This is a genomic window from Streptomyces sp. NBC_00259, from assembly GCF_036181745.1.
Taxonomy (GTDB): Bacteria; Actinomycetota; Actinomycetes; order Streptomycetales; family Streptomycetaceae; genus Streptomyces; species Streptomyces pratisoli.
On record NZ_CP108080.1, the window covers coordinates 3203846 to 3318471 of the forward strand.

The window sequence follows — 114626 nt, forward strand, 5'->3', positions numbered from 1 at the left end:
GGCCAGGTCTCCCGGATCATCCGGGCGCAGTAGCCGCCGGGCAGTTCACAGGACTCCAGCTCGGTGTGGAGCTCCAGCACCTGGTCGTTGGGGACGTTCATCCCGCGCAGCTCATGGAAGATCTGCCACTCCGGATGCGGGGTGCCGGGCGCCGAGCGGCGGATGAGCTGCTGCTCGGAGCCGTCGGGCGCGCGGTAGCGCAACACGGCCTGGTAGCCGGGGCCGACGGTCGGCAGACCCGCCGGAGGCTGCTGCGGATAGCCGTACGCGGGCGCCGGGCCGGGCGGTGGGCCGGGCACCGGGCCGGGCGGCGGGCCAGGGGGCTGCGGCGGCTGGGGCGCACCGGGGCCGCCCTGGTTCGGGCCCGCGAGCATCGTCGCCGCGTGATGCACCCCGCCCGGCGGCGCCCCGGGCGCCCCGGGCGGGCCGGGGGGCTGCGGAGTGCCGGGCGCGCCGGGCGGACCCGGAGGCTGCGGCACACCCGGACCACCCTGGCCCGGGATCACGTTCGGGTTCGCGTTCGGGTTGGCCAGCATCGTCGCGGCGTGATGGACGCCACCCGGCGGCGTGCCGGGCGCCCCGGGCGGACCCGGCGGCTGCGGAGTGCCGGGACCACCCTGGCTCGGGTTCGCGAGCATCGTCGCCGCGTGATGCACCCCGCCCGGCGGCGTACCCGGCGTACCCGGCGTACCCGGCGCTGCGGGCGCGGCGGGAGGCTGCGGTCCCTCGGGGCCGAGCTGGGAGACCATCTGCGTCGGTACGTACCCACCCGCCGGAGCGCCGGGCCTGGCACCGGGAACGCCGGGCTCACCGGGCGGCGGCGGGGTCGTCGGGCCACCGCCGCGCGAACCGCGAGGCGGCAGGCTGGCCTTGCTGGTCGCGGCGTCCGCGATGTCACCGGCCGACGGACGCGCGGCAGGCTGCTGAGGCGCCGCACCTGAGCCGTGGCCCTGCGGGTCGACCGCGGGCGCGACCGCCGTACGCGGCAGGCCGCTTCCGCCCGACATCAGCGCGGTCGGCGCGTCGGCGCCGACCGAGGGCGGCGGGGTGTCGTCGTCGTCCGCCCCCGCGAGCGGCGGCGCGAACACCGTCGCCGGCAGCGGCACGGCACCGTCGTCCGACGCGGCATTCGTGTCGGTCCCGGCCCACGGCGTGGCGTCCGCAGGCGCGGCCGGGACGCCGTCGGAAGCGGTGGGCTCGTAGTCCACGCCCCCGGCGGCGGGCCACCCGTCGGCGGGAACGCCCGGCCCGGACTGACCCGTTGCCGGTGCCGGCACGGGCACGGGCGCAGGTGCAGGTGCGGGTGCGGAGGGCGATGCGGGTGCGGAGGGCGATATGGCACCGGAATCCGCGCTCGTGCCCGGCCACGCACTGCCGCCGATGTGCGAACCGCCGCCGCTGGTGCCGCCGGCCGGAACCTGCGCCGAAGACCCACCGGCAGCAGCACCTGCGCCGGTTCCGGGCGCGCCCGAACCGGCCTGGGCAGACGCGTCGCCGGACACCGGCCTCGCGTCAGCCACGCCCGGCGCCTGCGGGACACCTCCCGCGCCTTCCGCGCTTCCCGCAGCGGCCGCGGCGGCCGCAGCCGAGCCCGGCCACGCGTCGCCGCCGACATGCGAGCCACGGCCGCCGGTGCCGCCGTGCGACCAGCCGGCACCCGCGGCGGGCTGTCCCGCGCCGGAACCCTGCACAGCACCCGTAGCACCCGTAGCGCCCTGCCCCGCGCCGGAATCCTGCGCCGCGCCCGCAGGCGACCCCTGGCCGCCGCGCGTACCCCGCTGGTCCGGGATGCCCAGCCTGTCCGCCGCGTCCTGCAGCCACTCCGGCGGACTCAGCAGGAACGACGTCTGGTTCAGATCGATCCGCTCCGGCGGCGGCGCGGCCGCGGCCGCCGCCACGTCCGGAGTGCCGTACTCCTCCTCGTAACGACGGATCACCTCGCCCACCGGCAGCCCCGGCCACAGCGTGGCCTCCCCGCTGTCCCGGGCGATGACCATCCGCTGCCGGCCGCCGTCCGACGTCGGGCCCTCCGCGCGGTCCTCGGCCCACACCACGAAGCCCAGGTCGAACTCCCGCACCCGCACCTCACGGTGCTGGTACGCGGGCACGTCGCCGTTGATCCACTCTTCCGCGCGCTCCTGCGCCTGCGCGAACGTCACCATCGAGAAGCTCACTCCCCCACCGGGACGGCGCGCGCGAAGCCGCCGTCCACCATCAGGTTCGCCACGGTCTCCAGCTCCGGCGGATTGCCCGCCAGCCGGGACAGGAACGCGTCGAAGTCGTCGCCGCACGGCAGCAGCAACCGCTCCACGCGGTCGGTGACCGTCCAGCCGTCCTGGTCGCGGGCGTCGTCGTACGCACAGAACCACACCGATCCGACGCCGCCGCCGCGGACCTTCACCGCCAGCAGCCCGCCCTGGACGAAACCGACGCCCAGGTAGTCCTTGGTCAGATGGTCCCGCAGGCACTTGTTGACGTACACGAGGTCATTGACCGCGGCCTCCTCACGCACCGTGAAGAACGGCTGGTCGATCAGCAGCCCCAGCTCCGCGTCCAGCGCCGCGCCCACCGGCGCACAACCGCCCGCCGCCTTCAGGAAGGAGCGGTACGCGCCCGGCAGGCGGTATCCCAAGTCCTCCTCCACGCCGAGGAGTTGCTGCTCGGTCACCGACACCGCGCCCTTGGGCAGCCCGAAGTGCGCGGGCCGGGTCTCCTGCAGCGGACGCGTACCCCGCTTGCCGTGGTCGACCGCGGCCGTCGCCACACCACCGTGGTGCCGCAGCAGCGCCTTCACCTCGACCGGCACGAGCTCCAGCCGGCGGCCGCCCGCGACGTGGTGCCACGTCCAGCCGTGCGGCGTCGCCACCGCCGGAATCGTGTCCCACAGCTCATGGCCGTCGGCCGCCAGCGCGGCGTTCGCCGACACGTAGTCCGTGAGCCGCAGTTCGTCGACACCGAAACCCTCCGGGGGTTCGGCGATCTCCGCGGCGGCACGCGCATACGGCGAGAAGTCCGGAAAGCCGTTTTCGTCCATCCGGACACCCTGCGGATGCCGAGCGGCCCTCACCGGGTCCGGAAAGTGCACGACCTGCCCGGCGTAGGCCGCGTTCGGTGGCGCGGCGTTCCCCCGGCCCTGAGGGCCGGGAGGTGCCCCCAGCCCGATCCGACCTGTCGTCATGGCGGTTTGCCCCCTGCTGCGTCCGGCTCGTTCACCACAGCCTATGCGGTGGGGCAACAGCGGCCACCGCCCCTCCACTTCCGTAACGAACCGTCACTCCGGTGTGACCCTGAGCCGAAGCCGGGACGACACAGCTACACGTTTCAGTCACCCCGCTTCCTTACCTGCCGCCCCATTTGGCAGGCTGTCCCCGCAACTCGGGGGATTGCAGGGAGGGACAACAGCACCATGCACACGGCACCGCAGACGGCACCATCGGACACCACCGGTGACCCCAGACTCAGCTGGAGCAGTGCGGAGGCCGCAGGGCGCCCGCCCGCACTCCGCTTCCGCCGCGACGGCATCCTGCCCACGGTCGCCGCCGCGCTCTGCGTACGCGGCGAAACCCTCACCTGCACCGCCGGCAGGGGCGATCAGCCACCCACACTCCACCCGCTCGTCCAGGACTTCCTCGACACCCTCACCAGCGGACAGCGCGAACGCTTCACCGGCCGCTGCCCCGAAGCGATCCTGCTCTCACGCCACCTCGGCGCCGCCGACTCCGCCCGTTCCAAGCGCGCCCAGCGCAAACCCCTCACCCACGGCGAGGCCCGCCGTTCCCTCAAGCACGCCAAACTCACCGCCCGCCGCATCCGCGAGGACGGCGACCCGCTCCACGGCAGCTACGCCGCACCCTGCCGTTCCTGTACGGCGATGCTCGCCCACTTCGGCGTCCGCACCGTCGACCCGGCCCAGAACCAGAACGGCTGAACACGCACCCATGCCCGACCACCCCCTCAGCACCACCCGGTTCCCCGTCTCCGTGGACGCCGCCCTGCGCGACGCGGGATGGCAGCCGGGCCGCTGGGACATCAAGCTCGCCGAACACTGGGCCGACACCCTTCGCGCCCACGAATCCCCCGGCGGCCACCGGCACGCCGTCTTCCCCGCCGCCGTCGAGGCCTGGGCCGAATTCGGCGCCCTCCTGATCACCCCGCCCGGCCCCGGCCGCCAGACGGCACCCGCGACCGTCCGCTTCGACCCCCTCGCCGGACTCCACCTCGCGCGCACCCTCGGCGACCTCGGTCGCGCCCTCGACACCGAGATCGCGCCCCTGGGCGAGGAAGGCGACGCCCAGGCGGTCCTCGCGATCGACGCCGAAGGCCGCGTCTACAGCCTCGACCACACCGGCGACTGGTACCTCGGCCCCGACCTCGACCAGGCCCTGACCGCTCTCGTCACCGGCAACCAGCCGCCCCGGCTGACCACGTCCTGAGACCCCGGCCCCACGGCACCACGCCGCCGACGACCCCATCACACCGCGCGCGGCCTCACACCGCCACGACTCCACGGCAGCTCCACGGCAGCTCCACGGCCTCACACCGCCGGCAACTCCACGGCGTCACACCGCCGGCAACTCCATCGGCAGCACCGCCGACACCCGGAACCCACCCGCGTCCGTCGGCCCCGACACGAACACCCCGCCCAGCGCCGAGACCCGCTCCCGCATACCCACCAGACCGTTCCCCCCGCTCGGCAGCCCCGCATCCGCCACGCCGCGCTCCGAGGGACCGTTCTCCACCTGCATCGCGATCTCCGCGTCGCGATGAGCGACCCGGACCCACGCCTTCGCGCCCGCCGCGTGCTTGTGCACGTTCGTCAGCGCCTCCTGCACCACCCGGTACGCCGTCTGCTCGACCTCCGGCCGGTACATCCGCGTCGCACCGTGCACCGTCAGCTCCACCGCCATCCCGGCCTGCCGGGACTGCTCCACCAACGGCTCCAGATCCGCCAGCGAAGGACCGTCGCCCGCCGCGGCGGCCGCCGCGGCCGCGGCCGCCGCACCCACCGCCGCCAACGGCACCGGCTCCGGCTCCGCCGCCCGCGCCGCGACCTCCTCACCGGCCCGCAGCACCCCGAGCATCTCCCGCAGCTCCGTCAGCGCCTGCCGCCCCATGTCCCCCACCAGAGCCGCGTTCCGCACCGCCTTCTGCGGATCCTTCAACGCCACCGCCTGCAACGCCGCCGCATGCACCACCATCAGACTCACGCGGTGCGCGACGACGTCGTGCATCTCACGCGCGATCCGGGTCCGCTCCTCCGTACGCGCCCACTGCGCCTGCTGCTCCGCACGGTCCGCCAGCAGCGACAACTCCTGCTCCAGACTCACCGCCCGCTCCCGCAGGCTCTCCATCAGCCGCCGCCGCGCCCCGACGTACAGACCGAGCAGCAGCGGCGGAGCCGTCAGGCCGACCGACATCACGACGGACACCACCGGCACGTACCAGGGGCCCGGGTCGAAGTCGGTCGTGGAAACGTCCTGGTGGGTCCTGACGAACGTGACGATCAACGTCCCGAGCAGCGACATCCCGGCCAGCGCGGCGATGACCCGCCGCGGCGCCTCCGACGCGGCGAGCGTGTACAGCCCGACGATCCCCATCAGGAAGCCCATCTCGGCCGGCGTGATCGCGACCGAGACCAGCACCACGGCGACCGGCCACCGGCGCCGCAGCACCAGCACCGACCCGGCGATCAGCCCGAGGACCACCCCGAACGCCACCGGCACCGCGGCCGTCTGCGCGAACCGCACCCCCTCCACGGCACACTCCACCGCGGACACGAGAGCGAGCCCCACGTCCAGCACCGCACTGCGCCGCCGCCCCCACCACAGCGGGCTCCGCGGGCTGTCGCCCGCAGAGTCCTGGTGTGCCCCCGTTGTGGTCATGCCTCCCAGACTACGAAAGGCCGCCACCGAATTTCCGGCGACTGCAGCAGCACGAAACGTCATCGAACACGAACGCAACCCACGACGAGCGCTCGAACCAGTGAATCGAGCACACCTTCGACCCGGACGCCCGCATTCCGGACGAGCCTTGACGTATGCCACGTTCCACCAGGAAGTACGCCGACCTCGAAGACCTCCGCAAGCAGGCGACCGCCCTCCGCCGGGAGGGCCTCAGCCTCCGCCAGATCCGTGACCGACTCCACATCGACAACAACGAACTCCTCAACCGCCTCGTGAAGGGCGAGCCCCCACCGGAGTGGACGAAACGACCGAACGCGAAGGACGACCTGCGAGCGCGGGCGAGGGAGCTGCGGCAGCAGGGCATGACGTACGACCAGATCCAGATGGAACTGGGGTGCTCGAAGAGCTCGATCTCCCTGTGGGTGAGGGGCCTGCCGAAGCCGGAGCGCGGACGCAGCCGGGAAGAAGCCGCCGAGATCGCCCGGAAGGGCTGGGAGGTGAGGCTCCGGCTGCGCGAAGGAGAGCGTAAGGAGACGAAGGCCAACGCGACCTCGGAGATCGGCACACTCACCGACCGAGAGCTGTTCGTCCTTGGCATCGGCCTGTACCGGGCGGAAGGCACCAAGGACAAGCCGCACGCCCGCAGGGAGCGCGTGACGTTCGTCAACAGCGACCCAGGGATGATCCAGACGTTCCTGGCCTGGCTCGACCTCCTCGGCGTGGAGCGGGACCGGCTCGCGTACCACGTCATGATCCACGAATCCGCCGACGTCACCGCCGCCGAGCGCTATTGGGCCGATCTGGTCCGGGCGGACCTCGCCCACTTCGGCAAGACGACGATCAAGCGCCACAAGCCGAAGACCGTCCGGAAGAACACCGGAGAGGCGTACCGCGGCTGCCTGGTGATCCACGTCCGCCGGAGCGCCGAACTCTACCGTCGCATCGAGGGCTGGTGGTGCGGCATAGTAGGGGCTGCGTCCGCGCCGGATCTTCGGAATCGGGCATAGCGGTAATCCCGGGTCGTCTAAGGGCAAGACGGGAGATTTTGGTTCTCCATATGGGGGTTCGAGTCCTCCCCCGGGAGCTCACAGGGCGGGTCCTGATCTCCACGGTCAGGACCCGCCCTCATTTCACCCCTGAAACCCCCCGGTATCCTTCGGGTGTCCACCACCCGAAGCCGAAGGGCATTCCCGTGAGCGCCAACCGCCCGGCCGCCGTCGTCGTCCTCGCCGCGGGTGAGGGCACCCGCATGAAGTCGAAGACTCCCAAGGTTCTGCACGAGATCGCCGGGCGCTCGCTCGTCGGGCATGTCGTGTCCGCCGCCCGTGAGCTGGAGCCCGAGCAGCTCGTCGTGGTCGTCGGGCATGCGAGTGAGCAGGTCAAGGAACATCTCGCCGCGCACTACGCCGGGACGCGCACCGCGTTCCAGGCCGAGCAGAACGGCACGGGTCACGCCGTCCGCATGGGGCTCGAGGAGCTCGGGCGGACGCCCGAGGGCACCGTGGTGGTCGTCTGCGGGGACACTCCCCTTCTTTCCGGCGAGACGCTGACCGCGCTCACCGCGACGCACGCCGCCGACGGCAACGCCGTGACCGTGCTGACGGCCGAGGTGCCGGACTCCACCGGCTACGGCCGGATCGTGCGGGACGCCGCGACCGGTGCGGTCACCGCGATCGTCGAGCACAAGGACGCGACAGAGGCCGAGCGGGCGATCCGGGAGATCAACTCGGGTGTCTTCGCCTTCGACGGGCAGCTGCTCGCCGACGCGCTCGGCAAGGTGCGCACGGACAACAGCCAGGGCGAGGAGTACCTGACGGACGTCCTTGGCATCCTCCGCGAGGCGGGTCACCGGGTGGGCGCGTCCGTCACGGCCGACCACCGGGAGATCCTGGGCATCAACAACCGGGTGCAGCTCGCGGAGGCCCGCCGGCTGCTGAACGAGCGGCTGCTGGAGCGGGCGATGACCGCCGGTGTGACGGTCGTCGACCCGGCGTCGGTGGTCGTGGACGTGATGGTGACGTTCGAGCGGGACGCGGTGATCCACCCGGGTACGCAGCTGCTGGGCGCCACGCATGTCGCCGAGGACGCCGAGGTGGGGCCGAACACCCGGCTGCGGGACACGGTGGTCGGCCGGGGTGCCCGGGTCGACAACACCGTGGCGGACGGCGCGGTCATCGGCGAGGCGGCGTCCGTCGGGCCGTTCGCGTATCTGCGTCCGGGTACGAAGCTGGGCACGAAGGCCAAGGCCGGTACGTACGTGGAGATGAAGAACGCCACGATCGGCGAGGGCACGAAGGTGCCGCACCTGTCGTACGTCGGGGACGCGACGATCGGTGAGTACACGAACATCGGTGCGGCGAGCGTCTTCGTGAACTACGACGGCGAGGCGAAGCACCACACGACGATCGGGTCCCACTGCAAGACGGGGTCGGACAACATGTTTGTTGCACCTGTCACAGTGGGGGACGGCGCCTACACGGCGGCGGGCTCGGTCATCACCAAGGACGTGCCCCCGGGTTCGCTCGCGGTCGCCCGTGGCCAGCAGCGGAATATCGAGGGCTGGGTGGCTCGTAAGCGCCCGGGAAGTGCGGCCGCGCAGGCTGCTGCGGAGGCTGTCAGGCAGTTCAACGACGGGAGCTGACCGGAAACGAGTGCGTCAATCTCGGCGTACCGTGATACGTACACACGATTCGGCTGGCTCGCCGCACAAGGGACGGGCGGATCAGCAGCAGAGCGACACGTCTGAGGAGACATTGCTGTGACCGGGATCAAGACGACCGGCGAGAAGAAGCTGATGTTCTTCTCCGGCCGCGCCCACCCCGAGCTGGCCGAGGAGGTCGCACATCAGCTGGGTGTCGGCCTGGTGCCGACCAAGGCATTCGATTTCGCCAACGGTGAGATCTACGTCCGCTTCCAGGAGTCGGCGCGAGGCGCCGACTGCTTCCTGATCCAGAGCCACACGGCTCCGATCAACAAGTGGATCATGGAGCAGTTGATCATGATCGACGCTCTGAAGCGGGCTTCCGCGCGGAGCATCACCGTGATCGTTCCGTTCTACGGCTATGCCCGTCAGGACAAGAAGCACCGTGGCCGTGAGCCGATCTCGGCCCGTCTGGTCGCGGATCTGATGAAGACGGCGGGTGCCGACCGGATTCTCACGGTCGATCTGCACACGGACCAGATCCAGGGCTTCTTCGACGGGCCGGTGGACCATCTGTTCGCGCTGCCGCTGCTGGCGGACTACGTGGGCGCGAAGGTCGACCGTTCCAAGCTCACCGTGGTCTCGCCGGACGCCGGCCGCGTGCGTGTCGCCGACCGCTGGTGCGACCGGCTGGACGCGCCGCTGGCGATCGTGCACAAGCGCCGTGACAAGGACGTGGCGAACCAGGTCACGGTCCACGAGGTCGTCGGCAATGTCGAGGGCCGGGTCTGCATCCTGGTCGACGACATGATCGACACGGGCGGCACGATCTGTGCGGCCGCGGACGCGCTCTTCGCGCACGGTGCGGAGGACGTCATCGTGACGGCGACGCACGGTGTGCTGTCCGGTCCCGCCGCGGACCGTCTGAAGAACTCGAAGGTGAGCGAGTTCGTGTTCACGAACACGCTGCCGGACCCGAACAATCTGGAGCTGGACAAGATCACGGTCCTGTCGATCGCTCCGACGATCGCGCGTGCGGTGCGTGAGGTCTTCGAGGACGGTTCGGTGACGAGCCTCTTCGAGGAGCAGTGATCTGCGGCTCTGTTCTCCGGAGCTGATGTCCGGGCGGATGTCCGGGATCTCCCGGCTGATGTCCGGGATCTGAAGTCCGGGATCTAGATCGATTTCCGGGGCGGCCTCCCCGCCGAGTAGACTGTGCAGGTTGCTCGGCGAGGGAGGCCGTACTCATATGTACGGCGGTCCGTTATCGACGCGCTCTTCGTAGCAGGCCAGTCGTGGCCGGGTGACCGTTCATCTTTCGTCACCAGATACGAGGAGTGCACATGTCCGAGGTGAAGCTCGCCACCGAGACCCGAACCGAGTTCGGCAAGGGTGCCGCCCGCCGCATCCGCCGCGACAACAAGGTTCCGGGCGTTCTGTACGGCCACGGCGTCGACCCGATCCACGTCACGCTGCCGGGCCACGAGCTGCTGCTCGCCCTTCGTACCCCGAACGTCCTGCTCGCGCTGGAGATCGAGGGCAAGAAGGAGCTGGCGATCCCGAAGGCCGTCCAGCGTGACCCGCTGAGGGGCCACCTGGAGCACGTCGACCTGCTGCTGGTGAAGCGCGGCGAGAAGGTCAGCGTCGAGGTCCCGGTCCACGCCGAGGGCGAGCTGGCCCCGGGCGGCAACCTGCTGGAGCACGTGCTCAACGCGCTGCCGGTCGAGGCCGAGGCCACCCACATCCCCGAGTCGTTCACCGTGTCCGTCGAGGGCCTGGAGGCCGGTGCCTCCGTCCTCGCCAAGGACATCACGCTGCCGAAGGGCGTCACCCTGGCCGTCGAGGACGACACCGTCGTCCTCCAGGTCCTGGCCGCGCAGGCCGAGGAGCCGGCCGCCGAGGCCGAGGGCGAGGCCGTCGAGGGCGAGGCCACCGAGGCTGTCGAGGCCTGAGCCGTAGGCTCTGCTTGACGGGGTGGCGGGCCGCTCGGCCCGCCACCCCGTTTTCTGTTCGGACCACGAGGAGACGTTCATGACGACGGAGGACGCCGGCGCGCCCTGGCTGGTGGTGGGGCTCGGGAATCCGGGGCCGGGCTATGCGGACAATCGCCACAACGTGGGCTTCATGGTCGCGGATCTGCTCGCGGAGCGCATCGGCGGGAAGTTCAAGCGGGCGGCGAAGACGCAGGCGCAGGTGGTGGAGGGCCGGATCGGTCCGGTCGGCCCCGCGAACCGGCGGGTGATCCTGGCGAAGCCGATGTCGTACATGAATCTGTCGGGTGGTCCGGTGGTGGCGCTGCGGGACTTCTACAAGGTGCCGACGGCGCGCATCGTGGCGATCCATGACGAGCTGGACATCGATTACGGGGCGCTGCGGCTGAAGTTGGGCGGCGGCGACAACGGGCACAACGGTCTGAAGTCGATGACGAAGGCGATGGGTGCCGACTATCACCGGGTCCGGTTCGGTATCGGGCGTCCGCCGGGACGGATGCAGGTGGCGGACTTCGTGCTGAAGGACTTCTCCTCGATGGAGCGCAAGGAGCTGGACTACTTCGTGGACCGGGCGGCGGACTCGGTGGAGTGTCTGGTGACGGAGGGTCTGGAGCGGACGCAGAGTGCGTACAACTCCTGACAAGCCCCCCATAGCAATGGCCTGAGGTTGACCGAGCGCGGTCGATTGCCGAAGTATCGCGCCCCATGAAGCGGAACTCCTCCGGCCGGATGCTCGACCACGGGCGCCGCGTGTCCATGGTCCTGGTCGCCCTGCTGCTGCTCGTCGCCGGCGTCTGGTCGTCGTGGGGCACGGCCCAGCACGTCCTGCTGTCCAAGGGCCGCGAGCACGGCACGCTCACCGTCGCGAGCTGCGGCGAGAAGACGTGCACGGGCCCCTTCGACCCCGACGGAGCCGGTACCGCGCGCACGGGCCTGACCATCGAGCGGTCCGTCGCCGTCGACAAGGGCGCGAAGCTCCCCGTCGTCGTGAAGCCCGGCACCGACGAGGTCGTCCGCACCGGCTGGCCCGGCGCACTCCACGCCTGGCTGCCCTTCGGCGGCGCGCTGCTCCTCGCGGCGTGCGTCATCGGCGGTGGGCTGCGGATGCCCCGCACGGCGTGGGCGACGGCGGCGGCGGGCGGAGCGCTTCTGGTGAGCGCGTTCTTCGCCCTCTGACGCCTCGCCGGACGGGCTCTCGTCGAACCCGTCCGGCGATCCCGGGACGAAACGGCCGGGCGTCAGCCCGTGTTGCGCAGGCCCGCGGCCACGCCGTTCACGGTCAGCAGCAGCGCCCGCGAGAGCAGCGGGTCCGCCGGCTCCCCGCGTTCCGCCGCCCGGCGCTGGCGGGAGAGCAGCGAGACCTGCAGATACGAGATCGGGTCCAGGTAGGCGTCCCGGATCGCGAAGGTCTGCTGGAGCACCGGGTTGGAGTCGAGCAGCTGCTCCCCGCCCGTCACCCGCAGCACCTCACGCACCGTCAGCTCGTGTTCCGCCTCGATGTCCTCGAAGACGTGCTTCAGCTCGTCCGGCACGAGGGTGTCCACGTAGTGCCGGGCGATCCGCAGGTCCGTCTTGGCGAGCGTCATCTCCACGTTGGAGAGGAAGTTCCGGAAGAAGTGCCACTGCTCGTACATCTCCGCGAGTACGGAGTCGAGGCCCGCCTCGCGAACGGCCTTCAGTCCGGAGCCGACACCGAACCAGCCCGGCACGATCTGCCGCGACTGGGTCCAGCCGAAGACCCACGGGATCGCCCGGAGTCCGTCGAGGCCCGCGCCGCTGTCGGGGCGGCGTGAGGGCCGGGAGCCCAGGTGCAGATCGGCGAGCTGGTCGACGGGCGTGGCGGCGAAGAAGTACGCCGGGAGGTCGGGGTCCTCCACCAGCCGCCGGTACGCGGCGTGGGCGGCGTCCGAGACGGTGTCCATCGCGGCGTCCCAGCGGGCGAGCGCCTCGTCGCTCTGGCGCGGGGCCGTGTGCAGCGCCGACGCCTGGAGCGTCGCGGCCACGGTCAGTTCCAGGTTCTCCCTGGCCAGGGACGGGATCAGATACTTGTCGGAGATGACCTCGCCCTGCTCGGTCACCTTGATCTCGCCCTCCAGCGTGCCCCACGGCTGGGCGAGGATCGCGTCGTGCGAGGGGCCGCCACCGCGGCCTACCGTCCCCCCGCGGCCGTGGAACAGCCTCAGGCGGACTCCGTAACGGTGAGCAACATCCCTCAACCTCCGCTGGGCCCGGTGGATCTCCCACTGTGAGGTGGTGATGCCGCCGAACTTGGAGGAGTCGGAGTAGCCGAGCATGACCTCCTGGACGTCGCCGCGCAGGGAGACGAGCCGCCGGTAGGAGGGGTCGGCGAGCATGCCGTCGAGGATGACGTCCGCGGCCTTCAGCTCGTCGGTGGTCTCCAGCAGCGGCACGATACCGATCTTCGCCCAGCCGCCGTGCAGGTCGATCAGCCCGGCCTCGCGGGCCAGCACGGCGGCGGCGAAGACATCGTCGGCGCCCTGGCACATCGAGATGATGTAGGACTCGATGACCTCGGGCCCGAACCGCTCGAAGGCTTCCTTCACGGTGTGGAAGACGCCGAGGGTCTTGGCCCCGGCGGCGTCCAGCGGGGCCGGTGTCGGGGCGAGCGGCCGCCGCGAGCGCAGCTCCTTGGCCAGCAGCTTCTGCCGGTAGTCGCGCGGCATGTCGGCGTACCGCCACGATTCCTCGCCGAGCCGGTCGAAGAGCTGGCCGAGGGCGTGGTGGTGGGCGTCCGCGTGCTCCCGTACGTCCATGGTGGCGAGCTGCAGCCCGAAGGCGGCGAGCGTGCGGATCGTACGGTCGAGGCGGCCGTCGGCGAACAGCCCGCCTCGGTGGGCGCGGAGCGACGTCTGGACCAGGGTGAGGTCGTGCAGCAGCTCGGCGGTGCCGAGGTAGTCGCGGCCTTCCTCGTGCGCGGTGCCCTTGGCGAGCCGCTCGCGCGTGTTGACGAGCTTCTGGCGGATGCAGGTGGCCTTGAGGCGGTACGGCTCCTCGGCGTTGAGCCGCTTGTAGCGGGGGCTGATCTCGGGGAGCCGCTCCAGGTCGGTCTGCAGCGACTCCAGCAGCTCCTCGGTGGCCCCGGCGTAGCGGATCGAGTTGGACAGCAGTCCGCGCAGCGAGTCGACGGCCTCGAGCGCGTCGGTGATGCCGTGCTCGTGCTGGAGGATCAGCACCTCGCCCGTGACGTCCGGTGTGACGTTGGGGTTGCCGTCGCGGTCGCCGCCGATCCAGGTGCCGAAGGTGAGGGGCCGGGTGCCGGGCGGCAGCTCGACGCCGACGCGCTCCAGCTCGGCGGCGAGGTCCTCCAGAACGTCGCCGACGGCGCCGGCGTGCAGTTCGTCGAGGTAGTAGATGGCGTTGCGGGCCTCGTCGGCGGGCTCGGGGCGTACGACGCGGAGCTCGTCGGTCTGCCAGATGAGGTCGATGTTCTCGGCGAGCCGGAGGTCGTGCCGGCGGCGGTCGGCGGCGATGACCGGGGTCTCCAGCAGCTGGGCGATGCGCCGCAGCTTGTTCAGCACGGACCGGCGCGCGGCCTCGGTGGGGTGCGCCGTGAACACGGGCCGCACGTTGAGATTGCCGACGGTCTCGCGCAGATGCTCGGGATCGGCTTCCTTGAGCATGTCGACGGTCCGCGAGAGCAGTCCGCCCTCGGCGGCGCGCCGCTCGCGCATCTCGCGGCCGCGGTGCACCTGCTCGGACACGTTGGCAAGATGGAAATAGGTGGAGAACGCGCGAACCAGCTTCGTGGCGGTTTCCAGGTCGGTGTCCCCGAGCAGCTCGGCGGCGGCCTCGCCGTCCGTCCGGGTCAGAGCACGTACACGTTCGACGAGCTCGAGGAGCTCGGGGCCTTCCTGCCGTACGAGGGTCTCGCCCAGCAGATCGCCCAGTCGGCGGATGTCGGAGCGCAGCTCCGCGCTGGCGGTTGTTGTCTGGTCGGCACTGCTCACAGGTGCGGCTCCTTGCAGTGTTTGAGCACGTCTGGAGGTTTCCGGAGGCTTTGCGGACCGCGCTGTCCGACGACTCCAAGGATAGGTGTCCGTTCACGCGGCGTTGTCCACAGCCCTCTTGCCGCGAGGCTTCGCGCTGACATACTTACGACGCCGTAGGTTACGGACCCGTAGCAACGGATCAGACACACCTCTCACCCCCCAGGGGACACCCCATGACCACAAGCCCCGATGTGATCGACGACGCCCGGAAGCCGTCCGAATCCGACCTCCCGCCCGGCACGCTGGGCGGCGACAACAAGCGTTCGATCGAGCAGATCGCCCTGCTGCTGTTCATCACGGTGCCCTTCCTCGCTCTGCTGGCCGCGGTTCCGCTGGCCTGGGGCTGGGGCGTGAGCTGGCTCGATCTCGGTCTGCTCGTCTTCATGTACTACCTCGGCTGCCACGGCATCACGATCGGCTTCCACCGCTATTTCACCCATGGTTCGTTCAAGGCGAAGCGCCCGCTGCGCATCGCGCTGGCCGTCGCCGGCTCGCTGGCGGTGGAGGGCCCGCTGGTCCGCTGGGTGGCGGACCACCGCAAGCACCACAAGTTCTCCGACGCCGAGGGGGACCCGCACTCGCCGTGGCGGTTCGGTGACACGGTCCCCGCGCTGATGAAGGGCCTGTGGTGGGCGCACATCGGCTGGATGTTCGACGAGGAGCAGACGCCGCAGCAGAAGTACGCGCCGGATCTGATCAAGGACCCGGCGATCCGGGCGATCTCCCGTCAGTTCGTGTACTGGACGATCCTGTCGCTGGCGATCCCGCCGCTGGTCGGCGGTCTGGTGACGATGTCGTGGTGGGGCGCGTTCACCGCGTTCTTCTGGGGCTCGCTGGTGCGGGTGGCGCTGCTGCACCATGTGACCTGGTCGATCAACTCGATCTGTCACGCGGTCGGCAAGCGCCCGTTCAAGTCGCGTGACCGCTCGGGCAACGTGTGGTGGCTCGCGCTGCTGTCGTGCGGCGAGTCCTGGCACAACCTGCACCACGCGGAGCCCACGAGCGCGCGGCACGGTGTGATGCGTGGGCAGATCGACTCCAGTGCGCGGCTGATCCGCTGGTTCGAGCTGGCGGGCTGGGCGTACGACGTGCGCTGGCCGAGTGCCGAGCGGATCGACGCCCGGCGCAGGACGGAGGCCGCGGAGGCGGCATGATTGAGGACGTGGCGATCGACGGCAGCAGCACCAGCAGCAGTGAGAAGCCCCGGCGGGGACGCAGGGTCCGGATGACCGGAGCCGAGCGCCGCCAGCAGCTGCTCGACATCGGTCGCACACTCTTCGCGGCGAAGGGCTTCGAGGGCACGTCGGTGGAGGAGATCGCGGCGAAGGCCGGGGTCTCCAAGCCGGTGGTGTACGAACACTTCGGCGGCAAGGAGGGCCTGTACGCCGTCGTGGTGGACCGGGAGATGCGCCAGCTCCTCGACATGGTCACCGGAGCCCTGACCGCGGGCCATCCGCGGGAGCTGCTCGAGCAGGCCGCCTTCGCGCTGCTCGACTACATCGAGACGTACACGGACGGCTTCCGCATCCTGGTGCGCGATTCGCCGGTGGCGCAGTCGACGGGTACGTTCGCGTCGCTGATCAGCGACATCGCCACTCAGGTCGAGGACATCCTGGGGCTGGAGTTCAAGGCGCGCGGCTTCGATCCGAAGCTGGCGCCGCTGTACGCGCAGGCGCTGGTGGGGATGGTCGCGCTGACCGGCCAGTGGTGGCTGGACGCCCGCAAGCCGAAGAAGGCGGAGGTCGCGGCGCATCTGGTGAATCTGGCCTGGCACGGGCTGGACGGGCTGGAGCCGAAGCCGCGGCTGATAGGCCACCGCAAGAGCTGAGGCCGTCGGTGAGGCCGTCGGTGCCCGGGGCGAGCCCGTCGGTACCCGGGGCGCTTCGGTCCCGGCCGGCGGTCGGGTCCCTGTCGTGGGAGTGACCGCCGACCGGGGGGTAAGTCGGCCGGATCGGCCAGGTCGGCGGAGCCGGTCACCGGCCAGGCTCCAGGAACTCCAGGACGTTGCCGGCCGGGTCCTCGGAGTGGAAGCGGCGGTGCCCCGGCAGGTCGTGGTTCCAGACCACCTTGGCGCCGTGTGCCGCGAGGCGGTCGGCATACGCCTCGATGCCGCTGACGCGCAGGCCCGGATGGGCCTTCCGGGACGGCCGGAAGGATTCCTCGATGCCGAGGTGCAGCTGCACGGATCCGGCCTGGAACCAGCAGCCGCCGTTGACGGCGAGGGCCGGGGGCTTGGGGATCTCGGTCATGCCGAGGGCTTCGGTGTAGTACGCGCGCAGGGCGTCCTCGGAGCCCGGTGGTGCGGCGAGCTGGACGTGGTCGACAGCGGTCAGCATCGGTACCCCCTCCTGGTCACGACGGTTTGCGGGCCACGGCGAAGATGCGGCGGAACGGGAAGACCGTGCCGTGCGGGCCGGGCGGATAGGCCTTGCGGAGCAGATCGCGGTACTGGGTGAGGAATTCCTCGGTGGCCTCCTCGTCCCCTTCGAGCGCGGTGAGGACCGGCCGCAGTGCCGTGCCCTTCACCCAGTCCAGGACGGGGTCCTCGCCGGTGAGCAGCTGGAGGTAGGTCGTCTCCCAGGTGTCCGTCGCGCAGCCGAGGTCGGCGAGACGGATGAGGTAGTCGGCCGGCTCCAGGACGTGGACGAAGCGGCGGCCCTGGCCGTCGAGGCGGTCGCGCCACTGCGGGGCGTCGCAGAGTTCGCCGAGCAGCGCGTGGCTGGGTGAGGTGAAGTTGCCGGGGACCTGGAAGGCGAGGGTGCCGCCTGGCGCGAGGCCGTCGATCCAGGTCGCGAAGGATTCGGGGTGGCTGGGCACCCACTGCAGTGCAGCGTTGGAGACGATGAGGTCGTAGGGCTCGTCGGGTGTCCAGTGCGCGGCGTCGGCGGGACGGAAGTCGAGCAGGCCGCCGCCGGCCGTGGGGCCCGCGTACTCCTTCTCCGCGCGGGCGAGCATCTCGGGTGAGAGGTCGAATCCGGTGATCCGTGCGTCCGGCCAGCGGTCGGCGAGCAGGACGGTCACATTGCCGGGTCCGCAGCCCAGGTCGGCGATCCGGGCCGGCCGTGTGCCGTGGGGCAGTTCGGGTATGCGGGCGAGCAGATCGAGGAACGGGCGGGTTCGGTGGCCCGAGTGTCGTAGGTACTGCTGTGGATCCCAGGTTGGAACGGAATGCATGTTCGATCCCCCTTGCTGGAACGATTTCCGGAACCGGAACGGAGCTCCGGCCCGACCATGCCCAATCGTCCAGCTAAATATATCTTGACGTCAAGAGACTTCATGTCGACAGACCATCTACACTGATCGTCATGGAGGACGAGGTCGACCGACTGGTCGCTGCCTGGCGCCGCGAGCGCCCCGACCTCGACGTGGAGCCGCTCGAGGTGCTCAGCCGCGTCTCCAGACTGGCACGCCATCTCGACCGGGCCCGCCGGATCGCGTTCTCCGAGCACCAGCTGGAGCCCTGGGAGTTCGACGTCCTGACGTCGCTGCGGCGCGCGGGCGCGCCCTATCAGCTCTCCCCAGGCCAGCTGCTCACCCAGACCCTGGTCACCTCGGGCACGATGACCAACCGTATCGACCGGCTCGCCAAGAAGGGCCTGGTCGAGCGGCTGCCCGATCCGAGCGACCGGCGCGGTGTGCTGGTGCGGCTCACCACCGAGGGCCGTGACCGCGCCGATCAGGCCCTGGCCGGGCTGCTCGCCCAGGAACGAGCCATCCTGGGCGAACTCTCCCGTACCCAGCGCGGCGAACTGGCCGGGTTGCTACGCCAGTTGACCGCCCCGTTCGACAACGTCCCCGGCTGAGGACCTCGCCAGCTCCGCGGGGCCGACCCCGGCCCGCCGCGCCAGCGCCACAGCGGCGAGGGTCGAGTGCACACCCAGCTTGCCCAGCACGTTCTGCATATGGGTGCGGACCGTGTGCGGGGAGAGGAAGAGCCGCTCGGCGACCGCCTTGCGACCCAGTCCCGCCACCATGCAGCGCAGCACCTCGCGCTCGCGCGGGGTGAGCGACTCGACGAGCTGCTCGCTCTCGGTGCGGTGCTTGCGCGCGGCGGTCAGCTCCCGCAGGACGCCCGTGAGCAGCGCGGGCGGCAGATGCGTCTCGTCGCGCAGCACGCCACGGATCACCGTGAGCAGCCGCTGCAGCGAACAGTCCTTGGCCACCCAGCCAGAGGCCCCGGCCTGGAGCGCCAGGGCGGCACGGCGTGGGTCGTCCTTCTCGGCGAGGACGACCGTACGGACCGCGGGACGGGCCGAACGCACCCCGGACACCAGGGAGATGCCGTCCACGAAACCGTCCCCGTCGTCGGGGACGGCCCGGGCGACGACCGGGGCGGCAGGTGCCGCCGCGGCCCCCAGATCCGCGTCGACGAGCATCACGTCGAATCTGCGGCCGTCGGCCGCCGCGCGCTCGAGGCAGCGCAGCGCGGCCGGGCCGCTGCCCGCCGCGGCGACCTCGACGTCCGGCTCGGCCGCGAGCGCCGCGGCGAGGGACTCGGCGAAGATTCGATGGTCGTCCACCACAAGGACCCGGATACGAACCACAGACACCCCCAGGCTGTGCTTTCCGGCGGAGGTCACGAAGCGCGGGTACGGCGCCCGGAAGGAGTGGTGGGCAGTCCCCCACGGCCGCCGCCGTGCTTGACTGCTACCCCGCCCCGGGCGTCGTACCCGACTGTCTCGCCCCCTGAACAGCACCGGCCCCCACCGGCGCTGTGCATCAGAGTAGGGCCGGTGGCCGGGAGCGGAAGGGCATTTGCAGAACTGGTTGAACGCCGTGTTTAAGGTGTGCCTCATGTTTCGTTTTGAGACAGAAGTCGACAAAGAACGCCGTGTGCTGCTCGGCGAACGGCTGGAGGCCGCCAACGCACACCGCTCCCCTGCCATGCGCGCCCTGGCCGGCACCCCGCACGAGGACGAAGTCCCGCTGCAGGTCTGGGTGGTGGACGAGACGTCCGGCGAACTGGCCGCGGGCCTGGCGGGCCGCACCTGGGCGCGCTGGCTCCATGTCGACCTCCTCTGGGTCGACACCCCCCACCGCGGCGCGGGCCTCGGCTCCCAGCTCCTCACCGCGGCCGAACGCGAGGCCCGCGTCGGCCGTGGCTGCACGCACTCCCGCCTGGAGACCTGGGACTTCCAGGCGCCGGCGTTCTACCGCAGACACGGCTACGCGGTCGTCGGCCGGGTCCCCGACTACCCGCCGGGGGTGACCGAGTACATCCTCACGAAGGCGCTCGGCTGACCCGGCGGGCCCCAGGACCGCGCCCCGTGCCCGGAGTCACGGCCCGCGGAAGCTCAACGGACCCGGCGCGCCCCCGCGGACGGCACCGCCGGGAAGACACGTGGCGGGGTGTGGCCGGCGGCCGCGAAGGCGTCCAGGACGGCCTTGGTCACCGTGTCCTCGTCCGCCGACTCGACGAGGACGATCGCCGAGCCGCCGAAGCCGCCGCCGGTCATCCGGGCGCCCAGTGCGCCCGCCGCGTTCGCGGAGGAGACCACGAGGTCCAACTCCCCGCAGGAGACCCGGAGATCGTCCCGGAGGGAGGCGTGGCCCTCGGTGAGGACCGGGCCGACGCCGCGGACGTCGCCCGCGTCCAGCAGCGCGATCGTCCGCTCGACCCGGTGGTTGTCGGTCACGACATGGCGTACGTAACGGCGCACCGTCGCATCGGCCAACCGCCCCAGGGCATCCGGAAGCCGCGCGTATTCGACCTCGCGCAGCGTGCGCACGCCCAGCGCCCGCGCGCCCGCCTCGCATCCGGCGCGCCGCTCGGCGTACGCGCCGTCGCCGAGCGCGTGCTTCACCCGGGTGTCGACGACCAGGAGCCGCAGCCCTTGGGCGGCGAGGTCGAAGGGGACCTGGCGGCGGTCGAGGTCGCGGGTGTCGAGGTACAGGGCGTGGCCTTCGGTGCAGCAGGCCGACGCCACCTGGTCCATGATCCCGCACGGCACACCGACGAACGCGTTCTCGGCGCGCTGGGCCAGCCGCGCCAGCTCCTCGCGGGGCAGGCCGAGCCCGTGGAGATCGTTCAGGGCCAGCGCGGTGACGACCTCCACGGCCGCCGAGGAGGAGAGACCCGCGCCCGTCGGCACGGTCGAGTCGAGATGGAGGTCCGCCCCGGTGACCGGGTGCCCGGCCTCCCTCAGCGCCCACAGCACACCCGCCGGATACGCCGCCCAGCCCGTGCCCGCGCGGGGTACGAGGGAGTCGGCGGAGAGCTCGACCACGCCCTGGTCCATGCCCGCCGAGTGGACCCGCAGCACCCCGTCCGTGCGCCGCGCCACCGCCGCGACCGCCGTGTGGGGCAGCGCGAGCGGCATCACGAATCCGTCGTTGAAGTCGGTGTACTCACCGATCAGATTGACCCGGCCCGGCGCCGCCCAGACCCCCTCGGGGTCGTACCCGTACAGCTCGCGGAACCGCTCCTCCACGCTCATGCGCCGGCCTCCCTGGCCCGGGTGAACTCCCATGCGTCGGCCACGATGCCCGCGAGGTCCGCCCGTGACGGGCTCCAGCCCAGCCGCTCCCGGGCGGTGGCGGAGGACGCGACCAGCACGGCCGGGTCGCCCGCCCGGCGGGGGGCGGTGACCTCGGGAATCGGGTGACCTGTGACCTTGCGGACGGTCTCGACGACCTCGCGGACGGAGAAGCCGTTGCCGTTGCCGAGGTTGCAGATCAGATGCTCCCCGGCGGTGACCTTGTCCATGGCGAGCAGATGGGCCTCGGCCAGATCGGCGACGTGGATGTAGTCGCGTACGCAGGTGCCGTCCGGGGTCGGGTAGTCGTCGCCGAAGACGGAGATCGACTCACGGGTGCCCAGAGCCACCTGGAGGACCAGGGGGATGAGGTGCGACTCGGGGTCGTGGCGCTCGCCGCAGCTTCCGTAGGCGCCCGCCACGTTGAAGTACCGCAGCGATGCCGCGGCCAGCCCGTGCGCGGCGCACTCACCGCTGATCATGTGGTCGACGGCCAGCTTCGAGGCGCCGTACGGGCTGGTCGGCGCGGTCGGGTCGGTCTCGGTGATGGGGGTGGAGACCGGCTCTCCGTAGGTCGCGGCCGTCGACGAGAAGACCAGCTTGCGCACACCTGCGGAGCGCATCGCGGCGAGCAGGGCCATCGTCCCGCCGACGTTGTTCACCCAGTACTTCTCGGGGTCCACGACGGACTCACCGACCTGCGAGAACGCGGCGAAGTGCAGAACGCCGTCGTAGGAGGGGTCGAGCACCCGGGCGGCGTCCTGGATGCGGCCCTCGATGAAGTCCGCCCCCGCGGGGACGCCCTCGCGGAAGCCCGTGGACAGATCGTCGAGCACGGTCACCTCGTGCCCCGCCTCCAGCAGATGCGCGGCCACCACGCTGCCGACATAGCCGGCCCCGCCCGTCACCAGGTACTTGCTCACGTGCTCGCTACCTCTCGCAGTCGGTGGGCCGCGGCCTCCGGCGGCACATCGTTGATGAACACACTCATGCCGGACTCGGAACCGGCGAGGAACTTCAGCTTTCCGGGAGTACGGCGGACGGTGAAAAGCTCGAGGTGCAGCGCGAAGTCCTCGCGCGACGCATCGCCGAACGGCGCCTGGTGCCAGGCGGCGATGTACGGCGTCGGCGGCTGGTCCGTGCCGAAGATCCGGTCGAAGCGCCTCAACAGTTCCAGATAGACCTGTGGGAACTCTGTGCGCGCCTCCTCGTCCAGTGCCCGCAGGTCGGGCACGCGGCGCCGCGGGTAGAGGTGGATCTCGTACGGCCAGTGCGCGGCGTAGGGCACGAAGGCCACCCAGTGCGCGCCCTGAAGGACGATCCGTTCGGAGTCCGCGAGCTCGCGCTCCAGGGTGTCGTCGAAGAGGTTGCGGCCGGTGGCGGCGAGGTGCTCGGCGACCGAGCGCTGCATCAGGGCGGTACGGGGGGTGACGAAGGGATAGCCGTAGATCTGGCCGTGCGGATGGCCGAGGGTCACACCGATCTCCGCGCCCCGGTTCTCGAAGCAGAACACCTGCTTGACCTGCGGAAGTTCGGCGAGTTCCGCGGTGCGGTCGGTCCAGGCGTCCAGGACGAGGGCGGCCTGCCGCTCGGTGAGGGCGGCGAAGGAGGCGTCGTGGTCGGAGGTGAAGCAGACGACTTCGCAGCGGCCGGATGCTCCGGCGAGGGAGGGGAAGCGGTTCTCGAAGACGACGACGTCGTAGTCGCTGTCGGGGATCTCGCTGAGCCGGCCGTCCCGGGAGGGGCAGAGCGGACATTCGTCGGCGGGCGGGTGGTACGTACGGCCCTGGCGGTGGGAGGCGACGGCGACGGCGTCGCCGAGCAGCGGGTCGTGCCGGATCTCGGACGTGGTGGAGGTGGGGTCCAGCGGCCGGCGGTCGACGGCGTCACGGACGACGTCGTCGCGGGAGTCGTAGTAGAGCAGCTCTCGGCCGTCGGCGAGCCTGGTGACTGTCTTCTTCACGCGGAGTGCCTCCATGGCCCGCCATCCACCAACATAAGCGAACACAACAAACCATGAGTCAACAGAGACGTCAACCGTGGCGTGTGTGTTCATGTGGGAGTGGGAGGTCGGGGCAGCACGGGGCCAGAGGGTCGGCGCGTGAGACGGCGCCTGCCCCGGTGCGCGTGCTCAGGCCTGGTCGGCGTCCCGCAGCGGTACGGGCGGTGCGGGCGGTCCGGCCGGCGGGATCGCGGCGTGGTCGAGCAGCCCCGTCCTGGCCGCCAGCGCCGCGGCCTCCAGCCGTGAACCGACGCCCAGCTTCATCAGCACCCGCTGCACATGGGTGCGGGCCGTGCTCGGGGCTATGCCCATGCCCGCCGCGATCAGCCGGGTGTCCTCGCCCTCCGCCACCCGTACGAGCACCTCCACCTCGCGTGGAGTGAGCATCTGCAGCAGCCGCCGGCCTTCGTCGTCGGGCTGGGCCGCCGGGTTCAGCAGCTCGCAGAACGCGCCCTGGAGCAGCTGCGGCGCGACCGCCGTCTCGCCGGCCCGCGCCTTGACCATCGCCCGCTCGACGCCCTCGATGCGCTCGTCGTGGCGTACGTAACCGGAGGCGCCGGCGGCGAAGGCCGCCGCGATCCCGCGCGGCGACGGCACGGGCCCGAGCACCACCACGGCCACCTGCGGCCGCTCCCGCTTGATCCGCACGATGGGGTCGAACGCCCCGGGCTCCGCCGGTGCCGCGGTGCCGAGCAGGCACACCTCAGGGGCCCTGCTCACCACGAGCTCGGCCGCCCTCGCCGTCGGCGCCGCCGCCGCGAGCACCCGGTGCCCGCGCAGTTTCAGCGCCGAGGCCAGCGCCTCGGCCAGCAATCGGTGGTCGTCGACCACCATGAGCCGCACACCCATCGAGCAACCCCCATACCCCTGGAGTCGGCCCCCCGGCCCCCAGCCCTACTGACCCGGCAAGCTACACGCTTGTTCGACGTTGCGCTCGCCCTACGCGTCGGAATTCCCTCGGATCGGCGAAATGTATGTCGTTCGGGGCAAGTTGACGGAGCGAGGGAGGTCCCCCGGCGGTGGGGGACCTCCCTCGTGTTCACGGACGCGATCCGGCTCAGCCGGTGGTGAAGGACAGCACCAGATACTGCGGGTCGCTCGAACTGGACGTGCTGGGCTTGCTGATCATGGTCTCGGACATGAACAGCCGGCCGTTGGTGTAGAGGATCTCCGCGTAGTCCAGGGAGAAGCCGGTCTCCGCGTCCCGGACGGACTCCTCCGACGGGTTCTCCAGCAGCACCGTCTGCTTGAAGGTGCCGCCGTCGATGCTGACGATCTGGCCGCCCTTGTCGTACGGGGGCTTCTTGTACGCGATGACGTTGCCGCCGTCCATGCGCAGCGGGTACAGGGTGTACCGGTCGCCGGCGTCGGCCCTGTCGGTCGTCGGCTTGCCCGTGCTCAGGTCGAACGAGACGATCTCGTTGGTCTGGCCGTACTCGCCCGAGCCCTCGTGCTCCTCGGTGGGCAGGTACAGACGGCCGTTGCCGACGGTCACGTGCTGGCAGGTCTCGACCTCGGTGGAGCCGCAGCGCGCGGCGAACCGGTCCGCGTCGGCCGTGATCTTGGCCTTGAGCTTGCCGGTCTTCTCGTCGATGACGAAGAAGTCCGAGATGCCGCTGCCGTCCCCGGCCGTGTCGCCGACGTCCGCGGCGACGACGAGGGGCTTGGTGGAGACGATGCTCGCGTACTCGACGCCCGCGGGCATCTTGAACGAGGAGAGGGGCGCGCCGGTCGCCGGGTTCACCGTCTGGATGATCACCTGCTGGCTGCCGTACTCGCCGCACTTGCGGGCCGCCACGAGGGCCTCGCCGCCGCCGTAACCCATGTCGTAGCAGCCCTCGGCGTTGGCGTCGGGCTTCCAGCGGAGCGCACCGGTGGCGAGGTCGAAGGCCGCGCCGCCGTCGGTGCCGCCGCCCGCGACGGTGTTGCCGCTGAGCGTGACCTCGGTCAGGCGGACCTTGTCGTCACCGGTTCCCTTGGCCGACTTCGTCCACAGCAGCTTGCCGGTGGTCAGATCGATGGCGCCGACCTCGGTGCACGCCGCGTAGTTGCGCGGCGGCTTGCGCTTGGTGGCCTCGAAGGCGATCGCGGTCTTGTTGTCCTTGGTGGCGTGCCGCGAGGCCGCGCACACCTGGCCGGGGAGCGGGATGGTCCACTTCACCGTGCCCTTGGCGAGGTCGTAGCCCACGACGGAGGAGACGCCGGTCTTGACGTACGTCGAGTCGGTGACCCAGGAACCACTGACGTTGGTGACGTCGGTGACCTTCGGCTGCGGGAGCTGGAACGCCACCTTGGCCGCGGTGTTGGCCGGCGCCTTCTCCTTGCCGCCCCCTCCGATGTCCTTGCCCTTCCCGCCGTCGGCGCCCTCGGTCGTGTTCTTGGCGTCGTCGGGCTTGGAGTCGTCGCCCCGGGCCGCGGCGAACCAGACACCGGCGCCGATGATCAGCACCACCGCGACGGCCGCGGCGATGATGATCTGCATCTGGGCGCTCAGCTTCTTGCCGCCGCCGGGACCGCCCGGCTGGGGCGGCAGGTACTGCGGCTGCGTGGGCTGCGCCGGATACCCGTACCCGTACGACTGCTGCCCCATGGGCTGGGTCTGCGGGTAGCCGTACCCGGCGCCCTGCCCGGGCGGAGCCGCCTGCGGATACCCGTACCCGGGCTGCTGCGGCGGCGGGGTGGGCGCCCCGAAGCCGCCGGGAGGCGGGTCCTGGGGGGCGCCGAAGCCACCCTGCGGAGGCTGCGCCGACTGGTGGGGCGGCTGAGGCGCTTGGTGGGGCGCCTGGTTCGGCGGCTGAGGGGGCTGGTTCGGTGGCTGCGGTGGCTGGTTGGGCGGCTGCGGTGGCTGCGTCACGTGTCCGTACCTCTGAGGAGAAGAAGGCTGTCGATTCCGGGGCGTCGGTCGGACGCGGTCACTTCCCGAAGGCCATCATCGTCTTGGCCTCCTTCTCCTCCGCGTCGTTGCTCGCGCTGACCCGCCCGCTCGCGATGATGAAGCGGCCGTCCTGGTAGGCCAGTTTCGGGGACCAGAAGGTCCGCTCGATCTCGGAGGTGGACGCCGGGTTCTGCAGGATCACGGTCGGCTTGCCGCCGGTCGGGGGCAGTGTCGCGATCGCGCCGCCCGAGTCGTACCGGGGCTCCATGTACAGGAGGACGTTCGAGCCCTCCGTGCGCAGGGGGAGCATGGTGCGCTCGGCGGGGGCGTCGGCGCGCCACTTGGCCTTGCCGGTGTTGAGGTCGAAGGCGACGACGGTGTTGGTGCGGACGGTGCCGCCCGACTTGGGCTCGGTCGCCATGTAGAAGGTGTTGGCGTCGGCGGCGACGCCGACGCAGCCCTCCAGGATCTGGCTGAAGACGACGAAGCCGCCGCCGCAGCGCGGCTGGAAGCGGTCCGTGCCGCCGTCGATCTGCGAGCGCAGCGTGCCGTTGTCGTTGAGCGCGATGACGCTCCACTTCTTCTGGTCGCGCTGGGAGAGGGAGACGACCAGCGGGCTGACCGAATAGACCTTGTCCACTTCCCAGTTGGCCGGGAGCTTGTACGTCCACTTGGCCTTGCCGGTGGTCGGGTCGAGCTCCTGGAGCTGCTCCTGGCGCTTGTCGTAGCTGCTGGTACGGCAGGTCTCGGCGGCGATGAGCTTGGGGCCGCCGGCGAAGGCCTGCGGCTGGCAGTTGCCGGGGAGCTTGCCGAAGAGCGGCTTGCCGTCGCTGATCCGGAAGGCCTCGCCGTTGCCGGTGCGGGCGGCGGTCACGGTGTCGCCGCTGATCGCCAGGGTGATGTCGGAGAGCAGGTCGAAGGCACCCTTCTCGGTGATCTCCTTCTTCCAGCCCGCCTTGCCGGTCTTGAGGTCGACCAGCTGCATCTGGGTGCACTTGGCCTTGTCGTTGGTGCCGTCCTTGAAGCCGATGACGAGCTTGCCGTCGTCGGTGCCCCGCACGGGTGCGGCGCAGAGCTCGCCGGGAAGCGGCAGGGTCCACTTCTTGCTGCCGTCGGTGGCCGAGAAGCCGCTGAGCTCCTTGTACATGCCCTTGACGACGACGTCGCCGGCGAACCACGGGCCGTACACCTCGGAGCCGTTGCGCGGCAGGTCGATGTCGTTCTTCGTCAGCCAGAGCACCTTCGACTCGCCGTCCTTGCGCCCGGCGTTGAGGTCGTCCACCTCCTTGCCGCCACCGGTGCCGCTGCCGTCGCCCTGGTCGACCGACTCGGAGCCGGACGGCTTCGGGCCGCTGGTCTGCTTGGCGTCGGGCTTCGTGTCGTCGTCACCGCCGCTGACGGCGAACCAGGTGCCGCCGCCGATGACGAGGAGGGCCGCCACGGCCGCACCGATGATGGCGGCGGGCCTGCCCTTGAAGAAGTTCCCGCTCCCGCCGCCCTGAGGGGGCGGGGTGGGGGCGCCGGGGTACTGCGGCTGGGTGGGGTAGCCACCGGGGTAGCCGCCGTAGGGGCCGGGCTGCTGGCCGTAGGGCCCCGGCTGCTGGTTGTACGGGCCGGGCTGCTGGTGGTACGGACCCGGCGTCTGCTGCGGGTAGCCGTAACCCGGCTGCGGGGCCTGCGGATAGCCGTATCCCGGCTGCGGCTGCGGCGGCTGCTGCTGCTGCTGCGGCTGACCGGCGGGCGGCGCGGGCGGGGCCTGCGGCGGGACCGGCGGCGGACCCTGCGGCATCTGCGGCGGTTGCGCGGGCTGCTGGGGCTGCTGAGGAGAACCCTGCTGAGGGTCCTGCGGAGACCCGAAGCCTCCCTGCGGCGGTTGCTGGCTGGGCGGCTGAGTCATGGCAGCACATCCCCCTTCGTGCGGTCCACGACCCGACCGGCCTCCCCCGCGATTCCGTCCGGCAGTTGCCGTACGGAAAGGAGCGAATCGGACATGGATGGCGCAGCGTCACGTCAGTCGAGCGGGGCTTCTTTGTATCACCTGGGACCTGTCGACAGCGGGGCCGGTCCGCCCCTGTACCCAAGGGAGGACCGGCCCGTGATGCCGTCGTTACCCGTTCCGCGCGACGCCGCTACGCGTCCTCGGCGAGCTCCAGCCACCGCATCTCCAACTCGTCGCGCTCGCCTGCGAGTTCACGGAGTTCGGCGTCGAGTTTCGCCACCTTCCCGAAGTCGGTGGCGTTTTCGGCGATTTGCGAGTGCAGCGTGGCCTCCCTGGCGGAGACCTTGTCCAGCTGACGCTCGATCTTCTGCAGTTCCTTCTTGGCGGCACGCTGGTCCGCGGCCGACTTCTCGGGGGCCGCGGACTTCTCGGACGCCGCGGCGGGCGCCGCCGGGGTCGCGGCCGCGGTCTCCGTCATCCGCTCCCGGCGCTCCAGATACTCGTCGATACCGCGCGGAAGCATGCGCAGGGCGGCGTCGCCGAGCAGCGCGTACACCCGGTCGGTGGTCCGCTCGACGAAGAACCGGTCGTGGGAGATGACGACCATCGAGCCGGGCCAGCCGTCGAGGAGGTCCTCCAGCTGGGTCAGGGTCTCGATGTCGAGGTCGTTGGTGGGCTCGTCGAGGAACAGGACGTTCGGCTCGTCCATCAGCAGCCGCAGCAGCTGGAGCCGGCGCCGCTCGCCACCGGACAGATCACCGACCGGGGTCCACTGCTTCTCCTTCGAGAAGCCGAACTGCTCGCACAGCTGCCCGGCCGTCATCTCCCTGCCCTTGCCGAGGTCGACGCGGTCGCGCACCTGCTGGACCGCCTCCAGCACCCGCAGATCCGGGTCGAGTTCGACGACCTCCTGGGAGAGATAGGCCAGCTTCACGGTCTTGCCGGTGACGATCCGTCCGTCGCTCGGCTGACGCTCTCCGTCGCTGCGGGCGGCGTCGGCCATCGCCCGCAGGAGCGACGTCTTGCCGGCACCGTTCACCCCGACCAGGCCGAAGCGGTCACCGGGGCCGAGCTGCCAGGTCAGATGCTTCAGCAGCACCTTCGAGCCGGCCTGGACCGTCACGTTCTCCAGGTCGAAGACCGTCTTGCCGAGCCGGGAGGAGGCGAACTTCATCAGCTCCGACGTGTCGCGCGGCGGCGGCACGTCCTTGATCAGCTCATTGGCGGCCTCGACCCGGAAGCGCGGCTTCGACGTACGGGCCGGGGCGCCGCGGCGCAGCCAGGCCAGCTCCTTGCGGACCAGGTTCTGCCGCTTGACCTCTTCGGTCGCCGCGATGCGCTCACGCTCGGCACGGGCGAACACGTAGTCGGTGTAGCCGCCTTCGTACTCGTACACCGTGCCGCGCTGGACGTCCCACATGCGGGTGCAGACCTGGTCGAGGAACCAGCGGTCGTGCGTGACGCAGACGAGCGCCGAGCGGCGCGCCCGGAGGTGGCGGGCGAGCCAGGAGATGCCCTCCACGTCCAGGTGGTTGGTCGGCTCGTCGAGAACGATCAGGTCCGGCTCGGCGATGAGCAGCTTCGCGAGGGCGATCCGCCGCCGCTCGCCACCGGAGAGCGGCGCGATGACGGTGTCCAGTCCGTGCGGGAAGCCGGGCAGGTCGAGCCCGCCGAAGAGTCCGGTCAGCACGTCGCGGATCTTGGCGTTGCCCGCCCACTCGTGGTCGGCGAGATCACCGATGACCTCGTGCCGGACGGTGGCGGCGGGGTCGAGCGAGTCGTGCTGGGTGAGCACTCCGAGGCTCAGCCCGCCGCTGTGGGTGACGCGGCCGGTGTCGGCCTCCTCCAGCTTGGCGAGCATGCGGATGAGGGTCGTCTTGCCGTCCCCATTGCGCCCGACGACACCGATTCGGTCTCCCTCGGACACGCCGAGGGAGACTCCGTCGAGCAGGGCACGGGTGCCGTACACCTTGCTGACTGCCTCGACATTGACCAGGTTGACGGCCATCAACGCTCCAGATGAGGGGATCCGATCGACCTCCCAGCGTAATCGTCGCGGGCACGTCGAAATCCCGCGCACACCCAGCGTGATCGCTCGCGGACGGTGGGTGGCGTGGTCCTTCCGTCACACCCGTCCTCGCCGCGCGCCCGAGCGCTCCACCAGGAGCCAGCCCGCGAGGGCCATGGCCACCGCCACCGGAGCGGTGACCGGGACCGCGATCAGCGTTGCCGAACGGCCCTCCAGCAGACCCGCGAAGCCGACCATCGACAGGCCCAGTACGCCGAGCAGGCACAGGGTGATCCCCAGGACCGCGAGGAGACCCGAGCCCGAGGCGGAGGCCGCGCGGGGCGGCGAAGGACGCTCGAAGGTGCGGAAGGCGGCGACCAGGAGCGCGGTGAGGACGGCGGCCGCGGCGATACGCGGCGGGGTCTGCGCCCACCAGGCGGCCGAGGCCGGTTCGGGCAGCGGGACATCGAGGGCGAGGAGCGCGCCGTACACCCCGAGCATGGCGGTGAGGTGCCACAGGAAGGCGGTCATGGCGACGCCGTTCGCGGCGACGACGGTCCGCCACACCCGGGGCCGGGCCACCAGGCGCGCCCCGCTCCCGCGCAGCAGCTCCACCGCGCCGACGAGCCAGAGCCCGTGACAGAGGAGGGCGAGGGTGGGCGGGGCCATGTTGGAGACCTTCTCGCCCGGCATGCCGACCATGGACAGCGGGTACGGGCCGAACGCCACCAGTGCGGCGGCCCCGGCCAGTCCCGTGGCGGCGAGTACGGACGGCAGCCGCAGCCGGCCGTCGGCGCGCAGGAAGCCGAGCTGGTGCACGGCCAGCCAGACGAACGCGAAGTTCAGGAACTCCACGAAGGGGACCTGGAGCGCGAACCGGAGCACGTCCACCGCGAGCGCGCCGCCCGCGAGTGCCGCGAACGCGCCCCAGCCGTACCGCTCGTGGAGCCTCAGCAGTGGCGGGGTGAACGCCACCATCGCCAGATAGATCCCGATGAACCACAGCGGCTGGGTCACCAGGCGCAGCGTGACGCCGGTCAGTCCGCCGCCTCCACCCGGCAGTTGCACGATCAGCGCCGCCGCTGCCCAGACCAGGACGAACACCATGGTGGGGCGCAGCAGCCTGCGCAGCCGGGCCCGCAGGAACGCCGCGTACACCGATCCCTCCGGCTGCCTGCGGCGCAGCGAGCGGTAGGAGAGCGCGTGCGAGAAGCCGCCGACGAAGAAGAACACCGGCATGATCTGAAGGACCCAGGTGAGGAGTTGGAGCTCCGGGACGACGGCGAGCAGATTGCCGACACCGTCGGCGGTGACGGCGGCCATCAGCCAGTGGCCGAGGACGACGGTCCCGAGCGAGGCGACCCGGAGGAGGTCGACGTAACGGTCCCGGGTGTCCGGGGTGGCTTCGGCGAGCGCACGAACGCTTGATCCCATACGGCTACGTTCGCGCTCGCGCCCTCGTGGGCGTCAGCGCTTCCGTACTCAACTCCCGTCTGAGTACCCGGGCGTGCGTGCCCTCGTGCGCGGGCGCCTGTGCTCGATCGCCGGAAGGGCTCGCTCGGAGCCCCGGCGCGGGCGCCGTCTACAGGACCGTCGCGCCGGGAGCCGGTGCCAGGGCCACGCGGGCCGTGCGGCAGGTGCCGGAGGCCAGGAGTGCCTCGGCGATCTGCCGGGCCGCTTCGTCGTCCTTCGCGAGGAACGCCGTCGTCGGGCCGGAGCCCGAGACGAGCGCGGCGAGCGCGCCCGCGTCGGTTCCGGCCGCGAGGGTGTCCGCGAGGGACGGGCGCAGCGAGAGCGCGGCGGGCTGGAGGTCGTTCACGAGTGCCGCGGCGAGGGCCCCCGGGTCGCCGGTGCGCAGGGCGTCGAGGAGGAGGGGGGAGGCGACCGGCTCGGGGACGTGGGCGCCCTCGTTCAGGCGGTCGAACTCGCGGTAGACGGCGGGGGTCGAGAGTCCGCCGTCGGCGACCGCGAAGACCCAGTGGAAGGCGCCGCCGACGGGCAGTTCGGTGAGCCGCTCGCCGCGGCCCGTACCCAGCGCCGCGCCGCCGACGAGGCTGAACGGCACATCGCTGCCGAGTTCGGCGCAGATGTCGAGCAGTTCCTGCCGTGACGCCCCGGTGGACCACAGGGCGTCGCACGCGAGCAGCGCGCCCGCGCCGTCGGCGCTGCCGCCCGCCATGCCGCCGGCGACGGGGATGTCCTTGGCGATGTGGATGTGGACGGCCGGGTCGATGCCGTACCGGTCGGCGAGCAGCTCGGCTGCCCGGGCGGCGAGGTTCGTACGGTCCAGCGGCACCTGGCCCGCGTCGGGGCCGGTGCAGGTGACGGTCAGCGACTCGGCCGGGGTGACGGTGACCTCGTCGTACAGCCCGACGGCGAGGAAGACGTTGGCGAGGTCGTGGTAGCCGTCGGGCCGCGCGGCACCCACCGCCAGCTGGACGTTGACCTTGGCCGGCACTCGTACCGTGACGCTCACTTCTTGGCCTCCGCGATGCGTGCGAACTCCTCCACCGTCAGGGATTCTCCACGCGCCTGCGGGGAGACGCCCGCCGCCACCAGTGCCTCCTCGGCAGCGGCCGGGGAGCCCGCCCAGCCGGCGAGCGCGGCGCGCAGGGTCTTGCGGCGCTGCGCGAAGGCCGCGTCGACGACGGCGAAGACCTCGCTCTTGGAAGCGGTCGTCCTGACCGGCTCGGTCCTGCGGACGAGGGAGACGAGTCCGGAATCGACGTTCGGCGCGGGCCAGAAGACGTTGCGGCCGATGGCTCCGGCGCGCTTGACCTCCGCGTACCAGTTGGCCTTCACCGACGGGACGCCGTACACCTTGTTCCCGGGGCGTGCGGCGAGCCGGTCGGCGACCTCCGCCTGCACCATGACGAGCGTGCGCTCGATGGTCGGGAATCGGTCCAGCATGTGCAGCAGGACCGGCACCGCCACGTTGTACGGGAGGTTCGCGACCAGCGCGGTCGGCGCCGGGCCCGGCAGTTCCCGCACATGCATCGCGTCGGAGTGGACCAGCGCGAAGCGGTCCTTCTTCGCGGGCATCCGCGCGGCGATCGTCGTCGGCAGCGCGGCCGCGAGCACATCGTCGATCTCGACGGCCGTGACCCGGTCAGCGGCCTCCAGCAGCGCGAGGGTGAGCGAGCCGAGTCCTGGCCCGACCTCCACCACCACGTCGTCGGGGCGCACCTCGGCGGTGCGGACGATCCGGCGGACCGTGTTGGCGTCGATGACGAAGTTCTGGCCGCGCTGCTTGGTGGGGCGTACGCCAAGCGCCGCGGCCAGTTCCCGGATGTCGGCGGGGCCGAGGAGGGCGTCGGGGCTGTCGGGTCCGGTGGTGGTGCTCACCGGTACAGCCTACGGCCGCAATGCGGCCACGGACTCGCCCCCCGCTGCAGGTAGAGCTTCTTCGCCCGGTACGTCTGCTCCTCGGCCGGGGCGTCCTGAGGTCTTCCGCTGCCGCCGAGCGACTGCCAGGTGCGGGTGTCGAACTGGTACAGCCCGCCGTACGTCCCGGACGGGTCGACCGCGTCGGGCCGCCCGCCGGACTCGCACTGCGCGAGCGCCGCCCAGTTCAGCCCGTCGGCGCCGGCGACCGAGTCCGGCAGCGGCTTCGTACCGACGCTGATCCGCTGCGTCACCGGTGGCCGCAGCACCGCCTCGGAGACCTTCCTCGGCTTCTGCCGGACGCCGTTGACGGTGCGCAGGGCGTAGGTGACCTGCCGGGTGCCGGTGCGGCCCTGCTGTTCGACGACCTCGGTGCCGATGTGCAGAGCCGGGTCCTCCGTCCGCACGGTGGTGTACGGGATGGGCTCCTCGCGGACCTGCTCGGTGTCGGTGATGCGCATGACCGTGATGGTCTGGCCGTCGCGCGGGAAGCTGCCGGGCGGTACGGAGGTGGTGTCCTGGCCGCCGAGGGTGATGCCGGCCTCCTCGACGGCCTGCTGTGCGGTGGCCGCGTTCGTACGGATGGTGTGTTCACGGCCGTCGGCCATGAAGGTCACCTTCCGCTCGGTCCTGACGTCGAGGTCCAGGCCCTTGCGGGAGATCGACAGGGAGCGGGAGGCGGACAGGTGCGCGCCCTCCGCGCGCACCCCGACCTGGTGCAGCGCGTCCGCGACGGTGCGTGCGGTGGTCCACACCTGGCGGCGGTGGCCGTCGATGGTGAGGGTGACGGGGCGGCCGAAGCGGACGACGACCTCGTCGCCGTCGTCGAGGTCGGCGTCCGGTGCGGGGGCGACGATGTCGTGCTCGCCGACGGCAAGGCCCTCGTCGGCGAGCAGTTCGCCCACGTCGTCGGCGAAGGTGTGCAGCGTGCGGGGTACGCCGTCGACGCTGAGGCGGACGCCCTTGTCGGCGGCGACGAAGGCGGTGGTGCCGCCCGCGAGGAAGGCGACGACGAGGGCCTGGGGGATGAGGCGGCGCAGGCTGTCGGGGCGGCTGCGGGAGAGCGGGCCCGTCCTGCGGCGGCGGGCTGCGCGACGGGCCTCGGCGCGGCCGCCGGCCGGTGGTGATGCCGGGGCGGCGGGTACCGCCGGATCATGGGCGCCTGTGCCGGGGCCGCCGGCAGGGCCGGCTTCCGGTCCGGCGGCGAGACCGGCCTCGCGTCGGGCGTCGGCGCCGGCTTCCGGTCCGCCATGAGGGCCGGCTTCCGATCCTGCATCAGGGCCGGCTTCCGGTCCGGTGTCGCGTCCGGGCCCGGGACCCGGTCCGGTGTCGCGTCCCCGCCCGGTACTCGGTCCGCGCCCTGGACCAGGGCCGGTTCTCGGTCCGGTGCCTGGTCCGGGCCCCGGCCCGGGCAGGAACGCCGCCACGGTCGGCGCGTAGGGCGACACGTCCGAGTCCCGCGCCCGGGCCGGAGCCCTGACCGGGCCCGGCGGCACAGGCGGCGGAGGAGGCTCCATGAGCCTGGCGGCGCGACGACCGCCGCGCGCTGCACGGTGACTGCCCTGCGAAGTGCTCACGAGGCCGGGACCCTAGCGGGTCACCGTCACTCTCCAAAGCAGGACGGCTACTCGGTGTCATCCGGTGTCGCGCCGCCGGAACCCGTCAGCCCCCTCCAAAAGGTGACGAATTGTTATCTTTCAGTAATCAAACGCACGGGCCGTGTTGGCCGCGATCGCCTCCGACATGGCGTCCTCGTCGATCCCCCGTACCGCGGCCATCGCACGGACCGTGATCGGAACGAGATACGGCGCGTTGGGCCGTCCGCGGTACGGCGCGGGCGTCAGGAAGGGCGCGTCGGTCTCCACGAGGACGAGTCCCAGCGGGGCGACGGCGAGCGCGTCGCGCAGCGGCTGGGCGTTCTTGAAGGTCACATTGCCCGCGAACGACATGAAGTACCCGGCGTCCGCGCAGATCCTGGCCATGTCCGCGTCGCCGGAGTAGCAGTGGAACACCGTGCGCTCGGGGGCGCCTTCCTCGGCGAGGATGCGCAGCACGTCGGCGTGCGCGTCACGGTCGTGGATGACGAGCGCCTTGCCGTGCCGCTTGGCGATCTCGATATGGGCGCGGAAGGAGCGCTCCTGGGCGGCGATGCCTTCCGGGCCCGTACGGAAGTGGTCGAGCCCCGTCTCGCCGACGGCTCGTACGGGGTCGAGTCCGGCCAGCCGGTCGATCTCGGCGAGGGCCTCGTCGAGGGCGGCGTCGCCGCCGGCTTCCCGTGTGCCCTGCCGTGACCAGCCGTCGGGGTCGCCGTGGACGATCCGCGGGGCCTCGTTGGGGTGCAGGGCGACGGCCGCCCAGACGTTCTCGTGCGCGGCGGCCGTCTCGGCCGCCCAGCGGGAGCCCTTGATGTCGCATCCCACCTGGACGACGGTCGTCACACCGACCGAGGCCGCCTTCCGCAGACCTTCCTCGACGGTGCCGCTCTGCATGTCCAGGTGGGTGTGCGAATCGGCGACCGGTACCCGCAGCGGGGCGGGCAGCGGCGGGGGCGTCTCGTCGGTCTTGGCGCTCATGACCACGATCGTACGAGGACCGCGACGACGGCCTCGGACCCTCCTCGGACACCTCTGCCTCGGACCCCTCTGCCTCTGCCCCGGTCTCCGGCCCCTGGCCCCCGGCCCGCCTCACCCTTGGCCACGGACCGCGGCCACCGCCCTACCGGCGGCGGTGCAGACCGCGGAGCACGTCCCCGAGACCCCGGCGCCGCACCGCCGCCTCGGGCCCGGCGTCCTGGCGGTGCCTGGCGACCTTCGGCTCCGGCTCGGAGGACGGGACGGGCCCGGCTATGGCGAAGTTGGGGGGCGCGAAGTGCTGGCGGCGCAGGGTCTCGGCGACACCCGAGACCTGCCCGGCGCGCATGATGCGGACCTTCTGCTCGCCGCAGTTGAGGCAGGTGAGCCGGTTCAGCGGGGAGGGAACGAGCTGTCCCTGTGCGCGGTACATGCAGAACGGACGGCCGTCGCCGTCGATGTGGTGCTCGATGTCGTAGGTCTGCTCCCAGCCGTAGCCGCACCTCATGCAGGCGAAGGCGTAGGACTCCTGCACCGTCTCGGGTGCGGCGACCGGGATGGGTCGCGCGTCGCTCGGGGTGCCCGCTGTCTCACTCATGCCAGCTCCTCCTGGTCCACCGCCCCCAGCCGCGCCGGGGGTGTGTCCTTACAGTGGACGCCTGTTCCGGCGGGAGCGCATCAGACCTTCCAGGTCGTTGAGGAGGATTTGGCCGGCGCATTCCGGAAGGCTTGATCACGCGGTCCGAGCTTTGCTTTTCACGATAGACCTTTGCGATCCGAGGGGCCTGATCCTGCCGCGTTCTTTGCCGCGACGACCGCGTCGAACACCTCTCGTTTGGGTACGCCCGCGTCGGCCGCGACCGCCGCGATGGCTTCCTTGCGCCGCTCCCCCGCCTCCTCGCGCACCCGCACCCTGCGCACCAGCTCGTCCGCGTCCAGCTCGGCCGGCCCCGGCGCCGGGGCGCCCTCCACGACGACCGTGATCTCGCCGCGTACGCCCTCGGCCGCCCACGCGGCCAGTTCACCGAGGCCGCCGCGCTTCACTTCCTCGTACGTCTTCGTCAGCTCGCGGCAGACGGCGGCCCTGCGGTCCGCGCCGAACGCCTCGGCCATGGCCGCCAGGGTGTCGTCGAGACGGTGCGGCGCCTCGAAGTAGACGAGGGTGCGGCGTTCGCCGGCGACCTCACGGAGCCGGCCGAGACGCTCGCCCGCCTTGCGCGGCAGGAAGCCCTCGAAACAGAAGCGGTCCACCGGCAGCCCCGACAGTGCGAGCGCGGTCAGCACGGCGGACGGGCCGGGCACCGCCGTGACCTTGATGTCCTTCTCGACGGCCGCGGCGACCAGCCGGTAGCCGGGGTCGGAGACGGAGGGCATTCCGGCGTCGGTGACCAGCAGCACCCGCGCACCGCCCTCCAGCGCCTCCACCAGTTCCGGCGTACGGGCCGACTCGTTGCCCTCGAAGTACGACACGACCCGCCCGCGGGTGTGCACGCCGAGGGCCTGGGTGAGCCGGCGCAGCCGCCGGGTGTCCTCCGCGGCGACCACGTCGGCGGTCTCCAGTTCGGCCGCCAGGCGCGGCGGGGCGTCCGCCACATCGCCGATGGGCGTCCCTGCGAGTACGAGCGTTCCAGTCACCGATCCAGTCACAGAGCCATCCTCCCAGGGCGGGCCACACCCTTCGCACAGACGCGTTCCCTACGATGGCGCGGTGACCAGTACCGCCCCACGGGCCCTGCACGGTCAGGCCGCCGCCGAACAGCCGTCGTCCTGGCAGCAGCGCCTGCGCAGATTCGGCCATGTGCCCCGGCCCGACATCGGGCTGCGCGAGCGGCTGGTGCCGCCGTACACCCGGCCCTCCGACCGGCTGTGGTCGCTGCTCGGCGTGCCGCCGGGAGCGGCGCGCCGGGTGGAGCGGCTGACGGCGTGGGGCGGGCCGCTGCTGGTGGCGCTGGTGGCGGGGCTGCTGCGGCTGTGGCATCTGGGCCACCCCAAGGCGGTGATATTCGATGAGACGTACTACGCGAAGGACGCCTGGGCACTGATCAACCAGGGGTACGAGGGCTCCTGGCCGAAGGACATCGACAAGGCGATCCTGAAGAACCCGGACGCGGTCGCCGTGCCGGTGGATCCCGGCTACGTGGTGCATCCGCCCGTGGGCAAATGGGTCATCGGGCTCGGTGAGCAGTTGTTCGGGTTCACCCCGTTCGGCTGGCGTTTCATGGTCTTCGTGCTCGGCACGCTGTCCGTGCTGATGCTGTGCCGGATCGGCAGGCGGCTGTTCCGGTCGACGTTCCTGGGCTGTCTCGCGGGGGCGCTGCTCGCCGTGGACGGGCTGCACTTCGTGATGAGCCGCACCGCGCTGCTCGACCAGGTGCTGATGTTCTTCGTGCTGGCGGCCTTCGGCTGTCTGCTGATCGACCGCGACCGGGCGAGACGGCGGCTGGCGGACGCGCTGCCGGAGGACGCGGAGGGAGTGCTGCGGCCGGACGCGCGGATCGCGGACACCCTGCGGATGGGGTGGCGCCCGTGGCGGATCGCCGCCGCGGTGATGCTGGGCCTGGCGATCGGCACGAAGTGGAACGGCCTGTACATCCTGGCGGCGTTCGGTCTGATGACGGTGCTGTGGGACGTGGGCGCCCGGAAGACGGCGGGCGCGGTGCGGCCGTACCTGTCCGTGCTGAAGCGCGACCTCCTGCCGGCGTTCACCGCGCTGCCGGTGGTCATCGCCACGTACCTCGCGTCCTGGACCGGCTGGCTCGTCACCGACAAGGGCTACTTCCGCGACTGGGCGACGAACGAGGGCAGCGGCAGTTCCTGGAGCTGGCTGTTCCCCGACTGGCTGCGCAGCTTCTGGCACTACGAGACCGAGGTCTTCCAGTTCCACGTCAACCTGACGTCGGGTCATACGTACGAGTCCAACCCGTGGAGCTGGATCGTCCTCGGCCGTCCCGTCTCCTACTTCTACGAGGACCCGTCCGCGGGCACCGCCGGCTGCCCCGCCACCGCCGCCGACAAGTGCGCCAGCGAGGTCCTGGCGATCGGCACCCCCCTGCTGTGGTGGGTGGCCTGCTTCGCGCTCGTCTACGTCCTGTGGCGCTGGGCGTTGCGCCGCGACTGGCGCGCGGGCGCGATCGCCTGCGGGGTCGCGGCGGGCTGGGCGCCGTGGTTCCTCTACCAGGAGCGCACGATCTTCCTCTTCTACGCGGTCGTCTTCGTGCCGTTCCTGTGCCTGGCGGTCGCGATGCTGCTGGGCGCGATCATCGGCCCGGCGGGCTCGGACGAACGCCGCCGAACGATCGGCGCGGTGGGCGCGGGCGTGCTGGTGCTGCTCATCGTCTGGAACTTCATCTACTTCTGGCCGCTCTACACGGGCCAGGCGATCCCGATGGACGACTGGCGCAACCGGATGTGGCTGGACACCTGGGTCTAGCAGGCACGACGGCGGGCCCGGCACCTGGAGGTGCCGGGCCCGTTCTGGTTGTTGACGGTCGTCCCTGGCTGTCCTGGGCCGTCGCACGACGGCCCACGGCCGGCCCCACGGACGGCCCGGGCCTTCGTGCTGGACCGATCGCTTGATCGTGCGGCGCGCCTGTCGCCGGGACCGCGAGGCGCGGCGAAATCCTGCCGGAGGACGTCTGCAAGCAGGGCTTCCGCGTCCATTCGTGGCTTTCCGAGGAGCACTTGAGCATGAGTCCTGAGAAGCAGACGCGGCCCGGCATGGGGCCGCTGCCCGGGCAAGGCAGGCGGCACGTCGGCAGCGCTGCGGCGTTGCTGACCCTCGCGGTGCTCGGCGTCGCCGAACCGGCAGTGGCAACCCGTCGAGCGCGCTGCCGGCGGGCACGGCTTCGGTGCGTGGCGTCAGCGGCGATGACTGCCGGGACGGCAGGGGCGACCACTTCGGCCTGCCCGGCCTCCTGGGCAACGGCAGGTACGACCGGTGCAGGGTCGGACCCGCCGGGCCGCAGGGCCCACAGGGTGCCACCGGGCCGGCGGGTCCACAGGGACTGCAGGGACTGCAGGGACTGCAGGGACTGCAGGGACTGCAGGGACTGCAGGGACTGCAGGGCGGCACCGGACCGGCGGGTCCTCAGGGCGCCACCGGGCCGACGGCGCCGCAGGGTGACACTGGCCCGGCGGGACCCCAAGGTGGCACCGGCCCGGCGGGACCCCAAGGTGGCACCGGCCCGGCGGGACCCCAAGGTGGCACTGGTCCGACAGGCCCGCAGGGCGACACCGGGGCGGCGGGTCCCCAGGGACTGCAGGGCGACACCGGGGCGGCGGGTCCCCAGGGACTGCAGGGCGACACCGGGGCGGCGGGTCCCCAGGGACTGCAGGGCGACACCGGGCAGGCGGGACCGCAGGGCGAGATCGGGCCCCAGGGGACGCAAGGCACACCGGGCACGCCGGGAGAGATCGGGCCCCAAGGAACCCAAGGCACCCAAGGCATCCAGGGCATCCAAGGCACGCCGGGCGGGATCGGCCCCCAAGGCGCCCAAGGCACACCGGGTGCCACCGGGCCGCAGGGCGCGGCAGCACCCCAACCGGTCTTCGGTCAGTTCCTCGCGACCCAGATCGTGCGCGGCGCGACGCTGACGTGTGCGAGCACCAACACGACAGCGACCATCTCCTCGTGTTCCGGGCCGAGGATCAACGGTCTCGACATCCGGCTCGCGCTTGGCGAAGCGCAAGCCATCTGCAACGCCGTCACCGGCCTGGGCTTCAGCTCTGCGTCCGGGATGGGCGTCGCCGTGAATCCCTACGTCATCTGGACCGGCACGACGTGGACGCTCAGCTCGGCCGGCGCCGCACCGATGCAGAGCATCAACTGCAATCGTTGAACGGCGACACCGGCGGGCGGCGGACCGCCGCCGGTGTCCCGCGCCGTCCCGTACGTCCACGGGGACGACCGGTGCGACAGGATGATGTTGCGGACAGCCGGGTCCAGCGGTGCGGGCGCCCGAAGTGGGTGGGCTCGGGGTGGTTTGCGACGGCGTGGAGCGGCAAGATTCGGATCAGTGGGGGGTTCCGGACTGGAGGACGAAAATGATCATCCTCGGACTCATCCTACTGATCATCGGTTTGGTGGTCGGCATGGGCATACTGTCGACGATCGGGATCATCCTGATCGCCGTCGGGGCCCTGCTCTGGGTGCTCGGAGCGTTCGGGCACGCGATCGGCGGCCGGCGGCACTACTACTGACCTACCTGACCTGCTGACCGATTGCTGAGCGTCCAGCGCGGGCCCGACGGCTTCCCCCTTCAGGGTGCGAGCCCGTCGGGCCCCGCCATGAGAGCGGCGACGGCCTGAGGCGTCCAGTGGCCGGCGGCGCCCGGGCAGGCCGCGAGATAGGCGGCGATGTCGGGGCCCGGCCAGGCTCCGGTCTCCAGCAGCCCTGCGGCCAGGTGCCGCAGATAGGCGACGGAGGGGCACGTCCACTCGATGTCGTGGAGTCCCCAGGGTGCCGTGAAGGTGAGGACGGGAACGCCGTCGAGGGTTCCGGGACAGACGAGGGTTTCGTAGCGCCCGCTGCCGAGTACGGCCCTGCCGCTGCCGAGGGCATCGGTGACGTCCAGGTCCGTTCCCGGCTCGCGGTACATCTCCTGGGCCGCGATGTCGGAGAACTGGGCGGCGGTGACCAGGTGGGCACGGGCGCGGATCCGGCCGGGTGCGGCCGGGTCGTGGAACGCGCGGCCGCCGTCCCACACCGGGGAGTGCGTGGCGAAGTACAGGGCGCCCGGGAGTTCCACCGGAACGGACGCGGCGGGCGGGCGGGGGTCGCGGCAGCCGGGGTAGGTCCTGGACGCACCCTGCGGGCGGCCTCCCGCGAGGTAGTACGACAGGCGCTCCAGGTGGGTGTTGGAGCCGTACGCGGTGTACCAGACCTGGCGGGGCGAACTGCCGGCGGGAAGCGTCGGGTCGATGTCGCGGGTGCGGTTCATGGCCCTTGCCCTACCCGCTTCGCTGCCCTGCCCGCTTCATTGCCCTAACCGCTTCGGCGGTGCGGCGGCGCCCGGCGCGGCACAGTCCGGTAACGTCCGTCCCCCGCCTCACTCCTGTCCCGTAGAGTGCCCGGCAAACGCCCCTTGAACACGTTCAAGTACGAGGGGGCTCCTGGGGAGGGGACTGCGATGCGCAGCGGAGCGAAGGTCGCCGTCATCGGCGGCGTGTTCATCCTGTTCACCGGCGGCGTCGGCTACGGCGCGTACAACGTGCTGGGGAACGGCGGAGGAAGTGGCGGTACGGAGTCCAAGTCCGGGGTCACGACGAAGAAGTCGGGTCCGCCGAGCACCGAGGAGATCCGTACGACAGCGAAGCACTTCCTCGCGGCCTGGGCGTCGGGGGAAGCACCGCTCGCCGCGCAGCTCACCAACAACGAGGCAGGCGCGGAGCCCTCGATCGCCGCGTTCCGGGACAGCGCCCACGTGAGCGAGGTGACGATGAAGCAGGGCGCGGCCGTCGGCGCGAAGGTGCCGTTCACGGTCAGCGCGACGGTCACGTACGAGGGACGGAGCAAGCCCTGGACGTACAGCTCCGAACTCACCGTCGTCCGCGGACTGACGACCGGGCGCCCGCTCGTCGACTGGACGCCGTCCGTCGTCCATCCCCAGCTCGACCGGAACAAGCAGCTCAGGACGGGCCCCGCCGCCCAGCCGCCGATCAAGGCGGTCGACCGCAACGGCAAGGAGCTGACGAAGGAGAAGTACCCGTCCCTCGGGCCGGTGCTGGACCAGCTGCGCCAGAAGTACGGCGACAAGGCGGGCGGCAAGGCGGGCGTGGAGCTGGTGATCACCAGCGCCGGCGGGGCGGACACGACGCTCCTGACGCTGGCCGAGGGGAAGCCGGGTCTGCTGCGGACGACGCTGGACGCCGGCGTCCAGGCCGCCGCCGAGAAGGCGGTGAAGCGCCACAGCGAGGCGTCGGTCGTCGCCATCAAGCCGAGCACGGGCGAGATCCGCGCCGTCGCCAACAACCGCAAGGACAGCTTCAACGCGGCGCTGAGCGGCACCCAGGCGCCCGGCTCGACGATGAAGATCGTGACGGCGGCACTGCTGCTGGACAAGGGGCTCGTGGCCGCGGACCGGAAGGTGGAGTGCCCGAAGGAGGTCATGTACCAGGGCCGGACCTTCCACAACCTGGACCACTTCGAGATCAAGAACGACACGTTCACCAAGAGCTTCGCGCGCTCCTGCAACACCGCCTTCATCAAGCAGATCGACGACGTCGACAACGATGCCGCACTGTCGGAGATCGCGCGTGGCGCCTTCGGCATCGGGCTCTCCTGGAACACCGGGGTGCGGACGTTCGACGGCAATGTGCCCCCGGCGAGCGGCGGCGAGGCCGCGGCGCAGTACATCGGGCAGGGCACGGTCCAGATGAACGCGCTCACCGTCGCGTCCATCACGGCGACCGCGAAGAACGGCGGCTTCAAGCAGCCAGTCATCGTGCCGCGTTCGCTGGACGACCGCGAACTGGCCGGTGCCACCCGGCCGCTGTCGGGCTCGGTCTGGCGTCAGCTGCGCGACATGATGCGGGCGACCGCCAACTGGGGTACGGCGGCGAACGCGATGGCCGGTGTCCCCGGGGACAAGGGCGCGAAGACCGGGTCCGCCGAGGTGGACGGGCAGGCCACGTCCAACAGCTGGTTCTCCGGGTTCTCCGGGGATCTGGCCGCGGCCGCGGTGGTCCAGGCCGGCGGGCACGGCGGGGACGCGGCGGGCCCGTTGGTGGCGTCGGTGCTGAAGGCAGGCTGACACCGGACCGGGCCGAGACCGAGGACGGGACCGGGACAGGACCGAGGACGTGGCCGGGACCGGGACCGGGGCCGGGACCGAGGACGGCACCGGGGCCGAGGACGGCACCGGGGCCGGGCTGCGGCGCTCGGCCCCGGAACGCCGGTCCACCGACCGGAACGCGGTCGCATGGCCCATACAGGTACCGCTAGCGTGGCGGGCCATGAGCACTCCTGATACCACCACGCATGCCCACCCCCGGTTCGCCGAGGCCCTGCGCGAGCTGGGCCTCGAGGTCGAGGTGCGCCGCTTCCCCGACGCCACCCGCACGGCGGCCGAGGCCGCGGCCGCCATCGGCTGCGACGTCAGCGAGATCGTCAAGTCGCTGATCTTCGAGGCGGACGGGGAGCCGGTGCTGGTGCTGATGGACGGCTCCTCACGGGTGGACGTGGAGCGGGTACGTCAGGAGCTGGACGCGTCGGCGGTCGAGCGGGCGAACGCGGACCTGGTGCGGGAGACGACGGGGTACGCGATCGGCGGCGTCCCGCCCTTCGGGCACCGGACGAGGACGCGGGTGCTGGCCGACCGCGGGCTCCTCGACCACGCCGTGGTCTGGGCGGCCGCCGGGACCCCACACACGGTGTTCCCGCTCGACCCCACGTCCGTGATCGCGCACTCCGGCGCGGTCCTCGTGGACGTGCGCGAGCGCTCCGCGTGAGCGTCGCCGTCGCGGCGGCGGTCCTCATCGCCGCCATCACCCACGCCAGCTGGAACGCGATGGCACACGCGATCAAGGATCAGGTCGTCGCGTTCACCCTGATCGGCGGCTGCGCGGCGGCGATCGGTGCGGTGACGGCCTGCTTCCTGCCGCTGCCGCACGCCGCGGCCTGGCCGTACCTCGTCGCGTCCGCGTTGCTGCACCTCGGCTACCAGCTGCTGCTGATGCGGTCGTTCAGCCTCGGCGACTTCGGCCAGATGTACCCGATCGCGAGGGGCACGGCGCCGCTGGTCGTCACGGTGCTCGCCGCCCTCCTCGTGGACGAGGAGCTGACCCCCTGGCAGCTCACGGGTGTCGCCGTCGCCTCCGCCGGTCTCGTCGGGGTCGCGCTGTGGGGGCTTCGCGGCGCGGGCGGCCGTCCGCACTGGCCGGCCCTGCTCGCCGCGCTCGCCACGGGTCTGTCGATCGCCGCGTACACCGTCGTCGACGGCGTCGGGGTCCGCGCCTCCGGCTCCTCCGTCGCCTACATCGCCTGGCTGATGGTCCTTCAGGGCGTGCTTATCCCGGCCTGGGCCGTGCGACGGTTCGGCGGTTCCCTGCTCCCTCGTCTGCGGCCCTACGCGGTCCGCGGACTCCTCGGCGCGGTCCTCTCGCTCTTCGCCTACGGTCTGGTCCTCTGGGCGCAGACGCGCGCCCCGCTGGCGCCCGTCGCGGCCCTTCGCGAGTCCTCGATCATCGTCGGCGCGGCCATCGGCGCGCTGTTCTTCAAGGAGCGCTTCGGTGGCCCGCGCATCGCGGCGGCGGGCCTGATGGTGGTCGGGATCGGGCTGATGCTGCAGACGGGCTGACGCCGGCGGTCGCTCAGCCGCGGTCGGCGTCGGCGTCGCCGTCACCGTCGCCGTCGCCGTCGGCAACATCCGAAACGGTCCGGGTGAAGCCGGTGTTCACCGCCAGCAGGCCGCCGTCGACCCGGAGCGTCGTGCCCGTGATCCAGGCGGCGTCGCTGGAGGCCAGGAAGGCCACCGCGGCGGCGATGTCGTCCGGGGTGCCGACACGGCCCAGGGGGTAGACGCCGCTGAGGGCGTCGAGGTGGCGTTCGCGGCCGGACCAGCCGGGGGTGCGGACCGTGCCCGGGTTGATCTGGTTGACGCGTACCCCGCGGGGGCCCGCGTCACCGGCGAGCGTGCGGGTGAGGGAGGCGAGGCCCGCTTTGGCCGCGCTGTAGGCGTGGTTGCCGAAGTCCTGCTCGGCGTTGACGGAGCCGATGTTGACGATCGCGCCACGGCCTCCGGCGTTCGCCAGGTACGGGAGGGCGGCGCGGGCACACCGGAAGGCACCGGTGAGGACGATGTCGAGGTCCCGCTGCCAGGTGTCGTCGGGCTGGTCCTCGAACAACGGGCTGTCGAGGGCGCAGGCGTAGGCGTTGTTGACGAGGACGTCGAGGCCGCCGAACTCCTCGACGGCGCACGCCACGGCCGCCTCGACGGCGGCCCGGTCGGCGACGTCGCAGGGGAACGACACGGCGCGCGGGATGGTCCGTGCGGTCACCGCGGCCCGTTCTCCGTCGAGATCGGTGACCAGGACACGGGCCCCTTCGGAGGCGAGTCTGCGGGCGGTCGCCTCGCCGATCCCCTGTCCCGCTCCGGTGATCAGTACGCCGTATCCCTCGAAACGCTGCATCCGCCGATCATGTCGCCGAGCGGACCGCCCTGACCAGAGCCTGGGCGCGCGGGTCCGCCGTGACCCCCTTGCGCATGCCGTTGGTGACGTACCCGAGGGCGATGCCCGATTCCGGGTCGGCGAGGCCCAGCGAGCCGCCGCGGCCCGGGTGGCCGAAGGAGCCGGGGCCGAGCAGCGGGGAGGCCGGTCCGTGGAGCATGTAGCCGAGGCCGAAGCGGGTGCCGACGACGAGGACCCGGTCGGGGCCCGCCGACTCCTCGGTGCGGGCGAGGGTGAGGGTGGCGGGGGCGAACAGACGGTGGCCGTCGACCTCGCCGATCGTCGCCGCGTAGAAGCGGGCCAGCGCCCGGGCGGTGGAGATGCCGTTGGAGGCGGGAAGTTCGGCCGCGCGGTAGAGCGGGTCGTTCTCGTCCGGCAGCGGGTGGATCGCGCCGAAGGCGCGCCGGGTGAGGGATTCCGGATCGCGGTAGGCCTCGGCCACGGACCGCTTGGGCCGCAGCTTCAGTCCCCCGCCGGCCGCCGTGGGCGGTTCCTCGACCGGGCCGATCCGGCCGATGCGGTGGGCCTCTTCGGCGGGTGCGCCGATCCAGAGGTCCAGGCCGAGCGGCCGGGCCAGCTCCTCGGCCGTCCAGCGGCCGATGGTGCGCCCGGTGACCCGGCGTACGAGTTCCGACAGCAGCCAGCTGTAGGTCTGGGCGTGGTAGCCGTGGTCGGTGCCGGGCTCCCAGGCGGGGGCCTGTGCGGCGACGGCCCGGGCGCCGGACGTTCCGTCGGCGGCCTCCTCCACGGTGAGCGCCCGGTCCAGCACCGGCACCCCGGCCCGGTGCGAGAGCAGATGCCGTACGAGGGCCCGCTCCTTGCCCGCTCCCTTGAACTCCGGCCAGTACGTGCCGACGGGCGCGTCCAGGTCCAGCTGTCCTCGCTGGTGCAGCAGCAGCGGAACGGCGGCGGCGACGCCCTTGGTCGCCGAGCGCACCACCTGTGCGGTGTCCACGGCCCACGGCTCGGTGCCGTCGACGTCCCGTACGCCGCCCCAGAGGTCGACGACCTTCACTCCGTCCCGGTAGACGGCGACGGCCGCACCGCGTTCCCCGCGTGCCTCGAAGTTGCGTATGAACGCCTCGCGGACCGGCTCGAAGCCTTCCGCAACCGTGCCCTGGACGTCCACGTCTACCGCTCCCTGCTGTTCCGACCTGCCGGTCACTCCATGGTGCAACGTGGCGGAGCGGACCCCGATTCCGGGTCGGTCACGGACTGGGCTCGGTCAGGCGCCCGTCGCCACGGCACGCGGGTCGAAGCCGAACGGCAGTTCCAGCCGGTGCGCGCTCATCAGCGCGGGATCGGCCAGCAGGTCCTGGGTACGGCCGTCGGCCGCGATCACGCCCTCGCTGAGGATCGCCGCACGGGGGCACAGCTCCAGCGCGTACGGCAGGTCGTGCGTGACCATCAGCACGGTGACGTCCAACGAGCGCAGGATGTCGGCGAGTTCACGGCGCGAGGCCGGGTCGAGATTCGACGAGGGCTCGTCGAGGACGAGGATCTCCGGCTCCATCGCGAGGACGGTCGCGACCGCGACCCGGCGGCGCTGGCCGAAGGAGAGGTGGTGCGGCGGGCGCTCGAGGTACTCGGCCATGCCGACCTGGTCGAGCGCCCCGCGCACCCGCTTCTCCAGCTCCGCGCCGCGCATCCCGGCCGCGGCAGGACCGAAGGCGACGTCCTCCCGCACGGTCGGCATGAACAGCTGGTCGTCCGGGTCCTGGAACACGATGCCGACCTTGCGCCGGATCTCGGCCATGTGCTGCTTGCCGACGGGCAGACCCGCGACGGTGACCGTGCCGGCGCCGCCGGTGAGGATGCCGTTGAGGTGGAGGACCAGGGTGGTCTTGCCCGCGCCGTTGGGGCCGAGCAGCGCGACCCGTTCGCCCCGGGCGACGGTCAGGTCGACGCCGAAGAGGGCCTGGTGGCCGTCGGGGTAGGCGTACGCGAGCCCGCGCACGTCGAGGGACGGCGGGGCGGCGGCCGCGGGGTGCGAGGTCATAGGGTCCAGCCAAGCAGACAGACGGCGAGCGCCGAGAACGGGAGCGCGGCGGCGTACGCCCACTGCGCGCGGGATGCGGTCACCTCGTCGATCACCGGCATCGTGCCGGCGAAACCGCGGCTGACCATGGCCAGGTGCACCCGCTCACCGCGCTCGTAGGAGCGGATGAACAGCGCGCCGGCGGACGTGGCGAGCACCCCCCAGTGGCGCACTCCGCGCGCCTCGAAGCCGCGCGAGCGGCGGGCGATGGACATCCGCCGCATCTCGTCGGTGATCACATCGCCGTAGCGGATCATGAAGGAGGCGATCTGCACCATGAGCGGCGGCAGCCGCAGCCGCTGCAGTCCGAGGAGCAGCGAGCGCAGCTCGGTCGTCGAGGCGAGCAGTACGGAGGTGGCGACCCCGAGCGTCCCCTTGGCGAGGATGTTCCAGGCGCCCCACAGCCCCGGCACGGAGAGGGAGATCCCGAGCCACTCGGTCCGCTCGCCGGGCACCACGAAGGGCATGAGCAGCGCGAACGCGACGAACGGGATCTCGATCAGCAGCCGGCGCAGCAGGAAGCCCGCCGGGACGCGTGCCAGCGCGGCGACCGCGCCCAGCAGCACGGCGTACAGGCCGAAGGCCCAGACCGCCTCGCGCGGAGTGGAGACCACGACGAGGACGAAGCACAGGGCCGCGGCGATCTTGCAGTGCGGAGGCAGCTGATGGACCGGCGAGTGTCCGTGCCGGTAGAGCTTGTGGGCGTGGCCCGTACTCATCCGCTGGTCCTCGTGCTCATCGTCCGGTCCTCGTGCTCATCGTCCGGTCCTCGTGCTCGTCGTACGTATCCGCCGGCCCTCGTACGTATCCGCCGGTCCTCGGGCTCATCGTGTGAGCCTTGGCGCCTCATCCTCTCTGAGCCCCGGACCTCACCTGCCGGCCGGCCCCGCGGCTCGTCCGCTCAGCCGCGGACGGTCTCCTTGGGGGGCTCCACGCCCTCGCTACGGCGGCGACGCACCACGAGGAAGACTCCGGTGCCCACCACCGCCGTGGCGCCGACACCGATCACCCCGGCCAGACCGCCGGAGAGGCGGGCGTTCTCGATGTCCGCGACGCCGTAGTCGGCGAGGGGCGAATCGGCGGCCGCGTGGTCCTCGACCTTCTTGTCGATGCCCTTGTCCGCGGCGACCTTCTCCAGTCCGTCCGGGTTGGCGGAGGCGTAGAAGGAGACGAATCCGGCCAGTACGAGGGAGGTCACGAGGCCCGCGATCCAGACCGGGCGCGGGGAGGCGGCCGGGGCCGGGGCGCCGTCGGGCCGTGCGTCCACGAGTTCACCGCCGACGCGCAGCTTGAGGGGCGTGGACAGTCCGCGCGCGCCGTACACGAGGTCCGGGCGTACGGCGAGGACGGCGCCGACCGTCGCCATCGTGATCAGGGCCTCGCCGATGCCGATCAGGAGGTGGACACCGACCATCGCGCCGAGGACCGTGCCGATCGGCACGTCGGTCGTGCCGCCGATCGCGTAGACCAGGGTGAAGGCGGCGGCCGCGGCCGGTACGGACACGAGCGCCGCGACGAACGAGGCCACCGTGATCGACCTGCGCTTCTTCGGCAGCACCCGCACCAGCGCGCGGAACAGGCCGTACGCGACGACGACCGTGACCGCGCCCATGACCGTGATGTTGACGCCGAGCGCGGTCAGTCCGCCGTCCGCGAAGAGGATGCCCTGGAGCAACAGCACGACGGAGACGCACAGCACTCCCGTGTACGGCCCGACGAGTATCGCCGCGAGTGCGCCGCCGAGGAGATGGCCGCTGGTACCGGCCGCGACCGGGAAGTTGAGCATCTGCACGGCGAAGATGAACGCGGCGACGAGGCCGGCGAGCGGCGCCGTCCGCTCGTTCAGCTCGCGCTGTGCGCCGCGCAGGCTGACGGCGACCGCGCCGGCGGCGACCACGCCCGCCGCGGCGGAGACGGGCAGATCGATGAATCCGTCGGGGACATGCATGTCAGGCTCCGCTTCCGGGACGGGCCGCTCGGGCCCGGCTGGTCAACCGTCCGATAATGCGCCCTGTTGCGAACCTGTTGCAAGAGCGCACGCCTGACAAATGCAAGCGACACGCCCAGGCCTTCCGGTCAGAAATATGCGACATTAGAGGGCAAAGAGCCTCAATGGTGAGGAACCAGCAATGTCTCAAGCCGTCGAGAGTCCCTCTGTCGAGGAGCACGCCGTCGAAGCGCATGCCGTCGAAGAGCATGCGAAAGCCCGGATAGTCAACGACGCCCCTCACTACCGCTCCGTGCCCGTGGCCCTCCGCTACGAGCCCGACAAGGATCCCGATACCGTCCACTTCCGCTTCCCCAGCGGGACCGAGTGGGCCTTCCGCCGCGAGCTGCTGGAGACCGGACTGCGCGCCCCGGCCCGCAGCGGCGATGTCACGGTGTGGCCGTGCGGCCGCGCCCAGGTGGTCGTCGAGCTCCACTCCCCGGACGGCGTGGCGGTGATCCAGTTCGACACCCGCCCCCTCGTGCGTTTCCTGCGCCGCACCTACGCGGAGGTGACCGCGCCCGCCACGGCTGCGTGACGGACACGGCCACCCCTGGGCCCCGCGGCGATCAGACGCGGACCAGCTCGCGCTCCTCGTCGGCGTCGTCGGCGTCGGCGTCGGCGGCCGAGGCGTCCAGCTCGCGCAGTCGCTCGCCCTCCACGTCGACGCTGGGCAGCACGCGGTCCAGCCGGCGCGGCAGCCACCAGGCCCGGTGACCCAGCAGCGCGAGCACCGCCGGCACGATCGCCATCCGCACGACGAAGGCGTCGAAGAAGACGGCGATCGCGAGACCGAAGCCGATCATCTTCACCATCTGCTCGCCGGAGCCGATGAAGCCCGCGAAGACCGCGATCATGATCACGGCGGCGGCCGTGACCACCCTGGCGCCGTGCCGGAAGCCGGTGACGATCGCCTGGCCGGGCCGCTCGCCGTGGACGTACGCCTCACGCATCCGCGTGACCAGGAAGACCTCGTAGTCCATGGCGAGCCCGAAGACCACACCCACCATGAAGATCGGCATCATCGACATGATCGGGCCGGTCTGCTCGACGCCGAAGAGGGAGCCCAGCCAGCCCCACTGGAAGACCGCGACCACCGCGCCGAGGGCGGCGACCACCGAGAGCAGGAAGCCGAGCGCCGCCTTCAGGGGAACGAGGACGGACCGGAACACCACCATCAGCAGCAGGAACGCGAGACCGACGACGAGCGCGAGGTACGGCAGCAGCGCGTCGTTCATCCGCTGCGAGAAGTCGATGTTCATCGCGGTGGCGCCGGTGACATGGACGTTCTCGCCGCTGGTGTCCCGGATGCTGCGGACGAGCGCCTCGGTCTCCGCGGAGCTCGGCCGGTCCTCGGGGATCACGGTGATCGTCGCCGTGTCACCGGCCTTGTTGTACGTGGCCGGGGTGACGGCCGCGACCCCGTCGAGCTTCTGGATGTCCTTGGCCGTGCCGTCCGCGGCGGCCTTGTCACCGTCGACCACGATGAGCAGCGGGCCGTTGAACCCGGGCCCGAAGCCGTCGGAGAGCAGGTCGTACGCCTTGCGCTGGGTGGTGCTGGTGGGCTGGGAGCCGTCGTCCGGCAGTCCCATCTCCAGCGACGTGGCGGGGATGGCGACGACACCGAGGCCGACCACTCCGGCGAGGAGCACGGCGACCGGGCGGCGCAGCACGAACCGGGCCCAGCGGGTGCCCATGTTGGGCTTGTCGCCGTCGGCCGGCCCTGTCTTCCCGCGGGACGCGGCACGGGCCTTGCGGCCCAGCACCCTCTTGCCGGCGAAGCCGAGCAGCGCCGGGATCAGGGTGAGCGCGATGAGGACGGCGATCGCGACCGTACCGGCGGCCGCGAAGCCCATCTTGCTGAGCATCGGGATGTTGACGACGGCGAGACCGACGAGGGCGATGACGACGGTGAGCCCGGCGAAGACGACGGCGGAACCGGCGGTGCCGGTGGCCCTTCCGGCGGCCTCCTCGTGGTCGCGGCCCTCGGCCAGCTCGGCACGGTAGCGGGAGACGATGAAGAGCGCGTAGTCGATGCCGACGGCGAGGCCGATCATCGTCGCGAGCGTGGCTGTCGTGGAGCCCAGGTCGAGGACGTTCGCGAGGGCCGTGATGGTGGAGACGCCGATCCCGACGCCGATGACGGCGGTGAGCAGCGGCAGCCCGGCGGCGACCAGCGAGCCGAAGGTGATGACGAGGACGACCGCGGCGATGGCGACACCGATGATCTCCGAGGCACCGGTCTCGGGCGCGGCCTGCAGCGCGTCACCGCCGATCTCGACGGTCAGCCCGGCGTCCTTCGCCCCCTGGCCGGCCTCCGTGAGCGCCTCCCGGTCCTTCTCGGTCAGCTCCATGCCGCTGACCTTGTACGAGACCTGGGTGTAGGCGATGGCGCCGTCCCGGCTGACCGACTTGGCCTGGTACGGGTCGACGACCGAAGCCACCTGGTCCGAGCCGGACCTGAGCTCGGCGACGACCTTCCTGACCTCCGCCTTGTGGGCCGGGTCGGTCATCTTCCGACCGTCGGGCGCCTTGAAGACGACCCGCGCGGTGGCACCGTCGGCGCTCGCGCCCGGGAAGCGCTCTTCGAGGAGGTCGAAGGCCTTCTGGGCCTCCGTACCCGGTATGGAGAAGGAGCTGGAGGTGGCGGTGGGCGCGGAGGCCGCGCCGACGCCGGCGAGTGCGAGCAGCGCCACCCACAGCAGGGCGACGAGCCGGCGGCGCCTGAAGGCGAATCGCCCGAGTTTGTACAGGAACGTGGCCACGAGTTGGGACTCCCGGTCAGGTCGTTGGGACGAAAAGGGCAGGCATGACCAGCCCGACGACGTGAGCGGTGCGCGTCAGGTGGGACTTCGGTCGTGATGTCCGGTGGGTTCTCCGGGGAACGCCGCCGACGGGGAGATCCGCGGTGTTCGGACGCAGAGACGTGGAGACGTCTCAGACGCAGGGGCGTTCAGACGTTCGAATGTTCGGACGTCTGGTCATCGCGCTCCCAGCGCGGGGAGCACGACGGCGTCGATGTAGTCGTGCAGGAAGCCCTGACTCATGGGCTGGTCCTTGATCAGCGGGTGGGCCACGAAGGCGCCGACCAGCATGTGCGACAGGTACTTCAGCGCGGGGTTGTCCGCCGCGATCTCGCCGCGGTCGATCGCCCGCTGCAGCATCCCGTCGAGGCCGGTGATCTCCGGTTCGATGAACAGTTGGCGCAGAGCCTGGAGCAGATCGTCGTTCTCGTGGACCGCCCGGGCGAGCCCCCGCATCAGCGCGGTGTCCCGTTCCATCTGGCAGTCGTCGGATTGCGACACCATCTCGTGGAAGTCGCCGGCCAGGCTTCCGGTGTCGATCAGCGACACGTCCACCGGCTTGCTGTTCCGCAGCGACATCGCCACCAGCTCCGGCTTGCTCCCCCACTGGCGGTAGAGGGTGGCCTTGCTGGAGTGGGTGCGGGCGGCGACGGCGTCCATGGTGAGGGCGTCGTAGCCGACCTCGCGCAACAGGTCGAGCACGGCTTCGTACAGTTCGGCCTCGCGCTCCGGCGTGAGCCTGCTCCGTGCCATGACCGACCGGCCTTCCGAACGAAACGGTTTCGTACAGTACGAAGATACCCCCCGCTTCAGCGAAACGAAACCGTTTCGTACGTGTCCTGGGCCACAGCGCTCCCGGCCCGCGCGCGGACGTCCTGGCGCGCGGAAGTCCCGCCCGCGGAAGACCCGTCCAGAGAAGTCCCGTCCCACGAGTTGCCGGGCCCTGCGTGCGCGGAAAGCATTGGAAGGTGAGTGACGACGTCGCGTATCTCCGCTTTCCGCATCTGCACGACGACTTGCTGTGCTTCGCGGCCGAGGACGATCTCTGGATCGCGCCCCTCGTCCCCGAAGGCCGGCGCCCCGGCCGCGCCTGGCGGGTCACCGTGGACAGGACCCGGGTCGGACACCCCCGCTTCTCACCGGACGGGCGCCACATCGCGTACACGACCTGGCGCAGCCTCGACCCCGAGATCCATCTCGCGCCGGTGGACGGCGGCCCCGGGCGACGGCTCAGCTACTGGGGCTCGACCGACACCCGGGTCTGCGGCTGGGACCCGGACGGCAACATCCTCGCCGTCTCCTCGCACGGCCAGCCGTTCTCGTACTTCTCCTGGGCCTACAAGGTGCCCACCGACGGCGACCCCGGCAAACGCCTCCCCTGGGGCCCGGTCTCCGACATCGCGGTCGCCGACGCCGCCGGGTGCCACCGCACGCTCCTGCTCACCGGCAAGCCGCCGCACGAGCCGGCCGCGTGGAAGCGGTACCGCGGCGGGGCGATGGGGCGGCTGTATCTGCACGGGGAGCGGCTGCTGCCGGACATCGAGGGCCATCTGGACTGCCCGATGTTCGTCGCCGGACGCATCGCGTTCCTCTCGGACCACGAGGGCGTGGGCAATCTCTACTCCTGTCTGCCCGACGGCACGGACCTGCGCCGTCACACCGACCACGACGCCTTCTACGCCCGGCACGCGTCCAGCGACGGGAACCGGATCGTCTACCAGTGCGCAGGCGAGCTGTGGATGGTCGACGATCTGGCGCCGGACGCGGAACCGCGGAAGCTGGACGTGCGCCTCGGCGGCCAGCGCGCCGGCCGGCGTCCCTACCAGGTCCCCGCCTCCAACCACGTCGACGGACTCTCCGTCGACACGACGGGCCGGGCCAGTGCCGTCTCCGTACGCGGCAGCCTGTACTGGCTCACCCACCGCGACGGCCCGGCACGGACCATCGCCGACACCCCGGGTGTCCGGGTACGGCAGCCGGTGATGCTCGGCAGCGGCGGCGGACAGGTCGCGTACGTCACGGACGCGGACGGCGAGGACGCGATCGAGATCGCCTACCTCCCGCGGGCGAGCGGCGAACGCGAGCCCCGACGGCTGGCCGCCGGGCAGCTCGGACGCGTACGGGAGATGGTGTCCGACCCGGCCGGGGAGCGTCTGGCGATCGCCTCGCACGACGGCCGGCTGCTGCTCATCACGGTGACCGAGGAGGAGCCGGACGCGACGACGGGCGCGGCCGAGTCCGGAACGGTGGAAGGACCGGCGGACGAGCCGGGGACACCGGGAGCGGACGAGCCCGGGACCACGCAGGGGCCTACGGACGAGCCCCGGACGCCGGGAGCGGACGAGCCCGCGACCGCGCCGGGACCGGCGGACTCAGCGGGAGCCACGGGCGGGGACGAGCCCGGGACCGCGCAGGGGCCGGAGGACGCGTCCGGAGCCGGAGGCGGCGCCACCGGTTCCGGGAACGAGCCCAGGAACGGGCTCGGAGCCCCGGCCGAGGAGAGCCCCGGCCGGGACGCGGGCAGCGGCGGCGTGGTCACGGAACTCATCCGGTCCGACAACGGCCCGGTGCGCGATCTCGCGTTCTCGCCCCACGGGAACTGGCTGACCTGGTCGCATCCCGGCATCGGCCGCACCCTGCGGCAGATCAAGATGGCACGGATCGACGGCGCGGGCCCGCGCACCGTCGTCGACGTCACCAACGGCCGCTTCGAGGACGAGAGTCCCGTCTTCACCCGCGACGGCCGCTATCTCGCCTTCCTGTCGTGGCGCGGCTTCGACCCCGTCTACGACGTGCACACCGGCGACCTGTCCTTCCCGCTCGGCTGCCGCCCCTATCTCGTACCGCTGTCGTCCGCGACGCCGTCGCCGTTCGCGCTGCTGCCCGACGGGCGCCCGGCGGCCGGCGGGCTCGACCCGGCCGAGGCCGACACGGGGGAGGGCGCGGCGATGGTGGAGGTGGAGGGCCTGGAGAGCCGGGTCACGCCGTTCCCGGTGTCCGCGTCCAAGTACTCCGCACTGCACCCGGTGAGCGGCGGCGGTCTCGTCTGGCTGCGCTGGCCGATCTCGGGCGCGCTCGGCGAGACGTTCGCCAACCCTGCCGATCCCTCGCACCGGCCGACCCTGGAGTACTTCGACATCCCCAAGGCCCGCAGGACCGAACTCGTCGCGCATCTGGACGGGTTCGCGGTCAGCGGCGACGGCTCACGGCTGGTGGTCGTCGACGACGGCGAGCTGCGCGCGGTGCCCGCGACCGAACCCGGCGACAGCGACTCGACCGTCTATCTCGACCTGCGACGGATCCTGCACGAGGTGGATCCGCCCGCGGAGTGGCGTGGTGCCTTCGAGGAGGCGGGGCGCCTCATCCGCGCCTACTTCTGGGACCCGGGGATGTCCGGCATCGACTGGGACGCCGTACTGGACCAGTACCGTCCGCTGATCGAACGGGTCGCCTCCCCCGACGAGTTCGCGGACCTGCTCCGTGAGGTCCTGGGCGAACTGGGCACGTCGCACGCCTACGTCACTCCCGCCCGCCGCAACGAGGGACCGCCCCACTACCAGCGGGCGATGGGCCTGCTCGGCGCCAACCTGGCGTGCCGGGAGGAGGGCTGGGTCGTCAGGCGGATCCTGCCCGGTGACTCCTCGGACTCCAAGGCCCGTTCCCCTCTCGCCGGTACGGGCATCCGCGAAGGCGCCGTACTGACCCATGTGGACGGGCGGCCGGTGGACCGGATCGCCGGTCCGTATCCGCTCCTGTCGGCGGCCGGCGGGACGACCGTCGAGCTGACCTTCCGGCCGGCCGAGGGCGAGGGACCGGCCCGCCGGGTCGCGATCGTGCCGCTGATCGACGACCGCCCGCTGCGCTACCAGGACTGGGTCGCCAAACGCCGTGCCGTCGTACGCGAGGTGAGCGGCGGCAAGTGCGGCTACCTCCACATCCCGGACCTGGGCGGCTCGGGCTGGGCGCAGTTCAACCGCGATCTGCGGATGGAGGTGTCGATGCCCGCGCTGATCGTGGACGTGCGCGGCAACGCGGGCGGGCACATCAGCGAGCTGGTCATCGAGCAGCTGAGCCGCAAGATCCTGGGCTGGGACCTGACGCGCAACGCGCAGCCGGTCTCGTACACCTCGAACGCCCCGCGCGGACCGATAGTGGCGCTCGCGGACGAGGCGACCTCCTCCGACGGCGACATGATCACGGCGGCGATCAAGCTGCTGGGCCTCGGCCCCGTGGTCGGCCAGCGCACCTGGGGCGGTGTGGTCGGCATGACCGGCAGGCACCGGCTCGGGGACGGCACGGTGATCACCGTGCCGATGAACGCGGCCTGGTTCGACGCCTACGGCTGGTCGGTCGAGAACCACGGTGTCGAGCCGGACATCTTCGCCGAACGGCCGCCGCTCCACTGGGCCGAGGGCAAGCGCACCGACCTCGACACGGCGGTGCAGGTCGCGCTCGACCGGCTGGAACAGCATCCGGCCGCGACACCTCCCGGGTACGAGAAGGTCCCGGACCGGCGCCGCCCCAAACTGCCGCCGCGCGGCTGACCGTTGGACACACGGATCTGGACGCCTGGACGGACCTGGACACAACGACCTGGACACAACGGCCCGGACACCGGTCTGGACGGACCTGGACGCGGTGAAGGGGCGCACCCCGTGCACTGGGTGCGCCCCTTCCGCGTGTCAGAGCCGCTGACGTCAGGCGTCGTGGTCCTGGTCGAAGCGGCGCTGGGCCTCCTGCGGGGACCGGCGGGGCTCGTCGTGCGTCTCACGCTGCTGCCGGCCGCGCTGCTGCACGCGCTCCTGCTGCGGGCGCTCGTGCTGCGGGCGCTCCTGCTTCCCGCGCTCCTGCGGGGGGCGCTCCTGCTTCCCGCGCTCCTGCGGGGGGCGCTCCTGCGGCCGCTCCTGCGGGGAACGCTGCGCGGCCTCGCGCTTCGCGTTGGCCGGCTTCTGCTTCGCCTGCTCCTTGAGCTGCTCCGCCTTGTCCTTGAACTGCTCCTGGATACCCATCTGGTTCACTCCTGGAAGGGTGTGGGAGGTTCGGGGGCCGTTGCCGGCCCCCGGGGCCTCGACCAGCCTGGCATGCAGGAACATCCCTCGCATTTCGATCAGTGACGCTCCGTGCGTTCCTGCTCGTCGGCGGCACCTCCGGCACCCACCAGCCCCTTGCGCACGCCGGACAGCCGCGGTTCGAAGTGCCGCATCTCCCGCTGCCCCACGAGCCCGATCAGCGACGGCAGATAACCGCGCACCGACTGCATCCCGCGCAGCCACCACTGCGCGTACACATGCGCCGAGCGCCGCTCGATGCCCTCGACGATCCGGTCGACGGCCGGACCGAGCGGGTACGTACGGTTCGACGGCCACGGCAGCCGCTGCCGCAACTCCCGCATCACCTCGTCCTGGTCGGCGCCGCGCACCATGTCCGTGTCGGTCCAGGACAGATAACCGACGCCGACCCTCACGCCCTTGTGGCCGACCTCCGCGCGCAGACTGTGCGCGAAGGCCTCCACACCGGACTTGGAGGCGCAGTACGCCGTCATCATCGGCGCCGGGGTGATCGCGGCGAGCGACGCGATCTGCAGGAAGTAGCCACGCGACTCCATCAGCACCGGGAGGAAGGCGCGGCAGGTGACCGCGCCGCCGATGAGGTTGACCTCGATGACCCGGCGCCACGCGTCGGGATCGGAGTCGGCGAACGGCCCGCCGGAGGCCACGCCCGCGTTGGCGACGACGATGTCGACCTTGCCGAAGCGTTCCTTGACCTCCTGGGCCACGCGCGTCATCGCCTCGTGATCGGTGACGTCGGCGTGCCAGTACTCGCACTCGCTGTGCAGCCGGCCCGCGACGGCCTTGAGTTCGTCCGGCTCCAGACCGACGAGCGCGATCTTCGCGCCGCGCGCCGACAGCTTGCGGGCGAGCAGCTCCCCGACACCCCGCGCCGCGCCCGTGACGACGGCGACCTGTCCTTCGAGGCGGACCCTGGTCATGCGTTCTCCTCCTGCTTCGCCTGGTCCTGCTTCGCGTGGTCCTGCTTGGCGTGGTCCTGCTCGGCCCGGTCCCGCTCCGGCCGGGCGTCCGGCTTCAGGTGGGCGTCCACGAGCTTCCTGATCTCGGCGGTGACCGCCTCCGGCGCCTCCACCGGCGTCATGTGCCCCATGCCGGCGAGTTCGACGAGCCCCACGCACTCCGGCAGCTCGGCGGCGAGCGCCCGCGCGTGGACGATCGGCGTGAGCCGGTCCGCGGTGCCCGCGATCACGGCCGTGGGCAGCCTCATCTCCCGTACGCCAGCGGCCAGATCGAGTTCGGCGAGGACCCGCGCCCAGGCCACCCGGGTCGGCCGCGGGCAGGCGTGCACGATACGGGCGCACTCGGCGATCCGGTCCGGCGCCGCGCCCGGCCCCATCGTCCCGTACCGGAGGATCCGCTTGGAGATCGGCGTGACCGGCCCGAGCGGCGCCCGCGAGCCGAGGATGGACCGGGTGATCCGGGTCCGTACCCGCCCCGGCCTCATCGGCACCACCAGCGACTCGGCGACGAGCCGTGAACTACCCGTGCTGCACAGCAGCGCGGCCGCGGCGTGCTCGGCGAACCCCGGCCGGTCGGCGGCGGCCATCAGCGTCATCCCGCCCATGGAGTGCCCGGCGAGCACGGCCTTCTCGCCCGGCTCCAGCGCGATGGCGAGCACCGCCTCCAGGTCGTCGGCGAGCGCGCCGGTGCTGTGGCCGGTCTTCGCCACGGCGGGAGTGCGCCCGTGCCCTCGCTGGTCGTAGGCGATGACGCGGTGATCGGTGGACAGGTCCCGTATCTGGGCCGCCCAGAAGTGGGTGGAGCAGGTCCAGCCGTGGGCGAGGACGACGGCCGGGGCGCCCTCGGGGCCGTGCACCTCCACATGGAGGCGGGAGCCGTCGGCCGAGACGGCGGTCAGTTCGCGGGTGGCGACGGGCGGGGCGGGGGCCGCTGCCGCGGACCGCTTCATGAGCCGGCTCACTTGGCCTCCTCCGTGACGAGTCCGGACGCCGCTTCACGGGTGCCCGGCGGGCGGATCACTTCGTACTCGGAGAGGTCGACCCCTCGCGTCTGCCGCCGGAACTCCCCGGTCGTGCCCGGCCAGATGGTGGTGTTGCGGCCGCTCGCGTCCAGGTACCAGCTGGTGCAGCCGCCCGTGTTCCACACGGTGCGCTTCATCCGCTCCTGGACCCGCCGGTTCCAGGCGCCGACGGCGGACGGCCGCGCGCCGAGCGCGACCCGGCCGCCGAGAACGTTCAACTGCCGCATGTAGTCGGCCATGTAGTTCAGCTGGGACTCGATCATGAGGATCATCGAGCTGTTCCCGAGGCCCGTGTTGGGGCCGATGATCGTCATCCAGTTGGGGAAGCCGGCGGCGGTCGCGCCACGCAGCGACTCCATGCCGTCCTTCCACGCCTCGGCAAGGGTGTGCCCGTCCGCGCCGACCACCCGCTCGGCGATCGGCATGTCGGTGACGTGGAAGCCGGTGCCGAAGACGACCGCGTCGACCTCGGTCTCGGTCCCGTCGGCGGCGACGAGCGTCGAGCCCCGGATCTCCGCCAGCCCCGAGGCGACGACGTCCACATTCGGCCGGGCGAGCGCCGGGTAGTAGTCGCTGGACAGCAGGATCCGCTTGCAGCCGATGCGGTACGAGGGCGTCAGCTTCGCCCGCAGCGCCGGGTCCTTGATGGACTTGGCCATGTTGGCCTTGGCGAGGGACTCGATCAGCCCCAGCTGGTTCGGCCGCTTGGTGAAGGCGCTGACCTGCAACTCCCTGATGCCCCAGAGCAGTCCGCGGCGCGCGGTCCCGGTGAACGGCAGCTGCCGGTGCAGCCAGCGCTCGGCCGCGGTGACGCGTCGGTCCATGCGCGGCATCACCCACGGCGCGGTGCGCTGGAACAGCATCAGCCGCTCCACCTCGGGCTGGATCGACGGCACGATCTGGATCGCCGAGGCACCGGTCCCGATCATCGCGACCCGCTTGCCGCGCAGGTCGTAGTCGTGGTCCCAGCGGGCCGAGTGGAAGACCTTGCCGGGGAACGAGGCGAGTCCGGGGATCTCGGGGACCTTCGGGTCGGAGAGCGGCCCGGTGGCCGACACCACGACATCGGCGGTGAGCCTGCCCCGCGAGGTCTCGATCTCCCACCGCAGCTCGTCGGTGTCCCAGCGCATCATCTGCACCTCGTGGCCGAGGCGGATGTGCGGGCGGAGCCGGAAGACGTCGGCGACGTGCTCCAGATAGGCCCGGATGTGCTCCTGTCCGGAGAAGGTCCTGGGCCAGTCGGGGTTGGGCGCGAACGAGAACGAGTAGAGGTGGGACGGGACGTCGCAGGCGCACCCGGGATAGCTGTTGTCCCGCCAGGTCCCGCCGACCGAGTCCGCCCGTTCCAGGACGACGAAGTCCGTGATCCCCTCGCGGCGCAGCCGGACCGCGGCGCCGAGGCCGCCGAATCCGGATCCGATCACCGCCACTCGTACGTGCTCGTGCTGCTGGCTCATGCCGCCACCCTCCCGCAGACTGACTTCCGCCGAACCGCGCCAGCAATCACTGGCATGGTGGGGAGCGTAGAGCCTCCGCATACCGAGCGGTAGGGGTCGGACCGAACAAGTTACCGGCGGTACAACATAGGCTTGCGGACGTGACGGACGAGCAGCGCAAGGATCGCGAAACGCGCGAGTACCGCATGGAGGAGCTGGCCGAGGAGGCCGGCATCACCGTGCGCACCCTGCGCTTCTACCGCGAGCGGGGACTCATTCCGCCGCCGCGCAAGCAAGGCCGTATCGCCTGGTACGACGACCACCACCTGGCCCGGTTGCGCACCATCTCCGCCCTGCTGGAGCGCGGCCACACCCTCAGCGGCATCGCGGACCTCGCGTCCGCCTTCGACAGCGGGCGGGACGTGGGCGAGGTGCTGGGCCTCGGCGAACCGAGCGAGGAGACACCGGTCCGCCTCACCCCGGAGGAACTCGCCGACTACTTCGAGGGAGAGGTCACCCCCGAGAACCTCACCGCCGCGCTCGACCTCGGCTATCTCGCCACCGACGGCGACGAGATCGTCCACATCAGCCGCCGGCTGCTCGACGTCTCCTCCGCGCTGGTGAAGGAGGGCGTGCCGCTCGCCGCCGTCCTCGCCGCGGGCCGCGAGGTCCGCGCCCACGCGGACGCCCTGGCCGCCCTCTTCACCGAACTGCTGCGCACCCACGCGGCCGAGGACGACATGGCCCGCCTCCGCCCCCTCGCCAAGAGCGTGGTGGAGGCGGAACTCTCCATGGCCATGGACCGCCGACTCCACGACTGACGGGGTTCCGCCCCTGGACTCCTCCCGGCGCGGCAGCGTGTGCGGCCGGGCGCTCAGGGTGGCGAAGGGAGCCACCAACGGGCCTTGTAGATGCCGCCGTTCACCAGGTGGTGGGCGCCCTCCGCGCCCTCCGGCCGATGGACCGTCACCTTCCGTGTCCACCACGTCTCCTCCAGCCCGCTCTCCGGCACGGTGGACGCCACCTGTCCCGTCGTCGGATCGTTCCCGACCGCCTTCACACCGGGACGGCTGATCGCGGCGGCGCCGGCGAAGTCCTGGACGAACGAGTCGCGGCTCTTGACGTACTGGTGGACCGCCGAGCCCGTGGTCACCCACAGCCGGTCGGGCCGCCCGGCGACCTGCAGCAGATCGTGCCCGTGCGGACCGGGCAGCCGCGTCTCGAAGGTCTTGGTGAGCGTCGGGCGCGCGGCCGTCCCGCCGGGCTTCAACGCCACCAGCCGGTCGCCGCCGAGCGCCCACAGCACCTCGCGCCGCGTGTCCCACTGCAGCCCGTGCGCGTCGTCCAGCGGGTACGAGACGAAGGGCACGTCCGCCGCCCCCTGGGACGCCGCGTAGAGCCTGACCACGTCACCGGTGCTGCCGGCGACGGCCACATCGCCGTCGGGCAGGAGCTCGATGCTGTGCGGATTGACCTCGATCGTGCCGGGCGCGAGCGCGTCACCCCAGTAGCGTCTGCCGGACGGATACTCGACGACCGCCGCGAAACCGAACGACGCCGTGGTGAGCACATAGGTCCGCCCCCGGTGCCGGCGCACCTTCGCCTCGTCCGGGTACACCCAGCTCCTGGCCGGATCCAGGTCCGCGTACCGGGCGTCGCCCACCGGAGAGAACGCCCATCTCACGACGGACGGATCGGCCGCCGGATCCCAGGTCGTCCGCGACCGGTCGAGCAACAGGAGGCGCTTGGACGCCTGGTCGGTGACGAGGAGGTCGGGGGCAGCGACGCCGCCCTGCCGCGGGGCGGGCACCGCACCCATGAGGCACAGCGCCAACACCCCGAGCAGCACGGCCCTGAACACACGCATCCGAAGAACCTGGCGAATCCGCACGGTTCCCGAGCCTGCCCGAGCTCGCCGGACAGGTCACGTACCGAAACAGCCAACCTCCGCGCCCGGTGCGCGAGCGGACCGCTGCAGCCCTACAGCTCGAAGACCGCCGTCACCGGCGCATGGTCGCTCCACCGCTCACCGTGGCTCGCGGCCCGCTCCACATACGCCTTCACGCACTTCCCCGCGAGGCGCGGCGTCGCGACGAGGAGATCGATCCGCCAGCCCGTGTCGTTGTCGAAGGCACGGCCCCGGTACGACCACCAGGAGTACGGGCCCTCCTGCTCGGGGTGCATCGCGCGGACGACGTCGACGTAACCGGCGCCCGCCTCCCCGTCCTCGTAGACGCGGCCGAGCCACTCGCGCTCCTCCGGGAGGAAGCCGGAGTTCTTCCTGTTGCCCTTCCAGTTCTTCAGGTCGGCCTCCTGGTGGGCGATGTTCCAGTCGCCGCAGACCAGGACGTCACGGCCGTCGGCCGCCGCCCGCTCCTTCAGGGCCTTGAGATAGGGCAGAAAGCCGTCCATGAAGCGGAACTTCTCGTCCTGGCGCTCCGTGCCGACGTCACCCGAGGGGAGATAGAGACTGGCCACCGTGACACCGGGCAGATCGACCTCGACGTACCGCCCGCTGCCGTCGAACTCCTCGCTGCCGAATCCGGTCCGCACCGCGTCCGGCTCCCGGCGCGTGTACACGGAGACGCCGGCGCGGCCCTTGGCGGCCGCGGCGACGTGGACGACGTGCCAGCCCTCCGGCTCGCGCACCTCCTCGGGGAGCTGGTGCGCCTCGGCCCGCACCTCCTGCAGACACACCACATCGGCGGAGGTCTCCGCCAGCCACTCGACGAAGCCCTTCTTCGCGGCGGCACGGAGGCCGTTCACATTCACGCTGGTCACAGTGAGCATTCCGGCACACTATCCGAGGAGCATCCTGATCCGAGGACCATCGTGCGCATACATGTACGATAGTCCGCATGGATATCCGGCCGACGCTCTTCGACCACCCTGACGCCGTCAAACTCAACGACCAGGTGCAGCTCGAATACGCCGCGCGCTACGGCGACGAGGGCGATGCCACACCGCTCGACGCCTCGATGTTCACGCCCCCGCGCGGACTCTACCTGCTGGCGTACGACGGGCTCGGCCGCCCGGTCGCCACCGGCGGCTGGCGCAGCCAGGACGAGAACGACGAGGGGTACGCGAACGGCGACGCCGAGCTCAAGCGGATGTACGTCGTGCCGGAGGCACGCGGCCTCGGCCTGGCCCGGCGCATCCTGGCGGCGCTGGAGGAGGACGCCCGCGCGGCCGGGCGGCTGCGGATGGTGCTGGAGACCGGCACGGCCCAGCCGGAGGCCATCGCGCTGTACACCTCCAGCGGCTACGAGCCGTGCGTCAAGTTCGGCCACTACCGCGCGTACGAGAACAGCCGCTGCTTCGCGAAGCCGCTGGCGTAGCCCGACCGGGCCGGACGAAGAAGACCCTGACGCGCTCCTGACAAAGTCAGCGCTGTCGTGGCACCCTGCCTCACGCACGCCGATCCGCACCGTTCTCATCCCCCACCTGCCCCGGCAGAAGGAGACATGCGTGAGACGCCATCGCACAGCCGCAGGCATTCTGTTAGCCGTCGGCGCTCTGCTCACGGGCGGCCTGACGGCCGCCACCGCGGCCCAGGCCGCCACCCCCGTCCCCTCTCCCTCCCCGGCTTCCGCCTCCGCCTCCGCCGTGGCGCACAGCGCCTCGGCCGCCGACCAGCGCACGGCCCGGGCCTTCTGGACCGCGGACCGGATGCGCGGCGCCACCCCGCTCGATCTGCACCTCGGCGCGGACGCCCTGAAGACCCTCAAGCCGCCCGCGCCCGGCTCCACGACGACGACCGTCGCCCCCACCGCCTTCCCGCAGGCGGGCGGCCCCTGGACCGGCGGCGGCGCCGTCGTGAAGACCTCGGGCCGGGTGTTCTTCACCTTCCAGGGCCGTACGGCATCCTGCTCCGGCAACGCGGTGACCAGTAAGAACGCCAGCACCGTCATCACGGCCGGACACTGCGTGAAGTACCAGGGCAGCTGGCACACCAACTGGGTCTTCGTGCCCGCGTACGACAACGGCCAGGCCCCGTACGGCCAGTGGACCGCCTCCAAGACGCTCACCACCCCGCAGTGGGAGGCGAGCGAGGACATCAACCACGACATCGGCGCCGCCGTCGTCGCACCGCTGAACGGCCAGACCCTGACGTCGGTCACCGGCGCCCAGGGCATCCAGTTCAACGGCGGGTACAACAAGCAGATGTACGCCTTCGGCTTCCCTGCCGCGTCCCCGTACGACGGCACCAAGCTGATCTACTGCAGCGGCAACAGCTCGAAGGACTGGCTGTTCTCGCAGGACCACAGCCTGGGCTGCAACATGACCGGCGGCTCCAGCGGTGGCCCCTGGTTCACCGGCTTCAACGAGTCGGCGGGCACGGGCCTGCAGGTCTCGGTGAACAGTTTCGGCTACGTCTTCCTGCCGAACCGGATGTTCGGCCCGTACTTCGGCAACGAGGCGAAGGCGCTGTACGACAAGGCACAGGCCTCCTGATCCGGGTCCTGATCCGGGCCTTCTGACCGCCTCATGAACCGAGTCGGCGGGCGGCGAGGAGCACAGCCCTCGCCGCCCGCCGGACACGACCATGGACGGGGCCCGCCCCGCACCGCGAGGATGCACGGATGGCGACGACGCGGCACTGGGCGGACTTCCAGTACGAGATCTATCTGAACGGCATGACGGGCGCCGTACCACGGCTGCCCACCGACCTGACCCGGCTGGAGGAAATGGCCGAGCACCGGCTCGGGCCGGGCCCGTTCGGCTATGTGGCGGGCAGCGCGGGCAACGGCAGCACCGCGCGCGCCAACCGTGCCGCGCTCGACCGCTGGCGGATCGTGCCACGCATGCTGCGTGACGTCCACGAGCGCGATCTGTCCGTGGAGGTACTGGGCCGACCGCTGCCGGCCCCGCTCGCCCTCGCGCCCATCGGCGTCCTGTCGATCATGCACCCGGACGCGGAGTGCGCAGCGGCGCGCGCGGCCGCCGCACAGGGAGTGCCGTACATCCTGTCCTCGGCGTCAAGCACGCCGATGGAGCAGGTCGCCGAGGCCATGGGCGACGGGGAACGGTGGTTCCAGCTGTACTGGGCGAAGGACCGCGAGGTCACGGCGAGCTTCCTGGCGCGGGCGAAGGCCTCCGGTTACACGGCGCTCGTCGTCACCCTCGACACCCCGCTGCTGGCCTGGCGCCCCCGCGATCTCGACCAGGCCTATCTGCCGTTCCTCCACGGCGTGGGTACCGCCAACTACTTCTCCGACCCGGCCTTCCGGGCCGGCCTCGCCAAGCCCGTGGAAGCGGACCCGAACGCGGCCGTGATGCACTTCGTCGGGATGTTCGCCGACCCCGCCAAGACCTGGCCGGACCTGACCTTCCTGCGCGAGCACTGGGACGGGCCGATCGTGCTCAAGGGCATCCTCCACCCCGACGACGCCCGCCGGGCCGCGAACGCGGGCATGGACGGTGTGATCGTCTCCAACCACGGCGGCCGCCAGGTCGCCGGCTCCGTCGCCGCGGCCGACGCCCTGCCGCGCGTCGTCGAGGCGGCGGGCGACCGGCTGACCGTACTCTTCGACAGCGGCGTACGCAGCGGCGACGACATCTTCAAGGCCCTGGCGCTCGGCGCCCGCGCGGTGCTGCTGGGCCGCCCGTACGCGTACGGCCTCGGCCTCGACGGCCAGGCCGGCGTCGACCACGTGATCCGCTGTCTGCTCGCCGAACTCGACCTGACGATGGCGCTGTCGGGCCACGCGGACCCGGGTTCGCTCACCGCCGACGACCTCGTGAAGGAATCCTCCGCATGAACGCGCACGCCGCCAAGAACGTTCTGGCCGTCATCTCCCCGCACGTCGGCGGCCGTTCCGCGGGAGCAGGGCTCGTCGGCCTCATGCCCGGAGCGCACGTGACCGTCGTCGAATCGGCGGACGAGGACCCGGCCGCCCTGCGCGAGGCCCATGTCATCATCACCGGTCTCGGCCCGGTGACCGCCGCCCACATCGCCGCCGCGCCCGGCCTCGAGCTCGTCCAGTGCGCCAGCCACGGCTACGACTACGTGGACCTGGCGGCCGCCAGGGACCGTGCGGTACCCGTCTGCAGCATCGGCTCCAGCGGCGCCGAGAAGCAGAACGTGGCCGAGCAGACCTTCGCGCTCATGCTCGCCCTCGCCAAGCAGCTCGTCCCCGCCCACACCGCCCTCGTGGAGGCCGACTGGGCACTGCCACGCCTCCAGCGGTCCATCACCGAACTCTCCGGCAAGACCCTCGGCATCGTCGGCCTCGGCCACATCGGCGAGGAAGTCGCCCGTCGCGCCCTCGCGTTCGACATGCGCATCCTCTACACGGGCCCGCGCCGCGCCGCTCCGGAGACCGAGGCCCGCCTCGGCGACGCCCGCCACGTCCCCCTCGACGAACTCCTGCGGACCTCCGACTACGTCACCCTCCACGCCCCCCTGACCGACGCGACCCGCCATCTCCTCGACGCCGGCCGTCTCGCCCTCCTCAAGCCCACGGCCTTCGTCGTCAACACCGCCCGCGGCGCGCTCATCGACCAGGACGCCCTCGCGGACGCCCTGACCGCCGGAACGCTGGCCGGCGCGGGCATCGACGTCTTCGACCCCGAACCACCGACCGCCGCCCTGCGCCTCCTGAAGTCCCCGAACGTCGTCCTCTCCCCGCACGTCGCGGGCGTCACCCGCGAAACCCTGGTCCGCATCGCCCTGGCGGCGGTCCAGAACGTCATCGACCACCTGGACGGGAAACCGCCGCGGGACGTCGTGTCGTAGATCCTCTAAAGGCTCACGGGGCGGGCGAACCGCACGGCGACGCCGGGTGAGTACAGCACGCTCACCGGGTCGCCGAGCGGCGTCGCGAGACCCGCGGCCCTGGTCAGGTCCTCGTCGCACTCGACGAGCTCGGCACGGTGCAGCGGCCACCGCGGATGGGTGTTCGGGAGGTATCTCGTGTGCCCGAAGGCGGAGTTGTGCATGCCCCAACGAGCGGTCAGGAAGTGCTCGAGGGCGCTCGGCTCCTGAATCCGTTCGCCGGGGCGGACGGTGACCCGGCTGTACGCACCGCGAGGTCCCGGTCCACGCCGGGAGCTGGTGTAGGTGATGGTGTCGCCCCGGCGCCGCACCGCCATCCGCGACCAGTAGTAGGGCAGGCGGAAGGCGGACCGCGCGACGGCCACCGGTATCAGCCGGGACGCGTCGAGCGAACGGAAGACGACCCCGCGGCGGCCGTCGCCGTCGACCGAGTAGAGGCGGACGTTGGTCTCGGGAAAGCTGCCCAGATACGGCACGCCCGGGAGACGGAGCCAGCCCACGCGGTGCATACGGAAGGGGACGAGCCCCACGTAGGTGGCGCCGTCCAGCGTGTCGGGAACGGTGCCGGCAGGCAGGAGCGGAGCCACGTCCGCGGGGTCGACGGCCCAGTGCAGGAAGGCCAGATCGAGCCACGACTGCGTGAGCAGCGGTCTCGGCGTCGAGCCGGGTGGCTCGGCGGAGACCGGCTCGGGATCGGCCGGCGCGGGAGTGCGCGGAGCGGCAGGCATGACATCAGTGTGGCGCCCGCCACCGACACCGCGCGGACGGGGGCCCGGTTTCCTCAGGGCAGCGGGACTCCGCGGGCCGTCAGCCACAGCTCGTACCACTCCTCGTGGGTGAGGCCGGGCTCCTCCTGCGCGGCCTGGCGGCAGGCGCGGATGCGTTCGGGACGCGCGCTGCCGATGACCGGTGCGATCCGCGCGGGGTGCCGCTGGAGCCACCACAGCAGGATCGTCTCCGGCGTCGTGCCCTTCTCCGCGGCGAGCGACTCGATCAGCCGCGCGGTGGCGTGCTCCTCGGGCGTCTCCTGGCGCCCTGTGAAACGGCCCTGCGCCAGGGCGCCCCAGGCCTGCAGCTCGATCCCGTTCTGCATGCAGAACTCGAGGGTCCCGAAGGGGAAGCCGTTCGCCGCCGCCTCCCGCGTGTTCACGAGGACACCGGCTTCGAGCCAGTCACGCCGCTGCAGACTCATCTCCAACTGGTTGGCGACGAGCGGAATGTCGAGCCGCCCCTGAAGGTGGCCCATCTGCGCCGCCCCCATGTTCGACACCCCGAACCGGCGCACCAGGCCCTGCCGGTGCAGAGAGGTCAGCGCCTCCGCGATGTCGTCCGGGTCGGCCAGCGGGTCCGGCCGGTGCAGCAGCAACACGTCGATGACGTCGGTGCGCAGCCGTGCCAGGCTCTGCTCGACCCGCCGCACGACGGTCCGCCCGCGCAGGTCGTAGATCCCGGGGCGCTCGCCGTCCGCCAGGCGGATACCGCACTTGGTCTGCAGCACGATGCGCTCCCGCAGCCCGGGAGTGCGTGCCAGGACCTCACCGAAGACGGCTTCGGCCTTCCCGTGCCGGTAGATGTCGGCGTGGTCGAACGTGGTGATCCCGATGTCCAGCGCCGCCGCGATCGCCGCCTCGGCGGCGTCGATGTCCGCGGCGCCGTACGGTTCGGCGTCCCACGTCCCCCCGAGCCCCATGCACCCGTACAGCAGCTGCCCAGCCCTCGAGGGCGTCTTCGTCGTCACCCCGCGACCCTACGACGGCGGCCGGCGCCCCTACGCAGGGGCCCGTCGTCCAGGCCCGACGCCCGCGGTTCCGTGATACGGGAACCGTCCCCCCTACTCTCCGGGCGTCCTGGGCCCGGACACGAAAGAGCCCCTGCCGGATCTCTCCGACAGGGGCTCTGACATGTTGTGGTGGACCTGAGGGGATTTGAACCCCTGACCCCCTCGATGCGAACGAGGTGCGCTACCAGTCTGCGCCACAGGCCCTTGCAACGAGTGAAACCTTAGCATCCCGATCGGGGTGCTTGGAAATCCGTTCCTCGCTGGTCAGCCGAGGCGGGGTTCCGAAGGCCCGCGGGCCCGTCGCCCCAGGTCCCGCGCGCGGCGGGGGCGTCTCACTCGTTGGCCGCGCGGGGCCTGTCCTCGTCCGCGTACTGGTCGAAGAGCGGGGTGCGGCCGTGGTCGCGGGTGCGGCGCGGAGGGTTGGTGCGCCGGCGCGGGGGCTGGGGGGCGGAGGGGGTGGGATCGGCCGTGGAGGAGCGGGCCGAGCTCCAGGTCTCCGGGTCCGTGACATCGATGCCGCTCGTGGCGCGCGGGGCGACCGGGGCGGTGACGTACGTGGGCAGCGGCACCGGGACCGGGTCCCAGCTGTCGCCGCGGGCCGGGCCCGGGTCGCGCTGCTGGTCGACCCACTCCGCGTGGTCGGTCTGCTCCACGAGGGCGCGGCGGCCCGCCTCCTGCGGCGAGACCACCGGCGCGGGTTCGGGCTCGGGGTGCTCCGCCGGCTCCTCGTCCGGTTCCGTGGCCGCGGCGGGCTTGCGGCGCGGGTGGCTCTCGCGCAGGCGCTGCGCCGCTGCCTCGGCGCGACGGCGGTCCATGACATACACGAAGCGCCTGCGCTCCTTGGCGCGCAGATGCACGATGTACGCGCTGAGCAGGACCGCGGGGGCGCCGGGTGCCCAGAGGAACGCCAGCCCGCCGACCGCGGCGACGATCGCGCCGACGGTGAAGGCGAGGAAGAGGATCACGGTGGTGCGCCGGCGACGGGCGAGGACCTTCGAGCGCCGGGCGCGTTCCGATGCCGCGCTGTTCGGTCTCGGAGGACGGGGACGCTCCTTGCGCGCGGACGCGGGTCCGGCCGACGGGTCCGGCACCTTCAGCCGGGCTTCCGTCCTGGCCGGAGGCGCGGCGAAGGACCGGACGTCGACCGAACTGAGTCGGTCCGTCTCGGCGTCCGGGTCGGCGTCGGTGGTGGGCTCGTCCTCGGCGGTGCGCTCGCGCAGCTCCTTGGCGTACCGGCGCTCCATTCCCGCCCGTCCGGACAGCAGCCGGATGGCGGTGCTGAAGCGTTCCGTGGGACGGGCTTCGTTGAGCTCGTCCTGCCTGCGGAGCCACATCGGCACCAAGTAGGCGGCCCAGGCCCCGACGATGACTGCATAGATGAGGCCGCTGCTGCTCACGCAACACACCGTAGAGGGATTCGCACGAGGGCATCGGCCAATTGGCCCGGTGTGTCGCACGATCTGGCTGATATCACTGACTTTTTTTGTGATTCTTCAGATCGTTGCGCGATCGAGTGGCGACTGAATTCGAACAATCATTTTATTTCTCGTGCCGCGCGGGTCGTGCCTGGTGCCAGCGGCGCAGCAGCCCCTCGGGGACCTCCTCGGCCGTGAGCGCGAACACCAGATGGTCCCGCCACGCGCCGTCGATGTGGAGATAGCGGGGGCGGAGACCCTCTTCGCGGAATCCGAGTTTCTCGACGACCCGGCGGCTGGGACCGTTCTCGGGGCGAATGCAGACTTCGATGCGGTGGAGTCCCACGGACCTGAAGCAGTGGTCGACCGCCAGAGCGACGGCCGTCGGCATCACCCCGCGGCCCGCGACCTCACGGTCCACCCAGTAGCCGACATGGCCCGAGCACATCGAACCCCAGGTGATCCCCGCGACGGTCAGCTGGCCGACGAGCACTCCCCGGTACTCGACGACGAACGGCAGCATCCGGCCCGCATTGGCCTCCGCGCGCAGATGGCGGACCATCTGGCGGTACGTCGGGCGCTGCGCGACCGGGCCGCCGGGCGCGGGCGGCGGAATGGTCGCCTCCCAGGGGCGCAGCCAGTCCCGGTTGCGCCGGTTCACCTCTCGCCAGGCCCGCTGGTCGCGCAGCTTTATCGGACGGAGAGTGACATCACCGTCCGTCAGAACCACGGGCCAGACATGGGCGTTCAGCGTGAACCCCCGGCGCGGCCTTCGGTGCCGGAGAGGTCCGCGGGGCCCGAGGGGTCCGTGGAGTCCGCGGGGCCCGAGGGCTTCGCGGGTCTCGGGTGGTCACCGCCGTGCATCTGGTCGACGGCGTGCGGCAGCATCCGGGACAGAACGGCGAGCCCGTCCCGTACCCCGCCGGAGGATCCGGGGAGGTTGACGATCAGGGTGCGGCCCGCGACGCCCGCGAGGCCCCGGGACAGCGCGGCGGTGGGGACCTTCGCCAGTCCGTACGCGCGGATCGCCTCCGGGATGCCGGGGATCTCGTAGTCGAGCACCCGGCGGGTGGCGTCCGGGGTGCGGTCGGTGGGCGAGATGCCGGTGCCGCCGGTCGTCAGGATCACGTCGTACGCCTCGGCCACGCCCTCGCGCAGCGCCGCCTCGACCGGGTCGCCGTCCGGGACGACCCGGGGGCCGTCGACCTCGAAGCCCATGTCCGCGAGGCCTTCGGCCAGGAGCGGGCCGCCCTTGTCCTCGTACACACCGGCGGAGGCGCGGTTGGAGGCGGTCACGACCAGGGCACGCCGCGAAGGACGCCCTGTCCCGCCATGCTGGGGCGCCGCGCCGTGGGCGTGGCTGTGCACCTCACCCGCGCGAGGGCTCACTGCCCGCCCTCCTCACGGGACCAGTCGCCCGACTTCCCGCCGGTTTTCTCCTCCACCCGGATATCCGTGATGACCGCGGCCTTGTCGACCGCCTTGATCATGTCGACGACGGTCAGCGCCGCCACGGACACCGCGGTCAGGGCCTCCATCTCGACGCCGGTACGGTCCGTCGTCCGCACCGTGGCGAGGATCTCGACCGCGTCGTCGGCCACCGACAGATCCAGCTTCACCCCGGACAGCGCCAGCGGGTGGCAGAGCGGGATCAGGTCGGGTGTGCGCTTGGCGCCCATGATGCCCGCGATACGGGCGGTGGCGAGGGCGTCGCCCTTGGGCACTCCCTCGCCGCGCAGCAGCTCGACGACGCGCGGCGAGACCAGGACCCTCCCGCTCGCGCGGGCGGTGCGCGCGGTGACGGCCTTCTCCGAGACGTCGACCATACGGGCCGCGCCCGCCTCGTCGAGGTGTGTCAGTCCTTGCTGCGCGCTCATCGCTGTGGCTCCCGGTCACTGTGTGGTGAGACACGCTACCGCCACGGCAGCGCGCTCATCCGAGCAGGACCACCTCCGTCTCCGTGCCCGGCTCCACGGAGGTCACGTCCTCCGGGATCACGATCAGCGCGTCCGCCTGTGCGAGAGCCGCGATCAGATGGGATCCGCTGCCGCCGACGGGGGTGACGGTGCCCTCCTCCGCATCGTAGGCACCGCGCAGGAACTGACGCCTCCCCGCGGGCGAGGTCAGCGCCTTGTCGGTGCGCAGCTCGGCGCGCACGTGCGGGCGCCGCACATCCTTCAGGCCCATCAGCGCACGGATCGCCGGCCGTACGAACAGCTCGAACGAGACGTACGAGGACACGGGATTGCCGGGCAGGGCGAGCAGCGGTGTGTGGTCGGGGCCGATGGAGCCGAAGCCCTGGGGCTTGCCCGGCTGCATGGCGAGGGTGCGGAAGTCGATCCCGCTGCCCGGCTCGTCCTCGTCACCCACCGAGGCGAGTGCCTCCTTGACCACGTCGTACGCGCCGACGCTCACGCCGCCCGTGGTGACCAGCAGATCGGCGCGGATCAGCTGGTCGTCGATGGTGGCGCGCAGCTCGTCGGCGTCGTCGGTGACGGCGCCGACCCGGTAGGCGATGGCTCCGGCGTCCCGGGCGGCGGCGGTGAGCGCGAAGCTGTTCGAGTCGTAGATCTGGCCCTCGCCCAATTCCTCACCGGGCTGGACCAGTTCGCTGCCGGTGGAGAGCACGACGACGCGCGGACGGGGACGCACCCGCACGGTGCCGCGGCCGATGGCGGCGAGCAGGCCGATCTGCGGCGGGCCGAGGACCGTGCCCTCCACCAGGGCGAGATCACCGGCCTGGACGTCGCTGCCGCGCTCGCGGACATGGGCGCGGGGCTCCACCGGCCGGTGGATCCGGACCTCGCCGCCCGCGGCCTCCGGGGCGCTGCCGGCAGGACGCATGGTCGTGGCGGCTCCGCCGCCCGTGCCGCCGTCGGTCCACTCGACCGGGACGACGGCCTCGGCACCGGGCGGCAGCGGGGCGCCGGTCATGATGCGGGCGGCTTCCCCGGGACCGACGAGGCGCTGCTCCCCGCTGCCCGCGGCGACATCGCCGATGACCCTGAGGACGGCGGGATAGTCCTCGCTGGCGCCCGCGACATCGGCGACGCGCACCGCGTAGCCGTCCATCGAGCTGTTGTCGAACGGCGGCAGGGCGACCGGGACCGTGACGTCCTCGACGAGGACGCAGCCCTGGGCGTCGGGCAGCTGCAGGTCGATCGGGTCCAGGGGGCGGATCGCGCCGAGGATGTCCTCCAGATGGTCGTCCACCGACCACAGGGCCGGCCGCCCGCCGGGGGCGTCACCGGCCGGGCCGGAGCCGGCCGGGGTGGCCGGGCATGAGCCCGTGCCGGGTGTTGCCGTGCTGCTCACGTGCTACATCTCCTCGGTGACGTAACGGCGAAGCCAGGCTCGGAAGTCCGGGCCCAGGTCTTCACGTTCGCACGCGAGTCTGACAATGGCACGCAGATAGTCGCCGCGGTCGCCGGTGTCGTAGCGGCGGCCCTTGAAGACGACGCCGTGCACGGGTCCGCCGATCTTCTCGTCGGCGGCGAGCATCTGGAGGGCGTCGGTGAGCTGGATCTCGCCGCCGCGGCCCGGCTCGGTCTTGCGGAGTATCTCGAAGACGGCCGGGTCCAGGACGTACCGGCCGATGATCGCGAAGTTGCTGGGCGCCTCGGCCGGGTCGGGCTTCTCGACGAGACCGGTGACCCTGACCACGTCGTCCTCACCCGTGGTCTCGACGGCGGCGCAGCCGTACATGTGGACCTGGGAGGGCTCGACCTCCATCAGGGCGATGACGCTGCCGCCCTCGCGCTCCTGTATGTCGACCATCCGCGACAGCAGCGGGTCGCGCGGGTCGATCAGGTCGTCACCGAGGAGGACCGCGAAGGGCTGGTCACCGACGTGCGGGGCGGCGCAGAGGACGGCGTGGCCGAGACCTCGGGGGTCGCCCTGGCGCACATAGTGCATGGTGGCGAGGTCGCTGGACTCCTGGACCCTCGCGAGACGCTGGGCGTCGCCCTTGCGGCTCAGGGCCTCTTCCAGCTCGTAGTTGCGGTCGAAGTGGTCCTCGAGGGGGCGCTTGTTGCGACCGGTGACCATGAGAACATCCGAGAGACCGGCGCCCACCGCTTCCTCGACCACGTACTGGATGGCGGGCTTGTCGACGACAGGCAGCATCTCTTTCGGAGTGGCTTTCGTTGCAGGCAGGAACCGGGTTCCGAGGCCTGCGGCGGGGATGACAGCCTTGCTGATCCTGGGGTGCGACTCAGTCATGCGGGCACCATATCCGGTGCGTATGGGCGGAAGATTAGCCTCCGGTTAACTTTCTCCTCATAAAGGCGTATTGGCTGTGGATTGCCTGAGGATTGTGAGGCTGCTGTGGGTGCTGCTGGTGCCGACATGTCCGGAAAGAGCGTGGTACGGCGTGAACTGCTCGACGTACGACGCCTCCTGTCACCCGAAGACGTCCGGGAGGCCTCCCTGGTTCTCGCACGGCATGCACGGGAGCTTCCGGAACTCAGCCGTGCCCGCACAGTAGCCGCCTACGTGTCCGTGGGGCGCGAGCCGGGTACCCGTGCGCTGCTCGACGAGCTGCGCACGCGGGGCGTGCGGGTGCTCCTGCCGGTGCTGCTGGACGACAACGATCTCGACTGGGCGGTGTACGAGGGGCCGGACCACCTGGTCCCCGCGCGGCGCGGCCTGGCGGAGCCGGACGGCCCGCGGCTGGGCCACAAGGCCGTACTCGAGGCGGACACGGTCCTGCTGCCCGGGCTCGCGGTGGACGAGCGCGGTATGCGGCTCGGGCGCGGCGGCGGCTCGTACGACCGGGTCCTCGCCCGCCTCGAAGCGGCCGGCGCGCACCCCGCCCTCGTCGTGCTCCTGTACGCGAACGAGGTGGTCGCGCGGGTTCCCGAGGAACCGCACGACCACCCCGTCCACGCCGTGGTGACACCGGAGGGCGTCCGCCGCTTCGCGACCGCGGCCCCGACCCCGCCCTCGGCCTGAGCCGCCGACCGCGGCCTACGGCTTGAGCACCAGCGTGTCCTTCGTCGCCGCCTGGACCGCCTGCTCGCCGTAGGCCCAGTCGAGCAGTTCGCCCTTGGCCCACTTGTCCGTCTGATCGGTGTAGTGCGCGTTGTAGGCGTGCCCGGACGCGCCGGTCAGATTGATCCAGCGGGACTTGTCCCAGTCGCCCACGTTGACGATCATGCGCATCGACGGCACCCAGATCACGTCGTAACCACCCGCCGCGTTCCAGCCGGTCGCGTTGACCGTGGCCTCGCCGCCGCCCAGGTTCCACGGGCCGCGGTTGAGCATCCACTGCAGCGCCTCGGGTCCCTCGGTGCCGAGCGTCTGGTTCTTCAGCGTCAGCTGGTGCAGCCGGCCCCAGCTCCAGGTGGAGACGTCCTTGCCCAGCTTGGCGGTCAGCTCCCAGCGGGCGTCCTTCATGGCCCGGGCGAGCAGCCCGTCACGGGTCGTCGTGGCAGCGTCCTTGCGGGTCTTCGGAGACTGCCACCACTCGCTGTTCTCGTCCTCGAGCAGCCCACGGACCACCTCGTACCAGCGGTCGCCGCCGTCCGGCTGGGCCGACTCGGCGTCCCGCTGGCCGCACTCGCGCACCAGCCCGTTCAGATCGTCGACCGGTCCGGTGCTGTCGGCCGGGCGGACGTTGAGGCACTCACCCTGGACCCGCAGCTCCTTGGGCAGCTTGTTGCCGAAGGCGAGCTTGAGGACCTGGCGCCAGACGGCGTTGAAGTAGGCGGCGGCCGCGGAGTCCGGCTCCTGGGTGTAGTCCCAGCCCTCCAGCAGCTTCTGCGCTTCCCGCACGTACGGGTCGGAAACGTCGATCTTCAGCAGATGGTGCGTCAGCAGCTTGGCGATCTCGCTGCTGTTGTCCATCTGCATGGTGCGCATGTCGTCCGTCGAGATCTTGCCGCCGTCCTTGATCTTCAACTCGATCAGGTCGTTTATCCGCTGGCTCCGCGAGCCGTAGCCGTAGTCCTTGGTGATCAGGTACGGGTACTTGTCGGAGTCCACGACGGCCTGGTTGGCGGTGACGATGTAGCCGCGCTTCGGGTTGTACTCGTAGGGCAGCTCGTCGAAGGGGATGTACCCCTTCCAGCCGGACGTCGGGTTCCAGCCCGGAACCGGCATCGAGCCGTCGAAGCCCTCGGCGCGGATCGGGATGTTCCCCGGCGCCTGGTAGCCGATGTTGCCCTTGGTGTCGGCGTAGATCAGGTTCTGCGAGGGGACCTCGAAGTCCTTCGCTGCCGCCTGGAAGTCCTTGAAGTCCTTCGCGAGGTTGAGCTTGAACACCGCGTCCATGGACTTGCCGGGATCCAGGGCCGTCCAGCGCAGCGCCACGCCGTAGCCGTGGCCGCGGTCGGGGACGGGGGTGGAGTTGCTGACGGGCGCCCGCTCGCCGACCCGCTCCATCTCGGCGCTGCGGTCGGAGATCAGGGGCCCGTGGTCGGTCTCCCGGACGGTGATCGTCTTGCTGGCGCCGCCCGCGACCTTGATGATCTCGTCGCGGACCTTGAACGGCTTGACCTTGCTCCCGGACAGCCAGCCGGCCTGGGAGACCTTCTCCAGGTAGAGATCGGTGACGTCGGCGCCGAGGTTGGTGAAGCCCCAGGCGATGTCCTGGTTGTGGCCGATGATCACGCCCGGCATGCCGGAGAAGGTGTAACCGGCGACGTCGAACGAACACTTGGGCGAGACGGCGCGGCAGTGCAGGCCCATCTGGGTCCACAGGGAAGGCAGCTGCGGCGCAAGGTGCGGGTCGTTGGCGAGCAGCGGCTTGTCGGTCGTCGTGTACTTGCCGGAGACGACCCAGGAGTTGGATCCGATGCCGTTGCCGTTGGGGCCGAGCATCGCCGGGACCCGGTCGAGGACGTCGGAGAGGCCGGAGAGCTGGCTCTGGATGCCCTGACCGCCGCCGGAGCCGGAACCGTCGCCCGAGCCACTGCCCGTGCCGTTGTCCGAGCCACTGCCCGAACCGCCGCCCAGGCCGTTGCCCGATCCGTCGTTCGAGCCGCCGTTCGAGCCGTTGTCCGAGTCGTCGGAGGAGGAGGCCTTGGCCTTCGGATCCCACTTGTCGGTGTCGCTGTCCACGCTGCCGCCCTGGACGACCGGCTGGTGCAGGTCGTACGGGTACGCCGGGTACAGCTGCTTGATCTGCGCCTGGCTGAGCCTGCTGGTCATCAGCGACCGGTCGATCTCGTCCTGCATGTTGCCGCGCAGGTCCCAGGCCATCGCCTTGAGCCAGGCCACCGAGTCGACCGGCGTCCACTTCTCCGGCGTGTAGTCGTTGGTGAGGCCGAGGGCGGCGTACTCGAGGGACACATCACTGCTGTCGCGCCCCGACAGATAGGCGTTGACGCCGTCCGCGTAGGCCTGGAGGTACTTCTTGGTCGCGGGCGCCAGCTGCTTGTCGTACTCCTCCTGTGCCACCCGGCGCCAGCCGAGGGTGCGCAGGAAGGCGTCCGTCTCGACCGATCCCGGGCCGAACATCTCGGAGAGCCGGCCCGCGGTGACGTGACGGCGTACGTCCATCTCCCAGAACCGGTCCTGCGCGTGGACGTAACCCTGGGCGCGGAAGAGGTCCTCGTCGCTGTCGGCGTAGATCTGCGGGATGCCGTTCCCGTCGCGCTTGACGTCGACGGACCCGGACAGGCCCTTGAGCTCGATCGTCCCGCTGGTCTGCGGGAACGAGGCGCGTACGGTGCTGACGCCCCAGTACGCACCGCAGACGACACCCGCGACCAGCGCCAGCACCAGGGCGAGCACGATCAGACGGGCGCGTCGGCCCCTCCTCTTGCCTGGCTTCTCGGCGGAGGAGGCGGTTGTGTTGGCGGGCATCGCTGTCCTTCGAGGGGCAGTGTGGTCCTGGGAGTGCTGGAGCAACCATAGGCGCAGCGATCGACGGGCCCGGACGCGGTATCAGTAAGGCGACATCAATGACCGGTCACTCGAACTGACGATCGACTCCAGGGCGGAAGCCGTCACGAGAGCGTCAAGAAGTCGTTAAAGATTAGGTAAGGTAACGAAGTGTCGCTTGCCGGAGGCACGATCCGGCAGCAAGCGCGAGGGGAAGGATCGGCCGCTGACTGTCCACGAGCTCAATGAACTCCTGCTCATCTGCTCGCTCGTCCTGCTCATCGCCGTCGCGGCGGTGCGCATCTCGTCCCGGAGCGGGCTCCCCAGCCTGCTGCTGTATCTGGGCATCGGGGTCGCCATAGGGCAGGACGGCATCTTCAACGTCAAGTTCGACAACGCCGAACTGACGCAGGTGATCGGCTATGCCGCACTCGTGGTGATCCTGGCCGAAGGTGGCCTGGGCACCAAGTGGAAGGAAGTCAAACCGGCGCTGCCCGCGGCGGTCGCGCTGTCGACCGTCGGCATCGCCGTGAGCGTGGGCGTCACGGCGGCGGGCGCGCACTATCTGGTCGGACTGGAGTGGCGCCAGGCGCTGATCATCGGCGCGGTCGTCTCCTCGACGGATGCCGCCGCCGTCTTCTCGGTCCTGCGGAGAGTGCCCCTCCCCGCACGCGTCACGGGCGTCCTGGAGGCCGAGTCCGGATTCAACGACGCACCCGTCGTCATCCTCGTCGTCGCGTTCTCGGCGGCGGAACCCGTGGACACGTGGTACGTCCTCGTCGCCACGATCCTGCTCGAACTGGCGATCGGCGCCGCCATCGGCCTGGCGGTCGGCTGGCTGGGCTCGTTCGGGCTGCGCCACGTGGCCCTGCCCGCCTCCGGTCTGTACCCGATCGCCGTCATGGCGATCGCGATGACGGCGTACGCGGCCGGCGCCATCGCCCACGGCAGCGGGTTCCTCGCCGTCTACCTCGCCGCGATGGTGCTCGGGAACGCCAGGCTGCCGCACTGGCCCGCCACCCGCGGGTTCGCGGACGGGCTCGGCTGGATCGCCCAGATCGGCATGTTCGTCCTGCTCGGCCTGCTGGTGACCCCGCACGAGCTGGTGCGCGACTTCTGGCCCGCGGTGGCCATCGGGCTGGTGCTGACGATGGTCGCGCGACCCCTGTCGGTCGTCATCAGCCTGCTTCCGTTCCGTATGCCCTGGCCCGAACAGGCCCTGATGTCCTGGGCCGGCCTGCGCGGCGCCGTGCCCATCATCCTGGCGACCATTCCCCTGGTGTCCGGTATCGCCGGCAGCGAGCGGATCTTCAACATCGTCTTCGTGCTGGTGGTCGTCTACACGCTGGTGCAGGGGCCGACCCTGCCCTGGCTGGCGAAGGCCCTGCGGCTCGGCAACGGGGCGGAGGCCGCGGACCTGGGCATCGAGTCGGCGCCGCTGGAGCGGCTGCGTGGGCATCTGCTGTCGGTCGCGATCCCCGAGAAGTCGAGGATGCACGGTGTGGAGGTCGCGGAACTGCGGCTGCCCGCCGGCTCCGCGGTGACGCTCGTCGTCCGTGAGGGCAAGAGCTTCGTACCGCTGCCGACGACCGTGCTGCGGCGCGGTGACGAGCTGCTGGTGGTGGCGACGGATCCGGTGCGGGACTCCGCCGAAGCACGGCTGCGGGCCGTGGGTCAGGGCGGAAAGCTCGCCGGATGGCTGGGGACCGGAGGGCGGACGTCCCGTTAATCGCAGGTGCCGGTCTGGAAACGTCTGCGATCTCAGCGGAAGAACGGCCTCCACCCCTGTACCATGAAGGCACACTGATCGACCAACTCTGCCTGACGCAGAGCTGGCGCGACCGTATGGCGGCCGAGCATCCCCCAGCAGTGGGTCCCGGTATCTACCGCAGTTCCGCGCAAGAGGACAGCTCTCGGCTGCTCCCGGCACCCCGGGAAGCGCTACCAGGCGGCAGAAAGGCAAGGGCCGTGGTGTCCACGGTCGCTTCTGACACGTCCTCCGGCAGGTCCTCCGGCACATCTTCCGCGTCTTCCGGCACGCCCTCCGCGACATCCCGCGCGTCCTCCGGCATGCCCTTCGGCGCGTCCTCCGGCGCATCTTCCGCGTCTTCCGGCACGTCCGGTGCCGACGCGGCTCCCGGTGCCTCCGGCTCCGGCTCGTCCTCACGGCGTCCTGGCTACGGGCAGCTGCTCCGCACTCCCGGGGCCTGGTCGTTCCTGCTCCCCGGATTCGCCGCCCGGCAGCCCTTCGCGATGCTGACCATCGGCATCGTCCTGCTCGTGCAGCACACCACCGGCTCGTACGGCAGCGCAGGCGCCGTCGCCGCCGTCACCGGTGTCTCCATGGCTCTCTTCGCTCCGCAGAGCGGCAAGCTCGCCGACCGCTTCGGCCAGCGCGCCGTGCTGGTCCCCGGGGTGCTGGTGCACTCCGCGTCCGTCGCCGCGCTGACCGTGCTGGCACTCGCGCACGCTCCTCTGTGGGTGCTCTTCGCGGCCGCTGTGCCGGCCGGTGCCTCCGTCCCGCAGGTCGGCCCGATGGTGCGGGCCCGCTGGGCGGCGAAGCTCGGAGGCTCTCCGCTGATGCCGACGGCGGCGGCGTTCGAGTCCGTGACGGACGAGTTCACCTTCGTGGTCGGCCCGGTGCTGGCCACCGCCCTGTGCACCGGTGTGCACCCGGCCGCAGGACTGATCGCCGAGGCCGGGCTGACCCTGGCCGGCGGTCTGCTGTTCGCCGCCCAGCGCCGCACGCAGCCGCCCTTCGGCCGCCCGTCCGCCGGTGAGCGCGAGGCGCATGTGTCCGCGCTGTCCGTGCCGGGCGTACGGGTCCTGGCCGTGGCCTTCCTGGGCATCGGCTCCGTCTTCGGCGGTATGCAGGTCTCGCTGACCGCGTTCTCGGAGGAGATCGGGCAGCCCGGTATGAACGGTCTGCTGTACGGGCTCTTCGCGGCCGGCAACATGCTGGCGGGCATCGCCATCGGCGCGATCGCCTGGAAGTCCGGGCCGCGACGGCGTCTCGTGCTCGGCTACGGAGGGCTCGCGATCGCCGCGTCCCTGCTGTGGGCGGCGCACTCCGCGGTACTGCTCGGAGCGCTCGGCCTGGTCGTCGGCGTATGCATCGCGCCCGCGCTGATCAGCGGCTTCACGCTGGTCGAGACACTGGTGCCGGGATCGGCCCGTACCGAGGCGTTCACCTGGCTGACGGGCTCCGTGGCGCTGGGCCAGGCGGCCGCGGTGACGGTCGCCGGGCGGCTCGCCGACGGGTACGGCGCGAGCGCCGGATTCCTGGTGCCGCTGGTGGGCACCGCACTGGCCCTGATCACGCTCGTGGCGTTGCGGTCACGGCTCGCGCCGCGGTCGCACAGCCGTACCGTCGCACGTGGTGTCGGTCACCGAGTGCCCGTGACGGTGGACTGATCCGCGGGAATACGTCACTATGGACCGTCGTTAGCACTCATCGAGTGAGAGTGCCAGGAGGAAGACAAGTGCCGACCTACCAGTACCAGTGCACCGAGTGCGGCGAGGGCCTCGAGGCGGTGCAGAAGTTCACCGACGACGCCCTGACCGAGTGCCCCAGCTGCGACGGACGCCTCAAGAAGGTGTTCTCGGCGGTCGGCATCGTCTTCAAGGGCTCCGGTTTCTACCGGAACGACAGCCGCGGCGCGTCGTCGAGCAGCACGCCGTCGTCGACCTCGTCGTCGTCCGCCTCTTCGTCTTCTTCCACGGACACCAAGTCCTCGTCCTCGGACTCGAAGCCGGCGGCGAGCACGTCCGGCTCGTCCGGCGCTTCCAGCAGCGGTACGACCGCCGCCTGATCCAGTTCTTCGCGTCAGGGCCCCACCGTCTTCGGACGGTGGGGCCCTGGGCGTTCACGGCGGGCAGCCGGCGCATTCCGTGTGCACCGGGCGCATTCCGGCGCGTGTTCGGGCGCGGCTACTGTGATCGCCATGGCCAACGCAGACAGCGCACAGCGCGCGGACATCGGCGTGATCGGCGGCTCGGGTTTCTACTCGTTCCTGGAGAACGTGACCGAGGCCGAGATTCCGACGCCGTACGGCAGCCCGAGCGACTCCCTGTTCTTCGGCGAGATCGCCGGCCGCAGGATCGCCTTCCTCCCCCGGCACGGCCGCAGCCACCGCCTCCCTCCTCACCGCATCAACTACCGCGCCAATCTGTGGGCCCTGCGGTCCGTGGGCGTCCGGCAGGTGCTGGGGCCGTGCGCCGTGGGCGGGCTGCGGCCGGAGTACGGACCGGGCACGCTGCTCGTCCCGGACCAGTTGGTCGACCGTACGAAGGCCCGCGCCGACACCTACTTCGACGGTGAGCCGCTCTCGAACGGGGAGGTGCCGAAGGTCGTCCATGTGTCGCTGGCCGACCCGTACTGCCCCTCCGGCCGCGCCGCCGCGCTGGCCGCGGCACGCGGACGGGACTGGGAGGCGGTCGACGGCGGCACGCTGGTCGTGGTCGAGGGGCCGCGCTTCGGGACCCGCGCCGAGTCGCGCTGGCACGCGGCGATGGGCTGGTCGGTGGTCGGGATGACCGGTCACCCGGAGGCCGCGCTCGCCCGTGAGCTGGAGCTCTGCTACACGACGATGACGCTCGTGACGGACCTCGACGCGGGGGCGGAGAGCGGTGAGGGCGTCTCCCACGGGGAGGTGCTGAAGGTCTTCGCCGCGAACGTGGACCGGCTCAGGGACGTGCTGTTCGACGCGGTGGCCGGGCTGCCGGCGAACGAGGACCGCGACTGCCTGTGCGGGAACGCGCTGAACGGGATGGATACGGGGATAAAGCTGCCGTAGCGGTGAGCGCGCGGTGCATCAATCGCCCGTGAGGGTGAGGGAGTTGTCCACAAGACCTGGGCTGTCCACAGGTCCGGGCGGGGCGGCGCGTGAGCGGGGATCGTGAAGGGCGTTGGGCATCCACACCCTTCACACGACTCACGACGGGCGGTCACGACCATGACGCAGCTACCCCTCTCGCTTGCTTCCGCGCTTTCTTCCTCGCCTCCTTCCACACTTCCTTCCTGCGGGCATGTCCCTCATGCGTCTTCCGGGACATCGGCCCTGCCGCCGGCTCCGGCGCCGGAGCCCTGCGGGGTGCCCGCGTTCCCGCCGCTGAGGGTGCGGGGCGGGCTGCACTGGCAGAGGACGCGGCTGCGGCGTGTGCTGCGGCGGAGGCGGCGAGCCCTGGCGGCGGGTCTGGCGGTCACGGCTGCCGCGCTGGCCGCCTGGGTGCCACGCGCACAGGTCGGGACCGACGCCCGGGGTGAGCCGGTCGCGCTGCCCCGGCATGCGCCGCCTCGGCCCGCTCCACCGCCACCGGTGGACATCGTGTCCGCGCCGGTGCGCATCGCCGACGCCGAGACGGTCCGGCTGCTGGAGCCCGGCGACCGCGTGGACGTCATCGCGGCCTCCGGCTCCCCGGCGGGCACGGGCTTCGGCGCGGCGTACGGCAGGGGTTCGGGCCCGCGAGAGGGGTCGCGCACGGACTCCGACGCACGGGTCATCGCGACCGGCGCCCGGGTGGCCGACGTTCCACGGGCGAGCGAGGGTCCCCAGGAGGGCGGGGCGCTGGTCGTCCTGGCTGTGCCGCGTCCGGTCGCGGCGGCGCTCGCCGGAGCGAGCACCACATCACGTCTGGCGGTGACGCTGTGCTGAATCGTGTCCCGGCATTCCGTGCACGCCCCGTTCCCCGTGCACGCTCCGTTTCCCGTGCACGCCGTGTTTCCCCCGCCCGTCCCGTACGGCCGGTGGCAGGCCCGCCCGGCCGGGGTCAGAGGTGGTGCGGGGGCTTCTCGTCGAGGAAGCGGGCGAGGTCGGTGGCGCTGTCGCCGCTCGTCGGAGGCCGCTCGCCCCACCCGCGGTCCGTATCGTCCGAGGATTGCTGGTCCAGCGGATCGTCGAAGATCAGCGCCGGCTTGGGAAGGGGCTGCCGGGGCTCCTCCGCATCACGCGGTCCGGGGGCGGGGGCGGTGCTCATGGACTCAGGGTACGCCGGGGGCGGCGAGGGTCAGCGGTCCTTCGGGTCGAGCAGCCAGAGGCCGAGGACCACCAGGAACGAGAGCACGAGGAATCCGGCGCCCCACCAGGCGGTGCCCGTGTTCCCGCTCATCCACTCGTCGACGGTGATGGTCAGCCCCCAGAGCTGGCCGACGATGACGGTGAGGGCGAGTGCCAGGCGTGCCGTGAGCTTGGAGGAGCGTTCGGGCTCCTGCTCGCTGCCGGCGCCCGGCCCCGGGCCCGTGTGCCGGATCCGGGGGTCGCCGTAGCCGCTGGTGGAGCGGATCTGCGGATAGCGCTCGCGCACCGGCCGGTTCAGCCGGGGCTGGGCGCTGCCGGGGCGGTAGTCGGGCGGTGGGGTGTTGGGCTGCGAGGGAGGTGTGGTCATGAGCGGAGCCCCTCCTCCCCTGTGGAACGAGCGCCCGGGCAGCCGAGTCTGGCGGCCATCTCGGGGCGGTCCTCGAGGAGTTGGCGGCACAGCCCTTCGGTGGCGGACTCGCCGGAGCGGGTGGTGCCGACCGCCCAGACGCTGCCGTCCGCCTCCTCGATGAGGAGCACCTTGGGCAGCGGCCTCGGCGGCGGGCCGGCGGTGACCTCACCGGTCCGCGGGTCGAAGATCCCTTCGTGGCACGGGCAGTACAGCTCGCCTTCGCTCCCCCGGTCCGCGCGCCAGAGCACCCCGCAGGCGAGATGCGTGCAGACGGCGGAGTAGCCGACGAGGCTGCCGTCTCCGAGGCGTACGGCGACGGCGCGGTCCGCTTCTTCCGGGTAGCGGAACGCGATGGACTCCCCGGGCAGCAGCCGGCCGGCGATCCGCTTGGGGGCCGGGATTCCTTCGCTGTCGCCGTGCCGGTGAAGTACGCCCGCGGCGACGCCGATACCGCCCACGGCGAGGCCGCCGGAGACGGTCGCGACGATGCGGAGGTAGTCGCGGCGGGTGGTGAGGGAGTCCGCGGCGATCCGGTCCTCCAGCGCCTCCTGTGCGGCGTCCGTCGCGCCCGGTCCTTCGGCCGGCGGCTGTTCGGTCACGCTCATCGGACGTCCACTCCGTTCACCTCGACCACGGGCAGTCCGCCGGGCACGGGCCACTGGACCTTGTCGGCGGGGACGACCATGGCGACCCCGGTGGTCACGGTCGTACGGCCGAAGGTGAAGGAGTCGACGACCTGGACTCCAGGGCGTTCGGCCTGGAGTTCCTCGACGGTGCCGTAGAAGAGGGCGCCGGTGGGGCAGACCGTGGCGCACATCGGGGCGAGGCCGTCGGCGGTGCGGTCGTAGCAGAGGTTGCACTTCATCTGCAGCTTCGCCTGGAGGTCGATCTTCGGGACACCGAAGGGGCAGGCGTTGACGCAGTTGGCGCAGCCGATGCAGCGGGTGGTGTCGGCCTGCTGCACCACTCCGTCCGCGGTGACCAGGATCGCGTCGGCGGGGCAGACCTCGGCGCACGGGGCGACCGGGTCCTCGCAGTGCATACAGACAGTGGGAAGGGAGGCGACGGAGTGACCTTCGTCGGGGTAGTCGAGATGGATCATCGACTTTCCGCGGTGCGAGTCGCATTCACGGCATGCGGAGACGCATGCCTGGCACCCGATGCAGCGCCCCGGGTCGATGAAGATCGTTCTGCCCATCATGGTTCTCGTCAGCTCCTCTCCGCGGTGCCACGGCCCTGCGGGACGGTGGGCGGCAGGGGGTCGGTGCGGGACACCTGGGTCTCCGGGTACGCGTGGTGGCCGGGAGCGGTCGGGGGCTCGGGGACCTCGTCGATCTGCTCGGCGCGCTCGATACGACAGGCGCAGACCTTGTACTCGGGGATCTTCGACCGGGGGTCGAGGGCGTCGATGGTGAGCGCGTTGGCCGCGGTGGGGACGGGCCAGTGGTACGGGACGAAGACGGTGTCCGGGCGGATGGCCTCGGTCACCAGGGCGGGGAAGACCTCGCTGCCACGGCGGGTGACGACGCGGACCGGGTCTCCGGAGCGGAAGCCGTGGGAGGGGTGGACCTCGATCCAGGGGCGTGGGGTCTGTTCGACGAGGGCGCCCAGCCTGCGGGTCTGGTTGCCGGAGAGGAAGTGGGCGACGGTCCGTCCGGTGGTGAGTGTCATCGGGTGCTCGTCGTCGTACGGGTCCATGGGCGGGTGCCATTCGACGACCTGCATATGGATCTTGCCGTTGGGATGGTAGGTCTTCCCGTCCTCGAACAGGCGGGGGGTGCCCGGGTGGTCCGTGGAGGGGCACGGCCAGGCGATGCCGCCGGTCTCCTCCAGGCGTTCGTAGGTGATGCCGTAGTAGTCGTTGACCGTTCCGGCGGAGGCGATGCGCAGCTCCTCGAAGACGTCGCGCGATCCGGCGAAGGCGAACTTGTCGCCGACGCCGAGGCGCTGGGCGAGCTGGCACATGACCCAGGTGTCGGTGCGTACGCCCGGGAGCGGTTCCTGGGCCTTGTTGTGCTTGACCACGCGGGCTTCGGCATTGGCCATCACGCCCTCGTCCTCGGCCCAGGTGGTGACGGGGAGGACGACGTGGGCGTTGGCCGCGGTCTCGGAAAGGAAGAAGTCGAGTTGGGCATGGAATTCGATGGCGTCGTACCCCTCCTTGACCACGCGGTAGTTGGGGAGGGAGACAAAGGGGTTGTTGCAGATGCCGATCAGCCCACGGATCTCGTGGCGCTGCATCTGCCAGACCATTTCCATCATCGAGGTGCCGGCGGGCGGGAGTTCGGATTCCTCGATGCCCCAGATCTCGCAGATCTGACGGCGGTGCTCGTCGTTCGTGATGGAGCGGCCCCCGGGAAGGAGGTCGGACTTCTGGCCGTGTTCACGGCCGCCCTGGCCGTTGCCCTGGCCGGTGATGGTGCCGTAGCCGGCTCCGGGCTTGCCGATGTTGCCGGTGGCCACACAGAGGTTGATGACGGAAAGGCAGTTCTCGACGCCCTGCGAATGGTGCTCGATACCCCGGGCGTGCCAGGCCATGGCTCGTGGGGCGCGGGCGAACATGCGGGCGACCTGCACGATCTGCCGTTCCGGGACGCCACAGATCTCCGCGGCCCGCTCGGGGGGATACTCCGCGACCTTCTCCCGGACCTCGGCCCAGCCGGTGGCATGGGCGGAGATGAAGCTCTCGTCGTCGAGTTCCTCCCGGATCACGACATGGAGCACGGCGTTGAAGAACGCCGAGTCGGTGCCGGGTTTGAGGGCGACATGGATGTCGGCGGTGCGGGCGATGGCGGTCTCGCGCGGATCGATGACGATCAGGCTCGCACCACGGTCCCGGGCGCCCCACAGATACTGGGTCATCACGGGGAAGCACTCACCGACGTTGGAGCCGGCGATGAGGAGGCAGTCCGTCTGCAGGATGTCGGCGAAGGGATTGCCGGCCCGGTCGATCCCGAAGGCGAGCTTGTTGGCCCCGGCGGCGCTGACCATGCACAGCCGGCCGTTGTAGTCGACGTGCCGGGTCTTCAGGGCGACCCGGGCGAACTTGCCGACGAGATACGTCTTCTCGGAGTACAGGCTGGCGCCGCCGAGCACGCCGAAGGCGTCGTTGCCGTACGCGGACTGGATGCGCTGCATCTCGGCGGCGGTGAAGTCGAGCGCCTCCTCCCAGGACGTCTCACGGAAGGGTTCGTCGCGGGAGCGGCGGATCAGCGGGCTGGTGAGCCGGTCCGGATGGTTGACCTGCTGATAGGCGTTGATGCCCTTGGGGCAGAGGCGCATCCGGTTGATGTCGTGGTTGCGGGGCTCGACGCCGAAGACCTTGCCGCTCTTGTTGACGCGCAGATACATGCCGCACTGGACACCGCAGAAGCAGCAGTGAGTGGGGACGAGGGTCTCGCCCCCCTGGTCGGCGCGCCACCGGTCGGCCGGGATGCCTCCGGCGTCCCGGAAGTTGCGGGTGCCGGGAGGAGCGAGGGAGGGATCCAGCGGGACGGGCTGCTCGGTCACTTGAAGCCCTTCTTGACATGGGTGAGGTAGGCGTTGCCGCGCAGCACCCGCTTGCAGCGCGGGCAGTACTGCGCCCACTCGTCGAAGTCGAGTTTCAGATCGCGCATGGTGCCCTGCAGGTTCTCGACATAGGGGGTGGTGTCGATGGGGTCGCCGCAGCGGCGGCAGGTGAAGATCTGCTCGTCCTGCCGGGCCGTGTACTTGAACAGCTGCATACCGACCGCGGCGGGGCGCTGGACGATGTGGAAGAACTTGCCGAAGGGCAGATGGATGAGGGTGAAGACCACCGACACCATGTGCAGGATCGCCAGGAACTCGTAGCCGCCGCCGTGCAGGAAGATCGACGAGAAGGTGAGGAGCAGACCGGTCACCGAGATGACGAGCAGGGCGATCAGCGGGATCAGGTCGTAGGCGAACCGCTGGCCGGTGATCGCCCCGCGGTCCTTCATCCGCCGCCACATGAAGTACGAGGCACCGGCGATGACGAGCACGGCGGCGAGGTCGAGGCCGTGGAACATGACCCAGCCGAAGAAGCTCAGCGCGTCGAACCCGAGGACCTTGAAGCCCCAGATCCGCATGTCGTAGCCGGGTCCGGAGCCGGTGGGCGAGGTGAAGGTGAACCAGCCCCAGGTCAGCGGGAAGGTGATCAGCGCGGCCAGCACACAGCCCCAGAAGATCAGCTGGTGAGCGGCCCAGCGTGCGTGCGAACGGGCTCCGAGGAACTTCTGGAAGCCGAGATAGGTGGCGATCATCCTCGGCAGTGCGGTGGGTGCCCTGCGGAAGTTGGCGGCGGAGAAGAAGCTGCGCCAGCCCTGCCGGAACAGCCGACGGGCGCCGGGCGAGGAGATCCAGACGGTGTAGCGGTAGGTGATGCCGAAGGCGAGGAAGACGGTGGCGACGGCATAGGGGAGGAGTGCGGAGTCGAAGTCCGTGAGGAGCCGGCTGCCGAGAACGATCGCGATGATCAGCAGTACGCAGACGGCGGCGCCCGCCAGCGAGGCACGCCGGCGCACGGCTCCCGGTGTCTCCTGGCGGGCGGGCGGTGGAGCGGGCGGCGCGGACGGCGCGGCGGACGACGCTTGCGGGCTCTGCGTGGGCTCGGACGGGTCGTTCACGCCGCCACGCTAGGGGCTCTGTGCGGGTTGGTCCTGTTTTGCTACTCACGGGGGTGAGGGCTTCGCTCAAATGGCGTCCATACCGTGCCGGCGGCGCCGCGCCACCGCCGGACGTCGGACCTCGGACGTCGGACATCACGATCCTGCGGTGCGGCTCAGGACCGGGCTCGTACGCGCGTCTCGTCACGCCGTCCCGCTCGCTCTGGTGTGCTGGAGGCATGACCTCCACTTCCGCATCCGCCGAGAGCGGCGGCCCGGGACCCAGGCGCCGTATGCGTGCGCGCCGTCGCGACGAGGCCCATCGCGCCGCGACCCCGCTGGAACTCTTCTTCGACCTCTGCTTCGTCGTCGCCGTGAACCAGGCCGGGTTGCAGCTGGTCCATGCCGTGGCCGAGAACCACGCCGGACACGGAGTGCTCAGCTACGCCATGGTGTTCTTCGCGATCTGGTGGGCGTGGATGAACTTCACCTGGTTCGCCTCCGCGTACGACACCGACGACATCCCGTACCGCCTCGTGACGCTCATCCAGATCGCGGGCGTGCTGATCCTCGCGGCCGGGGTCGCGCGCGCCTTTCTCGACCAGGACTTCGTGGTCGTCTTCGTGGGCTACGTGGTGATGCGGATCGCGCTCGTCGGGCAGTGGCTGAGGGTCGCGGCGTCGACCCGTGGCGCGGAGCGGACGACGGCCCTGCGGTACGCGGGCGGGATCGTGCTCTGCCAGATCGGCTGGCTGGCGCTGCTCGTCCTCCCGACGCACGTACGGCCCTGGGCGTTCCTGGTGCTGGCGCTGGCCGAGATGGCCGTACCGCTCATCGCCGAGCGCTCCATGGCCACCAGCTGGCACGCCCACCACATCGCCGAGCGCTACGGCCTGTTCACCATCATCGTGCTCGGCGAGACGATCCTGGCCGCCACCGTGGGAGTGCGTTCCGCACTGGATGTGAGCAACGCGCTGGGGGTTCTGGTGCCGATCGCCGTCGGAGGGCTGCTGATCGTGTTCGCCGCCTGGTGGATCTACTTCGCCGTCCCGGTCCACGTCCGGCTGGAGGCCGGCGACGAGGCGTTCCTGTGGGGCTACGGCCACTACGTGATCTTCGCGTGCGCCGCGGCCATCGGCGCGGGTCTGGAGGTCGCGGTCGAGACGGCCGTCCACAAGTCGCACATCTCCGAGGTCGCGGCGGCGGCCGCGGTCACCGTGCCCACGGCGGCGTTCCTGCTGACCGTCTGGCTGCTGCACGCACGCCACTTCAAGCACGGCCTCTGGCAGCAACTGCTCCTGCCCTGCTCGGCGCTGGTTATCCTCCTCTGCACCCTGGCGGGCGAGCACGCCGTGCTCGCGGCCGGGCTGGTGGCGGCCGCCACGGTCGCGACCGGAGAGACACTGACCCGCCGCGCGGGCCGCCCCGGCCCACGGGCCACCGCCGGAGCACCGGCCGGGTGATCGACGCCACGGGCGGAGCTCTCCCGGACCCGGCCACGCCGCCCGGCACGCGTGATACGCAGAACGCATGGCAGACAAGGCACCGAACGACGCGCTGACCGACGTGCCCGGCCTCCGGGTCGGCCACGCCCGGCTCTCCGGGGAGGGCGCCCTCAGCGGCACCACGGTCGTCCTCGCTCCCGCGGGCGGGGCCGTCGCCGCGGTCGACGTCAGGGGTGGCGGACCCGGCACCCGGGAGACCGACGCGCTCGACCCCCGCAATCTGGTCCAGCGCATCGACGCGGTCGTCCTGACCGGAGGCAGCGCGTACGGGCTGGACTCCGCGTCCGGCGTGATGGCGTGGCTGGAGGAGCAGGGCCGCGGGGTCCCGGCCGGGCGGGAACCCGGCCAGGTCGTACCGGTCGTCCCCGCCGCCTGCGTCTTCGACCTCGGCCGGGGCGGGGACTGGCGGGCCAGGCCGGATGCCTCGACGGGACGCGCGGCCGTGGAGGCGGCGGCGCTCACGGAGCCGGGCGCGCCGGTGGAGGAGGGCTCGGTCGGCGCCGGGACGGGAGCGGTGGTCGGCCGTATCAAGGGCGGCATCGGCACGGCGAGCACCGTCCTGCCCAGCGGGGCGACGGTCGCGGCGCTGGTCGTGGCCAACGCGGCCGGTTCGGCGGTCGACCTGGACACCGGTGTGCTCTACGGGCAGTACGTCACGGGCGGGCTGCCCGTTCCGCCGCCGCCCGAGGTGCACGCGGCAGCCCTGCACCGGCTCGCGGAGGCCGCCGACCGCAACGGGGCACCGCCGCTGAACACCACTCTCGCCGTCGTCGCCACCGACGCCGAACTGACCCGCGCCCAGGCGCAGAAGCTCGCCGGCACGGCGCACGACGGTATCGCGCGCGCCGTGCACCCGGTGCATCTCCTCAACGACGGCGACACCGTCTTCACCCTGGCCACCGGCGCCCGTCCGCTCGACGGCCATCCGCTCGCCCTCAACGCCGTTCTCGCGGCGGGCGCGGATGTCGTGACGAGGGCGATCGTCCGCGCGGTGCTGGCCGCACGGAGTGTCACAGGGGCAGGCGGCGACTTCCCCTCGTACACGGAGCTGTACGGGCTCGGACCACACGGCGCCCGAAACGCGGACTGACGTACTACGTCAGGGAGTTGAGGCGTGCGCGGGCGGCGCGCGGAACTTTCGCGTGTGAGCCGCTCGTTTTCCGGAACCCTGGACGCGATGTCAGACCCAGGGACTACGTTAAGCAGTCATCAAGTGACGTGTGGCAACGGCCTGGAGATCCGGGAGATCCACCTTGAACGATCCCTACGAGACAACCGAGTCGCACCTCGAACGGCTCCTGGGTCGGGCACTCAACTCCTTCGACCTTCCCGACACCATGGTCGACCGTCTCGAATCCGCGCTGGCCCACGACAGTTCGCTGCACTCCTCGCACCACAGCGCTGCCCTGCACCGTACGACCTACCGGCATGCGTATCTGCTGGCCGACGGCTCCTCCCTCACCCTGTGGGAGCTCGTGCACAACAGCGGACGGGGCGGCGCCCGGCAGCACGAGCTGTACGTGGACGAGTCGGAGGCCCGGCTCGCGGCGTCCAGGCTGCGCTCGGAGCACGGCGGACGTACCGGCCACGCGGCGATATCCGGCGCCGCGCCCGAGGCGGACCCCGGCACCGAGGGGCTCGACGCCGAGCTGGAGCTGCTCGGCAGGCTGCTGGCGGCCCCTCCGGCGGTCCCCTCGCGCAGGTACGTCCCGGACGACTCCGCGGACCACGCCCGGCGGCTGCTGCGCCGAGCCGAGAATCCGGACCGGCCGGGCGAGGACACCGCCAGGCTGCTTCGGGCGGCGTTCGCGCACCACATCGGCCAGGCGTTCGGCCGGCAGTGCCTCGCCGACGCCCGGGACGCGGGCTTCACGCTCTACGAGCACGCGTTCCTGCTGCTCGACGGCACGGAGCTGAGCCTGTGGGAAGTGGAGCACACGGCCACGCCCGACGGCCGTCACATGTGCGAGGTGTACGAGGACGAGCACACCGCGCGCGAAGCCATGGAGCTCCGCGCGCGGGTGCGCTGACCCGAGGGCTCCCGACGGCCCGGCGGTTCCGGCAGTCCGGCAGTCCGGCAACAACCGACGGCCCGGCAGCCGACAGCCGACGGCTCAGACCGCTGTGACGACCCCGGACTTCTCGGCGGTGGCCGCGGGCTGCGGAGGAGTCTGCGAGGTCTTCCGCATGCCCTTCAGCAGGATCACCAGACCGGCGCCGACCACCGTGCCCGCGAGGATCGCGAGCAGGTAGAGGAACGCGTTGCCGATCAGCGGGACGACGAAGATGCCGCCGTGCGGTGCGCGCAGTGTGCACTCGAAGGCCATCGACAGGGCGCCGGTGACCGCGCCGCCCGCCATCACCGAAGGGATGACCCTCAGCGGGTCGGCGGCGGCGAACGGGATCGCGCCCTCCGTGATGAACGAAGCGCCCAGCACCCAGGCCGCCTTGCCGTTCTCGCGTTCCGCCTTGGTGAACAGCTTGCCGCGCACCGTCGTGGCCAGTGCCATCGCGAGCGGCGGCACCATGCCCGCGGCCATCACGGCCGCCATGACCTTGAGCGAGCCCTCGTTGGGATTGGCGAGGCCGCCGACCGCGAAGGTGTACGCGACCTTGTTGAGCGGGCCGCCCAGGTCGAAGCACATCATCAGGCCGAGGATCGCGCCGAGGATGATCGCGTTGGCGCCGCTGAGGCCGTTCAGCCAGTCGGTGAGGGCCTGCTGGAGCGAGGCGAGCGGCTTGCCGATGACCAGGAACATCAGGAAGCCGACGATCGCGGAGGAGATCAACGGGATCACGACGACGGGCATGATGCCGCGCAGGACCGCGGGCACCCTCACCTTCTGGATCGCCAGGACGACGGCGCCGGCGAGCAGTCCGGCGACCAGGCCGCCCAGGAAGCCCGCCTTGATGGTGATGGCGATCGCGCCGCCGACGAAGCCCGGGACGAGGCCGGGGCGGTCGGCCATTCCGTACGCGATGTATCCGGCGAGGACGGGGATCAGGAAGCTGAACGCGAGCCCGCCGATCTGGAACAGGAGCGCGGCCCAACTGGTGTGGTCGCCCCACACGAAGACGTCGGCGACGGATTTGGCGCTGGTGATCTCGTAGCCGCCGAGGGCGAAGCCCAGGGCGATGAGGAGACCGCCGGCGGCGACGAACGGGATCATGTAACTGACGCCGGACATCAGCCACTTGCGGAGCTTGCTGCCGTACCCCTCACCGGGCTCGCCCGCGCTCTCGACGGGGGCGGGCCGGGACGCGGCGCTCACCTCGCCGCGGGCGGCCTTCTCCCGGGCCTCGGCGATGAGTTCGGCCGCCCGGTTGATCCCGGCCTTCACCCCGACGTCCACGGTGGGCTTCCCGGCGAAACGCTCCTTGTCCCGTACGGGGACGTCGTGCGCGAAGATCACGGCGTCCGCGGCCTCGACGACCGCGGCGTCCAGCCGGGCGAACCCGGCGGACCCCTGCGTCTCCACGGTGACCTCGACCCCGGCCTCCTGCCCCGCGCGCTCCAGGGCTTCCGCGGCCATGTAGGTGTGCGCGATCCCGGTGGGACAGGAGGTGACGGCGACGACCCGGAAAGGTGTGGAACCCTCCGGCTCCGCGGCACCCTCGCCCGGCACGGACGCGGGCGCAGACGCAGACCCGGGCGCGGGCGCGGGCGAAGGCACGGACGCGGGCGAAGGCACGGACGCGGCAGCCTGCTCCGCACCAGTGCCAGTGCCGCTACCGGTACCGGTACCGGCGGGAGGCGTGATCCGGTCGGTCTCGGGGCCCGTCGGCGCCTCGGCGGCGGAAACAGCGGAAGCCGCGGAAGCAGCCGACGCGTCCGCCGGCTCGACATCGCCGCGGACGAGGGCCGCCGCGGTCGTCGGGGAGTCCGTCTCGCGGAGGGCGGACGTGAAGTCCGGGTCCATCAGGCGGCGGGCGAGGGCGGAGAGGATGGTGAGGTGCGCGTCGTCGGCGCCCGAGGGGGCCGCTATGAGGAAGACGAGGTCGGCGGGTCCGTCGGGGGCGCCGAAGTCGATGCCGGTGGCGGCGCGTCCGAAGGCCAGGGTGGGTTCGGTGACATGCGCGCTGCGGCAGTGGGGGATGCCGATGCCGCCGTCCAGGCCCGTCGGCATCTGCGCCTCACGCGCGGCCACATCGGCCAGGAAGCCGTCGAGGTCGGTGACGCGGCCGAGCGCGACCATGCGCCCGGCGAGCGACCTGGCCGCCTCTTCCTTCGTCGCGGCGGCCAGGTCGAGGTCGACCAGGTCCGCGGTGATCATGTCGCTCATCGCGGGCTCCCTTGCTCCGTGAGTGCGCGGTCCAGGGGGACGTCCGCGGTCACCAGGACCGCGGCGGGATCGAGGTCGGACGGCGTGGGCATCACGCTGCCCGGCAGTTGGACGGCGGCCGCGCCATGGGCGACCGCGGCGGCCAGGGCGTCTGGTCCGTCGGCGCCCGCCGCCAGGAAGCCGGCCAGGGACGCGTCGCCCGCGCCGACGTTGCTGCGTACGGCGGCGACCGACGCGGCACCGTAGAACGCGCCGGCGCCGGAGACGAGAAGCTGACCGTCCGCTCCGAGGCTGGCCAGCACCACGCCCGCGCCACGCGTGCGCAGTTCCTCCGCCGCCTTCACCGCGTCGCCGACCGTGGCGAGCGGCCGTCCGACCGCCTCGGCGAGTTCGTCGGCGTTCGGCTTGACGACATCGGGCCGGGCGGAGAGCGCCGCCGTCAGCGACGGCCCGGAGGTGTCCAGCGCGATCCGGGCGCCCGACTCATGGGCGCGGGCGACCAGTTCGGCGTACCAGGAGGGCGCCAGGCCACGCGGCAGGCTGCCGCAGCAGGCGATCCAGCCGGCGGTACGGGAGCGCGCGGCGACCGTGGCGAGCAGCGCCTGCGACTCCGCCGCCGTGAGTTCGGGCCCCGACGCGTTGATCTTGGTCAGTGTGCCGTCCGGCTCGGCGAGCGCCACGTTCGACCGGGTCACTCCCGCGACGGGCACGACCGCGGTCTCGATGCCCTGCGCCGCCAGCAGTTCCGCGACGAGCCTGCCGGGTGGGCCGCCGAGCGGCAGTACGGCGACGGTCCGGTGTCCGGCCGCCGCGACCGCCCGCGAGACGTTGACGCCCTTGCCGCCGGGGTCCATGCGGTCGCCGGTGGCCCGCAGCACTTCGCCGCGCGCCAGGTCCGGGATCTCGTACGTCCGGTCCAGCGAGGGATTCGGGGTGACGGTGAGAATCATGTACGTACTACTTCCGTGCCCGCGGCCTCGACAGCCGCGGCGTCCTCGGGGCTGAGCCCGCTGTCCGTGATGAGCAGATCGACGTCGGCGAGGCCCGCGAAGCGGGCGAAGTGCTCCTCGCCGTACTTCGCGGAGTCGGCGAGGAGCACCACGCGCCGCGCCGCCGCGACGACGGCGCGCTTGACGGCCGCCTCGGCGAGGTCGGGTGTGGTCAGCCCGCTTCCGGCCGAGAAGCCGTTGGTGCCGAGGAAGACGACATCGGCCCGGATCTCCCCGTACGCCCGCAGGGCCCAGGCGTCGACGGCGGCGCGCGTGCGGTGGCGGACGCGGCCGCCGACGAGATGCAGGTCGATCCCGGGGTGGTCGGCGAGCCGTGCGGCGGCGGGCAGCGCGTGGGTGACGACGGTCAGCGAGCACTCCAGCGGGAAGGCCGCGGCCAGCCTGGCCACCGTGGAGCCGGCGTCGAGGATGACGCTGCCGTCCTCGGGGAGTTCGGCGAGGGCGGCATGCGCGATGCGGTCCTTCTCGTCGGCGGCGGTGGACTCACGCTCGGCGAGGTCCGGCTCGAAGTCGAGCCGTCCGGCCGGGATGGCCCCACCGTGCACCCGGCGGACGAGCCCGGCCCGGTCGAGGGTCTTCAGATCGCGCCGGATGGTCTCGGCGGTGACCTGGAACTCGTCGGCGAGAGACAGCACGTCGACCCGTCCGCCCTCACGGGCGAGGCGGAGGATCTGCTGCTGACGCTCCGGTGCGTACATGTGGGTTTACGTCCGCTCTATGCCCGAACCTGTGGTTTCACAGTCAGGCTACGCCTCTGTTGACACGAAGTAAACAGACTCGGGCATCACGCGGGCACATACGGACGCGAGCAGGCACAGAAAGAGGCCCGGCGCCAGGGAACATCCCGGCGCCGGGCCTCTGCTGAGAACCTCTGCGGCTCAGCGGAGCAGCGGAACAGTCGGCTCAGCGGACCAGTCGGCTCTGCGGAGCAGTCTGCTCAGCGCGTCAGCACCAGCTCCTGCTCCTCCGTACCCGCGCCGGCGCCCTCCCCGGAGGCGTCCGCCCCCTCCAGGTGCTGTTTCGGCCGCGCCGGCAGGGCGAACATCACCGCGAAGATCACCGCGAGCACCGCCACGACCCACCACAGCGAGCCCTGGAACGCGTCCGCGAAGGCCCGGCCGACGGCTCCCTGCGACGTCAGCGGCTTCTCGTCGATCACCCCGAAGAACACGACCGAGACCAGTCCGAGGCCCAGCGCATTGCCCATCTGCCCGGTCGTGTTGATCAGCCCCGACGCCGACCCGGCGTGCTCACGCGGCACGTCGGAGAGCACCGCGTCCGTCAGCGGCGCCACGATCAGCCCCATGCCGAGCCCCATGATCACGAGCGGCGCGATCATCTGCCAGGAGTGGATGTCCGTGCCGTACCGCCCGGCCTCCCAGATGTAGAGGAGCAGCCCGGCCGCCATGGTCAGCGCACCCGCCTGCAGCACCTTGCGGCCGAAGCGCGGCACCAACTTCTGTACGGACAGGCCGGCGGCCAGCGACACCGCGATGGAGAACGGCACTCCGGTCAGGCCCGCCTTGAGCGGGCTCCAGCCCAGACCGATCTGCATGTACAGCGTCCAGACCAGGAAGAAGATGCCCAGGACCACGCCGAAGGTCAGCTGGACCGCGATACCGGCGGCGAAGCTCTTCACCCGGAACAGCGACAGCTCGACGAGCGGCGAGCCGTCCTTGCGGGTCTTGCGCTTCTCGTACGCCACGAACACGGCGAACACGAGCGGGCTGGCCGCCATGCACAGGTGGCCCCACAGCGGCCAGTCCAGCTCACGGCCGCGCGTGAGCGGGTAGACCAGCATGAGCAGACCGGTGGTGACGAGGGCGACGCCGACCAGGTCGAGGCGGAGCGCCTTCTCGGCACGGGACTCGGCGATGAACTTCCGGCCGAGGATGACTCCCGCGACACCGACCGGCAGATTGATCAGGAAGATCGGCCGCCACTCGAGGCCGAACAGGTTCCACTGGGTGAGCAGCGCGCCGAGCAGCGGGCCCGAGACCGCCCCGAGGCCGACGATCGCGCCGAACATCCCGAACACCTTGCCGCGTTCGTGCGCCGGGAAGGTCACATGGATGATCGCGAGGACCTGTGGCACCATCATCGCGGCCATCGCACCCTGCAGCAGCCGCGAGGCGACCAGCATCTCGGGTCCCGCGGCGAATCCGCAGAGCGCGGAGGCGATCGTGAAACCGGTGATACCGACCAGGAAGAGCCGCCTGCGGCCGTAGATGTCACCGAGTCGTCCACCGGTGATCAGGCCGGCGGCGAAGGCCAGCGCGTACCCCGCGGTGATCCACTGGATGGCACCGAACGACGCGCCGAGATCGTGCTCGATCGACGGGATCGCGATATTGACGATGGTGACGTCGACCAGGTCCATGAAGGCGGCCGTCATGACGATGGCCAGGGCTATCCAGCGGCGCCGGTCGGCAGGGGCAGCGGGGTCGGGAGCCGTATCCAGTACGGCGTCGTGGGAGCTCATGCGGAGAAACCTAGGAACGATATAGGTCAGTTCATGTCCTAGAACCCTGGGAACCTGAGTGTTATGAGAGACACGCCGGCACGACTGCTGAATCTGCTGTCGCTGCTCCAGACGCCGCGCGAGTGGCCGGGCAGTGAACTCGCCGAACGGCTTCAGGTCAGCCCGCGCACGATCCGCCGGGACATCGACCGACTGCGCGACCTCGGCTATCCCGTCGAGGCGACGAAGGGCGCGGTGGGCGGATACCGGCTGGTCGCGGGTGCCGCCATGCCGCCGCTGCTCCTCGACGACGAGGAGGCGGTCGCGATCGCCGTGGGGCTGCGGGCCGGCGCCGGCCATGCCATCGAGGGCGTGGACGAGGCGTCCGTACGTGCCCTGGCCAAGCTGGAGCAGGTGCTGCCGTCACGGCTGCGGCACCGCGTCTCCACGCTCCAGAACGCGACGATCCCGCTGACCCGCGGCGACGGGGCGACCGTCGACCCGCACACCCTCACCGCCATCGCGGCGACCGTCACCGGCCGGGAGCGGCTGCGCTTCGGCTATCGCTCGGGCGACGGTACGGAGACGAAGCGGCAGGTCGAGCCGTACCGGCTGGTCTCGACCGGGCGGCGGTGGTACCTCGTGGCGTACGACCTCGGGCGGGAGGACTGGCGTACGTTCCGGGTCGACCGGGTCAGCGAACCGTTCGCCACCGGCGCCCGCTTCACCGCGCGTGAGCTGCCGACGGGCGGGGACGCGGCGGAGTTCTTCTCGCACTCCATGTCCCGCAACCAGCCGGAGCACACGCTGGACGTCAGCTTCGAGGCACCGGCGGACTTCGTCGCCGCCCGGCTGCCGGACTATCTGGGCGCGCCCGAGCCCACCGGCCCGGGCACCTGCCGGCTGCGCACCCGTTCGCAGGACTCGCTGGAGTGGGTCGCGCTGCGACTCGCCCTGGTCGACTGCGAGTTCACGGTCCACGGGCCGGCTTCACTGTCCGACTACCTGACGGAACTCGGCGCACGTCTGACCCGGGCGGGCAGCTGAGCGCGAAGGACCCCGGCACCAGGGGGGGTAGGGTGCCGGGGTCCGCTCTCGGGGGCGGGGGCAGATCGCCCATCGCCCGTCGCGTCGGCGCTCGTCGCGCCGCTGGCAGTCGCGCCGCCGGCGGTCGCGTCGCCGCCGTTACGCCGCCGCGTCGAAGCCCGTGTCCCGGGCCATCCGCTTCAGCTCCAGCAGCGCGTGCTTCTCGATCTGACGGATGCGCTCGCGCGTGAGGCCGTGCTCCTTGCCGACCTCGGTCAGCGTGCGCTCGCGGCCGTCCTCGATGCCGTACCGCATCCGGATGATCGAGGCGGTGCGGTGGTCGAGCCTGTCGATCAGATCGTCGAGCTCCTCGCTGCGCAGCAGCGTCAGCACGGACTGCTCGGGCGACACCGCGGAGGTGTCCTCCAGCAGATCGCCGAACTGCGTCTCGCCCTCGTCGTCCACCGCCATGTTCAGCGAGACGGGGTCACGGGCCCAGTCCAGCACATCGATGACCCGCTCCGGCGTCGAGCCCAGCTCCGCGGCCACCTCGGCCGGCTCGGGCTCGCGGCCGTGCTCGCGGTTGAACTCCCGCTGGACGCGGCGGATCCGGCCCAGCTCCTCGACCAGATGGACGGGCAGCCGGATCGTACGGGACTGGTCGGCTATGGAGCGGGTGATCGCCTGGCGGATCCACCACGTGGCATACGTGGAGAACTTGAAGCCCTTCGTGTAGTCGAACTTCTCCACGGCGCGGACCAGGCCCGCGTTGCCCTCCTGGATCAGGTCCAGCAGCGGCAGTCCGCTGCGCGGATAGCGCCGCGCGACGGCCACCACCAGGCGGAGGTTCGACTTGATGAAGACGTCCTTGGCGCGCTCGCCGGCTTCGACGAGGGCCTGCAGCTCCTCACGCGAGGCGCCGGCCGCGCCACTGTCCACTTCTTCGCCGAGTATCTGCCTCGCATAGACGCCGGCCTCGATCGTCTGGGAGAGCTCGACCTCCTTGGCGGCATCCAGCAGCGGCGTGCGCGCGATCTCGTCGAGATACATGCCGACCAGATCGCGGTCGGCGATCTCCCCGGTCGAGGCGCGAACACTGCTTGCCCCATCAGCCCTGGTCCCATTGGCGGCGGACTGACGACGGGCGACGGCACGGGTTGCCATGCGAGCTCCCTTGCTGAGTAGGTCGCGACACCCTCCCGGGTGCCCTGCATCCGACGGAAACAACGACTGGAATCCGGACAGAATTCCCACGCGGTGCACAGATTTTCGTGATCTTGCAGTACCCTGCACCGCCGCTGACGCCACCAGCGTCCTGAGCGTGCACAGAAACCGCAGGTCAGAAGCGCGGTTCCACGGCGCCGCCCGCCACCGCGCCGCCACCCGTGAAGACGACTCCGACCTCGATCTGGTTGCTCCGCCCGGATCGCCCTACCCGGATCGCCCCGCCCGAACCGCACGAGGCGGTCCGTCCGAGCACGAGCCGGATCGTCCTAACCGAACTGGACCGACCTCTTCGCCAGTCCCATCCAGAATCCGTCGATGACACTGCGGACACCACGACCGCCACCGCTCGACAGGTCCCCCTCCGAGGCCCCGAGGGTCACGAACAGCGGCGCGAAGTGCTCGGTCCGCGGATGGGCCAGCCGCCCGGCCGGGGCCTTGCGCTCGAAGTCCAGCAGCGCGTCCACATCGGCGGCGGCCAGCGCCCGCTGCCCCCAGTCGTCGAACTCGGCCGACCAGCCGGGCACCGTGCCGCCCGTGTGCCGCAGCGCCGCCAGATTGTGGGTGAAGAAGCCGCTGCCGACGATCATCACACCCTCGTCGCGCAGCGGTGCCAGCCTGCGCCCGATCTCCAGGAGCCGCCGCGGGTCCAGGGTCGGCATGGAGACCTGGAGTACGGGGATGTCGGCACCGGGGAACATCTCGACGAGCGGGACGTACGCCCCGTGGTCGAGGCCGCGGTCGGGGATGTCCTGCACGGGCGTGCCGGGGCCGCGCAGCAGTTTCCGTACGGACTCGGCGAGCGCGGGCGCACCCGGGGCCTCGTACCGCACCCGGTAGTAGTGCTCGGGGAAGCCCCAGAAGTCGTGGACGAGGGGCACGGTCCGCGTCGCGCCGAGCGCGAGCGGGGCCTCCTCCCAGTGCGCCGAGATCATCAGGACGGCCGTGGGCCTGGGCAGCGACGCCGACCACGCGGCGAGCTGGCCGGGCCAGACCGGGTCGTCGGCCAGGGGCGGTGCGCCGTGCGAGAGATAGAGGACGGGCATCCGTTCCGCGGGAGCGGTGGTGCCGGCGGTGCCGGTCACGTCAGCAGCGTTCACGGGAGCCTCCCGGCAGTCAGCCTGAAACCTTGAACCTTCAAGTTCCTTCGGGAGATACCGTACGCAGATCTAGTTCAACTTTCAAGAACAGGCCGTACGATAGATGCATGACCACGGCACCGAACGCGGGTGAACCCCGCTGGCTCACCGCCGAGGAGCAGCGCGTGTGGCGCTCCTACCTCCACGCCACGACCCTCCTCGAGGACAGTCTCGACCGCCAGCTCCAGCGGGACGCGGGCATGCCCCACATCTACTACGGTCTGCTCGTCCAGCTCGCCGAGGCACCGCGCCGTCGTCTGCGTATGACCGAGCTCGCCAAGGACGCCAAGATCACCCGCTCCCGGCTCTCGCACGCGATCGCCCGCCTGGAGAAGAACGGCTGGGTGCGCCGCGAGGACTGCCCCTCCGACAAGCGAGGGCAGAACGCCTGCCTGACGGACGAGGGTTTCGACGTCCTGAAGAAGGCGGCACCCGGCCATGTCGCCGCCGTACGGCAGGCGATCTTCGACCGGCTCAGCCCGGACCAGGTGCGCCAGCTGGGCGAGATCACCCGGATCATGACCGAGACCCTCCAGCCGGACGGCACCGGCGCCGACCTCCCCTGGCTGCGCTGACCGCACGCACACGGGCCCCTGCCGGTGTCCGCTGGACTCCGGCAGGGGCCCGCTCCCTGCCCGTGGTGCCGACTGTCGGCGGCGTCGGCCGCCCTCGACGCGGCACCGCCGGCCTCAGTGGGCGACGACCGGGATCCTCACCTCGTCCTCGGCGGTCTCCCCCGAGGACGCCACGGTCGTGGGGCCGGGCCGGCCGGAGTTGATGAGGACGAACGCGATCACGGCGGAGGCCGCCAGGATGCCGACGGCCCACCAGATGGCACTGGAGTAGCCGTGCACCATGCCCTGGAGCTGGAGCAGCTGCTGGGCCTCGGGACCGGTGGCCCCGGCCGCGTGCGAGGCGATGTACGAGGTCGTCGCGGACGCGGCGATCGTGTTGAGCAGCGCCGTGCCGATGGCGCCGCCGACCTGCTGCGAGGTGTTCACCATCGCCGAGGCGACACCCGCGTCCCGCGCCTCGATGCCGTACGTCGACAGGGACATGGCCGGCATGAAGGCCGTACCCATGCCGAGGCCGAGCAGCAGCTGCGCCGGCAGGATCAGCCCGGCGTACGAGGAGTCGATCTCCAGCTGGGTCAGCAGCAGCATGCCTGTGGCGGCGACCAGGAAGCCCGGGCCCATGAGCAGCCGGGGCGGGACACGCGTCATCAGCCGGGCGCCGATCTGCGTGGAGCCCGTGATCATGCCCGCGATCATCGGCAGGAACGCGAAGCCCGTCTTCACGGGCGAGTAGCCCTTCACGACCTGCAGGTAGTACGTGAGGAAGAGGAACAGGCCGAACATCGCGATGATGGCGAGGCCCAGCGAGAGGTAGACCCCGCCGCGGTTGCGTTCGGTCAGCACGCGCAGCGGCAGCAGCGGCGACTTCACCCTGGCCTCGACCGCGACGAACGCGGCGAGGAGCACGGCGGAGGCGACGAACAGGCCGATCGTCGTCGGGTCCGACCAGCCGTCGGACTCGGCGCGGGTGAAGCCGTAGACGAGCGCCACCAGTCCGAGGGTGGACAGGACGACGCCGGGGACGTCGAGCGGCGAGCGGTTGCGGCCGCCGGCCGGCTCACGGATGACGAAGTACGCGCCCGCGGCGGCGATCACCGCGAAGGGGATGTTGACGTAGAAGGTCCAGCGCCAGTCCAGGTACTCGGTGAGGAACCCGCCGAGGATCAGACCGACCGCGCCACCGCCACCGGCGATCGCGCCGTAGATCCCGAACGCCTTGGCGCGCTCCTTGGCGTCGGTGAACATCACGGCGAGCAGCGACAGTGCGGCCGGCGCGAGCAGTGCGCCGAAGGCACCCTGGAGCGCGCGCGAACCGAGCAGCATGGCCTCGCCGTTCGCGGCTCCGCCGAGCGCGGACGCGGCGGCGAAGCCGAGCAGACCGACCACGAAGGTGCGCTTACGGCCCCACAGGTCGGCGATGCGCCCGCCGAAGAGGAGCAGTCCGCCGAAGGCGAGGGCGTAGGCGGTGATGACCCACTGGCGATTGCCGTCCGAGATCCCGAGGTCCTGCTGGGCGGAGGGCAGCGCGATGTTCACGATCGTCGCGTCGAGCACGACCATCAGCTGGGCGACGGCTATGAAGACGAGCGCTTTCCAGCGACTCGGATCGGGCCCGGCGAAGTCGGGCAGTTGGGTCTCGGCCGTTTTTGACATGGAAGAAGCCACCTAAGGGTGCGAAGTGGTGAAAAGGCGCTGTACGTACGGGCGTCGCGAAGACAGGTGTGCGTAAGGAGGCGGGTCGTGAGAGGAGGTCGTGAGACGTGAGGTCGTGAGACGAGGTCGGGAGGAGGTGAAGGAGCCGAAGGAGTCAGGGGGCGGAGGGGGCGGAGAGGGCAGAGGAGGTGCGGCCGGCGCGCGTCGTCGTTACGGCCCGCGCCTCAGGTCCTCCAAGGTCGCGGCCGTGCCCGGGAGTTCGGAGCGCGCGGGCGCCTCGATGCCGTCGAGGAACAGCTGGAGATGGCGGTGGGTGTACCGGTCGATGTCCAGGCAGGCGAAGCCCGGAAGCGGCCGGGTGAGCTGGGAGAGGGCGACCAGCAGATCTCCGACGGCGACGTCGGCGCGGAGCCTTCCTGCCGCATGGGCACGGTCGACGAGACCCTGGACGACCCCTTCGAGCCGGTCGCGTTCGGCGAGCAGGTCGGGATGGTCCTTGTCGAAGTCGACGCCTCCGGCGAGCATCGGGCACAGGGCGCCGATCCGCTCGTCGGCGGCCGCGTGGGTGAAGCGGCTCAGCGCGACGAAGGGGTCCGACTCCCCCGCGGCCGCCTCCTCCGCGCGCTCGGCCGTGCCGCCGAGGACGGCGAGGACGACCTCGTGGACGAGGGCCGCCCGGTCCGCGAAGTTCCGGTAGAGGGTCGCGTTGCCGACGCCGGCGCGGCGGGCGATCTCGTCGAGCGGCACCTCGGGGCCGAACTCGACGAACATCTCCCGGGCCGCCGCCACGATCCGCTCCCTGTTGCGCAGGGCGTCGGCCCGCGGCCGGGTGGCGCGGCGCTCTGCGGTGTCGGTGGCGGGGCTCACGGCTCCACGTCCTTCCAGTCCTGTTGATCGCTGCTTGACGTTGCTCGGTCGGTGCTCGGTCGGTGCTCGGTCGATCGCCCTCGCGGAATCGGGGACGACTTCCCCGTTTCGCTGGGACACCGGTGCAAACGGGGAAACGCTCCCCGGTTATTTCCGGACCGGGAGCCGATCGGTGTGAGCTGAGTCACCGCCTCGCCTCTGCTTCGGCGTGTCCCACGATCGGCTCTCCCGGCGCGCGCCCTCCCACGGCTCCCACCAGGCTGAACGAACGGAGCGCAGCCCGGAGCAGGCCGGCTGCCGCGGAGCCGAAGGCGGACGACGGCATGCACCAGACCCGCCGACGGATACGCAGACCCGGCACGCTCGGCGCCCTCGCCGTCATCACCTTCGCGGCGCTGACTTCGGCGAGCTCGACGCTCCCCGGCACCTCGCGGGCCTCGGCCGGTCCGATCGCGGCGGCCAAGGAGTCGGCGCTCGACCCGTGCCGTCTCACCTCCACCACGGGCGTACAGATGTCCGAAGGTGTGCCGACCCCGACGGGTTACGTACGTTCCACCGGCGAGATCCGCGCTCTCAACCTGATGATCGACTTCCCGGACGCGGAGGGAACGGGCTCGGCACTGGACCGGTACGCGGAGTTCTTCCCGCAGACCGAGCACTGGTTCGCCACCAGCTCGTACGGGAGGCTCGTCTACCGCCCCGAGGCTCCGCTGCAGGGCTGGCTGCGGATGCCGATGCCGTTCTCCGCGTACGGGATAGACCGTGGGGCACCGTACGAGCCGGGCTACCGCCAGCTCGTGCAGGACATCGTGGCCGCCACCGACCACCAGGTGGACTTCAGCGCGTACGACCTCGTCAACGTCCTGGTCACGCCGAACGCGGGCCCCTCGGCGCTGGACACCGTCCTGTCGGTGACCTTCTCCGGCAACCACGAGGCGCCCTACGCGGACGGGGTCCCGCTCGCCAACACGTCGTTCGTCTACAGCCGCCAGGACGACGGCTCGGGGACCTACTCCGAGACGGGTTACCGGGTGCTCCCGCACGAGAACGGCCATGTGTTCGGGCTGCCCGACCTCTACACGGCGGAGGGCGGCGGCGCCGTCGGCCACTGGGACATCATGTCCGAGGACTGGGGCGCCAACAACGACCTGCTGGGCTGGCACAAGTGGAAGCTGGGCTGGCTCGACAGCGACCAGGTCGTGTGCGCCTCCACGACCGGGAGCACCGAGTACGCGCTGACCCCGCTGGCCACCAAGGGCGGCCGCAAGCTCGTCGTGGTCCCGGTCGGCTCCGACGCCGGCTACGCCGTGGAGGTCCGCACCCGCGCGGGCAACGACGAGGCCGTCTGCGAGCCGGGCGTCCTCGTCTACCACGTCAAGACGGACGTCGACACGGGGCAGGGGCCGGTCGCCGTCACGGACAGCGACAAGGAGAGCGGCGGCTGCACCCGCCGGCCCAATGTGCACGCCGAGCTGTCGGACGCGCCGTACCGGCCGGGCGAGTCGTTCGTCGACCCGACGCACAGGATCCGGATCACCGTGCTGTCGGAGAGCGCGAACGGGACCTACCGGGTCCGCGTCACCCGCACCTGAGCCACCGCACCCCCTCAGCCGCCGCTCCTGACCCGCTCCACCAGCGGCCCGCGCAGTTCCCGCTTGAGGATCTTCCCCGTGGGATTGCGGGGCAGCGGCTCGTCCCGTACGACGACGTGCGCCGGCACCTTGAACGCGGCCAGGGTCCTGCCGACGTGCGCCCGCAACTCGTCGGCCGTGACCGCGGCGTCCGGGCCGAGCAGGACCACGGCGGCGACCTCCTCGCCGAGGACGGGGTGCGGTACGCCGAGCACGGCGGCGTCGACGACGTCCGGATGGTCGTGCAGGGCGGCCTCGACCTCGACGCAGTACACGTTCTCGCCGCCGCGGACGACCATGTCCTTGATGCGGTCGACGATCGAGACCCGGCCGTCCCGCACCGTCGCGAGGTCGCCGGTCCTGAACCAGCCGTCCGGCGTGAACGCCTGCCGGGTCGCGTCCTCGTCGCGCCAGTAGCCGCGCACCAGGGACTGTCCGCGCAGCCACAGCTCCCCGACCTCGCCCTCCGGCAGCACCTCACCGGACGGGCCGGCGATCCGTACCTCGGTGGCCGGGGTGGGGCGGCCCACGCTGTCCGGGAACCTCCGGTAGCCGGCACCGAAGTTGGCCGTCACACCGCCGCTGGTCTCGGTCAGCCCGTAGCCGTTGCGGGGCTCGACGCGTTCCCCGAAGCGGGCCGTGAGCCGTGCGACCAGATCGGGCGGCGCGGCGGCCCCGCCCGTGTTGAGGTGGGTGAGGCTCTCCAGGTGTGCGCCGGATCGCTCGGCGGCCGCCAGCAGTTGGAGCGCGGTGGTGGGCACCCCGGAGTAGTGCGTGACGCCGTGCCGTCCGATCAGCGTGAGGGCCTGCTCGGCGTCCCATTTGCGCATGAGGACGAGCGTCCCGCCGACGGCCATCACCGAGTAGACCGTGGTGAACGCCGCCACGTGGAAGAACGGGAAGGTCATGAGGCTGACCGGGGCGCGGCCCTGCCCGGGGAGGACGCCCCTGCCGAGCGCGGACGCGGCCGCGGTGTAACGGGGGTTCATCGCGGCGCCCGCCTGGGCGAGCTGGGTGGCGACGGCGCCCTTGGGCCGGCCCGTGGTCCCGGAGGTGTAGATGATGGTCGCGTCGTCCTCGGGGCGTACCTGCACATCCGGCGGCGCGACGCCGGGGTCCGGGGCCGGCAGGTCCTCGTACCGCTCGACGCCTTCCCCGGCCGGCCCGTCGTGGTGGAAGACGATGACGGGCACCCGCTGCCGCGACGCCCAGGCCCCGGTCCTCGGCAGCCGCTCCCCGTCCACGAGCAGGACCCGGGGCGTGCAGTCGTCGAGGGCGTAGGTGAACTCCTCCTCGGTCCACCAGGCGTTCAGCGGTACGGCCACCAGCCCGGCCAGCTGTGCCGCCCAGAAGGCGATCTGCCATTCGGGGTGGTTGCGCATGCCGATGACGGCCCGGTCGCCCGGCCGCAGTCCGTGCACCTCGACGAGGCGCCCCGCCAGCGCCGAGGCGGCCGCGAAGAACTCCCCGTAGGTGTACGTCCCGCTGTCCGCGACCAGGAACGGCTGCTCCCCGAACGCCCAGGTGGCCTCGACGAACTCGCGCAGCGTGCGCGGCCCCGACACATACACCCCGCCCTCGACCTCGAAGGGCGCGCCTGGCGCGGTGAGACGCCCCGAGGGGTCTTCGGAATGCGGCACGTACGGGTCCCTCCCCAGTCGGCTAAGCGCTTGCTCAGCCCGAAGCCCGACGCTATGCGCCGCCCCGCACCCCGTCAAGGCACGGCCCGCGCACGACCTTGACGGAAACGGCGCGCAGTCCGCCACCAGGCACCGGCGTCGAGTCCGCCGTCACGTCGCCGGCGTGCAGTCGGCCATCAGGTCACCGGCGCGCAGTCGGTCCTCACGTCGCCGGCGTGCAGTCGCCGTCAGATCACCGACGTGCAGTCGGCCGTCACGTCGCCGGCGGCTCGATGTCCGAGTCGAGCCGCACCCACTCCTTCACCGCCCGTGTCGTCGGATGCTCCGGCCCCATCGTCGCCCCCGCCCGCCGCAGCGCGTCCTCGTGCAGCCGCGCGGCCTCCTCCGGCTCCCCCAGGTCCCGCAGGTCCGCCGCGAGGTTGGACGCGCAGCCGATCGCGTCGTAGTGGTCGGCGGTGAGGACGCGGACGAAGGCGTCGTACGCCTCACGGCCCAGCCGCACCGCCCCCTCCGCGTCGCCGTCCGCGGCCAGGTCGGTGGCGTGGTTCATCATGCTCGTCAGCGTGTACGGATTGTCCTGGCCGAGCACTTCCCGGTGCTGATGCAGCGTCCTGCGCGAAAGCGCGAGCGCCGCGTCCCGCTCACCCGTCAGCCGCAGATAGACCGCCAGGTTGTTGGCGCAGGCCAGGGCGAACGGATGCCGCTCGCCCAGCTGGGTCCGGTGCCGGTTGAGCGCGTCCCTGGCGAGATCCCGTGCCCCCTGCGCGTCACCCGTGGCCACCAGCGCACAGGCCAGGTTGACGGCCGCGGAGAGTGTGTCCGGGTGGTCGGGGCCGAGCACGGACATCGAGATCTCGTAGTTCTCCGCGCTGAGCGCCCTCGCCTCCTCGTAACGCCCGCTGCGGCGCAGCACCGCGGAGAGGTTGCGGGAGGCCTGCAGGGTCTCGGGATGCCGGTCGCCGGTCTTGTCGCGGAACGCCTTCACCGTCTCCTGGAGCAGCTTCAGCGCCTCGTCCACGGACCCGGTCTCGCGCAGCCCTCGGGCGTAGTTGCTGGCCGATGTGAGCGTGTAGGGGTGGTGCTTGCCGAGCAGGCCCTTGCGCTTCTCCCACACCTCCCGGTCGAGTTCACGGGCGCCCCAGCGGTCCCCGACCAGGAACTTCGACACGGCGAGATTGTTGGCGGCCATGAGCAGCCGCTCCTCGTCCCCGCCCTCGTAGGCCCGTTTGCTCGCCGCGTAGGTCTCGTTGTCGACGTCACGCGCCTGCCGGTAGGCGCCCCTGGCGCGCAGATCGGCGCCGAGGTTCGCGGCGGCCACCAGCGTGTAGTAGTCGTCGGGGCCGAGCACCTCGCGTGCGGTCCGCAGCGCCTGCTCGTCCATCGCGTACGCCTCCTCCAGCCGCCCGCTGGAGCGCAGCGCGTTGGCGTACTGGGTGCGCAGATAGATCACGAGGGCGTCGTCGTCACCGAAGACGGGCTCCCAGGCGGCGAGGGCGCGCTCCGCCGTCTCCTGCGCCGCGACATGGTTGGACCGACGCCACAGGTAACGCACGGAGTCGGCGATCCAGCGGCGTACGGAATCGTCCTCGCTGGTGAAGGCACGCGACGGTCTCATGTGCGGCAGCAGTGAGGCGTGCCGGTCCCAGGACGCCGGGTCCTCCATGTTGCGGGGGTTGGCCTCGGCGAGGATCGCGTGCACATGGGCGCGCATGACGGGCCACTGCTCGCGCGGGATCTGGGCGCGCAGCACCTCCTGCACCAGCCGGTGCACACCGATGGTCTTGTCGCTCTGGTTGGTGCGGGCCAGACCGTACCGGTTGATCTCGGCGAACAGCGCGCCCATCCGCACCGAATGCACCAGCCGCCGGTCGTGGCGGGCCAGCAGCTCCGCCGTCTTCTGCCCGTACAGCGTCCACATCGGGATGGGGTCGGGGCCGAAGAACGCGCAGATCTCCAGCAGTTGGGCCGCCGCCGGCATCGACTCGCGGACCTTGCCCAGCGCCAGCAGCCAGGTCGCGGCGGCCGATCGCGGGTACGTCGTGGCCGGCTCCTGCTCCAGCATCGTCGCGAGCTGGGTGCTGAGCAGCTCCAGATACGTCTCCACCGGCATCGCGGACTGCTCCAGCCAGGCCGCCGCCTGGGCGACGGCGAGCGGCAGATCGCCGAGCGCCTCCGCGACCTGTGCGGCGTCGGCGTCCGGCAGATGCGGGTTCTGCCGCTGCAGCAGCCGCACGGACTCGTCCCGGGTGAAGACGTCCACCTCGACCTGTGCGGCCCGGTCCGCCCAGGCCCGGTTGCGTGAGGTCACGAGCACATGCCCGGTGCCGGAGGGGATCAGCGGGGCGAGCTCCTCCGGGTGCTCCGCGTTGTCGAACACCAGCAGCCAGCGCCGGTACGGCCGGCCCTGCCGCAGCGCCTCCAGCACCGCGTTGGACGTGGTCTCCACATCGTCCCCGGACGGCAGCCCCAACCGGCCCGCCAGGGTGGCCAGTTCCTGCCGTACGAGACTCGGCTGGCCCGCGTTGACCCACCAGACGACGTCGTAGTCGGCCGCGAACCGGTGCGCGTACTCGATGGCGACCTGCGTCTTGCCCACGCCGCCCATGCCGAACACGGCCTGCGGCGGACCGCCCAGCGGCACACCCGCGGCGAACCCGTCCCGCATCTCCTCCAGCGTCCGGCCGCGGCCGGTGAACGACGCGTTGCGGGTGGGCATCTGCCACACCGGCGGCGGGGTGCCGGGATAGCGCGGCCCCTGGTCCTCGTCCGCGTCACCCGGTGTGCGTACGGTCTCGGCGGCCGGCGGATCGGGCCGCCCGACCGCCGCCAGCAGCGCCGCCTCCGCCTCGACCTGGTCGTCGCGCTCGACGAGGTCCACGGCGACCAGACCGTCGAACGGCGGTGCCAGCGGCGCCGGATGGATCCGGATGGGGATCAGCATCCGCTGCGAGGCCTCCGGGTCGCGGGCCGAGACCGACTTCCACACCTCGTAGGCGTGCGGCAGCCGCACATAGTCGGGCGAGAGCAGGACCACGATCCGGCCCGATCCGTCCAGCGCCCGGCGCACCTCGGTCCCCGCGTCGGAGCCGGCGTGCTCGGCGGCGCCGCTCAGCACCACTTCGTAGCCGAGGCCGCGGAGCCTGGCCGCGATCCACTCCGCCCACATCCGGTCGGCCGGCGCGTAGCTGAGGAACAGATCGGAGGGCACGGGCGGTTTGGTCCGCTCGTACCGGGACAGCAGCGCGCGCCGCCGGGTCTCCGGCATGGGCCGCTGCCGCGTCACCCGGCCGCCGGTGATCCGCCCGGTGAGCCGCTCCGACGCGGCCAGCAGGCTGGTGCCCTGGTGCGGGCGGTCGCCGACGGGCGCGGGGATCTCCTCGTACGCGAAGAACGGCCGGTACGGGATCTCCACATCGCCCCAGTAGCGGTCGCGCTCCTCCCGGGTCATCCCTTCGAGGAACGACAGGAACCGGCTGCGGGCGAGGTCGCGCCCCGCCTCCAGCTTCTTCTGTTCGGCGTACTCGACACGCATCGGCGCGGGCAGGATCCGCACCGGACGGTCGGTGACCTGGGCGCGCACGGACTCGGCAACGGCGGCCGCGCCCTGGATCGACTGGGCGCTGAGGGTGAAGCAGACGGTGACGACGTCGGGCAGCAGGACCGTGCAGATGCCGGCCGTGTCGGACAGTCCGGTGCGGCTGTCGATCAGGACGTAGTCGTAGCGGCCGCGCAGCTCGTCGCGGAGTGCGGCCAGGAAGGCGGCGCCGCGCAGCCGCGTGTAGAAGTGGTCCCAGTCGAAGGTGGACACGGCCGCCGAGTAGCCGTCGTCCTGGAGTCCCGCGGGCAGGAAGTCCAGCTGCCCGCCGTCGGGGAAGTCCTCCCGGATCCCGACGATGCAGCGGTCCACGTCACAGCGGTCGCGGAACCACTGGGCACGGTCGCGGGAGCCCGCCGCGCCGGGGCCCGGCTCGTCGGCCCGTATCGCGTAGTCGCGGATGAGGTCGATGACACCGCCGGTGGAGCCGAGTTCGGGGTCGGTGAGCAGGGGGTGGAAGTAGCGGTGCAGACCAGGGGCCTCCAGGTCCCAGTCGACCATCAGCACCCGCAGCCCGTTCCCGGCGAGGATCCAGGCGGTGTTGACGAGCGCCATCGTCCGGCCGACTCCGCCCTTGAACGAGTAGAACGTGACGACGGTCCCCGGCTCACCGGTGCCTGCGCTGCCGGGCTCGCGGATGCCTGCGCTCTTCATCGTCCTGGTCCTCCCTCACGGCGGCCGTCGAACGGGTCCTGCGGGGTGTGCGGATACGGGTACGGGTCGAACGCGTACGGGTCGTACGGGATGTGCGCGCGGCCGCCGGACCAGCGGGGCGAACGGGGCGCGGGCGGCCTGTTCGCGCTCCCCGGCGAGCCGCCGGCCCGGGTGCCTCCCTGCGGGCCGCCGCTGGGGCCGCGCAGGATCGGCCGGGCGGCCACCGGGCCGTCGTCGCCGTCGTCACCCGGCGCCACGACGGCGGTCCGTTTGCGGATCAGATTGTTCTGCGCGGCCGACACCATCCGGCCCAGCGCCTTCTTGAAGTCGTCGAAGCAGACCCGGAGCTGGAACTGTCTGTCGTGCACGCCCCGCGACGACTTGCGCTCGAAGACGTCGCCGACCCGGCTCCAGAGCTCCTCCCGGTCCCGCTCCTCCCGGGGATGGCACGGCACCAGGACACCGGTCGCCGGATGCTCGGTACGGTCGAACTGCTCCAGCGGCTGGCGGTACGGAGGTTCGGGCGCGCTCCAGGCGTCGACCAGCAGAATCGTCACCTGGTCGTCGCGCCAGGCCTGGTTGAGCTGCCGGTTCAGCCCGGAGCCCACCTCCCGGTAGGCCGTCCCGTAGCCCTGCGCCGTCACGAGCCGCTGGGCCTGCTGGTAGAGCGGGTACTCCTCCTGCGGATGGTACGGATTCCAGTCCAGCCCGGCCTGGCCGTAGTACGGCGCGCCACGGCGGTGCCCGGGCGCGGACTCCGACGAGCCGGCGGCGACGAAGAACTGCACCGTGCTGCCCGGCCGGGTCGGCTCGGTCCTCGGCTGGAACGACAGGGGCTCCCGCGCCAGCCGCAGGGGCTCCTCGGGCACGGGCAGGTCCTCCCCGTGGACGACGTCGAGCACGCGCTGGGCGATCAGCCGGACCGCGCCCGTGTAGTCCTCCCCCGTGGGCGCCCGCTGGAGGAGCCGCTGCAGCCCGACGTCCGCGTACCAGGAGCCGAAACCGTCCGTCAGGTACTGGATGTGCCCGACCTCCTGCGGCACCTCGACGGGGTGCCACAGAACGGGGATCAGCGCCGAGGAGCCGCGCCGGGTTCGGGCGAAGTACTCACCGGCACGGCGCATCATCACACCCGCCTCACGTGAGCACCACGCGCTGCGGAAGTAGGCGGGCGAGTAGAGCGCGACCATCGAGTGGCAGCCCGCGAGGGCGATCTCCAGCTGCTCGCTCCAGTGTTCGCCGATCCGGATCG

Annotated in this window: 99 protein-coding genes and 2 tRNA genes (2 of these 101 running past the window's edge); 38 read left to right on the plus strand and 63 right to left on the minus strand. The window is 71.5% G+C overall.

All coding sequences use genetic code 11. The annotated features are described in order from the left end of the window. Positions 1-2162, minus strand: the 5' portion of a protein-coding gene (locus OG766_RS14270; protein ID WP_328725477.1) for an SUKH-4 family immunity protein. 739 nt of this gene lie to the left of the window's left edge; only the first 2162 of its 2901 coding nucleotides appear in the window; it begins with the start codon at positions 2160-2162; its stop codon lies off the left edge, out of view. Between the two features lie 8 nt (positions 2163-2170). Further along, positions 2171-3178, minus strand: a complete 1008-nt coding sequence (locus OG766_RS14275) for an SMI1/KNR4 family protein (protein WP_266378763.1) — start codon at positions 3176-3178, stop codon at positions 2171-2173. A 228-nt stretch (positions 3179-3406) separates the two neighbouring features. Here OG766_RS14275 and OG766_RS14280 point away from each other — a divergent pair, with 228 nt between their 5' ends. Together OG766_RS14280 and OG766_RS14285 are read left to right on the plus strand one after the other, a co-directional pair. Then, positions 3407-3928: a YwqJ-related putative deaminase gene (locus tag OG766_RS14280; protein WP_328725479.1), complete on the plus strand. Its 522-nt coding sequence runs from the start codon at positions 3407-3409 to the stop codon at positions 3926-3928. Between the two features lie 10 nt (positions 3929-3938). After that, positions 3939-4433 (plus strand): SUKH-3 domain-containing protein, encoded by a 495-nt coding sequence (locus tag OG766_RS14285; protein WP_266378769.1) that lies wholly within the window; start codon positions 3939-3941, stop codon positions 4431-4433. 126 nt (positions 4434-4559) lie between these two features. Here OG766_RS14285 and OG766_RS14290 read toward each other — a convergent pair whose 3' ends face one another. Further along, the gene (locus tag OG766_RS14290) at positions 4560-5882 is read right to left on the minus strand and encodes a sensor histidine kinase (protein WP_328725480.1); all 1323 of its coding nucleotides are present in this window, start codon (positions 5880-5882) and stop codon (positions 4560-4562) included. 155 nt (positions 5883-6037) lie between these two features. Between OG766_RS14290 and OG766_RS14295 the strand changes: the two genes are divergently transcribed. From OG766_RS14295 to OG766_RS14325, 7 genes are all read left to right on the plus strand, one after another. Further along, complete coding sequence (locus tag OG766_RS14295; RefSeq protein ID WP_328725481.1) at positions 6038-6910, plus strand: hypothetical protein; 873 nt, start codon at positions 6038-6040, stop codon at positions 6908-6910. A 6-nt stretch (positions 6911-6916) separates the two neighbouring features. After that, positions 6917-6987: transfer RNA gene (locus OG766_RS14300), tRNA-Gln, on the plus strand. A 108-nt stretch (positions 6988-7095) separates the two neighbouring features. Then, positions 7096-8544 carry a bifunctional UDP-N-acetylglucosamine diphosphorylase/glucosamine-1-phosphate N-acetyltransferase GlmU gene (gene glmU, locus OG766_RS14305; RefSeq protein ID WP_266378777.1) on the plus strand — a complete coding sequence of 483 codons (1449 nt, stop codon included), beginning with the start codon at positions 7096-7098 and terminating at the stop codon, positions 8542-8544. Between the two features lie 117 nt (positions 8545-8661). Further along, on the plus strand, positions 8662-9636 hold the full coding sequence (locus OG766_RS14310) for a ribose-phosphate diphosphokinase (protein WP_266378779.1): 975 nt from the start codon (positions 8662-8664) through the stop codon (positions 9634-9636). A 251-nt stretch (positions 9637-9887) separates the two neighbouring features. Next, on the plus strand, positions 9888-10496 hold the full coding sequence (locus OG766_RS14315; RefSeq protein WP_266378783.1) for a 50S ribosomal protein L25/general stress protein Ctc: 609 nt from the start codon (positions 9888-9890) through the stop codon (positions 10494-10496). Positions 10497-10575: 79 nt separating this feature from the next. Then, positions 10576-11175: an aminoacyl-tRNA hydrolase gene (gene pth, locus OG766_RS14320; protein WP_328725482.1), complete on the plus strand. Its 600-nt coding sequence runs from the start codon at positions 10576-10578 to the stop codon at positions 11173-11175. A 65-nt stretch (positions 11176-11240) separates the two neighbouring features. Then, complete coding sequence (locus OG766_RS14325) at positions 11241-11711, plus strand: hypothetical protein (RefSeq protein WP_266378787.1); 471 nt, start codon at positions 11241-11243, stop codon at positions 11709-11711. Between the two features lie 62 nt (positions 11712-11773). Here the strand turns inward: OG766_RS14325 and ppc are convergent, their stop codons facing one another. Beyond that, the gene (gene ppc / locus OG766_RS14330) at positions 11774-14503 is read right to left on the minus strand and encodes a phosphoenolpyruvate carboxylase (RefSeq protein ID WP_328725483.1); all 2730 of its coding nucleotides are present in this window, start codon (positions 14501-14503) and stop codon (positions 11774-11776) included. A 215-nt stretch (positions 14504-14718) separates the two neighbouring features. Here ppc and OG766_RS14335 point away from each other — a divergent pair, with 215 nt between their 5' ends. Next, positions 14719-15699, plus strand: a complete 981-nt coding sequence (locus OG766_RS14335) for an acyl-CoA desaturase (protein WP_266378795.1) — start codon at positions 14719-14721, stop codon at positions 15697-15699. Next, the gene (locus OG766_RS14340) at positions 15696-16373 is read left to right on the plus strand and encodes a TetR/AcrR family transcriptional regulator (RefSeq protein WP_266378798.1); all 678 of its coding nucleotides are present in this window, start codon (positions 15696-15698) and stop codon (positions 16371-16373) included. The genes OG766_RS14335 and OG766_RS14340 overlap by 4 nt, the downstream gene beginning before the upstream one ends. A 145-nt stretch (positions 16374-16518) precedes the next feature. Here the strand turns inward: OG766_RS14340 and OG766_RS14345 are convergent, their stop codons facing one another. Next, positions 16519-16881 (minus strand): VOC family protein, encoded by a 363-nt coding sequence (locus OG766_RS14345; protein ID WP_328725485.1) that lies wholly within the window; start codon positions 16879-16881, stop codon positions 16519-16521. Positions 16882-16897: 16 nt separating this feature from the next. Further along, positions 16898-17719, minus strand: a complete 822-nt coding sequence (locus tag OG766_RS14350) for a trans-aconitate 2-methyltransferase (RefSeq protein WP_328725486.1) — start codon at positions 17717-17719, stop codon at positions 16898-16900. Between the two features lie 131 nt (positions 17720-17850). Here OG766_RS14350 and OG766_RS14355 point away from each other — a divergent pair, with 131 nt between their 5' ends. Further along, complete coding sequence (locus OG766_RS14355; protein ID WP_266378806.1) at positions 17851-18348, plus strand: MarR family winged helix-turn-helix transcriptional regulator; 498 nt, start codon at positions 17851-17853, stop codon at positions 18346-18348. Here the strand turns inward: OG766_RS14355 and OG766_RS14360 are convergent. Beyond that, a complete protein-coding gene (locus tag OG766_RS14360; protein ID WP_266384125.1) occupies positions 18307-19089 on the minus strand; it encodes a response regulator transcription factor in 783 nt (260 codons plus the stop codon). The two genes, OG766_RS14355 and OG766_RS14360, sit on opposite strands and share 42 nt — an antisense overlap. A 250-nt stretch (positions 19090-19339) precedes the next feature. Here OG766_RS14360 and OG766_RS14365 point away from each other — a divergent pair, with 250 nt between their 5' ends. Then, positions 19340-19786, plus strand: coding sequence for a GNAT family N-acetyltransferase (locus OG766_RS14365; RefSeq protein ID WP_266378809.1), 447 nt, complete (start codon positions 19340-19342; stop codon positions 19784-19786). Positions 19787-19839: 53 nt separating this feature from the next. Here the strand turns inward: OG766_RS14365 and galK are convergent, their stop codons facing one another. From galK to rsmI, 14 genes are all read right to left on the minus strand, one after another. After that, complete coding sequence (gene galK / locus OG766_RS14370) at positions 19840-20982, minus strand: galactokinase (RefSeq protein ID WP_328725487.1); 1143 nt, start codon at positions 20980-20982, stop codon at positions 19840-19842. Continuing rightward, positions 20979-21944 carry a UDP-glucose 4-epimerase GalE gene (gene galE, locus OG766_RS14375; RefSeq protein WP_266378815.1) on the minus strand — a complete coding sequence of 322 codons (966 nt, stop codon included), beginning with the start codon at positions 21942-21944 and terminating at the stop codon, positions 20979-20981. Before galE ends, galK begins: the two co-directional genes overlap by 4 nt. Further along, positions 21941-22984 (minus strand): galactose-1-phosphate uridylyltransferase, encoded by a 1044-nt coding sequence (gene galT, locus OG766_RS14380; protein WP_266378818.1) that lies wholly within the window; start codon positions 22982-22984, stop codon positions 21941-21943. The genes galE and galT overlap by 4 nt, the downstream gene beginning before the upstream one ends. Positions 22985-23152: 168 nt before the next feature. Continuing rightward, positions 23153-23872, minus strand: a complete 720-nt coding sequence (locus OG766_RS14385) for a helix-turn-helix transcriptional regulator (protein WP_266378821.1) — start codon at positions 23870-23872, stop codon at positions 23153-23155. Positions 23873-24080: 208 nt separating this feature from the next. Then, a complete protein-coding gene (locus OG766_RS14390; RefSeq protein ID WP_443045493.1) occupies positions 24081-25877 on the minus strand; it encodes an outer membrane protein assembly factor BamB family protein in 1797 nt (598 codons plus the stop codon). Between the two features lie 58 nt (positions 25878-25935). Then, a complete protein-coding gene (locus tag OG766_RS14395; RefSeq protein ID WP_328725489.1) occupies positions 25936-27795 on the minus strand; it encodes an outer membrane protein assembly factor BamB family protein in 1860 nt (619 codons plus the stop codon). A 232-nt stretch (positions 27796-28027) separates the two neighbouring features. Beyond that, complete coding sequence (locus OG766_RS14400) at positions 28028-29845, minus strand: ABC-F family ATP-binding cassette domain-containing protein (RefSeq protein WP_328725490.1); 1818 nt, start codon at positions 29843-29845, stop codon at positions 28028-28030. Between the two features lie 117 nt (positions 29846-29962). Further along, complete coding sequence (locus OG766_RS14405; protein WP_328725491.1) at positions 29963-31279, minus strand: acyltransferase family protein; 1317 nt, start codon at positions 31277-31279, stop codon at positions 29963-29965. A gap of 148 nt (positions 31280-31427) precedes the next feature. Continuing rightward, positions 31428-32321, minus strand: a complete 894-nt coding sequence (locus tag OG766_RS14410; protein ID WP_328725492.1) for a 4-(cytidine 5'-diphospho)-2-C-methyl-D-erythritol kinase — start codon at positions 32319-32321, stop codon at positions 31428-31430. Beyond that, on the minus strand, positions 32318-33190 hold the full coding sequence (rsmA, locus tag OG766_RS14415; protein WP_266378837.1) for a 16S rRNA (adenine(1518)-N(6)/adenine(1519)-N(6))-dimethyltransferase RsmA: 873 nt from the start codon (positions 33188-33190) through the stop codon (positions 32318-32320). Before rsmA ends, OG766_RS14410 begins: the two co-directional genes overlap by 4 nt. After that, positions 33187-34746: a ubiquitin-like domain-containing protein gene (locus tag OG766_RS14420; RefSeq protein ID WP_328727476.1), complete on the minus strand. Its 1560-nt coding sequence runs from the start codon at positions 34744-34746 to the stop codon at positions 33187-33189. Before OG766_RS14420 ends, rsmA begins: the two co-directional genes overlap by 4 nt. A 180-nt stretch (positions 34747-34926) precedes the next feature. Then, on the minus strand, positions 34927-35802 hold the full coding sequence (locus tag OG766_RS14425; RefSeq protein ID WP_266378841.1) for a TatD family hydrolase: 876 nt from the start codon (positions 35800-35802) through the stop codon (positions 34927-34929). 142 nt (positions 35803-35944) lie between these two features. Then, positions 35945-36397 carry a hypothetical protein gene (locus tag OG766_RS14430; protein ID WP_266378844.1) on the minus strand — a complete coding sequence of 151 codons (453 nt, stop codon included), beginning with the start codon at positions 36395-36397 and terminating at the stop codon, positions 35945-35947. Positions 36398-36555: 158 nt separating this feature from the next. Beyond that, the gene (gene rsmI / locus OG766_RS14435) at positions 36556-37434 is read right to left on the minus strand and encodes a 16S rRNA (cytidine(1402)-2'-O)-methyltransferase (protein WP_266378848.1); all 879 of its coding nucleotides are present in this window, start codon (positions 37432-37434) and stop codon (positions 36556-36558) included. Positions 37435-37507: 73 nt separating this feature from the next. On the opposite strand from rsmI, the gene OG766_RS14440 reads away from it, so the two are divergent. The 3 genes from OG766_RS14440 to OG766_RS14450 all read left to right on the plus strand — a co-directional run bounded on the left by OG766_RS14440 (position 37508) and on the right by OG766_RS14450 (position 40998). Next, positions 37508-39229 carry a dolichyl-phosphate-mannose--protein mannosyltransferase gene (locus tag OG766_RS14440; protein WP_328725493.1) on the plus strand — a complete coding sequence of 574 codons (1722 nt, stop codon included), beginning with the start codon at positions 37508-37510 and terminating at the stop codon, positions 39227-39229. 1144 nt (positions 39230-40373) lie between these two features. Beyond that, positions 40374-40637: a hypothetical protein gene (locus OG766_RS14445; RefSeq protein ID WP_266378854.1), complete on the plus strand. Its 264-nt coding sequence runs from the start codon at positions 40374-40376 to the stop codon at positions 40635-40637. Positions 40638-40842: 205 nt separating this feature from the next. Then, the gene (locus OG766_RS14450; RefSeq protein ID WP_266378857.1) at positions 40843-40998 is read left to right on the plus strand and encodes a DUF6131 family protein; all 156 of its coding nucleotides are present in this window, start codon (positions 40843-40845) and stop codon (positions 40996-40998) included. Between the two features lie 59 nt (positions 40999-41057). Here OG766_RS14450 and OG766_RS14455 read toward each other — a convergent pair whose 3' ends face one another. After that, positions 41058-41738, minus strand: a complete 681-nt coding sequence (locus tag OG766_RS14455; protein ID WP_328725495.1) for a histone deacetylase — start codon at positions 41736-41738, stop codon at positions 41058-41060. Positions 41739-41927: 189 nt separating this feature from the next. Here OG766_RS14455 and OG766_RS14460 point away from each other — a divergent pair, with 189 nt between their 5' ends. The 3 genes from OG766_RS14460 (at position 41928) to OG766_RS14470 (ending at position 45095) form a co-directional block, all read left to right on the plus strand. After that, positions 41928-43550: a penicillin-binding transpeptidase domain-containing protein gene (locus tag OG766_RS14460; protein WP_328725496.1), complete on the plus strand. Its 1623-nt coding sequence runs from the start codon at positions 41928-41930 to the stop codon at positions 43548-43550. Positions 43551-43752: 202 nt separating this feature from the next. Next, positions 43753-44247: a YbaK/EbsC family protein gene (locus OG766_RS14465; RefSeq protein WP_266378868.1), complete on the plus strand. Its 495-nt coding sequence runs from the start codon at positions 43753-43755 to the stop codon at positions 44245-44247. Next, positions 44244-45095, plus strand: coding sequence for a DMT family transporter (locus OG766_RS14470; protein WP_328725498.1), 852 nt, complete (start codon positions 44244-44246; stop codon positions 45093-45095). Before OG766_RS14465 ends, OG766_RS14470 begins: the two co-directional genes overlap by 4 nt. A 13-nt stretch (positions 45096-45108) precedes the next feature. Here the strand turns inward: OG766_RS14470 and OG766_RS14475 are convergent, their stop codons facing one another. The 5 genes from OG766_RS14475 to OG766_RS14495 form a co-directional block, all read right to left on the minus strand. Beyond that, positions 45109-45927 carry an SDR family NAD(P)-dependent oxidoreductase gene (locus OG766_RS14475; protein WP_328725499.1) on the minus strand — a complete coding sequence of 273 codons (819 nt, stop codon included), beginning with the start codon at positions 45925-45927 and terminating at the stop codon, positions 45109-45111. Positions 45928-45934: 7 nt separating this feature from the next. Beyond that, positions 45935-47095, minus strand: coding sequence for a serine hydrolase domain-containing protein (locus tag OG766_RS14480; RefSeq protein ID WP_266378877.1), 1161 nt, complete (start codon positions 47093-47095; stop codon positions 45935-45937). Between the two features lie 96 nt (positions 47096-47191). Next, on the minus strand, positions 47192-47965 hold the full coding sequence (locus OG766_RS14485; protein ID WP_266378880.1) for an energy-coupling factor ABC transporter ATP-binding protein: 774 nt from the start codon (positions 47963-47965) through the stop codon (positions 47192-47194). Then, positions 47962-48723, minus strand: a complete 762-nt coding sequence (gene cbiQ / locus OG766_RS14490; RefSeq protein WP_266378883.1) for a cobalt ECF transporter T component CbiQ — start codon at positions 48721-48723, stop codon at positions 47962-47964. The genes OG766_RS14485 and cbiQ overlap by 4 nt, the downstream gene beginning before the upstream one ends. Positions 48724-48905: 182 nt before the next feature. Continuing rightward, on the minus strand, positions 48906-49952 hold the full coding sequence (locus tag OG766_RS14495; RefSeq protein ID WP_328725500.1) for an energy-coupling factor ABC transporter permease: 1047 nt from the start codon (positions 49950-49952) through the stop codon (positions 48906-48908). Between the two features lie 181 nt (positions 49953-50133). Between OG766_RS14495 and OG766_RS14500 the strand changes: the two genes are divergently transcribed. After that, positions 50134-50529, plus strand: coding sequence for an SsgA family sporulation/cell division regulator (locus OG766_RS14500; RefSeq protein WP_266378888.1), 396 nt, complete (start codon positions 50134-50136; stop codon positions 50527-50529). Positions 50530-50560: 31 nt separating this feature from the next. On the opposite strand, the gene OG766_RS14505 is transcribed toward OG766_RS14500, so the two are convergent. Together OG766_RS14505 and OG766_RS14510 are read right to left on the minus strand one after the other, a co-directional pair. Continuing rightward, the gene (locus OG766_RS14505; RefSeq protein WP_328725501.1) at positions 50561-52756 is read right to left on the minus strand and encodes an MMPL family transporter; all 2196 of its coding nucleotides are present in this window, start codon (positions 52754-52756) and stop codon (positions 50561-50563) included. A gap of 216 nt (positions 52757-52972) precedes the next feature. After that, positions 52973-53548 (minus strand): TetR/AcrR family transcriptional regulator, encoded by a 576-nt coding sequence (locus OG766_RS14510; RefSeq protein WP_266378894.1) that lies wholly within the window; start codon positions 53546-53548, stop codon positions 52973-52975. Between the two features lie 215 nt (positions 53549-53763). Between OG766_RS14510 and OG766_RS14515 the strand changes: the two genes are divergently transcribed. Continuing rightward, positions 53764-57339 carry a S41 family peptidase gene (locus OG766_RS14515; RefSeq protein ID WP_328725502.1) on the plus strand — a complete coding sequence of 1192 codons (3576 nt, stop codon included), beginning with the start codon at positions 53764-53766 and terminating at the stop codon, positions 57337-57339. A 153-nt stretch (positions 57340-57492) separates the two neighbouring features. Here OG766_RS14515 and OG766_RS14520 read toward each other — a convergent pair whose 3' ends face one another. The 4 genes from OG766_RS14520 to OG766_RS14535 all read right to left on the minus strand — a co-directional run bounded on the left by OG766_RS14520 (position 57493) and on the right by OG766_RS14535 (position 61302). Next, positions 57493-57804: a hypothetical protein gene (locus tag OG766_RS14520; RefSeq protein ID WP_328727477.1), complete on the minus strand. Its 312-nt coding sequence runs from the start codon at positions 57802-57804 to the stop codon at positions 57493-57495. Between the two features lie 98 nt (positions 57805-57902). Continuing rightward, entirely contained in the window at positions 57903-58784 is an 882-nt protein-coding gene (locus OG766_RS14525; RefSeq protein WP_266378903.1) for an SDR family oxidoreductase, read from the minus strand. Continuing rightward, complete coding sequence (locus tag OG766_RS14530; protein WP_266384130.1) at positions 58781-59773, minus strand: alpha/beta fold hydrolase; 993 nt, start codon at positions 59771-59773, stop codon at positions 58781-58783. The genes OG766_RS14525 and OG766_RS14530 overlap by 4 nt, the downstream gene beginning before the upstream one ends. A gap of 8 nt (positions 59774-59781) precedes the next feature. After that, a complete protein-coding gene (locus OG766_RS14535; RefSeq protein WP_328725503.1) occupies positions 59782-61302 on the minus strand; it encodes a flavin-containing monooxygenase in 1521 nt (506 codons plus the stop codon). A gap of 185 nt (positions 61303-61487) precedes the next feature. On the opposite strand from OG766_RS14535, the gene OG766_RS14540 reads away from it, so the two are divergent. Next, the gene (locus OG766_RS14540) at positions 61488-62102 is read left to right on the plus strand and encodes a MerR family transcriptional regulator (protein WP_266384133.1); all 615 of its coding nucleotides are present in this window, start codon (positions 61488-61490) and stop codon (positions 62100-62102) included. Between the two features lie 53 nt (positions 62103-62155). On the opposite strand, the gene OG766_RS14545 is transcribed toward OG766_RS14540, so the two are convergent. Then, a complete protein-coding gene (locus OG766_RS14545) occupies positions 62156-63148 on the minus strand; it encodes a DUF6528 family protein (protein WP_328725504.1) in 993 nt (330 codons plus the stop codon). Between the two features lie 113 nt (positions 63149-63261). Continuing rightward, a complete protein-coding gene (locus tag OG766_RS14550; protein ID WP_266378911.1) occupies positions 63262-64071 on the minus strand; it encodes an exodeoxyribonuclease III in 810 nt (269 codons plus the stop codon). 68 nt (positions 64072-64139) lie between these two features. Here OG766_RS14550 and OG766_RS14555 point away from each other — a divergent pair, with 68 nt between their 5' ends. The 4 genes from OG766_RS14555 (at position 64140) to OG766_RS14570 (ending at position 68020) form a co-directional block, all read left to right on the plus strand. Further along, the gene (locus OG766_RS14555) at positions 64140-64619 is read left to right on the plus strand and encodes a GNAT family N-acetyltransferase (protein WP_328725505.1); all 480 of its coding nucleotides are present in this window, start codon (positions 64140-64142) and stop codon (positions 64617-64619) included. A gap of 130 nt (positions 64620-64749) precedes the next feature. Further along, the gene (locus OG766_RS14560) at positions 64750-65736 is read left to right on the plus strand and encodes a trypsin-like serine peptidase (protein ID WP_266378916.1); all 987 of its coding nucleotides are present in this window, start codon (positions 64750-64752) and stop codon (positions 65734-65736) included. Positions 65737-65864: 128 nt separating this feature from the next. Continuing rightward, the gene (locus OG766_RS14565; RefSeq protein WP_266378919.1) at positions 65865-67043 is read left to right on the plus strand and encodes a lactate 2-monooxygenase; all 1179 of its coding nucleotides are present in this window, start codon (positions 65865-65867) and stop codon (positions 67041-67043) included. After that, positions 67040-68020: a 2-hydroxyacid dehydrogenase gene (locus OG766_RS14570; RefSeq protein WP_266378921.1), complete on the plus strand. Its 981-nt coding sequence runs from the start codon at positions 67040-67042 to the stop codon at positions 68018-68020. Before OG766_RS14565 ends, OG766_RS14570 begins: the two co-directional genes overlap by 4 nt. 5 nt (positions 68021-68025) lie before the next feature. On the opposite strand, the gene OG766_RS14575 is transcribed toward OG766_RS14570, so the two are convergent. The 9 genes from OG766_RS14575 to galU form a co-directional block, all read right to left on the minus strand. Continuing rightward, on the minus strand, positions 68026-68787 hold the full coding sequence (locus OG766_RS14575) for a YqjF family protein (protein WP_266378923.1): 762 nt from the start codon (positions 68785-68787) through the stop codon (positions 68026-68028). Positions 68788-68840: 53 nt separating this feature from the next. Next, positions 68841-69797, minus strand: coding sequence for an aldo/keto reductase (locus OG766_RS14580; RefSeq protein WP_266378926.1), 957 nt, complete (start codon positions 69795-69797; stop codon positions 68841-68843). A 169-nt stretch (positions 69798-69966) separates the two neighbouring features. Then, a tRNA-Ala gene (locus OG766_RS14585) sits at positions 69967-70043 on the minus strand. Between the two features lie 128 nt (positions 70044-70171). After that, positions 70172-71236, minus strand: coding sequence for a divisome protein SepX/GlpR (sepX, locus tag OG766_RS14590; protein WP_266378928.1), 1065 nt, complete (start codon positions 71234-71236; stop codon positions 70172-70174). A gap of 142 nt (positions 71237-71378) precedes the next feature. Then, positions 71379-71984 carry a GNAT family N-acetyltransferase gene (locus tag OG766_RS14595; protein WP_328725506.1) on the minus strand — a complete coding sequence of 202 codons (606 nt, stop codon included), beginning with the start codon at positions 71982-71984 and terminating at the stop codon, positions 71379-71381. 17 nt (positions 71985-72001) lie between these two features. Further along, entirely contained in the window at positions 72002-72622 is a 621-nt protein-coding gene (locus tag OG766_RS14600; protein ID WP_266384135.1) for a MogA/MoaB family molybdenum cofactor biosynthesis protein, read from the minus strand. Positions 72623-72639: 17 nt separating this feature from the next. Further along, positions 72640-73131, minus strand: coding sequence for a cyclic pyranopterin monophosphate synthase MoaC (gene moaC, locus OG766_RS14605; RefSeq protein WP_266378932.1), 492 nt, complete (start codon positions 73129-73131; stop codon positions 72640-72642). A gap of 55 nt (positions 73132-73186) precedes the next feature. Then, entirely contained in the window at positions 73187-74476 is a 1290-nt protein-coding gene (glp, locus tag OG766_RS14610; RefSeq protein WP_266384138.1) for a molybdotransferase-like divisome protein Glp, read from the minus strand. A gap of 96 nt (positions 74477-74572) precedes the next feature. Next, positions 74573-75475 (minus strand): UTP--glucose-1-phosphate uridylyltransferase GalU, encoded by a 903-nt coding sequence (galU, locus tag OG766_RS14615; RefSeq protein ID WP_266378934.1) that lies wholly within the window; start codon positions 75473-75475, stop codon positions 74573-74575. A gap of 126 nt (positions 75476-75601) precedes the next feature. Here galU and OG766_RS14620 point away from each other — a divergent pair, with 126 nt between their 5' ends. Further along, positions 75602-76207, plus strand: coding sequence for a 5-formyltetrahydrofolate cyclo-ligase (locus OG766_RS14620; protein ID WP_266378935.1), 606 nt, complete (start codon positions 75602-75604; stop codon positions 76205-76207). 15 nt (positions 76208-76222) lie between these two features. On the opposite strand, the gene OG766_RS14625 is transcribed toward OG766_RS14620, so the two are convergent. Then, positions 76223-79063 carry a penicillin acylase family protein gene (locus tag OG766_RS14625; RefSeq protein ID WP_266378936.1) on the minus strand — a complete coding sequence of 947 codons (2841 nt, stop codon included), beginning with the start codon at positions 79061-79063 and terminating at the stop codon, positions 76223-76225. Positions 79064-79259: 196 nt separating this feature from the next. Between OG766_RS14625 and OG766_RS14630 the strand changes: the two genes are divergently transcribed. From OG766_RS14630 to OG766_RS14650, 5 genes are all read left to right on the plus strand, one after another. Continuing rightward, positions 79260-80810, plus strand: a complete 1551-nt coding sequence (locus OG766_RS14630; protein WP_266378938.1) for a potassium/proton antiporter — start codon at positions 79260-79262, stop codon at positions 80808-80810. A 524-nt stretch (positions 80811-81334) separates the two neighbouring features. After that, a complete protein-coding gene (locus OG766_RS14635) occupies positions 81335-82495 on the plus strand; it encodes an MFS transporter (RefSeq protein ID WP_423247181.1) in 1161 nt (386 codons plus the stop codon). Between the two features lie 68 nt (positions 82496-82563). Next, complete coding sequence (locus OG766_RS14640; RefSeq protein WP_266378943.1) at positions 82564-82893, plus strand: FmdB family zinc ribbon protein; 330 nt, start codon at positions 82564-82566, stop codon at positions 82891-82893. Between the two features lie 132 nt (positions 82894-83025). Next, positions 83026-83877 (plus strand): S-methyl-5'-thioadenosine phosphorylase, encoded by an 852-nt coding sequence (locus tag OG766_RS14645; protein WP_328725508.1) that lies wholly within the window; start codon positions 83026-83028, stop codon positions 83875-83877. A gap of 297 nt (positions 83878-84174) precedes the next feature. Then, positions 84175-84735 carry an RcpC/CpaB family pilus assembly protein gene (locus tag OG766_RS14650; protein ID WP_443045495.1) on the plus strand — a complete coding sequence of 187 codons (561 nt, stop codon included), beginning with the start codon at positions 84175-84177 and terminating at the stop codon, positions 84733-84735. A 115-nt stretch (positions 84736-84850) separates the two neighbouring features. Here OG766_RS14650 and OG766_RS14655 read toward each other — a convergent pair whose 3' ends face one another. From OG766_RS14655 to OG766_RS14680, 6 genes are read right to left on the minus strand one after another with little or no spacing between them, the layout of a single operon-like run. Then, positions 84851-85057 (minus strand): hypothetical protein, encoded by a 207-nt coding sequence (locus OG766_RS14655; RefSeq protein WP_266378950.1) that lies wholly within the window; start codon positions 85055-85057, stop codon positions 84851-84853. Positions 85058-85087: 30 nt separating this feature from the next. After that, positions 85088-85465 (minus strand): hypothetical protein, encoded by a 378-nt coding sequence (locus OG766_RS14660; RefSeq protein ID WP_328725510.1) that lies wholly within the window; start codon positions 85463-85465, stop codon positions 85088-85090. Continuing rightward, complete coding sequence (locus tag OG766_RS14665; RefSeq protein ID WP_328725511.1) at positions 85462-86112, minus strand: QcrA and Rieske domain-containing protein; 651 nt, start codon at positions 86110-86112, stop codon at positions 85462-85464. Before OG766_RS14665 ends, OG766_RS14660 begins: the two co-directional genes overlap by 4 nt. Continuing rightward, a complete protein-coding gene (locus tag OG766_RS14670) occupies positions 86109-86708 on the minus strand; it encodes a 4Fe-4S dicluster domain-containing protein (RefSeq protein ID WP_328725512.1) in 600 nt (199 codons plus the stop codon). The genes OG766_RS14665 and OG766_RS14670 overlap by 4 nt, the downstream gene beginning before the upstream one ends. 8 nt (positions 86709-86716) lie before the next feature. Further along, entirely contained in the window at positions 86717-89017 is a 2301-nt protein-coding gene (locus OG766_RS14675) for a molybdopterin oxidoreductase family protein (protein WP_328725513.1), read from the minus strand. Continuing rightward, positions 89014-90132 (minus strand): MFS transporter, encoded by a 1119-nt coding sequence (locus tag OG766_RS14680; protein ID WP_443045496.1) that lies wholly within the window; start codon positions 90130-90132, stop codon positions 89014-89016. The genes OG766_RS14675 and OG766_RS14680 overlap by 4 nt, the downstream gene beginning before the upstream one ends. 218 nt (positions 90133-90350) lie before the next feature. Between OG766_RS14680 and OG766_RS14685 the strand changes: the two genes are divergently transcribed. The 3 genes from OG766_RS14685 to OG766_RS14695 all read left to right on the plus strand — a co-directional run bounded on the left by OG766_RS14685 (position 90351) and on the right by OG766_RS14695 (position 93646). Further along, positions 90351-91574: a low temperature requirement protein A gene (locus OG766_RS14685; protein ID WP_266378962.1), complete on the plus strand. Its 1224-nt coding sequence runs from the start codon at positions 90351-90353 to the stop codon at positions 91572-91574. Positions 91575-91641: 67 nt separating this feature from the next. Then, positions 91642-92706 (plus strand): P1 family peptidase, encoded by a 1065-nt coding sequence (locus OG766_RS14690; protein WP_328725514.1) that lies wholly within the window; start codon positions 91642-91644, stop codon positions 92704-92706. Positions 92707-92869: 163 nt separating this feature from the next. After that, positions 92870-93646 (plus strand): DUF6227 family protein, encoded by a 777-nt coding sequence (locus OG766_RS14695; protein WP_266378967.1) that lies wholly within the window; start codon positions 92870-92872, stop codon positions 93644-93646. An 84-nt stretch (positions 93647-93730) separates the two neighbouring features. Here OG766_RS14695 and OG766_RS14700 read toward each other — a convergent pair whose 3' ends face one another. The 4 genes from OG766_RS14700 to OG766_RS14715 form a co-directional block, all read right to left on the minus strand. Continuing rightward, complete coding sequence (locus OG766_RS14700; protein WP_328725515.1) at positions 93731-95899, minus strand: fructose-specific PTS transporter subunit EIIC; 2169 nt, start codon at positions 95897-95899, stop codon at positions 93731-93733. After that, entirely contained in the window at positions 95896-96849 is a 954-nt protein-coding gene (pfkB, locus tag OG766_RS14705; RefSeq protein ID WP_266378974.1) for a 1-phosphofructokinase, read from the minus strand. Before pfkB ends, OG766_RS14700 begins: the two co-directional genes overlap by 4 nt. Then, a complete protein-coding gene (locus OG766_RS14710; RefSeq protein WP_266378977.1) occupies positions 96846-97607 on the minus strand; it encodes a DeoR/GlpR family DNA-binding transcription regulator in 762 nt (253 codons plus the stop codon). The genes pfkB and OG766_RS14710 overlap by 4 nt, the downstream gene beginning before the upstream one ends. A gap of 239 nt (positions 97608-97846) precedes the next feature. Then, positions 97847-99391, minus strand: coding sequence for an MFS transporter (locus tag OG766_RS14715; RefSeq protein ID WP_266378979.1), 1545 nt, complete (start codon positions 99389-99391; stop codon positions 97847-97849). Positions 99392-99454: 63 nt separating this feature from the next. On the opposite strand from OG766_RS14715, the gene OG766_RS14720 reads away from it, so the two are divergent. Further along, a complete protein-coding gene (locus OG766_RS14720; protein ID WP_328725516.1) occupies positions 99455-100417 on the plus strand; it encodes a helix-turn-helix transcriptional regulator in 963 nt (320 codons plus the stop codon). A gap of 138 nt (positions 100418-100555) precedes the next feature. Here the strand turns inward: OG766_RS14720 and OG766_RS14725 are convergent, their stop codons facing one another. From OG766_RS14725 to OG766_RS14735, 3 genes are all read right to left on the minus strand, one after another. Next, positions 100556-101560: a sigma-70 family RNA polymerase sigma factor gene (locus OG766_RS14725; protein WP_266378985.1), complete on the minus strand. Its 1005-nt coding sequence runs from the start codon at positions 101558-101560 to the stop codon at positions 100556-100558. A 175-nt stretch (positions 101561-101735) separates the two neighbouring features. Next, a complete protein-coding gene (locus OG766_RS14730) occupies positions 101736-101876 on the minus strand; it encodes a hypothetical protein (protein ID WP_328725517.1) in 141 nt (46 codons plus the stop codon). Between the two features lie 13 nt (positions 101877-101889). Continuing rightward, positions 101890-102666, minus strand: a complete 777-nt coding sequence (locus tag OG766_RS14735) for a dioxygenase family protein (RefSeq protein WP_266384144.1) — start codon at positions 102664-102666, stop codon at positions 101890-101892. A gap of 161 nt (positions 102667-102827) precedes the next feature. Here OG766_RS14735 and OG766_RS14740 point away from each other — a divergent pair, with 161 nt between their 5' ends. Next, positions 102828-103334 carry a MarR family winged helix-turn-helix transcriptional regulator gene (locus tag OG766_RS14740; RefSeq protein ID WP_266378987.1) on the plus strand — a complete coding sequence of 169 codons (507 nt, stop codon included), beginning with the start codon at positions 102828-102830 and terminating at the stop codon, positions 103332-103334. Between the two features lie 114 nt (positions 103335-103448). On the opposite strand, the gene OG766_RS14745 is transcribed toward OG766_RS14740, so the two are convergent. Then, complete coding sequence (locus tag OG766_RS14745; RefSeq protein ID WP_266378990.1) at positions 103449-104987, minus strand: MFS transporter; 1539 nt, start codon at positions 104985-104987, stop codon at positions 103449-103451. Between the two features lie 210 nt (positions 104988-105197). Then, complete coding sequence (locus OG766_RS14750) at positions 105198-105854, minus strand: TetR/AcrR family transcriptional regulator (RefSeq protein ID WP_328725518.1); 657 nt, start codon at positions 105852-105854, stop codon at positions 105198-105200. A gap of 323 nt (positions 105855-106177) precedes the next feature. On the opposite strand from OG766_RS14750, the gene OG766_RS14755 reads away from it, so the two are divergent. Beyond that, entirely contained in the window at positions 106178-107446 is a 1269-nt protein-coding gene (locus OG766_RS14755) for a M6 family metalloprotease domain-containing protein (protein WP_266378996.1), read from the plus strand. A 14-nt stretch (positions 107447-107460) separates the two neighbouring features. Here the strand turns inward: OG766_RS14755 and OG766_RS14760 are convergent, their stop codons facing one another. The 3 genes from OG766_RS14760 to OG766_RS14770 all read right to left on the minus strand — a co-directional run. Beyond that, complete coding sequence (locus OG766_RS14760; protein WP_328725519.1) at positions 107461-109125, minus strand: class I adenylate-forming enzyme family protein; 1665 nt, start codon at positions 109123-109125, stop codon at positions 107461-107463. Between the two features lie 253 nt (positions 109126-109378). Further along, positions 109379-113374, minus strand: a complete 3996-nt coding sequence (fxsT, locus tag OG766_RS14765) for an FxSxx-COOH system tetratricopeptide repeat protein (protein ID WP_328725520.1) — start codon at positions 113372-113374, stop codon at positions 109379-109381. After that, a protein-coding gene (locus tag OG766_RS14770) for a TIR-like protein FxsC (RefSeq protein ID WP_266379004.1) crosses the window boundary here: on the minus strand, positions 113371-114626 show its 3' portion. 157 nt of this gene lie beyond the right edge of the window; only the last 1256 of its 1413 coding nucleotides appear in the window; its start codon lies beyond the right edge, outside the window; its stop codon occupies positions 113371-113373. Before OG766_RS14770 ends, fxsT begins: the two co-directional genes overlap by 4 nt.

What these genes read in the sequence shown, in the direction of transcription:
- OG766_RS14355 (WP_266378806.1), top strand. Translation starts at nt 17,851, where the DNA reads ATGGAGGACGAGGTCGACCGACTGGTCGCTGCCTGGCGCCGCGAGCGC.
- OG766_RS14325 (WP_266378787.1), top strand. Translation starts at nt 11,241, where the DNA reads ATGAAGCGGAACTCCTCCGGCCGGATGCTCGACCACGGGCGCCGCGTG.
- OG766_RS14575 (WP_266378923.1), bottom strand. Translation starts at nt 68,787, where the DNA reads ATGCCTGCCGCTCCGCGCACTCCCGCGCCGGCCGATCCCGAGCCGGTC.
- OG766_RS14500 (WP_266378888.1), top strand. Translation starts at nt 50,134, where the DNA reads ATGTCTCAAGCCGTCGAGAGTCCCTCTGTCGAGGAGCACGCCGTCGAA.
- pfkB (WP_266378974.1), bottom strand. Translation starts at nt 96,849, where the DNA reads ATGATTCTCACCGTCACCCCGAATCCCTCGCTGGACCGGACGTACGAG.
- OG766_RS14510 (WP_266378894.1), bottom strand. Translation starts at nt 53,548, where the DNA reads ATGGCACGGAGCAGGCTCACGCCGGAGCGCGAGGCCGAACTGTACGAA.
- OG766_RS14740 (WP_266378987.1), top strand. Translation starts at nt 102,828, where the DNA reads ATGACCACGGCACCGAACGCGGGTGAACCCCGCTGGCTCACCGCCGAG.
- OG766_RS14520 (WP_328727477.1), bottom strand. Translation starts at nt 57,804, where the DNA reads ATGGGTATCCAGGAGCAGTTCAAGGACAAGGCGGAGCAGCTCAAGGAG.
- OG766_RS14530 (WP_266384130.1), bottom strand. Translation starts at nt 59,773, where the DNA reads ATGAAGCGGTCCGCGGCAGCGGCCCCCGCCCCGCCCGTCGCCACCCGC.
- OG766_RS14535 (WP_328725503.1), bottom strand. Translation starts at nt 61,302, where the DNA reads ATGAGCCAGCAGCACGAGCACGTACGAGTGGCGGTGATCGGATCCGGA.
- OG766_RS14710 (WP_266378977.1), bottom strand. Translation starts at nt 97,607, where the DNA reads ATGTACGCACCGGAGCGTCAGCAGCAGATCCTCCGCCTCGCCCGTGAG.
- fxsT (WP_328725520.1), bottom strand. Translation starts at nt 113,374, where the DNA reads ATGAAGAGCGCAGGCATCCGCGAGCCCGGCAGCGCAGGCACCGGTGAG.
- OG766_RS14450 (WP_266378857.1), top strand. Translation starts at nt 40,843, where the DNA reads ATGATCATCCTCGGACTCATCCTACTGATCATCGGTTTGGTGGTCGGC.
- OG766_RS14715 (WP_266378979.1), bottom strand. Translation starts at nt 99,391, where the DNA reads ATGAGCTCCCACGACGCCGTACTGGATACGGCTCCCGACCCCGCTGCC.
- galU (WP_266378934.1), bottom strand. Translation starts at nt 75,475, where the DNA reads ATGACTGAGTCGCACCCCAGGATCAGCAAGGCTGTCATCCCCGCCGCA.
- OG766_RS14405 (WP_328725491.1), bottom strand. Translation starts at nt 31,279, where the DNA reads ATGGGATCAAGCGTTCGTGCGCTCGCCGAAGCCACCCCGGACACCCGG.
- galK (WP_328725487.1), bottom strand. Translation starts at nt 20,982, where the DNA reads ATGAGCGTGGAGGAGCGGTTCCGCGAGCTGTACGGGTACGACCCCGAG.
- OG766_RS14485 (WP_266378880.1), bottom strand. Translation starts at nt 47,965, where the DNA reads ATGACCTCGCACCCCGCGGCCGCCGCCCCGCCGTCCCTCGACGTGCGC.
- OG766_RS14400 (WP_328725490.1), bottom strand. Translation starts at nt 29,845, where the DNA reads ATGGCCGTCAACCTGGTCAATGTCGAGGCAGTCAGCAAGGTGTACGGC.
- OG766_RS14525 (WP_266378903.1), bottom strand. Translation starts at nt 58,784, where the DNA reads ATGACCAGGGTCCGCCTCGAAGGACAGGTCGCCGTCGTCACGGGCGCG.
- OG766_RS14280 (WP_328725479.1), top strand. Translation starts at nt 3,407, where the DNA reads ATGCACACGGCACCGCAGACGGCACCATCGGACACCACCGGTGACCCC.
- OG766_RS14635 (WP_423247181.1), top strand. Translation starts at nt 81,335, where the DNA reads ATGCTGACCATCGGCATCGTCCTGCTCGTGCAGCACACCACCGGCTCG.
- OG766_RS14725 (WP_266378985.1), bottom strand. Translation starts at nt 101,560, where the DNA reads ATGGCAACCCGTGCCGTCGCCCGTCGTCAGTCCGCCGCCAATGGGACC.
- OG766_RS14315 (WP_266378783.1), top strand. Translation starts at nt 9,888, where the DNA reads ATGTCCGAGGTGAAGCTCGCCACCGAGACCCGAACCGAGTTCGGCAAG.
- OG766_RS14685 (WP_266378962.1), top strand. Translation starts at nt 90,351, where the DNA reads ATGACCTCCACTTCCGCATCCGCCGAGAGCGGCGGCCCGGGACCCAGG.
- OG766_RS14545 (WP_328725504.1), bottom strand. Translation starts at nt 63,148, where the DNA reads ATGCGTGTGTTCAGGGCCGTGCTGCTCGGGGTGTTGGCGCTGTGCCTC.
- OG766_RS14660 (WP_328725510.1), bottom strand. Translation starts at nt 85,465, where the DNA reads ATGACCACACCTCCCTCGCAGCCCAACACCCCACCGCCCGACTACCGC.
- OG766_RS14665 (WP_328725511.1), bottom strand. Translation starts at nt 86,112, where the DNA reads ATGAGCGTGACCGAACAGCCGCCGGCCGAAGGACCGGGCGCGACGGAC.
- OG766_RS14735 (WP_266384144.1), bottom strand. Translation starts at nt 102,666, where the DNA reads ATGCCCGTCCTCTATCTCTCGCACGGCGCACCGCCCCTGGCCGACGAC.
- OG766_RS14755 (WP_266378996.1), top strand. Translation starts at nt 106,178, where the DNA reads ATGCACCAGACCCGCCGACGGATACGCAGACCCGGCACGCTCGGCGCC.
- OG766_RS14745 (WP_266378990.1), bottom strand. Translation starts at nt 104,987, where the DNA reads ATGTCAAAAACGGCCGAGACCCAACTGCCCGACTTCGCCGGGCCCGAT.
- OG766_RS14625 (WP_266378936.1), bottom strand. Translation starts at nt 79,063, where the DNA reads ATGCCCGCCAACACAACCGCCTCCTCCGCCGAGAAGCCAGGCAAGAGG.
- cbiQ (WP_266378883.1), bottom strand. Translation starts at nt 48,723, where the DNA reads ATGAGTACGGGCCACGCCCACAAGCTCTACCGGCACGGACACTCGCCG.
- OG766_RS14420 (WP_328727476.1), bottom strand. Translation starts at nt 34,746, where the DNA reads ATGGAGCCTCCTCCGCCGCCTGTGCCGCCGGGCCCGGTCAGGGCTCCG.
- OG766_RS14550 (WP_266378911.1), bottom strand. Translation starts at nt 64,071, where the DNA reads ATGCTCACTGTGACCAGCGTGAATGTGAACGGCCTCCGTGCCGCCGCG.
- OG766_RS14555 (WP_328725505.1), top strand. Translation starts at nt 64,140, where the DNA reads ATGGATATCCGGCCGACGCTCTTCGACCACCCTGACGCCGTCAAACTC.
- OG766_RS14395 (WP_328725489.1), bottom strand. Translation starts at nt 27,795, where the DNA reads ATGACTCAGCCGCCCAGCCAGCAACCGCCGCAGGGAGGCTTCGGGTCT.
- OG766_RS14345 (WP_328725485.1), bottom strand. Translation starts at nt 16,881, where the DNA reads ATGCTGACCGCTGTCGACCACGTCCAGCTCGCCGCACCACCGGGCTCC.
- OG766_RS14570 (WP_266378921.1), top strand. Translation starts at nt 67,040, where the DNA reads ATGAACGCGCACGCCGCCAAGAACGTTCTGGCCGTCATCTCCCCGCAC.
- OG766_RS14340 (WP_266378798.1), top strand. Translation starts at nt 15,696, where the DNA reads ATGATTGAGGACGTGGCGATCGACGGCAGCAGCACCAGCAGCAGTGAG.
- OG766_RS14335 (WP_266378795.1), top strand. Translation starts at nt 14,719, where the DNA reads ATGACCACAAGCCCCGATGTGATCGACGACGCCCGGAAGCCGTCCGAA.
- OG766_RS14620 (WP_266378935.1), top strand. Translation starts at nt 75,602, where the DNA reads ATGTCCGGAAAGAGCGTGGTACGGCGTGAACTGCTCGACGTACGACGC.
- OG766_RS14495 (WP_328725500.1), bottom strand. Translation starts at nt 49,952, where the DNA reads ATGCATGTCCCCGACGGATTCATCGATCTGCCCGTCTCCGCCGCGGCG.
- moaC (WP_266378932.1), bottom strand. Translation starts at nt 73,131, where the DNA reads ATGAGCGCGCAGCAAGGACTGACACACCTCGACGAGGCGGGCGCGGCC.
- OG766_RS14655 (WP_266378950.1), bottom strand. Translation starts at nt 85,057, where the DNA reads ATGAGCACCGCCCCCGCCCCCGGACCGCGTGATGCGGAGGAGCCCCGG.
- OG766_RS14455 (WP_328725495.1), bottom strand. Translation starts at nt 41,738, where the DNA reads ATGAACCGCACCCGCGACATCGACCCGACGCTTCCCGCCGGCAGTTCG.
- OG766_RS14475 (WP_328725499.1), bottom strand. Translation starts at nt 45,927, where the DNA reads ATGCAGCGTTTCGAGGGATACGGCGTACTGATCACCGGAGCGGGACAG.
- OG766_RS14430 (WP_266378844.1), bottom strand. Translation starts at nt 36,397, where the DNA reads ATGAGTGAGACAGCGGGCACCCCGAGCGACGCGCGACCCATCCCGGTC.
- OG766_RS14365 (WP_266378809.1), top strand. Translation starts at nt 19,340, where the DNA reads ATGTTTCGTTTTGAGACAGAAGTCGACAAAGAACGCCGTGTGCTGCTC.
- OG766_RS14275 (WP_266378763.1), bottom strand. Translation starts at nt 3,178, where the DNA reads ATGACGACAGGTCGGATCGGGCTGGGGGCACCTCCCGGCCCTCAGGGC.
- OG766_RS14565 (WP_266378919.1), top strand. Translation starts at nt 65,865, where the DNA reads ATGGCGACGACGCGGCACTGGGCGGACTTCCAGTACGAGATCTATCTG.
- OG766_RS14290 (WP_328725480.1), bottom strand. Translation starts at nt 5,882, where the DNA reads ATGACCACAACGGGGGCACACCAGGACTCTGCGGGCGACAGCCCGCGG.
- OG766_RS14540 (WP_266384133.1), top strand. Translation starts at nt 61,488, where the DNA reads ATGGAGGAGCTGGCCGAGGAGGCCGGCATCACCGTGCGCACCCTGCGC.
- OG766_RS14350 (WP_328725486.1), bottom strand. Translation starts at nt 17,719, where the DNA reads ATGCATTCCGTTCCAACCTGGGATCCACAGCAGTACCTACGACACTCG.
- pth (WP_328725482.1), top strand. Translation starts at nt 10,576, where the DNA reads ATGACGACGGAGGACGCCGGCGCGCCCTGGCTGGTGGTGGGGCTCGGG.
- OG766_RS14720 (WP_328725516.1), top strand. Translation starts at nt 99,455, where the DNA reads ATGAGAGACACGCCGGCACGACTGCTGAATCTGCTGTCGCTGCTCCAG.
- OG766_RS14645 (WP_328725508.1), top strand. Translation starts at nt 83,026, where the DNA reads ATGGCCAACGCAGACAGCGCACAGCGCGCGGACATCGGCGTGATCGGC.
- OG766_RS14425 (WP_266378841.1), bottom strand. Translation starts at nt 35,802, where the DNA reads ATGAGCGCCAAGACCGACGAGACGCCCCCGCCGCTGCCCGCCCCGCTG.
- OG766_RS14385 (WP_266378821.1), bottom strand. Translation starts at nt 23,872, where the DNA reads ATGGGTGTGCGGCTCATGGTGGTCGACGACCACCGATTGCTGGCCGAG.
- OG766_RS14670 (WP_328725512.1), bottom strand. Translation starts at nt 86,708, where the DNA reads ATGATGGGCAGAACGATCTTCATCGACCCGGGGCGCTGCATCGGGTGC.
- OG766_RS14295 (WP_328725481.1), top strand. Translation starts at nt 6,038, where the DNA reads ATGCCACGTTCCACCAGGAAGTACGCCGACCTCGAAGACCTCCGCAAG.
- OG766_RS14700 (WP_328725515.1), bottom strand. Translation starts at nt 95,899, where the DNA reads ATGAGCGACATGATCACCGCGGACCTGGTCGACCTCGACCTGGCCGCC.
- OG766_RS14285 (WP_266378769.1), top strand. Translation starts at nt 3,939, where the DNA reads ATGCCCGACCACCCCCTCAGCACCACCCGGTTCCCCGTCTCCGTGGAC.
- OG766_RS14460 (WP_328725496.1), top strand. Translation starts at nt 41,928, where the DNA reads ATGCGCAGCGGAGCGAAGGTCGCCGTCATCGGCGGCGTGTTCATCCTG.
- OG766_RS14465 (WP_266378868.1), top strand. Translation starts at nt 43,753, where the DNA reads ATGAGCACTCCTGATACCACCACGCATGCCCACCCCCGGTTCGCCGAG.
- OG766_RS14690 (WP_328725514.1), top strand. Translation starts at nt 91,642, where the DNA reads ATGGCAGACAAGGCACCGAACGACGCGCTGACCGACGTGCCCGGCCTC.